Below are 115343 nucleotides of genomic sequence, written 5' to 3' on the forward strand. Positions count from 1 at the left end.
GCGGTGAACACCTCGGTGCGGATCAGCCCGATCGGCCGCGGGTCACCGGTGTCCACGGCCAGCCGGGCGAGCCGCTCCAGCACCTCCATGCACATCGCGGCGACCTCGGCGGGCAGCTCGGCGATCAGCACGGCCATGCCGTCCTGCGCCGAGGGGACGATCCGGACGTCGGCGGTGCGCGTCGCGTCGTCCTTCTTGCGCTCGGCCGCGTCGGGGTCGAGTTCCAGCAGCGCCTCGACCGCGCGCGTGCGCAGCGTGCGCAGCGTCCACTCCGCGGCACGGGGCAGCAGGCGGGCCTCGACCTGTCGGGCCAGCGCCGGGACGGTCCACTGCAGCACGTCGACCAGCACCATCGCCCGGCGCTCGTCGAGGTCGCCGGCGGCCAGCGCGGCCCAGGTGGCGGGCAGCGACTCCCGGTAGGTCCAGGCCCGCTTGGCCAGCGTCGTGGCGGTGGGCCGGCCGACGTTGAGCACGACCGCGAGCTCCGAGGTGAAGAACTCCGACACCCCGGGCAGCTCCGGGTCCGGCGCCCACGACCCCGACCGGGCACCCGGCGCGCCGGGCGGCGGGTCGTCGGGGGAGTCGTCGGCCAGGCCGAGGACGAGTTCCGCCTCGTAGGCGGCGGTCTGGGCCTTCAGCGCGGCCAGGCGCTGCAGCTCACGCGCCTTGTGCTCACGCGAGAGCAACGCCACCGGCAGCCGACGCAGGGTCGGCGGCCGCTCGGCGAGCAACGCGGCCAGGCCGCGCTCGAAGCGCGACCCGCCTGCTGACATGACCCCAACCTACGGCGGGGGTACGACAGAAACGGCAGGTCAGCGGCCGGATCACCCCTGCGCAGCCGGCCACACCGCCGCTCGTGGTCAGGAGTAGTAGAGGGCCACCGGGCGGCCGTCGATCTCGCGGACGTCGACCGTCGTGTCGTAGACGGCGGCCAGCACCTCCGGGCGCATGACCTCGCGGGCGGGGGCGTCGGCCACCACGCGGCCGTCGCGCATCGCCACGATCCGGTCGGCCCAGGTGGCCGCGAAGTTGACGTCGTGCAGCACGGTGACCACCCGCTTGCCGAGCCCGTCGGCCATCTCGCGCACCAGCCGCATGATCTCGGTCATGTGCCGCAGGTCGAGGTTGTTCAGCGGCTCGTCGAGCAGCACGTACCGGGTGTCCTGCGCCAGCACCATCGCGATGAACGCCCGCTGCCGCTGACCGCCCGACAGCTCGTCGAGGAACCGCCGCCGGTACACCTCCAGCCCGAGGTGGACCAGCGCGCGCTCGACGGCGTCGCGGTCGTCGACGGTGAGCCGGCCGCGCGAGTGCGGGAAGCGGCCGAACTCCACGAGGTCCTGCACGGTGAGCCGGGCGGCCACGTGGTTGTCCTGGCGCAGCACGGCCAGGCGCCGCGCGAGCTCCGCCGACGGCGTCGTCGCCACGTCCAGGCCGTCGACCGTCACGCGGCCGGTGTCGGGCCGCAGGAGGCGGCCGACGAGGGAGAACAGCGTCGACTTGCCGGCACCGTTCGGGCCGATCAGCGCCGTCACGCCCTCCCCGCCGAAGGCGATGGAGACGTCGTCGACCACCGTCTGGCCGCCGTAGCGCTTGGAGACTCCCTCGAGCGCGATCACCGCGCCCCCTTCCGCAGGACGAGGTACAGGAAGAACAGCCCGCCGGCGAAGTCGACGACGGTGGACAGGGTGCCGCCGTAGCCGAGTGCCCGTTCCAGCACGAGCTGGCCGCCGAGCAGGCACACCACGCCGAGCAGCACCGCCGTCGGCACCGTCCACACGTGCCGGAAGGACCCGGCCCACGCGTAGGCGAGGTTGGCGACGATCAGGCCGAGGAACAGGATCGGCCCGACCAGCGCCGTCGACGCCGCGACCATCACCGAGACGACGGCGAACAGCGTCAGCACCACCCGCCGGTGGTCGACGCCCAGCCCGACGGCGGCCGGCTCGCCGAGCGTGAGCACGTCGAGGGTGCGCAGCAGCGGCACGACGACGGCGCAGCCCAGCGCGACCAGCGCCGCGGTGAGCGCCAGCAGCGTCTCGTCGGGCCGGGTCAGCGAGGCGAAGAAGGCGTCGGAGAGCACCTGGAAGTCCAGCGGGTCGAGCATCCGCTGCATCCACTCGCTGAACGAGCGGAAGAACGTCCCGAGCACGATGCCGACGAGCAGCATGAGGTGGATCGAGCGTCGCTTCCCGCCGAACAGCCAGGTGAACAGCACGACGCTGAACCCGACCATCACGGTCACCTGCACCGCCCACAGGACCAGCGGGTCGGCGGCCAGGAACGCGGCGGAGCCGGCGGTGAAGACGACGACGGTCGAGACGAGCACGTAGAACGCGTCGAACCCCATGATCGACGGCGTCAGCACGCGGTTCTGCGTGATCGTGTGGAAGACGACCGTGGACACCCCGACCGCCGCCGCGACGACGACCATCGCGGCCACGGTGAGGCTGCGCTTCTCCAGCGCGTACGCCAGCGACCCGGGCACGTCGGTGAACAGGTAGGCGGCGACCAGCGCCAGCACGAGGCCGCCGAGCGCGGCCAGCCGGGCACCCGGCCCGGCGCGGCGGACGGAGCCGCGCAGGTGGGGCCGCGGGCGGACGGCGGCCGGGGCGGGTCCGGAGAGCGTGGGTTCAGTGCGCACGGCTCCGCCTCCGCAGCAGCAGCCAGAGGAACAGCGCGGCGCCGATGATCCCGACGACGACCGACAGCGGGATCTCGTAGGGGAAGCGCAGGACCCGCGCCAGCACGTCGCAGGCCACCACGAACACCGCCCCGAGCACCGCCACCCACGGGATCGACCGGCGCACGTTGTCGCCGACCACCAGGCTCACGACGTTGGGCACGACCAGCCCGAGGAACGGGATGAGCCCCGCCGTCACCAGCACCGAGGCCGTGATGACGGCGACGACGACCATCCCGACGGCCACCCACCGGCGGTGGTGCAGCCCGAGGTTGGTCGCGAACTCCTCGCCGAGGCCGATGACGCTGAACCGGTCGGCCGCCAGCCACGCGACGACGACCATGACGCCGGCCAGCCACACGAACTCGTAGCGCCCCTGCACGACGCCGGCGAAGCTGCCCTGCGACCACTGCGCGAGCGACTGGAGCAGGTCCAGCCGGTAGGCGACGAACGTCGTGATCGCGCCGACGACGCCGCCGAGCATGATCCCGACCAGCGGCACGAGGACGAGGGAGCGGACCGGCACCGCCCGCACCACCCGCAGGAACACCCAGGTGCCGAGCAGTCCGGACAGCGCGGCGACGGCGGTCTTGCCGACGACGGGCATCCCGGGTGCCAGCACGATCGTGCCCAGCATGCCGAGGGTGGCGAACTCGGTGACCCCGGTGGTGCTGGGCTCGACGAAGCGGTTGCGCACGAGCATCTGCATGATCAGGCCGGCGATGCCGAGCGAGGCGCCGGCCAGCACCAGCGCCACCGTCCGCGGGACGCGGCTGGCGACCAGCAGGAACGCGGCCGGGCCGTCGCTGAACACCGAGACGGGGGAGACGTCGGAGACGCCGACGAACAGGCTCGCCCCCGCGAGGAGCAGGAGCAGCACGCCGGCGAGCACCCCCAGCCCGGTGCGCCGGGGGCGCGCCGGGGCGGGGGTGCTCGCGGGGGGAGCGGAGAGCGCCGTCACGGGCAGCGGGGGACCGGGACGGTCACTCCGCGATCTGCAGGACGTCGTCGATCATAATCCGGGTGGTGTCGATGCCACCGAAGACGACGTACCAGGCGACCGGGTCGAGGTAGTGCACCTGGTCCTGCCGCGCCGCGGTCGTGCGGGCGACGACGTCGTTGTCGAGCACCGCCGCGGCGGCCTGCGCGCCCTCCTCGCCGGTGGCGGCGTCGCGGTCGACGACCCACAGGTGGTCGGGGTCGGTCTCGAGCAGGAACTCGAAGGAGACCGGCTCGCCGTGGGTGGCGGCCTGGAGGTCGTCGACGACCGGCTGCACGCCGAACGCGTCGTAGATCAGCCCGCCGCGCGCGCCGCGGGCGTCGGAGCCCTCGCCCGCCGGGGCCATGGCGGACAGCTCGCCGCCGGAGACCATGAGGCCCAGGCCGGTGCCCGCGTCGGCGGTGGCGGCGCGCGCCTCCTCGATGCCCGCCTCGAGCTCGGCGACGGCGGCGGCCGCCTCGTCCTCCGCGCCGAGTACCTCGCCGAGGAAGGTGGCGTTGCGGTCGAGCGTCTCGGTGTAGGTGCCGCGCATGCTTAGGTCGACGGTCGGCGCGATCTCGCTGAGGTCCTCGTACAGCGCCGAGGAGCGGCCGCCGATCACGATGAGGTCGGGCTGCTGCGACTCGATCTCGACCAGGTCGGCCTCGAACAGCGTCCCGGCGTCGAAGGCGTCGTCGGCCAGGTGGTCCCGCAGGTAGTCGGGCACCGACGCCAGCGGTGCGCCGGCGATCTCCCCGCCGAGGGCGCCGATGGTGTCGAGGGCGGCCATGTCGAAGACGACGATGCGCTGCGGGTCGACCGGCACCTCGACCGACGTCTCCTCGAACTCCGGCTCGGCGTCCTCGGCGGCGACGTTGCGGTCCCAGGTCCAGGTGACCGTGCCGGCGTCGGTGGCGGCCTCGGCGGCGGGCTCGTCGGCACCGCAGGCGGTGAGCGCCAGCGCCGCGGCGAGGGACAGGGAGGTGGCCGCCAGCGGCCGGGACGCGGTGCGCATGGTTCTCCAGGTGGTGAGGCAAGGCTGCCCTGACTTAGACGGCCCTAACCTGTCACACGGGTTCCGGAACAGCGGGGGGGTCGGCAGCCCTACCCTGAGGGGGTTCACGCCGCGCTCCGCAGGGGCAGGCTCGGTGCCATGCAGACACGCACCCTGGGGTCCCTGTCCGTCCCGGCCATGGGGCTGGGCTGCATGGGGATGAGCGAGTTCTACGGCACCGGTGACCAGGCCGAGGCCGAGGCGACCATCCGGCGCGCCCTCGACCTCGGCGTCACCTTCCTCGACACCGCCGACATGTACGGCCCCTTCACCAACGAGCGTCTGGTGGGCGCGGCGATCGCCGACCGCCGCGACGAGGTCGTGCTGGCCACCAAGTTCGGCAACGAGCGCGGCGAGGACGGCTCCTTCCGCGGCATCAACGGCCGGCCGGAGTACGTGCGGCAGGCCTGCGACGCCTCCCTGCAGCGGCTCGGCGTCGACGTCATCGACCTCTACTACCAGCACCGCGTCGACACCACGGTGCCCGTGGAGGACACGTGGGGCGCCATCCGCGAGCTGGTCGAGGCGGGCAAGGTGCGCGCCGCCGGCATCTCGGAGGCCGCGCCCGAGACCATCCGCCGCGCGCACGCCGTCCAGCCGGTGGCCGCCGTGCAGACCGAGTACTCGCTGTGGAGCCGCGACCCCGAGGAGGACGGCGTCCTCGCCACCTGCGCGGAGCTCGGCATCGGCTTCGTCGCCTACTCGCCGATCGGCCGCGGCTTCCTGTCCGGGCAGATCCGCAGCGTCGACGACCTCGCGCCCGACGACTTCCGCCGGTCCAACCCGCGGTTCCAGGGCGAGGCGTTCGAGCAGAACCTGCGGCTGGTCGACCGGGTGCGCGAGATCGCCGACGAGAAGGGCGTGACGGCCTCGCAGCTGGCGCTCGCCTGGGTGATCGCGCAGAGCGGCCGGTCGGGCAACCCCGCCGTCGTCCCGATCCCGGGGACCAAGCGGGTGCGCTACCTGGAGGAGAACGCGGCGGCCGCGGACGTCGCGCTCACCGACGACGACCTGCGCCGGCTCGACGAGGCCGCCCCGGTCGGCGCCGCCGCCGGCGACCGCTACCCGGACATGTCCACCGTCCACCGCTGACGGCGGACTGACAGAGGGACACAGGCCCTCGGGGGCGGCGGTGCGGGGGCACCCGCCGCCCTTGGGCGGCCAATAGCGCTACGAAGGCCCTTCTAGGCGACGGCGGCGCGGGGGGCCACGACGCCGAGGACGTCGGCGACGTGGGCGCGGGCGGCCACGGCCAGCCGGGCGCCGGTGTCGGCCCAGGCGTCGCGGACGTCGCGGCCCGGCCACCCCTCCGGCTGCAGCGCCGCGGGCAGCAGCGGGTCGCCGGCCAGCACCGCGCGCATCTCTGCCCGCAGCCGCAGGTGCGCCCCCAGGGCGGCGACCCCCTCCGGCGCCTCCGCGGCGGCCGCGCGCAGCCGCTCGAGCACCCGCGACCAGCCGGCGGCGAGCCGGGGGAGGTCCCAGCAGCGGGCCGCGAGCTCGCCGTCGGACAGCCGCGGGTCGGTGACGTGCGCGGTGAGCAGGTCCAGCCGCGACGTCGGCTCGCCGGCGAGCTCCGCGTGCACCTCGTCGAGCGCGTCGCGGTGCGGCGACACCCAGGTGGCCGGCGCGAGCGGGCCGAACCCGGCGCGGACCAGCCCGCGGCGCACCCGCTCGCGGGCGGCGCGGTCGGCCTCCGGGACGCCGTAGACGACCATCCGCCACTGGCCGTCCCACGGACCCAGCCGCCGCTCGATCCGCTCGTCACGGGCGACGACGGACGCCCGCAGCGGCGCGGCGGGGGCCAGCAGGGTCTCCCGCCCGCGCCGCGACCCGACCAGCCACCCGGCGCGGCGCAGCGCCGCCGCGGCCAGGCGCGCGCTCGGCTCGGCGACGCCGCACGCGGCGAGCAGGCCGACCAGCGCCTGCAGCGGCACCGGCTCCGCGGTCACGGCGTCCAGGTGCTCGGCGCAGAGGTCGACCACGAGGTCCCGGACGGTCATGCCTCCTCCTTACCCCCGGTCCGCAACCGGCTCGCCCGCCGGACGCGCGATCATGGGCGCGATGAACGACGTCCTCGTCTGGTCGGCCACCGCGGTCGCGGTGGCCGTGGCGCTCGCGGGCCTGGCCTCCACCCTCGCCCGGCGGCGGATCGGCCTGGTCCACCTCGCCGGCGCCGCGGTGCTCGAGGTGCTGCTCGTGGTGCAGGCCGTCGTCGCCGGGGTGGCCCTGGCCGGCGGGGAGCGGCCGCCGGAGACGGCGACGTTCCTCGGCTACCTCGGCGGCGTCGTGCTGCTGCCGGTGGCGGGCGTGCTGTGGTCGCGCACCGAGCCCAGCCGCTGGGCGGGCACGGTGCTCGCGGTGGCCAGCCTGGTCACCGCGGTGATGGTCTGGCGGCTGGTCCAGCTGTGGGAGGCGCCCGGTGTCTGAGCGCGAGCCGGCCGGCACCGCGCCGGGCGGGACGGCGGCGGGTCCGGGCCGGGTGCTGGTCGCCGTCTACGCGGTGTTCGCCCTGGCCGCGGGGGCCCGGGCCGCCGTCCAGCTGGCCACCCGCTTCTCCGAGGCGCCGGTCGCCTACCTGCTGTCGGCGCTGGCCGCGGCCGTCTACGTGGTGGCCACCGTCGGGCTGGCCCGGGGCGGGCGCACCGGACGCCGGACGGCGCTGGGAGCCATCGTCGTCGAGCTGGCCGGGGTGCTCGTGGTGGGCACGCTGTCCCTGGCCGACCCGGCCGCCTTCCCCGACGAGACGGTCTGGTCGGCGTTCGGCCGCGGCTACGGCTTCGTGCCGCTGGTGCTGCCGGTGCTGGGCCTGCTGTGGCTGCGCCGCCGGACCCGGGCGGCCGACGGGAGGCCCGGGTCCGGCGGCTGAGCGGTCAGAAGTCCCCGCCGCCGAAGTCCCCGCCGAAGTCGCCGCCCCCGAAGTCCCCGCCACCGAAGTCCCCGCCACCGAAGTCGCCGCCACCGCCGTCGAAGCCCCCGCCGTCGTCGAAGCCGCCGTCGTAGCCCCCGCCGTCGTAGCCCCCGCCGTCGTAGCCGTTGTCGGCGCCACCGGCGAAGTCCGCGCCCGGGTCGCCGCCGTAGCCGCCGTCCCCGGCCGCGGCGTAGTCGCCGCCACCGGAGTCCCCGCCGGCGTCCCCGCCGCCGTCCCCGCCCTCGGCGCCGTCCTGGTAGCCCTCCGCGTAGGCCTCCTCGTCGCCGCCGCCGAACAGGCCGCCGTCGCCGAGCCCGGTGTCGAACAGCGCGTCGGCCACCGCGGTGCCCACCACCAGGCCGCCGATCGTGCCGAGCAGGCTGCCGCCCAGCGAGCCGCCGAAGCCGCCGAAGCCGCCCATCCGCGAGCCGTAGCCGGGCCCGTAGCCGCCGCCGTACCCCCCGCCGTAGGCAGGGCCGTACCCGGGGCCGTAGCCCGGCCCGTAGCCCGCGCCGGGGCCCGCACCGAAGCCGCCGAAGGTCCGCTCGAGGGTGCCCGGCTGGCGCAGCTCGGCGCGGGTGGCCACCCGGGCGAGGGTCTGCGCGTCGTCGGACCGCGGCCGCTCCGACGCCGGCACGGCGGCCGCGAGCTGGGTGAGCACCTCCTGCCGCTGCTGCGGGGTCAGCTGGCCGAACGCCTCGGCGTGCGCCTGCTCGATCTGGTCCGGGGGCGCCGTCCGCAGCAGGTAGCGGTAGCGCTCGACGGCCTGCTGGTCGGTGAGCTGGCCGCGCTGCCCGGCCGCAGGTCGCGCGGGCGGCGCCTGCGGCGGCGGTGGGGGCGGCGACGCGTAGCCGTCGTACGGTGCGGGCTCCGGTGCGCGGCGTCGGCCGAGGAGCCGGTCGAGCAGTCCCATGACGTCTCCCTCCGGGGTGGCTGGCCAGGAGGGTGCCCGCACGGGCGCCGGGCACACCTCCCCTCCGTCCAGGGGACGCGCCCCGGGGACGGAGGGCGTCGGACCAGCACCAACGGTTAGATTCGTTGCGTGCGACCGGAAGGGACCCCGCCGCTGGAGCGGCCGACACCCGCTGCCGCCGGAGTCCCTCCCGAGGTCCGCGCGGCGGTGGCCAGGACCGCCGTCGACGGCGAGGCGGCCGGCGGGCGGCAGGCCGGGATCGTCACCGCCGCCGAGGCCGTCGTCACCGAGCACGCCGGGGGCGCGGGTGCCACGCAGGCCCTGCCGGCCGTCCTCGCCGACGTCCCGGTCGCCGTCCTGCTCATCGACCAGAAGTCCGGCGCGGTCACCTACGCCAACACCGCCGCGGTGGAGATGGCCGGCAACGTCGGGCTGCCGGTCGAGGTCGACGCCTGGGGCGCGGCCGCCGGGCTGACCGACCTCGGCGGCGCCCCGCTGGCGCGCACCAGCGGCCCCCTGTCGCTCGTCGCGCAGGGCCAGCCGGTCACCGGGGAGGCGGTGCGGCTCTCCCCGGGCCGCAGCACCGACGCCGAGCGCGCCGACGACGACGGCGACGGCGACCGGCTGCTCTGGGTCACCGGCTTCCCGCTGTCGCAGCCGGGCAGCAGCCAGGCGCTGTCGCTGGTCGTGCTGCTCGAGGTGGAGGGCGTGGGCGGCACCGCCGACGCCGACGCCGAGCTGCAGGCGCTGCGCGAGCGCGCCGTCGTCGCCACCGACATCGCCTTCACCATCACCGACCCCCGGCAGGAGGACGACCCGCTGGTCTGGGTCAACCCGTCCTTCACCCGGATCACCGGCTACTCGTACGAGGAGTCCGTCGGCCGCAACTGCCGCTTCCTGCAGGGCCCGAACACCGACCCCGCCGCGCTCGCCGAGCTGCGCGAGGCGTTGCGGGCGCAGCAGGCGATCACCGTGACGCTGCTCAACCACCGCCGCGACGGCACCGCCTTCTGGAACCAGCTCGCGATCAGCCCGGTCTTCGACGGCCAGGGCGAGCTGGTCAGCTTCGTCGGCGTGCAGACCGACGTCACCGAGCGCGTGCGGGTGGAGGCCGAGCGCGAGGCGGCCTTCGCCGCGGAGCGCACCGCGCGCGAGGAGGCCGAGCTCGCCCGGTCGATCGCCGAGCAGGCGAAGACCGACGCCGAGCGGGCCCAGCGGGAGGCCGAGGGGGCGCAGGCCCGCCTGGCGCTCATGGCCGAGGCCACCAGCTCGCTGGTCGCCACCCTCGACGTCGGCGACCTGCTCGACCGGCTCGCCGTGCTCTGCGTGCCGCAGCTGGCCGACTGGGTGGTCGTCACGCTCGTCGACGAGAGCGGCGAGGTGCGCGAGCTGGTGTCCCGCGACCGCGAGCGGGACCGCACCGAGCTGCGCCGCTACGACGCCGGGCACGCGCTGCGGCTGCCGCCGGACTCGCCGAGCCAGCGCAGCATCAGCGGTGGCCGGACGGTCCTCGTCGAGCAGCTGCCCGAGCGCCTCGACGGCACGGTGGCCGGGCCCGTCGCGCAGGAGGTCGCCGGCCGGCTGGGCGCGGCGTCGGCGCTGGCGGTGCCCCTGGTGGCCCGCCGCCGCACCCGCGGCTCGATCGCGCTGGTGCGCTCCTCGCCGGAGCAGCCGTTCACCCCCGACGACGTCAGCCTGGTCGAGGACCTCGCCCGGCGGGCGGCGATGGCCATGGACAACGTGCGGCTCTACCAGCAGGAGCACGCCGTGGCCGACACCCTGCAGCGCTCGCTGCTGCCCGAGCTGCCCGACATCCCGGGCCTCGAGGTCGCGGCGCACTACGTGAGCGCCTCGACCGCGGCCGACGTCGGCGGCGACTTCTACGACCTGCTGCAGCTGCCCGACGGGTCGGTGGCGCTGGTGGTGGGCGACGTCGTCGGCCACGACGTCGCCGCGGCGGCGGTCATGGGCCACCTGCGCGGGCTCATCCGGGCCTGCCTGTGGGAGGCGCCCGACCCGCACCCGGCGGCGGTGCTCACCCGCATCGACCGGCTCGTGCAGGGCCTGCGGGTCACCCCGATGGCCACCCTGGCCTACGTCCGCGCGCTGCCGCCGGCGGAGCCGGGTGGCACGTGGACGGCGCAGGTCGCGAGCGCCGGCCACCCGCCGCTGCTGCTGCGCTCGCCGGACGGCCACGTGCGCCCGGTCGACGGGGCGAGCGGGATGCTCGTCGGCGTCGACGTCGAGGCGCACCGGGTCGTGCACACCGTCGAGCTGCCCGCCGGCGCCACGCTCCTCGGGTACACCGACGGGCTGGTGGAGACCCCGGGCCGCGACCTCGACGAGGGCATCGGGGACCTGGCCGGGCGGCTGGCCGGCACCCCGGCCGACGCCGCGCCGCGGGACCTGTGCGACGCCGCGGTGAGCGGCACCCTCGACGGCCGCGACGACGTCGCGCTCATCGCCGTCCGCTTCGGCCGGTCCTAGCCGGCCGGGGTCTCCGCGCGGCCGTAGCTGCCGCGGTGGAACAGCAGCGGCCGGCGGCCGGGGTCGGCGCCGAGGTCGAGCACGCGCGCGGCGACGATCGTGTGGTCGCCGCCGTCGTACTCCGCCCACAGCGCGCAGTCGATCCAGGCGACGACGCCGTCGAGGACGGGCGAGCCCTGCCGGCTCGGCCGCCAGCCCACGCCGGCGAACTTGTCGGCGCCCGAGCGGGCGAACGCCGCGGACAGGCCCGACTGGTCCTCGGCGAGCACGTTGACGCAGAACCGGCCGAGGTCGCGCAGCCGCGGCCACGTCGTGGACGTGCGGGCCGGCGCCAGTGCCACGAGCGGCGGGTCGAGCGACAGCGAGCTGAACGACTGGCAGGTGAACCCGATCGGCTCCTCGCCGGTGTGGGCGGTCACCACGGTGACGCCGGAGGCGAAGTGGCCGAGGACGTCGCGCATCACCCGGGGGTCGATGACCTCCACCGGTCCGGTCACGCGCCCTCCTCGCTCACGCTCGTCAGGCGCGTGTCCCGGGGTGCCGCACCTCTGCGTGACCTCGCGCGCTCGGTCACGCGGGCGCGCCCAGGGCCGCGCGGGGCACCGACCGGCCGCCGGCGCGGTACAGGGAGCTCGGCAGCGGGTGACCCACCGCCTCCTCGGTCACCCGGGCCGCGGCCAGCAGCGCGTCGAGGTCGATGCCGGTGCGCACGTCGGACTCCTCGAGCCAGTAGACGAGCTCCTCCGTGGCGATGTTGCCGCTCGCGCCGGGCGCGAACGGGCAGCCGCCGAGCCCGCCGACGGAGGCGTCGAGCTGGGTGACGCCGGCCTGCACCGCGGCCAGCGCGTTGGCCTGGCCGGTGCCGCGGGTGTCGTGGAAGTGCACGGCCACCGGCGTCCCGGGGCAGGCGCGGCGGACGGCGTCGAGCAGCCGCACGACGCGCGCCGGCGTCGTCGTGCCGATCGTGTCGCCCAGGCACAGCGCGTCGGCGCCCGCGGTGACGGCGGCCCGGCAGACGTCGACGGTGCGCGCGATCGGTGTGCGGCCGTCGAACGGGCAGTCCCAGGCGGTGGCGACGACGACCTCCAGCGACCCGCCGGCGCCGTGCGCGAGGTCGGCGACCTCCCCGACGCCGGCGAGGGCCTCGGCGGTCGAGCGGCCGGCGTTGGCGCGGCTGTGCCCGTCGGAGGCCGACACCACCAGCTCCAGCTCGGCGATGCCGGCGTCGACCGCCCGTACCGCGCCGCGCGGGTTGGCGACCAGCGCCGACCAGTGCACGTCGGGCCAGCGCGACAGCTCGGCGGCGACGCGGTCGGCGTCGGCCAGCGCGGGCACGGCCTTCGGGGACACGAACGACGTCACCTCGATGCGGCGCACGCCGGTGGCCACGAGGGCGTCGAGCATCGCCAGCTTGCCCTCGAGGGGGACCGGCGCCTCCAGCTGGAGGCCGTCGCGCATGCCGACCTCGCGGACGTCGATCTCCGTCGGCAGCACCAGGTCGAAGTCCGACGGCATGACAGCCCTCCCTCTCGCGCACTCTCCCGGGTCATCCTGCCCCGATCAGGGGTTCCACGTGGAACCGGGAGGGAATGAGCAGGTCAGGTGGACCGGCGGGGGAGGATCGGAGGTGGTCGGTGGACGACGGCGGAGGCGTGGGCACGGTGCCCGTCCCCGACCTGGGCAGCGCGTTCACCAACTCGCCCATGGGCGTCGCGCTCAGCGCGCCCGACGGCCGGCTCCTGGCGGTGAACGGCTCGCTCGGTGACCTGCTCGGCCGGACGCCGGAGGAGCTGCGCGGGACGACGCTGTTCGACGTCACGCACCCCGAGGACGTCGCGGGCGCCGTCGCGACCTGCACCGCCCTGCACCAGAGCCACGGGCGGGCGCGGCACGAGTGCCGGTTCCTGCGCCCCGACGGGACCGTGGTCCCGGTGCAGGTGACGACGTCGTGGGCCGACGGGCCGCCCGAGCACCTGGTGATGGTGGTCGAGGACGTCACCGACCGGAAGGCGCTGGAGGCGCGGCTGCTGCACCTGTCGGCGCACGACCCGCTCACCGGGCTGCCCAACCGGCTGCTGTTCCGCGACCGGCTGCGCCACGCGCTCGAGCGGGGGCACCGCGAGCACACGCCCACCTGCGTGCTGGTGCTCGACCTCGACGGGTTCAAGGCGGTCAACGACCGCTTCGGCCACCCGACCGGCGACGCGGTCCTGGTCGCCGTCGCGGCGAGGCTGACGTCGGTGCTGCGGGCCAGCGACACCGCGGCCCGGCTGGGCGGCGACGAGTTCGCCGTCGTCTGCGAGAACACCGAGCGGGACGCCGCCGAGCACCTGGCCGACCGGCTGCGGGAGGCGCTGCCGGGCACGCTCACGCTGGGGACGACGACCGTGGAGGTGGGCCTGAGCATCGGCATCGGCTCGGTCGACGGCGGCACCGACCCCGAGGACGCACAGGAGGCGGTGGTCCGGGAGGCCGACACCGCGATGTACGCCGACAAGGCCAGGCTCCGCTGAGCCGGCCCGCCCGCCGGCGTCAACTGCGGGCGGCGGCCCAGCCGACGGTCGCGGGCAGGCGGGCGAAGACGGCCGTGAGCACCGGCAGCGGCAGCGCGAACACGAGGAACACCGACACCCCGACGACGCCGCTGCTGTCGAGGGTGGTCGCCGCGACCACCAGCGTCAGGAAGAGCACGACCACCGCCGCGAGCGCCCCGGCGAAGACGAACGTGGGGGAGCGGCGGTCGAGCAGCCGGATGCCGCCGGCGATCAGCGCGGCCCCGACGGGCAGGCCGAGCATGAGCACGACGCTCGGCCCGTCCTCCTCACCGCTGAGCACCGCGATCGTGAAGATCAAGGCGACCAGCGCGGACAGCGCGCCGGTGACGATGCCCAGCACGCCGGCCGTGGTGGCCACGCCGGGACGCCCGGGACCGGCCGGCCAGACGGGTGTCGGCGGGACGCCCCAGCCGTAGCCCGGCGGCGGGCCGTAGCCGGGCGGCGGGCCGTAGCCGGGCGGCGGGCCGTAGGCAGACGGGGAACCGTAGGGGGTCGCTCCGTACGGCTGGGCCACGTACTCCGGCGTCCCGTACGGGGGAGCGGCGCCGTACGGGGGAGCCGCGCCGTACGGGGACGCGGCGCCGTACGGCTGGGCGGCGCCGTACGGCTGGGCGGCGCCGTACGGCTGGCCGGGAGCGCCGGAGGGCGGCGCGGATCCCGGCGGGACGGCGTCCCACTCCTGCTCGTACGGCTGGTCGGTCATGCCCCCAGTCTGGGGCCGTCGCCGTCCGAGGCCGCCGTCCGGGGGCGTGTCGCCCCCCCGCAGGGGTCAGCCGCCCCAGCGGGCCAGCACGGCGGTGTAGGCCTGCGCCGCCTGCTCGAGCTCGGCCAGCTCCACGTACTCGTCGGCGGCGTGCATGACCGCCGGGGTGCCCGGTCCCCACACCACGACCGGGGCGCCGCCCACCACCTGGCCGAGCACCGAGGCGTCGGTGAAGTAGGTGGCCGGGGTCGGCAGCACCGGCGCGGGCAGCGAGGCCACCCACGGGTCGTCGGCCGGCGTGCCCACCGGCGGCAGGTCGACGCGCACCTCGACGTCGGCGGCCTCGGGCTGCTCCCGCCACCAGCGCAGCAGGTCCCCGCCGTCGGCGACGGTGCGCATGTCGACGACGACCTCGGCCCGGTCGGGGACGACGTTGGGCACGGTGCCGCCGCTGACGACGCCGGGGTTCCACGTCTCGGTGCCGAGGAACGGGTCGGTGCGGAAGGGCAAACCGGCGGCGGCGCGGCCGAGCAGCGTCGCGAGGTCGAGGACGGCGTTGTGCCCGCGCTCGGGCGTGCTGCCGTGCGCGGCCCGCCCGGCGGTGCGCACGGCGAGCCACAGCGCGCCCTTGTGGCCGAGCACCACCTGGTTGCCGGTGGCCTCGGGGACGACGACCGCGCCCACCGGCAGCTCGGCGACCGTGGCGGCCGCGGCCGCGGCGCCGCGCGAGCCGGTCTCCTCGTCGCTGGTGAGCAGCAGCGCGGCGGGCGTCTGCGGGTCGGCGGCGGCCAGCGCCAGGGCGGCCGCCACCACCCCGGCCTCCATGTCGCTGGCGCCACGCCCCCACACCCGGCCGCCGTCGAGGTCGGCGCCGAAGGGGTCGCGGGTCCACGCGCCGGGGTCGGGCACCGGCACGGTGTCGACGTGGCAGGCCAGCAGGAGCACCGGCCGGCCGGGATCGGCGGGGGTGCGCAGCAGCGTCCACGGCTGGTCGCGGTCGCGCCCCTCGGTCACCTGCAGGTGCGGCGCCCGCTCGCGCAGCACGTCGGTGAGCAGGCCGAGGAGGTCGCGCTGGGCGGCGGCGTCGCCGGAGACCGTGGGCCGGCGCACCAGCTCGCGCAGCAGGCCGGCCGCGTCGAGGGTCATGCGCCCAGCGCGGCGGAGACGACGGCGCGCGCCTCCTCCTGCACCCGGGCGAGGTGCTCGGGGCCGCGGAAGGACTCGGCGTAGACCTTGTAGACGTCCTCCGTCCCCGAGGGGCGGGCGGCGAACCAGGCGTTCTCGGTGACCACCTTCAGGCCGCCGACCGACGCGCCGTTGCCGGGCGCCTCGGTGAGCTTGGCGGTGATCGGCTCGCCCGCCAGCTCGGTGGCGGTGACGTCGGAGGGGGACAGCTTCCCGAGCGCCGCCTTCTGCTCGCGGCTGGCCGGGGCGTCCACCCGCGCGTAGGCCGACTCGCCGTACCGGGACACCAGCTCGGCGTGCAGCTGCGACGGCGAGCTGCCGGTGACCGCCTGGATCTCGCTCGCCAGCAGCGCCAGCAGCAGGCCGTCCTTGTCGGTGGTCCACACCCCGCCGTCGCGGCGCAGGAACGACGCCCCGGCCGACTCCTCGCCGCCGAAGCCCACGCTGCCGTCGAGCAGGCCGGGCACGAACCACTTGAACCCGACCGGCACCTCGACCAGCCGCCGCCCCAGGCCCTCGACCACCCGGTCGATCAGCGAGGAGGACACCAGCGTCTTGCCCACCGCGACGTCGTCGGCCCACTGCGGGCGGTGGCTGAACAGGTAGGAGATGGCGACGGCGAGGAAGTGGTTGGGGTTCATCAGCCCGGCGTCGGGGGTGACGATGCCGTGCCGGTCGGCGTCGGCGTCGTTGCCGGTGGCCACCTGGTACTCCGACCGCTTCCCGATGAGCGAGGCCATCGCCGACGGCGAGGAGCAGTCCATCCGGATCTTGCCGTCCCAGTCGAGCGTCATGAACCGCCACGTGGGGTCGACCAGCGGGTTGACGACGGTGAGGTCGAGCCGGTGCCGCTCGGCGATCGCCGCCCAGTAGTCCACCGACGCCCCGCCGAGCGGGTCGGCGCCGATCCGCACGCCGGCCGAGCGGATCGCGTCGAGGTCGAGCACCGAGGGCAGGTCGTCAACGTAGGCGCCGAGGAAGTCGTGCCGGCCCGCCGCGGCGTGCGCCCGCGCGAAGGGGATCCGCTGCACGCCGTCGAGCCCGGCGGCGAGCAGCTCGTTGGCGCGGTCGGCGATGACCTTCGTGGCGTCGGTGTCGGCCGGCCCGCCCGAGGGCGGGTTGTACTTGAAGCCGCCGTCGCGGGGCGGGTTGTGCGACGGGGTGACGACGATGCCGTCGGCGAGCCCGGTCGACCGCCCGCGGTTGGCGGTGAGGATGGCGTGGCTGACCGCCGGCGTCGGGGTGTAGCGGCCGGCGGCGTCGACCAGGACCGTCACGTCGTTGGCGGCCAGCACCTCCAGCGCGCTGGCCCAGGCCGGCTCGGACAGCGCGTGGGTGTCGCGGCCGAGGAACAGCGGGCCGTCGTACCCCCGCGCCGCCCGGTACTCGCAGATCGCCTGGGTGGTGGCGAGGATGTGCGCCTCGTTGAACGCCGAGTCGAACGAGGACCCGCGGTGTCCCGAGGTGCCGAACGACACCCGCTGCGCCGGCTCCGCCGGGTCGGGCACCAGCGTGTAGTAGGCGGTCACCAGCGAGGCGACGTCGACCAGGTCGGACGGGGCGGCGGGCTGGCCGGCGCGGGGATCGGTCACGGGCCGATCCTGGCCCGAGGGGGCACCGGCTGGCGACCCGGTGTCACCCCACGCGGGCGGTGGCGCGGCGGATCCGCAGCCCGTCGAGCAGCAGGCCCGCGGCCAGCGCGGCGCCGGCGCCCTCCCCGGCGCGCAGCCGCAGGTCCAGCAGCGGCTCGAGCCCGAGCGCCTGCAGCACCAGCTCGTGCCCGCGCTCGCGGCTGCGCTGCCCGGCCACCAGGCAGGCCTGCGCGGCGGGCTCGAGCAGGACGGCGGCCAGCGCGGCCACCGAGACGGCGAACCCGTCGAGGACCACCGGCGTGCCGGCCGCGGCGGCGCCGAGGACGACTCCGGCGAGCACGGTGAGCTCCGGGCCGCCGAGCTCGGCCAGCGCGCGCTCCGGCGCGAGCCCGCTGCCCGCCCGGCGGAGCGCCCCGGCCACCACGGCGCGCTTGCGCTCCAGCACCGCGCTGTCGGCGCCGGCGCCCAGGCCGGTGACCTCGGCCGGGTCGGCGCCGAGCAGGCCGGCGGCGAGCGCGGCGGCCACGGTCGTGTTGGCCACCCCGACCTCGCCGAGCGCGAGCAGGCCCTCGGGCGCGGGCAGGCCGTCGCGGGCGCCGAGGTCGCGCCCGGCGGCGAGCAGCCGCTCGACGTCGGCGGGCGTCAGGGCGGGCGCCGAGGCGAGGTCGCCGCGCGGGCCGGCGGGGCGGGCGGCCACCGCGCCGGGCAGCGGGCCGCCGTCCACCCCGGCGTCGACGACGACCGTCGTCAGCCCGGCCGCGGCCGCCGCGGTGGCGCCCACCGAGGTGCCGGCCACCGCGGCGCGAGCGACGTCGCGGGTGACGTGCCCGCCGTAGGCGGAGACGCCGAGCGCGGCGACCGGGTGGTCGGCGGCGGCGAGCACGAGCGTCCCCGCGGAGACGTCGCCGCGGCCGAGCGCCACGAGGCGGTCGACCGCGCGGTCGAGGACGCCGAGCGAGCCGGGCGGGGTGAGCAGCCGGTCGGCCTCGTCCCGGGCGCCGACGACGGCCTCGCGGCCGGGCGCGCGCAGGTGCGAGGGCGGCGCGGCGGGACCGCCGTCGTCGGCCGGCCAGCGGTCCTCGACGACGACGGACTCCAGCGGCAGCCGCCGCGACCAGCCGGCCCGCTCCAGCCCCGGCGCGGGCGGGCGCTCGTCGGGCCAGCCCAGGCACAGCCAGCCGAGGGTGGCCACGCCGTCGGGGAGGCCGACCAGCCCGGCCAGCTCCTCGGGGCGGAACAGCGTCACCCAGCCCATGCCCAGGCCCTCGGCACGGGCGGCCAGCCACAGGTTCTGGATGGCCGCCGCACAGCTCCACAGGTCGGCGTCGGGGAAGGTGGCGCGGCCGAGCACCCCGGCGGCGGGGGTGCGCCGGTCGCAGCACACGACGATCCCCAGCGGCGCCTCCCGCACGCCCTCCAGCTGCAGGTCGAGCAGCCGGCGGGCGGCGTCGGGCTCCAGCTGCGCGGCCTGGCGCAGCCGCTCGCGGTCGGTGAGGACGGCGGCCCGGTCGCGGGTGGCCGGGTCGCGGACGACGACGAACCGCCAGGGCTGGCTGTGCCCGACCGAGGGCGCCGCGTGCCCTGCGGCCAGCACCCGGCGCAGCACGTCGTCGGGCACCGGGTCGGGCCGGTAGCGGCGGACGTCGCGGCGCGCGGCGACGACGGCGTAGAGGCCGCCGGCGTGCTCGGGCAGAGCCCAGGCCGCCGGGTCGCCGGCCCGCTCGGCGGCGGAGGTGGCGTCGCCGATCACCGGCACGGGCCGCGGGTACGTCACGGCCGCTGCTTCCGCAGCCGGGCGGGGGCGCGGCGGGTCCAGGCCTCCTCCAGGAGGTCGGCCACGAGCGCCTCGTCGGCCGCGGTGAGGTCGACCTGCACGCCGGACAGGCGCTCCCCCCACCACAGCGGCGAGACCGCGCCGCCCTCGGCCGCGCGCGCCTCCGACTCCCCGACCATGACGTTGAGGATGCCCGGTGCCCACAGCGTGGCGAGCACGGCGGTCCCCAGCCGGAAGGACGGGCGGCCGTGGTGGTCGGCCTCGGTGACCTCCGGCAGGGCGAGGGCGAGCGCCCGGACCTGCTCCTCCGTCACGCCCGCGGCGCTCCCGGGTAGTCGCCGACGCTCCAGGCGTTGCCCTCGGGGTCGCGCACGCTGAACTCACGGCCGCCGTGGCCCGGCTCGTGCAGCGGCCGGAGCACCTCGGCGCCCGCGGCCGCGACCCGCTCCCACACGGCCTCGACGTCGTCGGTGACCAGGTAGGCGCCCGTGCTGCCGGGGCGGACGGGCCAGCCGCCGTCGTCGTCGCGGACGGAGCCGAGCATGACGCCGCCGCCGGGCGGCCAGGCGAGCTCGGCGTGGGCGATCCGGTCCCCGTCGGGGACGACGAGGGTCTCGGTGAAGCCGAGGACGTCGACCAGCCAGCGGACGAGGGCGGGGGCGTCGGCGGCGCGGAAGGCGGGCCAGACGGTGGGCGGTGGGGGAGTCATGCGGCCGACCCTGGCCCCCGGGCCGCGGCGGTGTCTTGGACGAATCCGAACTCCGCGGCCAGCCAGCGCAGCGGGGAGAGGCCCGTGAGGGCCCGCCACTCGCGGGTGAGGTGGGCCTGGTCGGCGTAGCCGGCCCACGCGGCGAGCCCGGCGAGACCGGGCCGCGGGGTGGCCGCCAGGGCCCGGCGGGCGCGGTCGAAGCGGACCACCCGCGCGGCCTCCTTGGGCGCGAGCCCGGTCTCGGCGCGGAACCGGGTGGTCAGGTGCCGCTCGGACCAGCCGACCCGGCGGGCGACGTCGGCCACGCGCAGCCGCCCACCGGACGCCAGCGTCAGCCGCCAGGCCTCGGCCACCTCGGGGGCGGGGTCGCCGTCGCCGGCCGCGCGGCGCAGCACGTCCTCGGCGGCGGCGAAGCGCTCCGGCCAGGTCCGCGCGGCGCGGACCCGCTCGACGAGCTCGGTGCTGCCCAGGACGTCGGCGGGGTCGACGTCGAGGGCGGCGAGCTCGCCGGCTGGCACGCCGAGCAGCCGGCGGGCGCCGAGCGGGGTCAGCGAGAGCTGGACGCCCGCCTGGCTCCCGGGGTGCCGGATCAGCGCCGGGGTGGTGTGCAGGCCGCCGAGCAGCGCGTCGTAGCGGCCGGGCGCCTGGGCGGGGTCGGGGTGGGCGGCGACGTCGAGCGGGTCGTCGAGGGTGACGACGAGCGTCAGCGTGGGGGAGGGGAGCCCGCGGTGGGTGCCCGGCGCCAGGCCGCGCTGCTCGTAGCCGACGGCGTCGGCGACCAGCCCGCGCAGCGCCGGGTGCGGCCGGTGCGGGACGAACGTGCTGGTCACCGGGCCAGGATGGCACCGGCCCCCGACACCGGCCAGGCCCCGACGGGGTGCACTCCGGCGGGCGTTCCCGCGGGAACGCCCCGGGACCGGGCGGCGCTCAGACGGTGGAGGCGACGCCCGCGAGGACCGCGAGGGCGAAGAAGCCCACGCCCACCCAGCCCAGGACGATGCCGGCGATCGCCATCCCGTCACCGCTCTCGCCGCGTTCGCGGATCTGGCTGCGCGCGATGTAGCCGAAGACGAGAGCCAGGATGCTCCCGATCCAGTACAGCCAGAGGATCCCCAGCACCATCGACGCGACGGCGAGGCCGTTGGTGCGCCGCGGCGGAACGGGGTAGCCGTATCCGTACCCGTAGGGCGGGTGGTGGCCGGGTCCGTACGGGCCCGGCGGCGGCCCGTAGGCCGGCGGCGGCGTGCCCTGCTGACCGGCGCCGGACCCCGGCGCCCCCCACTGCGTCACGTGCGTCCTCTCCGTTCCGGAACCGACGCGCCCCGGTCCCGCTCCCGGGGACGGTACGGATCCGCACGCCTCCGGGGCGGTTCCGCCACCCCGGAGGGGTCGGTCCTCGACTGCGTCCAGGCCCTGCTACTCGTCCTCGACTGCGTCGAGGCCCTGCTAGTCATCCTCGACTGCGTCGAGGCCCTGCAACTCATCCTCGACTGCGTCGAGGAAGCGCCGGACCGTCTCCAGGAACACCTCGGGCTGCTCGGAGTGCACCCAGTGCCCGGCGTTCTTCACCTTCACCAGCCGGGTGGAGGGGAACAGCGCGTCCATCCGGTCCCGGTCCCCGGGCAGCACGTAGTGGCTGTTCGCGCCGGCGACCCACAGCACCGGCCCGTCGAAGGTGGCGCCCGGCGGCGGCTCGGGGAAGCCGCGCAGCTCGCCGAGGTCGCGCTCGAGGGTCTCCAGGTTCAGCCGCCACCGCCAGCGGCCGGAGCCCACCCCCTCCCGGACCAGGCTCTGCAGCAGGAACGAGCGCACCATCGTGCTCGGCACCGCCTCGCGCAGCGCCCGGTCGGCGTCCTCCCGGGTGCGCAGCGCGCCGAGGTCGACCGCCCGCATCGCCGCGATGTAGGCCTCGAAGGGCGAGGCCTCCTCGTCGGGGTCGTCGGTGCGCCCGCCGGTCAGCGGGTACTCCACCGGGGCGATGTCGACGACGACCAGGCCGCGCAGCAGCTCCGGCCGGCGCAGCGCCAGCGTCATCGCCACCTTGCCGCCCATCGAGTGCCCGACCAGCGTCACCGGCTCCCCGTAGGAGGCCAGCTCGTCGGCCAGCAGCCCGGCCATGTCCACGTAGTCGACCCGGTCGGTCCACGGCGAGTGCCCGTGGTTGGGCAGGTCGAGCAGCGTCACCCGGTGCCCGCCGGCCAGGCCCTTCGCGATCGTCGTCCAGTTCTTGCCCTGGCCGAACAGGCCGTGCACGAACACCACGCGCGGGCCGGCCTCGCCGACGGTGCGCCCGGCGAGCCGCTCGTCGGAGGTCGCATCGGCGGTCACCCGGCGATTCCACCAGATCCGCGGGCGACGGCGACCTACCGTGCCGGGGACCAGAGGAGGTCCCCGTGCCCGGACGACGTCGCGCCGCCACCACGACCACGCGCCGGACGACAGGCCGATCGACGACGAAGCGGCGGACGACGGCCCGCCGGCCCGCGGCGCCCGACCTGCCCACCGCGGGCCCCGGCGAGCGGGTGTGGGTGCTCGCCGTGCCGTTCCGCGCGCCCGCCCCGGGCGCCGTCTGGCACCCCGGTCTGCAGGCGCACGTGTGGGTGGGCGCTCGGCTGCCCGCGGCGCTGGCGCCCTACGACCCGCCGCCGTACACCCTCGAGCGGTACCTGGAGGACGAGCTCAACGACGCGCCGCGCCCGCTGCCGGAGGGCCGGCCGATGGTGCCGCGCGAGGAGCAGTGCACCGGTGCGGAGGCCGTCGTCGCCTCCGCCGCGGCCGGGCACCGGGTGTTCCTGCTCGGCGACGACCCCGGCGTCGGCAAGACCGGCACCGCCGTCCTCGCCGCGCGGGAGATCTGCGAGATGCGCGGCGGCGAGCGAGTGCTCGTCGTCGCCGACCGCCCGGCGGCCATCACCATCCCGCACTGGACCCGCTCGATCGCCGGCTTCGGCGACGGCGGCCTGCGCTGGTGCGTCACCACGTGGGACCGGCTGGCGAAGGTGGCGGGGCTGGAGTTCGACGTCGTCGTCGCGGACGAGGCGCACATGGTCCGGCACACGACGACGCAGCGCTGGAAGCACTGGAAGGCGGTCTCCGGCGGCGGGCGCGTCAAGGACGTCCCGTTCGTCGTCGCCGCCACCGCCACCCCGGCGCACACCCCGCTGGAGCTGCCCTACCTGGCGCCGCAGTTCGCCCAGGTGCACGGCGAGCCGCTGCGCGCCTGGGCCGACCTGCCCGCCAAGCTCGCCGAGCACGGGTTCCACGTGGAACGCGGCCGCTACGGCTGGGCGTGGACCGAGGACGCCGACGCCCGCCGGGCCGACCTCGCCCGGCTGCAGGGCTGGCTCGCGGGCGGGAGAGGCCCGGCCGACCCGCCCGCCACGCTGCACCGGCCGGCGCCCTGGGGCCCCGTGTCGGTGACCGGCACGCCGGTCGCGCTCACCCCCGCCGAGCAGGCCGCCTACGAGTCGGAGTGGCAGGAGTTCCGCGCCGAGATGCAGCTGGCGCGGCGGGCCCGGCAGAGCGCCCGCGGCCGCGCCGCGCTGCTGCGGTTCCGGCAGAAGGCGGGGCTGATCCGCGCGCAGGCGACGGTCGACTGGGTGCGCGCCCAGGTGGAGGCCGAGCGGCAGGTGGCGGTGTCGGTGGAGTTCGTGGAGACGGCGGCCGACCCCATCCGCGAGGCGCTGCTGGACTCCGGCGTCGCGGTCGCGTCGATCTACGGGCGCGACCGGTTCGACGTCGAGGCCGAGCGGCTGCGCTTCCAGACCGGCGAGGCGCCGGTGTGCGTGTTCACCGTGACCGCCTCCATCAGCCTGCACGCCGGCGAGCTGCTGCCCAGCGGCACGACGGCGTCGTCCACCCCGCGGGTCGGGCTGTTCCACCAGCCGCGGTTCTCCGGGATCCAGGCCCGCCAGGTCACCGGCCGCACCCACCGCGACGGGCAGGTCAGCCCGTGGCGGGTGGCCTACGCGGAGGGGACGGTCGAGGAGCAGGTGGCCCGGGTGATGGTCGAGCGGCTGGCGGTCAGCGGGTCGACGGCGGGCGCGGACACCTCGGCGCTGCAGGAGATCGCCGAGCTCCTCGACGCCGACTGGCTGCCGCCCGCCGCGCTCACCGAGGGCTGAGCGCGGCGGGCGGGTCGGAGCTCAGCGGCGGGGGAGTGCCCGGCCGTCGGGGAGCGTGCGGCCGGCGAGCAGCGCCACGAGCGACCCGCCGTCCGCCCGGACGGCGTCCCCGCTGCCCCACGCCCAGCCGGTGTCGGATGACTCCAGCCGGACGCCGGCCAGGTCGACGCCGAACCAGGCGCCCTCCGCGGCGGTGACGGCGTCGAGGACGGCGGCCACGGCGTCGGCCGGCGCCACCGGCGGCCGGCCGAGCGCGACGGTGACGTCGAGGGAGTGGACGACGGCGTGGCTCAGCGCACCGGTCGCGCCACCGCCGGGCGGCTGCCACGCGTGCAGGACCGGCGAACGCAGCGCACCGAGGAGATCGGCGGCCGGCAGGGCGGCGTCACGGGCCGCGACGGTGTCGGACAGGACGCCGAAGTCGCCGCGCGCGGCCGCCATCTCTGCGCCGAACTGCTCCGGCGACAGCCGCGCCGGCATGGTCACGTGCGCCACCAGGTGCCGGACCTGCCAGCCCGCGCACAGCGTCGGGGCGTCCCAGGTCGCGGGCTCGGCGTCGAGCACGCCTGCCAGCCCCTCGTACGTCCGCCCCACCCACGCCGCCACGTCGCGTCCGTCCACGTCGGTCATCGTCCCTCCTCCGTCCGCCCGGGTCCGGGCGCCGGGAGGGAGACGTCCGCCGGGGCCGGGACTCATCGGTCCGGTCGCGGACGGGACGCCCGGCGCTTCCCCCGGCGACACCCCCGGCCACTAGCCTGCCGCCCGTGATCTTGGTTGCCGCCGTCGTCGGCGTCGTCCTGCTCGCCGCCCTCGCGGTCTTCCAGCTGGCGCTGGTCGGCGGGGCGCCGCTGGGGCGCTTCGCGTGGGGCGGGCAGCACGTCGTCCTGCCGCCGCGGCTCCGCGTGGGCAGCGCGGTGTCGATCGGGGTCTACGGCGTGGTCGCGCTGCTCCTGCTGCAGGCGGCCGGCGCCGTCGACCTGCTGCCCGGCGGCGTGGTCGACGTCGCCATGTGGGTGCTGACCGGGTACTTCGCGCTCGGCGTGGCGCTCAACGCGATCTCCCGCAGCCGCCCCGAGCGGCTGGTGATGACGCCGGTCGCGCTGGCCCTCGCCGTCGTCTGCCTGCTGCTCGCCCTCCGCTGAGCCCGCCGGGCGCTCAGCGGAGGCGCGGCGCCCCGTCGAGGCCGCCGTCGACGGCGCCGGTGCCGTCGCCGTCCGCGGAGACCACCGGGATGCGGGTGACCCCGTCGCCGCCCGCGCCCGACAGCCGACGCAGGAGCGCGGTGACGTCGAGGCCGGTCAGGTCGCCGGACAGCTGCAGCCCCTGGGCCACGTTGCTCGCGACCGAGCGGCTCAGCGCCGTGGCGCCGTCCGTGGAGATGACCGTCATCTTGTCCACCGCCGACAGCGGGGCCGACGCCGCGCCGATGACGTCGGGCAGCACCTTAACCAGCAGGTCCAGGATCGCCGCCTCGCCGTAGCGGTCGAAGGCCTCGGCGCGCGCGTCCATCGCGGTCGCCTCGGCCTGCCCGCGGGCCAGGATCGCCGCGGCCTCGGCGGTGCCCTCGCGCTCGACGGCGTCGGCGACGGCCTGCCGGCGCAGCTTCTCCGCCTCACCGCGCTTGGCGCCCTCGATCGCCTCGGCCTCGGCCAGCGCCGAGCGGCGCGCCCGCTCGCCCTCACCGGAGAGCTTGGCCTGCTCGGCGACGGCCTGGGCCTTGGCGATGGTGGCCTGACGGTCGGCGTCGGCGGCGAGGATGGCGGCGTTCTTGCGGGCCTCGGCCTCCTGCTCGACCTTGTAGCGCTGCGCGTCGGCGGGACGGCGGACCTGCGTGTCGAGCTGCCGCTCGGTCAGCGCCGCGGTGCGCACGGCGACCTTCTCCTGCTCGCTGAGGATCGCCTGGTCCTGCGCGGCCTGGGCCAGCGGCCCGGCGGCCGCCGCCTTCGCCTTGGCGGCGTCGGTCTCCGCGCTGATCTCGGCCTGCCGCAGCGCCAGCTGCCGCTGGGCCACGGCGATCGCCTCGTCCGCGAGCAGCTGCTCCTGCTGCGCGGCCTGCCGGGCGCGCGCCTCGGCGATGGAGGCCTCCTTGAGCACGCGCGCGGCCTCGGGGCGGCCGAGGTCGGCGAGGTAGGTGCCCTCGGCCTGGATGTCCTGCAGCTGGAAGGTGTCGAGCACCAGGCCCTGGCCGGTGAGCGAGGACTCGGCCTCCTCGGCGACGGCGGAGGCGAAGGCGGCGCGGTCGCGGATGATCTCCTCGATCGTCAGCCGGCCCACGATCGAGCGCAGTGCACCGGCGAGCACCTCCGAGGTGAAGGTGTCGATGCCCTGCTGCTGGTTGAGGAAGCGCTGCGCGGCCGCGCGGATGGCGCCCTCGCTGCCGCCGACCTTGACGATCGCGACGCCCTCGAGGTCGCACTTGACGCCCTGCTTGGACACCGCGCCCCGGATGCCGACCGGGATCCGGCGGCTGGACAGGTCCATCGTGTGCAGCTTCTGGACCACCGGCAGCACGAAGACGCTCGCGCCCATGACGACCTTCTGGCCGGAGCTGTCCCGGGAGACGATCCCGGTCGGGTCGGTGACCTGCCGGCCCTGCCGCCCGGTGACGATGAAGGCCTGGTTGGGCCCGGCCACCTTGATGCGGCTGAGCACGAACAGCACCAGGACGACGACGAGGACGGCGGCGCCGCCGAGGGCGATCAGCAGGGTCATGCGGGACCTCCGAGGTCGGGGAGGGGGTCGGGCGCGGTGGAGACGACGTGGACGGCGGTCTCGCTGAGCGCCTCGACGACGTAGACGGGGGTGCCGGCCGGCAGCGGGACGTCGCTGCGGGCGGTGTACTTGAGGCCCTGGCCGGCCAGCTGCAGCCGGACCTCGCCGTAGCCGCCCGCCGGCACCGCCGAGACGACGACGCCCTGCGCGCCGGCGAGGTGGTCGCGGGTGAGCGTCTCGGTGGTCGGCATGTCGCGCAGCGCGCGGGACAGTCGGTAGGCGCCCCAGGCCAGCGGGAGCGCGGCGACGGCGCCGACGAGCAGCGCGAGGGCGACGGTCGGCGCGGTGGACAGGTCCTCCGGCAGCAGCGCGACGGCGGCCGCCCCGCCGAACCCGACGCCGCCGAGCAGCGCGGCGACGACCTCCAGCGAGACCGGGCCGTCGGCGTCCGCGGCGCCCAGGTGGGCGATCTCGCCGGCCACCAGCGACAGCACCAGCAGCGCCACACCGATCCCGCCCACGACGAGGAAGGCGGTGGCGACGGCGTCCACGGGCCTCCTCCGGTCGTCGTCGGTGGACCTGCAGCCTCACAGCCCGCGCGACGATGATCAACAGGTTCTGGCACGGGGCGGTGCCGGTTCACCCGGACGGACCGCCCGCGCTCAGCGGAGGAACTCGGTGAGCACCCGTTCGGCGCCGGCGGGGAGGGTGTGGTGGGTGGCGCCGGGCAGCGTGACGACGCCCGCGCGCGGCATGAGCCGGCCGGCGTTGCGGGCGACCTGGCGGGGGTCCTGCGCCCGCCCGTCCCCGGCGACGACGACGAGCGTGGGCACGGTCAGCCCCGCCAGCCGGGCCGGGTCGGGACGGCGGGTGCGCACGGGCGCCGCCGTCGGCACCTCGGCGCCGAGCGCCGCGACGTCGAGCCACGCGTCGTCCACCGGCCGGCCGCCGGTCTCCCAGCGCACCAGCGCCCGCATGCGGGCGGCGCTGGGCCGGGTCAGCACCGGGACGGCGTGCAGCAGGTAGCCGGGGGAGAAGCCGGCGAAGGTGGTGGTCGGGTCGACCAGCCCGAGGCGGCGCACCCGGGCGGGCCGGTCGAGCGCGAGGGCGAGCGCCTGCCAGCCGCCGTAGCTGTGCCCGGCCAGGTCGACGGCGCCCAGACCCAGCCCGTCGAGCACCTCGGCCAGCCAGTCGGCGACGTCGTCGGCGCTGGTGAGCGGGGTCGTGGCGGGGCTGCGTCCGGCGTCACCCACCGGGTCGACGACGTGCACGCGGCGCACCGCGGCCAGCAGCCGCATCGCGCCCGACCAGGCCAGCGCGGTGGCGCCACCGCCGGGCAGCAGCACCAGCGGGGGAGCCGAGGCCGCGCCGCTGACGAGCACGTGGGTGCGGCCGAACCGCGTGCCGACGTCGACCGGGCGGACCGGCACCGGCCAGCGGGCGAGCGCCGCGTCGTAGGCGGTCTCGAACGCGGCCCGCCGGTCCCCCATGCGCGGAGCCTGCCGGGTGCGCGACACCCCGGCAACGGACGGGGGAGGATCGACGGCGTGCGGCGGGAGGCGAGCGTCCTGCACCTGGACCTGGACGCGTTCTTCGCCGCCGTCGAGCAGCGCGACAAGCCCTCGCTGCAGGGGCGGCCGGTGGTCGTCGGCGGCACCGGCGGGCGCGGCGTCGTCGCGACGGCGTCCTACGAGGCGCGGGCCTACGGGGCCCGCTCGGCGATGTCGACGGCGGAGGCCCGCCGCCGCTGCCCGCCCGGGACGGCGTTCCTCGGCGGCCGGTTCGGCGCCTACCGGCGGACCTCGGACGTCGTCATGGCGCTGCTGCGCGAGCTGTCGCCCCTGGTGGAGCCGGTGTCGATCGACGAGGCTTACGTCGACCTCGCGGCCGGCGACCACGACCTGTCCGTCGACGGCGTCACCGCGCTGGCCCGCGCGCTCAAGGAGCGGATCGCCGAGGCCACCGGCGGGGTGACCGGCTCGGTCGGCATCGGCAGCTCCAAGCTCATGGCGAAGATCGCGTCCGACCTCGACAAGCCCGACGGCCTCGTCGTCGTCCCGCCGGGCTCCGAGCTCGACGTGCTGCACCCGCTGCCGGTGACCCGGCTCGGCGGCGTCGGCCCGGCCACCGCCGAGCGGCTGCGGCAGGTGGGCGTGCGCACGGTGGCCGACCTGGCGGCGAAGACGCTCCCCGACCTGGTCACCCTCGCCGGGCGGGCGCACGGCAGCGGGCTGTACCAGCTGGCGCGGGCGGAGGACGACCGGCCGGTGGTGGCCGAGCGGGGGGCCAAGTCGGTGTCCCAGGAGTCGACCTTCGAGCGCGACCTGACCGACCTCGCGGAGCTCGGCCGGCTCATCGACTCGATGGCCGCCCGCGTGGGCGACCGGCTGCGCGGCTCGGCGCTGTCGGGGCGCACGGTCACCCTCAAGCTGCGCCGCTACGACTTCACGACGATGACCCGCTCGCAGACGCTGCCCCAGCCCACCGACGACGCCCGGCAGGTCGCCTCGATCGCGCGGCGGCTGCTCGCCGAGGCCGGCACCGGCGGCGGGCTGCGGCTGATCGGCGTCGGCGTCTCGGGGCTGTCGCAGTACGCGCAGGGCGACCTCTTCGCGGAGGAGCCGGCGACCGCCGAGGAGGCCCTGGACGACGACGTCGTCGAGGCCCCCGAGGCCCCGCCGCCGCCCGCGGACCGGCGCTGGTGGCCGGGGCAGGACGTCGTCCACGACGAGCTCGGCGCCGGCTGGGTGTGGGGGCGCGGGCTGGGCCGGGTGACGGTGCGCTTCGAGGGGCCGCGGACGCCGCCCGGGCCCGTCCGCACGCTCGCCGCGGACGACCCGGCCCTGCACCCCGGTGACCCGCCGGAGTGGCGGGCGGCGGTGCGCGCCGCCGACTGACGCGGGAACCGGGTCAGCCTCGCGACCTGCGGTTTAACCTTGCGCGACGGGCTTCCGGATCGCCTGCGGCGCCGGCCTCACCCGCGTCGTGCTCGACCCCCAAGGGCTGCCCCTCGACGTCGGCCGCACCCAGCGGATCGTCCCGCCGCACATTCACCGCGCTGCCGAGTTGCGCGACGCCGACTACGTGTTCGCCGGCTGCGAGGCCCCGACTTGGTTCTGCGACGTCCACTACCTAATCCACTGGGCGCAGGGCGCCCCGGCCAGCCTCGGCAATGTCAGACATACCTAGGCCATCTCGTCCTATGCTGCGAAGCATGGCGACCTTTGGTGGTCTCTCGCTGGAAGCCTCCGCGAGTCTGGCGGGAGCGGTGTTACTCCTGCGGAACGCGGCCGAGGAGTCCGTGACTGCAACAGTTGCGCCGGGCATTGAGGTCCAAATTGCTGAGGGCGCTCGAATCGTCGTAGTTCGGGGACTAACCGCTCAAGACGCGGCCGCCGTAATTTCAATTGCCCCCGAGATGGCGAACCGAGCACTGGACCTTGTTTCGATGCGCGGGACTGTTACTAGCACACTAGAGGACCCTAGCTCCTTTCACGTCGCATGGTGGGAGGACGCGGGCTCCCGGATTGTCCGGCTCTGGTCAAGGTTGACGATGACCATGACGTTGCGCGCCGCCGGCATAGGTGGAGGTGTCACGGCGCCTGTTCCGCAGCCAATCTGGCATGAGAGCATGCGCTACTTCAGGATGTCGCAGGCTACAGACGACCAGTTCGACGCGTTCAGGAACGTGTTTCTCGGCCTTGAGTCGATCCTTGACCTTATTGATCCTTGGATTAAGGGGGACCGTGAGACCGACTGGATACTGACGGCGCTGCGCAATGCTTCGTCACGGGTCAATCTGCAGGACTACCTGCATACTCCCGCGAGCGATCCCCCTGACGCCATATTCCAAGAGCTTTACCGAACGATCCGTACCGCGATCTTTCACGCCAAAGCAGGCCGCCGTGTCCTGCTACCACAGGTCGAAAGTGACCGAAGCATCGTCGCTGACGCTACGCCGCGCTATGCCCGGCTCTATCTTGACCTGGCCGAAAAGGTGCTCGGCTCGAAGTTTGCTGGTGGTGCCGGCGGCGGAATGACGGCGGCGACCTCGCAGCTGATGGTCGATGCAGCGACACAGAACCTTAATTTAGCCATGACAGACGATCCCACGGTCGCCGAGAGCAGCGACACGACACTGTCGCCACTAGGTAACCCGACGCTATCGCTGCCCACAAGTCGAACGATTCACAGCGTTGGACCGTATTTCGCCACGCTCACCGCCGAAACAGATGTGCCAACAGTCCTCGACACTATGTCACACATCCACCGATACGGTGCATTGATGTCCGATGGTCAGCTGGCGATTGTTGAGAAACTAGAAGGGGGACTCGACCCGTCAGGGTTTGACAGACTCGAAGTGGCCATTGCGGTTCGCGCACGCAACGGCGGCGCGGGGCTTAAGCGGGAGTACGTAACGTAACTCTCCATGACCGCTTGGGGCTGCGGGTCGGGACGACTCCGCCCTACTCTGCGAGCGCCACCACACAACGGTTAATTACGGGTACCGCGTGCAACGCATCGACGACCGGTGGCGCACCTGGCGGGCCGACGGCACCGAAGTCCTCATGGCCACCACCCGCCTGCGCGCCTAACCGCACGGCCCGACCGGCCGCCGTCCCCCGGGTCGGCGGCCCGGGTACGGCCGGCGGGCGTGCGAGGGTGGACGGCGTGACCGAGAACGTCTGGGTGCGGATGACGCAGGCCGATCCCGGCCACTCGGCCGCCTACGTGCAGCGCTTCCGCGACCTCGCCGCCGGCGGGATGGACATCGTTGGGGAGGCCCGGCTGGTCGACGCGATGCTGCCCCGCGGCGCGCGGGTGCTCGACGCCGGCTGCGGGCCCGGCCGGGTGGGCGGGCACCTCGCCGCGGTGGGTCACGACGTCGTCGGCGTCGACGTCGACCCGGTGCTGATCGCGGCCGCCGAGCAGGACCACCCGGGCGCGCGGTGGCTGGTCGGCGACCTCGCGGAGCTCGACCTGCCCGACCGCTTCGACGTCGTCGTGTGCGCCGGCAACGTGGTGACCTTCCTGGCGCCCTCGACGCGGGTGGAGGTGCTGCGGCGCTTCCGTGCCCACCTCGCCGACGGCGGCCGGGCGGTGGTCGGCTTCGGTGCCGGGCGCGACTACGCCTTCGACGCCTTCCTCGACGACGCCCGCGCCGCCGGCCTGGAGCCCGACGTGCTGCTGTCGAGCTGGCACCTGCACGCGTTCACCGCGGACTCGGACTTCCTGGTCGCGGTGCTGCGCCCCTCGTGAGCCCGGTCAGCTGACCTCGGCGAGCCACCCGACGACCCGCAGGTCGCCGTCGAGGTGGACGACGAGCGTCTGCCCGTCGGCGCCGCGCAGGTGCGCCTCGAACAGGCCGTCGCCGTCGACCTCCAGCCACTCGATGGTCGCGCCGGGGTGGTCGGCGAGGGCGGCGGCGGCCACCTCCACGGCGACGTCGGCGGTGAGCTCCGGCGGGAGGGACGGGCGCGGACGGCGGACCCAGGCGTGCCGGCCGACGGTCTCGTGGGTGCGGTTCATGGCGGACCTCCTCGCTGCCCGCGGCGCCGGGGCGGTGCCGCGATGGGTCCGACACTCGCGGCCCGGCCTGGCAGGACCCTGTGCGCGGCGTGCCAGTTCGCCGCGACCCGTCGGCCGGCACCTGCCGCGCTCAGGGCCGCGGGCGGGCACCCCAGATGGCCAGCCCGCCACCGGGCATGCAGACGACCTTCGCCCCGCCCGGACCGTCGTAGGTCCAGGCCTCGTACGAGGGGTCCGGCGCGCACCGCAGCCTCGTCGGCCCCACGGTGAACGACAGGGCGCCCGTCACGTCGACGCCCGCATCGCGGGCCGTGGTCCGCAGCCAGGGATGCAGGAGCGCGACGCCGTCGAGGGTCGTCGGCTCGACCCGGGGGCCTGACCGGCCGGCGACCGCCACCGGGCACGCGAGCGTCAGCAGCGAGCCGTCGTCGAGGACCACCTGGACGTCACCGACGCCGACGCGCACCTGGTCGGCCGACCGCCCCTCCAGCGACCGCAGCAGCCGGTCGGCCTCCTCGACGTCGCCCACGCGGTCAGGGTGCCAGTCCGTCCTCGTCGCGTTCAGGGCGCTCGACTCCGGACGGCGGCCCGGAGCCGGGCGTCAGCGGGCGCCGAGGGCGAGGGTCAGCTCGAGCACCGTCTTGGGGTCGTCGAGGCGGGCGCCGTAGAGCTCACGGAGCTGGCCCATCCGGTAGCGGACCGTCTGCGGGTGCACGAACAGCTCGGCGGCCACCTGCTCGCGGCGGCCGTGGTGCAGCAGCCACGAGCGCAGCGTCTCCAGGAGCTTCTCCCGCGGCCCGGGACCGAGCTCGTCGAGCGGCGCCAGCACCTGCGCGCGCAGGTCGGCCAGCGCCTCGCCGTCGGCCCGCAGCACCAGGTCGGCCAGCCGGACCTCGGTGTCCACCGGCGCCTCGCCGTCGGGGAGCAGGCCCAGCTGCAGCGCCCGGAGCGCCCGCGAGTAGGAGGAGCGGGTGTCCTGCCACGGCCGCGCCGGGCCGACGACGGCGCCCCGGCCGGTCAGCGAGGACAGCAGCGCCGCCCGCGCGAAGCCCTCGGCGTCGGGGACGAGCAGCACCGCCCGCTCGGAGGAGGCCTCGGCGCCGGGCACGTCCTCGCCGGCCTGCAGCGTGCGTGCGTCGAGCACCCCGAGGGCACCGCGGGCGTCAGCCTCGGGCACCAGCACCGCGGTGAGGGTGCGCGGCGGCGTCCAGTCCGCGCGCTCGGCGGCGACGGTCAGCTCGTACGCGGGCGCGCCGGTGAGGAGCAGCTCCGCGAGGCGCTCGAGGTGGCGCCGCCGCACCCGGCCGCTGGCGGCGAGGTGGTCGGCGTGGCCGGACGCGCTCGCCGCCGACAGCCGGTCGATGTAGGCGAACACCAGCTCGGCGAAGCGGGCGAGCGACCCCGCGGGCATGCCCGCCGCCACCGCCGTCGCGCTCAGGTGCCGCCACGCCACGCGGGCGCCCACCCGGTAGGCGGCCAGCAGGGCGTCCATCGACCGGCCGGTGCGCGCCTCCCCGCGGCCCAGCGAGTAGGCGCCCTCGATGGCGGGGTCGATCGGCCGGCTGGCGTCGACACCCCCGGCCGACGTCGCCAGCTCGAGGAACCCGGCGAGCGCGAGCTGCACGGCGTTCTCGATCTTGCGACCCATGGGCCCGCGGAACGCCTCGGCGTAGCTCGGCACCTCGACGACGATCGCCGCCACCGTCCGCTCGGCGACCGCCGGCAGCTCGGCCATCACGGCCGCCGCGACGTCCGCCGCGAACGTCTCCTGCTGGACCGTCACGTGACCTCCTCGTGACCTCACTTGTTCGCCGGGAACAGTATCCGCGTCCACGTTCACGTCGAGAGCACAGGTGATTGCGCGACCCGCAGGGAACAGTGGATGTATGACCGCGACCGTTCCGCGCCCTTCCCCGGCCCGGCCGGCCCTCAGGGCGCTGCGCGACCGCGCGCTGCGCCTCGCCGAGCTCGTCACCACGCCCCTGCTGCCCGCCGACTACCTCGACCTGATCGACCCGCTGCGGTCCGGCGCCGCCCTGCGCGGGCGCATCGAGGCGGTCCTGCCCGAGACGCGCGACGCCGCCACCGTCGTCATCCGGCCCGGCGCCGACTGGCAGCCGCACCGGCCCGGCCAGTACGTGCGGATCGGCATCGACGTCGACGGCGTCCGCATGTGGCGCGCGTACTCGATCACCTCCGACCTCGGCCGCACCGACGGCTGCTTCACGGTCACGGTCAAGGCCATCCCCGGCGGCAAGGTCAGCAACCACCTCGTCCGCCGCGCGGAGCCGGGCACCGTCGTCCAGCTCGACCAGGCCACCGGCGAGTTCTGCCTGCCCGCCCAGCTGCCGGCCAAGGCGCTGTTCGTCACCGCCGGCTCCGGGATCACCCCGGTCATGGGCATCCTGCGCAACCACCCCGAGCTCTCCGACGTCGTCCTCGTGCACTCCGCCCCCACCGCCGACGACGTCGTCTTCGGCGCCGAGCTGCGGCAGCTGGCCGCCGACGGCCGGATCCGGCTGGTCGAGCAGCACACCGACACCGCCGGGATGCTCGACGCCGCCGCGATCGCCGCGCTCGTCCCCGACCACGCCGAGCGCGCCACCTGGGCGTGCGGGCCGGTCGGCATGCTCGAGGCGCTGGAGGAGCACTGGGCCGCCGCCGGCCTCTCCGACCGGCTCTACACCGAGCGTTTCCGCCCGAAGGTGCTGGTCGCCGGCGAGGGCGGCACGGTCACCTTCACGGGGAACGGGACGTCGCTCGAGGCCGACGGGGCCACCCCGATCCTCGACGCCGCCGAGGAGGCCGGCGTCCTCATGCCCAGCGGCTGCCGCATGGGCATCTGCTACGGCTGCGTCCTCCCGCTGCGCGAGGGCGCCGTCCGCGACCTGCGCACCGGCGAGGTGACCACCGCCGCCCCGGGCGACGGCGTCCTCGTCCAGACCTGCATCAGCGCCGCCGCCGGCGCCTGCGACATCGACCACTGAGCAGGACCCGGCTCACAGACCACCGACCCCCCTACGCGACACCGAGAGCCAGAGGAGCCGCATAGACATGACCGTGCTGCAGAAGAAGGCCGACAACCCGATCGAGCACCTCACCCCCGAGGACATCGAGCTCATCGGCAAGGAGCTCGACGAGATCCGCCAGGGCGTGATGGACAGCCGCGGCGAGGCCGACGCGCGCTACATCCGCAAGGTCATCGACGTGCACCGCAAGATCGAGCTGGGCAGCCGCGCCGTCCTGCTGGCCTCCGGTTTCCCGCCGGCCTGGATCGCCGGGACGATCGGCCTGTCGATCGCCAAGATCCTCGAGAACATGGAGATCGGGCACAACATCCTCCACGGCCAGTGGGACTGGATGCGCGACCCGAAGATCCACTCCACGACGTGGGAGTGGGACATGGCGAGCCCGGCCGAGCAGTGGAAGCACTCGCACAACGAGCTGCACCACACGTACACGAACGTGATCGGCAAGGACAACGACCTCGGCTACGGCATCATGCGCGTCGACGAGGACCAGCCGTGGACGCCGATGTACCTCGGCCAGCCGCTGTGGAGCTTCGTCAACGCCTGCTTCTTCGAGTACGGGATCGCCGCCTACGACCTCGAGCTCGGCGCGGTGATCGCCAAGAAGCAGACCGGCGACCCGGAGTTCCGCCGCCGGGCCAAGCAGGTGCTGGTCAAAATCGGCCGGCAGGTGCGCAAGGACTACGTCATCCACCCGCTGCTGTCGGGCCCGAACTTCGTCGCCACCCTGGCCGCCAACTTCACCGCGAACATCGTGCGGAACCTGTGGTCGAACTCGGTCATCCTCTGCGGGCACTTCCCCGAGGGCGTCGAGACCTTCGAGAAGAAGTCGATCGACGGCGAGACCCGCGGCGAGTGGTACCTGCGCCAGATGCTCGGCTCGGCCAACATCTCCGGCTCCAAGGCGATGCACATCCTGACCGGCAACCTGTCGCACCAGATCGAGCACCACCTGTTCCCGGATCTGCCGAGCAACCGGTACGCCGAGATCGCGCCCAAGATCCGTGACCTGTTCGACCGCTACGGCCTCAACTACCACACGGCGCCGCTGCCGCAGCAGGTCGCGTCGGCCTGGCACAAGATCATCCGGCTGTCGCTGCCGAACGGCTGGCTGCAGAACACCACCGCCCGCAACCTGCCCACCCAGCTCGGCAAGCTGTGGAAGATGACGACGGGCAAGCCGCGCGTCCGGCGCGTGCTGCTCCGCGAGCAGGCCGCCATGGCCGCCGCTGCCTGATCCACCGCGCACGACAGAGGGGCCCGGGACGACACCGTCGTCCCGGGCCCCCCTGCGGTCAGCGGCCGGTCAGGGCCGCAGCGCCGGTGCCGCGTAGTTCAGCGGCAGCAGGAGGGCCGGGTCGCTGATCGGCACCTCCCACACCGCCTCGCCGCCGTCGGGGTCGATGACCTGCCCGGTGCGCAGGAACGTCGCCACCTGCCGCTGGCCCTGCAGCGCCGCCGGCAGGGTCAGCTGCAGCAGGAAGGAGTGCGGGTTGTTGGCCGCGTTCGCCGTCCTGTCGTTGCGGTAGAGGCTGGTCCGCGACCACAGGTCCCCGGCGTCGACCAGCGTGTACGACGTCGGGTTGGGCACCGTCTGGTCACCGAAGGCCACCTGGACGACGACCCGCTCGGGCGCGATGAGCGGCGCGAAGGTCTCCGGGCTGCCCGGCCGGGACAGCCAGGTGGCCCGCGCCAGGTACTCCTGGATCGCCGCCGCCCCCGGCACGGTCAGCGTCACCGGGCCCTCGCCGCGCAGCGGCATCTGCTCCTGGAAGAAGCCGCGGGTCGGGTCGCTGCTGTTGAGCAGGCCGGCCGCCTGCAGCGCCTGGGTGGTCAGCGGCCGGAACGACGGCGACAGCCGCGCGATCTCGGTGATCGGGCCGCCGGGCACGTTGAGCACCGAGCGGGCGATCGCCGGGTCGGCGCCGGTGACCATCGTCCCGTAGATGCCCCCGAAGCTCTGGCCGAAGTAGGTCACCCCGCTGCCGGAGAGGTCGGCGGTGCCGTTGCGGTCGACGTCGGTGCCCAGCGAGCGCACCAGCGTCATGACGTCCGCGGCGGTCTGCCGCAGCGCGTCCCGCGACGACGCCGCGGCGATCGCCCCGGTGGCCGAGGAGCCCTCGGTGTTGCCGATGACGCCGTCGCCGTTCTGGTCGACGCCCCGGCCGTAGGACGGCAGCCGCGTCGTCTGGCCGCCGCTGGTCACGACCCACTCGCTGCCGGGCCCGTAGCCGTGGCCGACGACGTTGGTGCCGATCGTGGCGAGGCCGGCGTTGGCGTTGCCGACGGCGGCGAGGAAGACGCTCGTCGTCGAGGCGGTGAAGCCGTGGCCGAAGACCGCCGTCGGCCAGCCTCCCGACGGGGACGTGCCCGGCGGGAGGACGGCGACGATCGGCAGCCGGGCCTTGCCCACCGGCGCCGGGCCGCCGTCGCGGGTGGGCGTCTGCCGGATGGAGACGTCGGGCTGCAGCCACGACGGCGCCTCGTAGGAGCCGAAGACCAGCGTGCTGCCGGCCGGGTAGGGCGGGAGCACCACCGGGACGGTCTGGTCGGCGGCGCCGCGGTCCTGCAGCTGCGCGACCGTGGTGCCGGCCGCCGGGAAGACGCCCTCGATCCGCAGGCCCGGCACGATCCCCTGGGCGCGGAGGGCCACGCCGCTCTCGATCTGCCGGCGGATGTCGAGCAGACCGTCGGTCGCGCTCAGCGTGGTGAAGGTGTCCTGGGTGGCCGTGTTGTCCGGGCCGCCCTGCACCTTCAGGCGGTACGTCGTGCCGGGCGCGAGCTGCTCGGCCGGGTGGGCGTACAGCGTGTTGGTGGCCGGGTCCCACACGACGCGGTCGACGCCGGTACGCCACCCGCCGTGCTCCTCCTGGACGGTGATGCGCGCGGCGGTCGCCGCCGGGTCGACGGGCGAGCTGAACCGCACGGCGATCCGCGGGTCCAGGTCGAAGCCGTCGAGCTGGTTGAGCGACTGCACCAGGCCGCAGGTGACCGGGGCCCCGCAGTCGGCCGTCGGGAGGGCGACCCGCCGTCCGGTCAGCTGGGCCGGGTCGCGGACGGTCAGGGAGTTCGACGGGAAGACCGAGAGGGGCTCGGCCTTCTGCGGGGCGGCCAGCGCGGGGGTCGCGGTGACCGAGAGGGTGGTCGTGAGGGCCAGCGCACCGAGGAGCGACGAGGTCGCCCGGTGCCAGCGTCGTTGCTGCACAGGCTTCTCCAGATGGAAGGGACGAACCGGTCCTTCCTAGCCTCCGGTGAGCCGTATCACAACTGGCGGGTGTTGCAGCCGGTCCGGCTCCACGTGGAACACCGGTGCCGACCGGGCCGTCGCCGTCCGCCCCGAGGACGCCGCAGCGGCCCGGAGCGGGGTGCTCCGGGCCGCTGCGCGCGCCTGGCCGGGCGGCCGTGTGGCTGCCTAGTTGGCCATGTCCACGAAGCGGCTGTAGTGGCCCTGGAAGGCGACGGTGACGTTCGCGGTCGGGCCGTTGCGGTGCTTGACCAGCATGATGTCGGCCTCGCCGGCCCGCGGGGACTCCTTCTCGTACATGTCCTCGCGGTGGATCATCATCACCATGTCGGCGTCCTGCTCGATCGAGCCGGACTCGCGGAGGTCGGACAGCATCGGCTTCTTGTCCTGGCGCTGCTCCGAGCCACGGTTGAGCTGAGACATCGCGATCACCGGGACCTCGATCTCCTTGGCCAGCAGCTTGAGGGCACGGGAGAACTCCGAGACCTCCTGCTGACGGCTCTCGACGCGCTTGCCCGACGTCATGAGCTGGAGGTAGTCGATGACCACGAGCTTGAGGTCCTGGCGCTGCTTGAGCCGCCGCGCCTTGGCCCGGATCTCCATCATCGTCATGTTCGGCGAGTCGTCGATGTAGAGCGGGGCGTCGGCCACCTCACCCATCCGGCGGGCGAGCTTCGACCAGTCCTCGTCCGACAGCGTGCCCGCGCGCATGTGGTGCAGCGGCACCTTCGCCTCGGCCGACAGCAGCCGCATCGTGATCTCGTGCTTGCTCATCTCGAGCGAGAAGATGACGGCGGGCATGTGGTGCTTCACCGTGGCCGACCGGGCGATGTCGAGCCCGAGGGTCGACTTGCCCACACCGGGACGGGCGGCGATGACGACCATCTGCCCGGCCTGCAGGCCGTTGGTCAGCTCGTCGAGGTCGCGGATGCCGGTGGGCACGCCGCGGGCGGTGCCGCCGCGGGAGGCGATGGCGTCGAGCTCGTCCATCGTCGGCTGCAGGACGTCCTCGAGGCGCGAGTAGTCCTCGCTCATCCGCTTCTCGGTGACCTCGTAGATCTCCTGCTGCGCGCGGTCGACGATGTCGTCGACGTCGCCCCGCCCGCCGGCCGCGCCGTAGCCGAGCTGCACCACGCGGGTGCCGGCCTCGACCAGCCGCCGCAGCGTGGCCTGCTCGGCCACGATCTGCGCGTAGTAGCCGGCGTTGGCCGCCGTGGGCGTGGAGGCGATGAGCGTGTGCAGGTAGACCGCGCCGCCCATCTTCGACAGCTGGTCGGTGCGGTTGAGCTCGGCGGCGACGGTGATCGCGTCGGCCGGCTCACCCCGGCCGTAGAGGTCCAGGATGCAGTCGTAGATCACCTGGTGGGCCGGCCGGTAGAAGTCGTTGCCGGTCAGCTGCTCGACGACGTCGGCGATGGCGTCCTTGCTCATCAGCATGCCGCCGAGCACCGACTGCTCGGCGGCGACGTCCTGCGGGGGCTGCCGGTCGTACTCCGGCGCCGTGGCCTGCGGCCGGCTGAAGTCGTCGGCGACCGCCACCTGGTACCTCCCTGTGCTCGTGGGCGCGCGCGGACACAGCCCGGGCGGGAGCCCGGGCCCGGTGGGGGAGCACCAGGACGCGCGACGCTCGTGCCCGAACGTCCGTCCGAGCACGTTGCTACCGGGAGCCACCGACAGTTCTCCGCCGGGACCCGGTGCCGCAGAGGACGGTAGGAAACCGACGGCCGGTCCGTCCAACACCCGTGTGCACCGCGTTCTGCACAACTTGTGGACAAGTCGGTGGACAGCCCGAGTCGACATGTGGAGACGGGCGGGACACCGACCGGCCATCCGCGGGTCCTGCGGGTGTCACCTGCGGGCGCTCCGCCCACGGGCTGTGGACACGAAGAAGTCGGGCGATCCGACGTCCGGGCGTGTCGTGTCGTCCCGTCCGGAACACCGGTCCCAGCAGCCCACCCGCCGGGTCGTACGAGCCCCCGGGCGGCCCCGCGCGCGGCACGGGAGACTGGCCCGGTGGACCCCGCGGACCTCGGCAGCTACCTGTCCACCCGGCGCGCCCGCGTCCGCCCGGCCGACGTCGGCCTGCCCGAGGGCCCCCGCCGCCGGGTGCCGGGCCTGCGCCGCGACGAGGTCGCGCGGCTGGCCGGCACCTCGGTCGAGTACTACACCGAGCTCGAGCAGGGGAAGGCCACGCACCCGTCCCCGCAGGTGCTCGCGGCGCTGGCCCGGGCGCTGCGGCTCGACGGCGACGAGCGCGACCACCTGTTCCACCTGGCCGGCCTCGCGCCGCCGTCGTCGGGCCGCAGCGGGCACGTGCAGCCGGCGATGCTCACCCTGCTCGACCGCCTGGGGACGACGCCGGCGCGGGTCATCACCGACCTCGACGTGACCCTCGCGCAGAACCCCATGGCCGAGGCCCTGCTCGGCGACGCCGGGCCGCGGACCTGGCCCGCCGCGAGCTTCGTCTACCGCTGGTTCACCGACCCCGCGGCGCGGGGCCTCTACCCCGCCGAGGACCACCCGCGGCACTCGCGGGAGAGCGTGGCCGACCTGCGCGCCGCCGTCGCCCGCCGGGGGCGCGACGACGAGGCCGAGGACCTGGTGGAGCGCCTGCACGCCGCCAGCGACGAGTTCGCGGCGCTGTGGGCCAGCGGCGACGTCGCCGTGCGGCGCAGCGTCCGCAAGCGGATCGTGCACCCGACCCTGGGCGTGATGGAGCTCGACTGCCAGCGCCTGGTCAGCGACGACGGCCGGCAACGACTGCTGTTCTTCACCGCGCCGCCCGGCAGCGCCGCCGTGGGCCAGCTGGAGCTGCTCTCGGTGGTGGGCCGCCAGGACCTGGGGACCCCCTCCGGGGCCTGAGCGCCCTCTCAGGGGCCGGGGACGCCGCGGGGGGCGCCGGACGGAGTGTCCGACGCCCCCCGGGCGGTGCTGCGGTGCGTCAGCCGGCGACGACCTCGATCGCCAGCTGGGTGGTGACCTCCGGGTGCACCCGCACGGTGACGGTGTGCTGGCCGGTGGTCTTGATGCTGCTCGGCAGCTCGATGCGGCGGCGGTCCAGCTCCGGGCCACCGGCGGCCGTGACGGCCGCGGCGACGTCGGCGGTGGTGACGCGGCCGAACAGGCGGCCACCGTCGCCGGCGCGGGCCGGCACCCGGACGGTCAGGCCGGAGAGGCGGCCGGCCACGGCCTGCGCCTCCTCGAGCGACCGCACCTCGCGGGCGGCACGCGCCCGGCGCAGCGACTCGACCTGCTTCTCGGCACCGCGGGAGGCGACGATGGCCAGCCCGCGGGGGAGGAGGTAGTTGCGGGCGTAGCCGCCCTTGACCTCCACCGTGTCACCGGAGGACCCGAGACCGGTGACCTCCTGCGTCAGGATCAGCTTCTGGGTGCTCATGGTCAGCGCGCCGTCGAGGTGTAGGGCAGCAGGGCCATCTCACGGCTGTTCTTGACGGCCGTGGCGACGTCCCGCTGGTGCTGGCTGCAGTTGCCGCTCACGCGGCGGGCACGGATCTTGCCGCGGTCGGAGATGAACTTCCGCAGCAGGGTCGTGTCCTTGTAGTCGATGTAGGTCGCCTTGTCCTTGCAGAACTGGCAGACCTTCTTCTTGGGCTTGCGCACGGGGGGCTTGGGCACTGGGTTCTCCAGGTACGGCTAGATCTGGGTAGAGAGGGATCAGAAGGGCGGCTCGTCGGACGGGCCGGCCGGCGTGGACCAGGGGTCGCTCGCCCCGCCGCCACCGCCGCCGAAACCGCCACCACCACCGCCGCCGAAACCGCCGCCACCGCCGCCGCCACCCTCACCGCGGGCGGCACGGGTGACCTTCGCGGTGGCGTAGCGGAGGGAGGGGCCGATCTCGTCGACCTCGAGCTCGATCACGGTGCGCTTCTCGCCCTCCTTCGTCTCGAACGAGCGCTGCTTGAGGCGCCCCGAGACGATGACCCGCGAGCCGCGGGTGAGGGACTCGGCCACGTTCTCGGCCGCCTGCCGCCAGACGTTGCAGCGGAGGAACAGCGCCTCGCCGTCCTTCCACTCCTGCGACTGCCGGTCGAAGGTGCGGGGCGTCGAGGCGACCGTGAAGTTGGCGACCGCGGCACCCGACGGCGTGAACCGCAGCTCCGGGTCGGAGGTCAGGTTGCCGATGACGGTGATGACGGTCTCGCCGGCCATGCTCAGTGGACCTCGGGCCGCATCAGCTTGGTGCGCAGGACCGACTCGTTGAGGTTGAGCTGGCGGTCGAGCTCGGCGACCGCCGCGGGCTCGGCCTGGATGTCGACGACGGCGTAGATGCCCTCGACGTGCTTCTTGATCTCGTAGGCCAGGCGGCGCCGGCCCCAGATGTCGGTCTTGACGGTGCCACCGGAGTTGGTGACGACGGTCAGGAACCGGTCGAGGGAGGGAGCGATGGTGCGCTCCTCCAGGTCGGGGTCGAGGATGACCATCAGTTCGTAGTGACGCACGGAGAACCCCACCTCCTCTGGTCTGGGCGGCTGCAGGACGTCTGCAGCAGGAGGGTCGTACACGCGTCGCGCGCCCTGCCTGCCGGGACGGCACACGGGACGCGCAGGTCGAGGGTACCAGCGCGGCCGCCGGCCCCGGCCGGGGACGGCGGCCGCAGGCACGCAGGTCAGGTGCGCCGGGCGCCGGGCGCGCGCAGGGCGAGGTGCGTGCGGACGAGCGCGGCGGTGGCGCCGGCCAGCGCGACGACGGCAAGCAGCGCCGGCAGCGGCAGCCCGACGGCGGGAGGCGGCCCGCCGGCGGTGACGGTGCTGCTCTCCTCGTCGATCGCCGTGCCGTCGAGACCGCGGAGGTCGCCGGGCACGGGCACCGGGACGCCGTCGTGGCTCCCCGGCAGGCCGCCGGCACCCGCGCCGGGTGCACCGGCCGCGCCCCCTCCGGAGGACGCCGCGGGGAGGCCGGGAGCCGCCGCGACCGCGTCGCCCACCGGTGCCATCGCCGCGGCGGCGCCGCCGAGGTCGTAGCCGTACGGCTCGCCGTCGACGCCTCCCGCGGCCGGGGCGGCGGGTGCCGGGGCCGGGGCCTCCGGCGCCGGCTCGGGCTGCGGCGTCCCGGGGACGGGCGGCTGCGGCAGCGGCACGTCGACCGCCGGCAGCTGCGGCAGGCCCACCGACGGCAGGTCGGGCAGCGGCAGCAGCGTGTTGACGACGAACGGCGTCGGGACGCCGATCTGCACCTGCGTCTGCCGCCCGTCGACCGCGACCAGCTGGTCCTGCGGCAGCCGGCCGAGCGCCTGCGTCGTCACCCGGGTCAGCAGCGAGCCGGCGACGGAGGTGTCGGGCACGACGACGCGGTAGGTGTAGGTGATCGCGCACTGCGGGAACACGCACGTCCGGTCGAACCGCTCGCGGTGCTCGGCGTCCCTCGGCAGCGGGTGGGTGCCCGACGGCGTCTGCAGCGTGACGTCGGTGAACACCTGCGCGGTGACCAGCGACGGCAGCAGCCCGCCCCCGCCGACCTGCACCGTCCTCGGCTCGATCCGGTTGACGAAGGCGACCTCGCCGCCCGGGTCGACCGAGACCAGCGGCGGGGTGAGGTCGCGGATCTCGACGGTGGCCGACGGCGCCGCGCTCGCGGTGGGGGCGAGCAGGACCGCGCCGCCCAGCACCGCGACCCCGGCGAGCACCAGGGCGGCGAGCCCGCGCCGGGCCCCCCGCCGGACCCTGCCGCCCCGCGCCGTACCGGTCCCCATCCGCGCACCGCCCCGTCGTCGTCGACGTCGTCCCGGCGGGTGCCCGCCGTTCCCGGTGTCCCAACGACGGCGCCCGCACGGCGATACGGGTGGGTGCCCGATCGGCGCCGAACTACTGTCGCCGGGGTGGCTGCACACCCGATCGGCGTACACGTCGGCCCCGGACTGACCGAGGACAACCAGCTCGACGACGGCGGCCCGCTCGCCCGCGCCGCGGAGATGGACGCCGACGGCGTGCAGGTCTTCCTGGGCGACCCGCAGGGCTGGAAGGCGCCGCTGCCGCGCCCGGACGCCGAGGACCTGCTGGCCTCCGACGTCGCCGTCTTCGTGCACGCGCCCTACGTGCTCAACGTCGCCTCGACCAACAACCGCATCCGCATCCCGAGCCGGAAGAACCTCGCCGTGAACGCGCGGGCGGCCGCGGCGATCGGCGCCCGCGGGATGGTGGTGCACGGCGGGCACGTGCTGGCCAAGGACGACCCGGCCGCCGGGTTCGACAACTGGCGCAAGACCTTCGCCCGGCAGGCCGAGGACGGGGGCTTCCCGCTGCCGCTGCTCATCGAGAACACCGCGGGCGGCGACAACGCGATGGCCCGCGAGCTCGGCGCCGTGTCCCGGCTGTGGGACGCCGTCGGGGAGTTCGGGGCGGGCTTCGTCCTCGACACCTGCCACGCCTGGGCGGCCGGCTGGGACCTCGCCACCGCCGTCGACGACGTCCGGGCGGTCACCGGCCGCATCGACCTGGTGCACCTCAACAACAGCCGCGACCCCCCAGGGCTCCGGCCGCGACCGGCACGCGCCGCTCGCCGCGGGCGAGATCCCGCTGCAGCTGCTGCTGGAGGTCGCCCGCGCCGCCGACTGCCCGGTCGTGCTGGAGACCCCGGGCGACGCCGCCTCGCACGCCGAGGAGGTCGCGCTGGTCCGCGAGGCGCTGGGCAAGGCATAGGAAGCTATCCGCACGTCTGCGGGCGCAGGACGTGCGGATAGCTTCCTATGCCTCGACCGGCGTGCCCCTCCGGCGGCGCAGGACCACCCGGTCCTCCGCGCCGTCCAGCGGGCCGCCGGCGGGGTCGTCGACGGCCGGCCAGGAGGTGCGGACGACGTCGGCGTCGGGGCGCCAGACGTCCCGCACCACGAGCGCCATCAGCACGACGACGGCGACGTCGCGCACCACCACGCCGAGGAAGAACCACTCGACGCCGACGCCGCGGTCGTCGGTGCCGAGGTACCAGAGCATCCGGACCACCCACAGCACCGCCTCGGTGGCCTGCCACAGCAGCAGCGAGCGCCAGCGCGGGCGGGCCAGCACCGCGAGCGGCAGCAGCCACAGCGAGTACTGCGGGCTCCACACCTTGGTGACCAGCAGGAAGCCCGCGACGAGCAGGAAGGCCACCTGCGCCACCCGCGGGCGCACCGGCGCGGCCAGGGTCAGCCAGCCGACCGCGGCCACCACCAGCAGCACGCAGACCGCCACCAGCGCGTTGAGCACGACCGGCGTCTCGCCCTGGGCCAGCGGCCCGTCGAACAGGTCGCCGCCGGCCGCGGTGATGGCGATGTTCCACAGCGTGTCCGGATCGGCCGGCCGGCTGCTGTTGAGCCGGAAGAACAGCGACCAGTTCTCCGGCGCGAGCAGCGCCACCGGCAGGTCGGCGACGAGCCAGGCGGCGCCCGCGGCGACGGCGGCCCGCAGCCACACGCGCAGCGTCCCGGCGCGCACGCACAGCAGGAACAGCGCGCCGAGCACCAGGACGGGGAAGAGCTTCGCGGCGGTGCCCAGGCCGAGCAGGACGCCGGCGAGCACCGGCCGCTCGCGCGCCCAGGCCCACAGCCCGCACGCGGCGAGGGCGACGGCGAGCAGGTCCCAGTTGGTGAACGCGTGCACGAGCAGCAGCGGCGAGAGGCCGATCAGCGCCGCGTCCCAGGGCCGGCGGCCGGCGGCGCCCAGCACCGCGCGCACGGTGACCAGCGCGCACAGGCTCAGCAGCAGGCAGGTGGCCACGTAGTAGGCCTGCACCGGGGGCACCTGGGGCAGCAGGCCCGCCGCCGACGCCAGGCTCTCGTAGCCGCGGCCGAGCAGGGCCGCCAGCGCCATGAACGCCCCGGTGAGCACCGGGTACTCGACGGCGGAGTCCAGGTAGGGGAGCGCGCCGGTGTCGAGGCCGTGCAGGCCGAACAGCGGGACGGCGTCGGAGTAGCAGAGGTGGGTGTACTGCACCGACCCCGCCCAGTTGCCGTCCGAGCAGGGCGCCTGCTTGAGCCAGGCGCCCGCGAGCACGACGGTCGCGTAGAGCAGGCAGACCCGCAGCGGCGTCCAGAACAGGGCGCGCCCGGTGACGGCGTGTCGCCCCCACGGGCCGCCGACGGCCTCGCTGGCCTGCGCGGCGACCGGGTCCGACCAGGTCGGCACCACGCGGTCGGGCCGGCCGGACGGCGCCGGGAACGCCGCGGGCCCGTCCGCCGGCGGAGGTGCCGGGGCGGACGGGCCCGAGGGGGTGGAGCTCACGTGCCCAGTGTGCCGGGCGGGTCAGCCGGTGGGCTGGGCCACCTGGCCGGGCGCGGGGGCCGGCGAGCCGTTCTGCTCGCCGTCGCCGTCGCCCTGGTCACCGTTGCCGGGACCCTGGCCCCCGAGGTCGGGGACCCCGTCCCCGTCGGTGTCCCCGGGGACCGGCTGCGGCTGCGGCTGCGGCACCGGCTGGGTCGTCGTCGGCGGGGTGGTCGTCGTCGGCGCCGACGGCGTCGTGGTCTCGGGCGCCGGCTGCGTCGTCGGGGCCGACTGGGTGGTCGGCGCCGACTGGGTCGGCGGCGCCGTGGTCACCGGCGCCGGGACGCCCTCGCCCGTGTCGCCGCGGATCTTCGGCGAGTTGGGCAGGTCCTCCTCCGGCGTGCCGGCGAGGACGGTGTCCATGAACTGCTGCCAGATGGCACCCGGCAGGCCCGAGCCGTAGATGATCGCGCCGTCGCTGTTGCGGATCGGCTCGTAGCGGTCGCTGCCCATCCAGACCGCCGTCGACAGCGAGGGCGTGTAGCCCACCATCCAGGCGTCGGAGTTGTCGTCGGCGTCGATGCCCTGCGTACCGGTCTTCGCCGCCACCTCGCGGCCGCCGTCGAGCGAGCGGCGCGAGTACTGCGCCACGCCCTCGAGGGCGAAGGTGGTGTCGTTCGCGACGTCGGCCGACAGGACCTGCTCGCCGGCGTCGGCGCCGCTCTCCAGCAGCACCGCGCCGGTGGTGTCGGTGACCCGGGCGACGAAGTGCGCGTTGTGGCGCACGCCGCCGTTGGCGAAGGTCGCGAAGCCGACGGCCTGGTCGATCGGGCGCATCTCGTACTCGCCGATGCCGATCGAGGAGCCGGTGACGCCGCCCGAGTTCGGGGCGGTGAGGGTCGGCTGGTCGTCGAGCAGGCCGCCGGTGGTGGCCGGCCACGTCTCCGGCATGCCGGTGGCGGCCAGCGCCGTCGCCCGCACGTTCTCCGGGCCCACCTCGTAGGCCAGGCCGTAGAACGTGGTGTTGAGCGAGCGGGTCATCGCCTCGACGAGCGTGCAGGCCGCGCAGGAGGCGCCGCCGGAGTTGCGCACCGGCGCCTCGCGGTCGGGGAACTCCTGGGGGGAGCTGCCGTCGCGGCGGGAGTTGACGCCGATGCCCTGGTCGAGCGCGGTGGCCAGCACGTAGGGCTTCATCGACGAGCCGGGCTGGCGGCGGGTCTGGGCGTAGTCGACCGCGCCCTCGCCCGCGCCGATCTCCCCGCCGTAGTAGGCGCGAACCGCGCCGGTCCGCGGGTCGACGGCGACCAGCGCCTGCCGCAGGTTGGCCGGCTCGCCCTCCATGACCTCGAGCACGCTGGCGCGCGCGGCGTCCTGCGTGGCCTTGTCCACGGTGGTGGTGATGCGCAGGCCGCCGGCGCGGATCTGCTCGTCGGAGTAGCCGCGGGCCTCGAGCTCGTCGATCGCCTGCGAGACGACCAGGCCCTCGGGGCCGGTGGGGATGCCGAGCGCGGAGGACTCCGGCCGGGGCGCGATCGGCGGGTAGACCGAGGCGTCGCGCTCGGCCTGGGTCATCCAGCCCTCCTCGACCATCGCGTCGAGGACCAGGCCCCAGCGGTCCTGCGCGCCCTCGGGGTTGTTCTCCGGGTCGTAGGAGCTCGGGCTGCGGACGAGGACGGCGAGCACGGCGCCCTGCTGCGGGGTGAGCTGCGCGGCCGGGACGCCGAAGAAGGTGTTCGCCGCTGCCTCGATGCCGTAGGCGCCGCGGCCGAAGTAGATGGTGTTCAGGTAGTTCTCGAGGATGTCGTCCTTCGAGTACTCGTTGTCGAGCTTGACGGCGAGGAACAGCTCCTGGAACTTCCGGCTGAACGTCTGCTCCGAGGACAGGAAGGCGTTCTTCACGTACTGCTGGGTGATCGTCGACCCACCCTGCGTCGAGCCGCCGGTGAGGTTGTTCCAGGCCGCGCGGACGATGCCGGTGAAGGAGATGCCGGGGTCGGAGTAGAAGTTCCGGTTCTCCGCGGCGAGGATCGCGTTGCGGGCGGGCTCCGACACCTGGGCCAGCTCGACGTTGGTGCGGTTGGTGTCGCCCAGGCGGGCCATCTCGGTGGTGCCGTCGGCGTAGTAGACGACGGTCGTCTGCGCGTTCTGCACCGAGCTCGGGTCGGGGACCTCGGTGGTGGCGTAGACGACGCCGACGAAGACGCCGAGCAGCACGAACATCCCGACCACCAGGCCGAGCAGCACCTTCAGCCGGCGACGGCGGCGCTGCTTCTTCGTGCGCGCCTTCTTGCCGCCGGGCGCTCCGCCCGCGGGACGGGCGCCGGTGGGGCGGGAGCCGCCGGGGCGCGAGCCGCCGTCGCGGGCCGACGTCGTGCGGCCGCGGGTGCCCCCGGACGGGCGGCGGGCGCCGCCCGAGCCGGGTGCGCGGGCGGCGGGCGGCCGCCGCGGCGGGCCGCCGGACGGCCCGACCGGCGAGGTCTCGTCGTGGGGAGGCACCAGGGAGCCCCTCCTCGGTAGTCGGTGGGCAGGTCTCGAACCGGCCCAGCGTGGCGTTGTCTGCTGTGTGCACCGGGGAGGACGCGCGGGTGCGCACCGTCCCCGGGACGGGTGTGACGGACGGGTCCGGCGGTGCGCCCGGCGGTCCCGCTAGCGCTGCTCGGTGGCCGCGCGGCCCCGCGCGCGCTGGCGGCCGCGCTGCGGCGGGCTCCCCGGCGCCGGCTCGGTACCGAGGACGTAGGAGCAGTCCAGGTGGTTCCAGCCGCAGCCCCGGCACACCTCGACGGCGTACACGGAGAACTCCTCCTGCATCGCGTCCATCCGGGTGAGCTCCGCGTCGGTCTTGGCCTGCCCGGCCACGTGGCCGAGCGCCTCGCCGTACACGTAGTTCACCATCGTCAGGCGCTCGCGCCGGCACACCGGGCACGTCTCGTCGGTGGGCTGCCCGTGGTACCTCGCCGCACGGGTGAGGTAGGGGCTCGCGTCACAGACCTCGAAGAGCCCGGTGCGGCCGGCCTGGACGTCCGCGAGGACGGCTCGCCGGTGCAGCGAGTAGTCCACGACGGAGCGACGTCCGGGCACGGCCGCCAATGTACGCAGGACCGCCAGTCCCGGACCCCGGACGCGGGCACCCCGCGCGGCCCGGCGCGCCCGCGGACGGTGTCCTCGCTCACCTCCGACGCCCGATCGGGCGACCGTCCCGACGGCGGCGGCATCTCGAGTTGCCGTCCCGTTCCCACCCCGATGTATCGTCCCGATACATCGACCGGCAGGAGCCGATGGGGGGCGACGTGCTCGAGTTCGCCATCCTCGGACTGCTGCAGCAGGCCCCGATGCACGGCTACGAGCTGCGGAAGCGGCTCGCGGAGGTGCTGGGCGGCCTGCGCAGCATCTCCTACGGGTCGCTGTATCCCGCGCTCAAGCGGTTGCACGCCGCCGGGCTCGTCACCACCGACGAGCCCGACCGGGGGGCACCGCTGCCGGCCGACGCACCGCCGCTCACCGGCCGGCGCGGGAAGGTGGTCTACACGATCACCGCGGAGGGCAAGGAGCGCTTCGCGGAGCTGGTCAGCCAGGCCGGCCCCGAGGCGTACGACGACGGCAGGCTCTTCGGCGTCCACCTCGCCTTCTTCCGGCACACCGCCGCCGACGTGCGGCTGCGCATCCTCGAGGGGCGCCGCCGCACGGTCGAACGGCAGCGGGACGGCCTGCGGTCCTCACTGGCGCGGACCCGGGAACGACTCGACCGCTACACGCTGGAACTGCAGCGCCACGGCCTCGACTCGGTCGACCGGGAGGTCCGCTGGCTGTCCGAGCTCATCGACAGCGAGCGCCGCTCCCCCGGCCCGGGGCAGGACGCCGCGGACCGCGGCGGCAGCGGGCCGCCGGAGCACGCACCAGAGCAGGACTGAGCCCACCAGAGCAGGACTGAGCCCAGGCCTGCAGGCACCACCCGGCTGCGACCGCCGCTGCAGCCACCGCCAGGACCGGAACGGTCCCGCGACACGGACCACCCGGTCCAGGGAGAAGGGAAGACCATGGGAGCTGTCAAGGTCGCCATCGTCGGCGTCGGCAACTGCGCCGCCTCGCTGGTGCAGGGCGTGCACTACTACCGCGACGCCGACGAGACCACCAAGGTGCCGGGCCTGATGCACGTCCGCTTCGGCGAGTACCACGTCTCGGACGTGGAGTTCGTCGCGGCGTTCGACGTGGACGCCAAGAAGGTCGGCCGTGACCTCTCCGAGGCCATCGTCGCCAGCGAGAACAACACCATCACGATCGCCGACGTGCCGCCGCTGGGCGTCACCGTGCAGCGCGGCACCACCCTCGACGGCCTCGGCAAGTACTACCGGGCCACCGTCGAGGAGTCCGACGAGGAGCCCGTGGACGTCGTCGCGGCCCTGCGCGAGTCCGGCGCCGACGTGCTCGTCTGCTACCTGCCGGTCGGCTCGCAGCAGGCCGCCGAGTTCTACGCGCAGGCCGCCCTCGACGCCGGCGTCGCCTTCGTCAACGCCCTGCCGGTGTTCATCGCCGGGACCAAGGAGTGGGCGGACAAGTTCACCGCCGCCGGCGTCCCGATCGTCGGCGACGACATCAAGAGCCAGGTCGGCGCGACCATCACCCACCGGGTGCTGGCCAAGCTGTTCGAGGACCGCGGCGTGCAGCTCGACCGCACGATGCAGCTCAACGTCGGCGGCAACATGGACTTCAAGAACATGCTCGAGCGCGAGCGTCTGGAGTCCAAGAAGATCTCCAAGACCCAGGCCGTCACCAGCCAGGTCGACCGCGACATGGGCAGCGACAACGTCCACATCGGCCCGTCGGACCACGTGCCGTGGCTGACCGACCGCAAGTGGGCCTACGTCCGGCTCGAGGGCCGCGCGTTCGGCGACGTCCCGCTGAACCTGGAGTACAAGCTCGAGGTCTGGGACTCCCCGAACTCGGCCGGCATCATCATCGACGCCGTCCGCGCCGCGAAGATCGCCAAGGACCGCGGCATCGGCGGCCCGATCCTCTCGGCGTCGTCGTACTTCATGAAGTCGCCGCCGGTGCAGTACACCGACAGCGAGGCCCGCGACGCCGTCGAGGCGTTCATCCGCGGCGACGTGGAGCGCTGAGGGAGGACCTACCTGCCCCCCACCCCTCGCTAACGCTCGGGGCGGGCCCCTGCAGGTAGGCCGTTCCAGCACGTCGCCAGGCCCGTCCCCCGACCCGGGGGGCGGGCCTGCGGCCTGTCGGGGGTCCAGGGACGACGCCGGGCTGCCTACGCTGGCCGGCATGCCGCGCCGCCTGCTCGCGACCGCGCTGGTCCTGCTCGGCGTCGGGCTGACCGGCTGCACGGACGAGGGCGCCGACCGGCAGCCCGGCGACCCCGTGACCGCCGAGGAGGCCGAGGTGCTCGCCGGCCTGCTGGCGCGGGAGACCGAGGAGGGCGGCGCGGACGTCGTCGTCACCGCGCCCTTCGGCGAGGAGGGCCTGCTCACCCTCACCGGGGAGGTCGACCTCGCCGGGTCGGCCGGCCGGGCGCGCGCCGTGACCTCCTACGGCGACGGGCGGCCCGACGACGTCCGGACACTGTTCTTCACCCGCGAGCAGGTCTGGTTCGGCGACGTCCCCGGCCTGGGCGAGGCGCTGTCGGCCGCCGGCCTGCCCGACGTCCCGTTCGTGCGCCGCCCGCTGGCCACCGGCCCCGACGCGGTGCCGCTGGGCGACGTCCTCGTGCAGGTGGTGCTCAACCTGGGCGCGGAGGACGCCGACGACGCCGGCGCGTTCCTCGGGGCGGTCACCTGGGAGGGCCAGCGGTCGATCGACAGCCGGCTCGCGACGGTCTACGCGTCGGACGCGGGCTGGTCGGTGGCCGTCGACGACACCAGCGAGCTGCTGCTGCAGTACGAGACGGAGCTGCCCGGCCAGGGGACCGACGTGACGGTGACGCTGGCCGACCACGGTGCGCGGACGATCGCGCTGCCCGGTGAGGACCAGTCCCTCGACGCGACCGCGCACCCGGAGGTCGCCGCGGCCCTGGGCATCTAGCGGCGCCCCGCGCCGTCGCCCGGACATGGGAGGAGGGGGCGGCCTCTTCCCCAGACCGCCCCCTCCGGGGCCATTCCTACCACGGTCCGCCGGGCGGCGCCTCCCGCGACGGCGTGTCGCTGAGAGACCCAGCCGGTCGGGGGACCGGGCCGGGTGCCTAGTTGGCCGAGGGGTCGGCCGGCGCGGTGGACAGCACCGCCAGGCGGCCCCGCTGGCGGCCGAGCACGGCGCGCCACAGCTCCGGGCCGGACAGGTCGCTGAGCACGTCGTCGGGAGAACCGGGCACGCAGGCCCAGGCGCCCTCGGCGAGCTCGCCGGCCAGCTGCCCGGGCGACCACCCGGCGTACCCGGCGAACACCCGCAGCCCGGTGAGGCCGCCGTCGAGGGCGTCGGGGTCGGCGTCGAGGTCGACGAGGTAGACGTCGCCGGCCACCCGCCGCAGGCCCGCCGGCTCGGCGCCCTCGCCGGGGCAGGCGGCCAGGCACAGCGCCGTGTCGGTCTCGCACGGGCCGCCCACGTGGAACACCCCCGGCTCGACGGCGAGGTCGCACCAGCCGGGCAGCACGTCGCGGATCTCGACCTGGCTCGGGCGGCCCAGGACGACGCCGAGGGTGCCGCTGTCGTTGTGGTCGAGCACGTAGACGACGGTGCCCGCGAAGTTCGGGTCGCTCAGCGCCGGCATCGCCACCAGCAGCGACCCGGGGCCGACGTCGTCGAGGGTGCCCGTGGACAGCTGGGGCACCGCCGCGCGGCGTCGGCCCGGGACGGCCGGAGCGGGGCGGCCGGACTCGGGATCGGGTGACGAGGGCACCGAGGACATCGATCCCAGTGTGCAACAGTCCGGCCTCCGGGGGAGGGCGAGGCCGCACCGTACGGTGAGCGGGTGCCGCGCGCCGACACCTCCGTGCGGCACCTGCTCGCCCGCGGCGACTTCCGCCGGCTGCTGGTCACGCGCCTGCTCGCCCAGTCCGGCGACGGCGTCCTGCAGGCCGCGCTGGCCGGCACGGTGCTGTTCAACCCGCAGCGGGCGGCCGACCCGGTCGCCGTCGCCGCCGCCTTCGCCGTCCTGCTGCTGCCCTACTCGGTGGTGGGGCCGTTCGCCGGCGTGTGGCTGGACCGGTGGAGCCGCCGGCAGGTGCTGGTGCGGGCGAACCTGCTGCGCGCCGGCCTGGTCGCCGTCGTGGCCGCGCTCGTGCTGGCCGGCGACGCCGGGGTCCCCTTCTACGCCGCGGGGCTGGCGGTCTTCGCCGTCACCCGCTTCCTGCTGTCGGCGCTGTCGGCGGGGCTGCCGCACACCACCGACCCGGAGTCGCTGGTGCCGGCGAACGCGCTGGCGACGACGTCCGGCGCGGTGGCCACGGTGGCCGGGGGTCTCGTGGCGCTCGGCCTGCTGCAGCTCGCCCCGCCCGGCGACGCCGCCTACGCGGCCGTGGCGCTGTCGGCGGCGCTGCCGTGGCTGGCCTCGGCCGCCGTCGCCGCCGGGTTCCCGACATCGTCCCTGGGGCCGGACTCCGGCGCCGGCCCGGCGCCGGTGACCGCGCGGGAGGTGCTGCGCGGCCTGGTCGCCGGTGCCCGGCACGTGGCCGCGCACCCGCCGGCCGCCGCGGCGCTGGCCGCCATAGGCGCGCACCGGCTCTGCTACGGCCTGCTGACGCTGCTCACCCTGCTGCTCTACCGGAACACGCTGACCGAGGGCGCGGGGCCGCTGTTCCCCGGTGGGCTGGTGGGCCTGGGCCAGGTGCTCGCCGCCGGGTCGGCCGGCACGCTGCTGGCGGCCGCGGTCACGCCCGCGGCGGTGCGGCGGCTGGGCACCCGCGGCTGGGTCCTCCTGCTGCTCGTGGCCGGCGGGGTGCTGCAGCTCGCGCTCGTGCTGACGTTCGCGCCGCCCGGCATGGTCGCCTCCGGGCTGGTGCTCGGCGTCGTCGCGCAGGGCGTGAAGATCTGCGTCGACGCCACCCTGCAGCGCTGCGTCGACGACGACTTCCGCGGTCGCGTGTTCTCGGTCTACGACACGCTGGTCAACGTCACCTTCGTCGCGGCGCTGGTGGCCGGGGCGTTCCTGCTGCCCGCGTCGGGCCGGTCGGTGCCGGCGCTGGTCGTCGTGGCCGGCGTCTACCTGCTGACCGCGGCGGGCTACGCCCGGGTCACCCGGACCCACCGGGAACGGGACGGCGGAGCCGGCCCGGCGGCGGCCCGGTAGCGGCGGATCGGTGGTGGCGGGTCGGTGGTGGCGGGTCGGTGGCGGCGGCCGGGTGGAGCGGCTCAGAGGCCGGGTTCGCACTCCCCCTGGCCCAGGCGCGCCAGCCCGGCGAGGTGGCCGGGGCCGAAGCCCGTCTGGCCGGTGTTGGTGGCGTGCATGAGCGCCCCGGGGTCGTCGACGTGGTCCAGGCCCACCACGTGGCCGAGCTCGTGCATGAGCACGGCGTGCACGTCCTCGCGCCCGCCGGGGGACAGCGCCGCGCCGGCCGACCAGCCGGCGTCGAGGGTGACGGCGCCGGAGACGTACACCCACGGCCCGCCGGCCGAGTAGGCGACGCTGCCGCCGAGCCCGGCGACGGTGTCGGCGAGCTCGGGCACCTCCTCCGGCGTCGACCAGCTGACCAGCACCGGCGCCCAGCGGTCGCCGTAGCGCTCGGGCTGGTAGGCCGGGCGCTGCTCTGACCACGCCTCGTCGGTGGTCCCGTCGGCCACGAACCGCAGCCCGGTCGCCGCCGACACCCGCGCGACGGCGTCGGCCACCAGCGCCTCGGCGTCGGCCGGGGCGCCATCCAGGGCGACGACGTAGTGCACCGGGCGGCAGGGGTCGTAGGCGACGGGCGCGACGCCGTCGGCCTGGCGCTGGACGAAGGCGTACCCGCCGACGTCCGGGGCGGCACCGGGCCGGCCGAGGGGCGCGGCCTCCGACTCGAGGCCGGGGGGAGGGCGGTCGCCGTCCACCCCGAGCAGGCCGCCGCCGGCGGAGGAGCCGAGGTCGCCGGCGGCCGGCGAGGGCAGCCCGCCGGCGAGGTGCGCGGCACCGAGGCTCAGCGCGACGACGGCGGCGACCGTCATCAGGGCGCGGGCGGGGGAGGAGCGGCGGCGCGGCGCGGGCGGCGCCCAGGTGCGCCGGTCCGGCGGCGCGACGGGCCGGCCGGTGGCCTGGTCGAGCACCCACTGCGGCACCCGCCCGGTGGGGGAGGTGGGCACCGGCGGCGGGCCCCACGCGGGAGGTGCCGGCGGCGGCGCCCACGCGGGCGGCAGCGGGCCGCCGGAGCCGGGCAGCTCCGAGGGCCACGGCGGCCGCCCGCCCCGGCCGTCCTGGTGTCCCCCGTGCACGCGCGCCCTCCCCGTCGGTCCCCCCGCGGATCCTCCCGGCCCGGGCGCCTCCGCGGTACCGGCCGCGGCCGCCCCGCCACCCCCAGGGGGGAGCGCGGTCAGAGGTCGGGCTCGCAGGCCCCGCGGCCGAGGCGCGCCAGGCCGGCGCGGTCGCCGGGCCCGAGGGCGCGCTGGCCGTCGTTGTGCGCGTACATGAGCTCACCGGCGTCCTCGACGTGCCCGAGGCCCACCACGTGCGCGAGCTCGTGCACCAGCACCGCCGACACCGCGCCGCGCCCCTCCGGGGTGGCGGCCCGGTCGGCGGCCCAGTCGGCGTCGACGAGCACGCTGCCGGTGACGTAGACGGCGGGGCCGCCCGCGCGCACCGCGTCGCTGCCGCCGCGCGCGGCGATGCCCCCGCCGACGTCGGGGCTGGTGGCCGGCGGCTCGAAGGAGACCAGCACCGGTGCCCAGCGGTCGCCGTAGCGCGCCGGCTGGAAGGCGGGCCGGTCGCGGGTGACCCGCTCGTCGGTGCTGCCGTCGTGGACGAACGTCAGGCCGGTGGCCGCGGCGACCTCCGCGACGGCGCCGGCGACGAGCTCCTCGGCACCCGCGGGGGCGTCGTCGGGCCGGAGGACCCAGTGGACGGTGCGGCACGGGTCGTAGGCGACCGGGCTCGCGCCGTCGTCCTGGAGGCCCAGGTACTCCCAGGTGCCCGCGGCGGGGGCCGGGGGCGGGGTGCCGAGCGGGCCGGCCGACGCGCCGGCGCCGGGTGTCGGCCGGGTGCCGGCCGGGGCCGCCGCGACCGCGCCCTCGGGCAGTCGGAAGTCGTACCGGTCCGCACCCCGGGCGTCGCCGGCCTCCCGGCCGGCGAGCCAGAGCAGCAGCCCCAGGGCGAGGACCGCGGCGGTGACCTCGCGCACGCGGGAGCGGGGGAGGACGGGCCGGCGCAGACCCGGCGCCGGCGGCCACAGCGCGGCGGCGCCGCCCTCGGAGGGCCACGGCGGCCGGCGGGCGCGACCGTCCGGTCCCCCTGCGTGCACGCCTGCCCCCGTCCCGCGGTCCGGCGCTCCGTCCTACCGGCGCGCGACGGGCCGCGGGAGGGGTCGGGCAGGGGCCGTCACCCGGGCGGGGGAGGCACCCGGTCCGGGGCGGGGGGCTCAGCCGCGGCGTTGGAGGCGCTCAGGCCCGGGCGGGGAGGCGCTCAGGCCCGGGCGGCCCACCAGGCGCGCAGCTCCGCCTCGGCCTCGTCGGGGTCGAGCGGGCCGCGCTCGAGGCGCAGGTCCTTGAGGAACCGCCACGCCTCGCCGACCTCGCGGCCGGGGCCGATGCCCAGGATCTCCATGATCGCGTTGCCGTCGAGGTCCGGCCGCACCCGCGCGAGGTCCTCCGCCGCGGACAGCTCGGCGATCCGGTGCTCCAGCGAGTCGTAGGTGGCCGACAGCGCCGCCGCCCGGCGCCGGTTGCGCGTCGTGCAGTCCGAGCGCACCAGCTTGTGCAGCCGGGGCAGCAGGTCGCCGGCGTCGGTGACGTAGCGGCGCACCGCCGAGTCGGTCCACTCCCCACGGCCGTAGCCGTGGAACCGCAGGTGCAGGAACGTCAGCCGCGCGACCTGCTCCACGACCTCCTTGGGGTAGCGCAGCGCCGTCAGCCGCTTGCGGACCAGCTTGGCGCCGACCACCTCGTGGTGGTGGAAGGAGACCCGCCCGCGCGGCTCGTGCCGGCGGGTGGCCGGCTTGCCGATGTCGTGCAGCAGGGCCGCCAGGCGCAGCACCAGGTCCGGCGACGCCGCGTCCGGGTCCGCCCGCTCCAGCGCGATCGCCCGGTCGAGCACGGTCAGCGAGTGGGAGTAGACGTCCTTGTGCTGGTGGTGCTCGTCGATCTCCATCCGCAGCGCCGGGAGCTCCGGCAGGACGACGTCGGCCAGGCCGGAGGAGACGAACAGCTCCAGCGCCGCGCGGGGGGCGTCCTGCAGCAGCGTCTTGGACAGCTCGGCCTGCACCCGCTCGGGCGTGATGCGGGACAGCTGGCCCGACATGTCGGTGAGCGCCCCGACCACCTCGTCGACCGGGGTGAGCCCGAGCTGGGCGACGAAGCGCACCGCGCGCAGCATGCGCAGCGGGTCGTCGGCGAAGGAGTCCGACGCGCGGCCGGGCGTGCGCAGCCGCCGCGCGAGCAGGTCGCCGAGGCCGCCGAAGGGGTCGGTCACCGTGCGGTCGGGGCCCAGCGACACCGCCATCGCGTTGACGGTGAAGTCGCGGCGGGCCAGGTCGTCGGTCAGCGACGTCCCCCAGGCGACCTCGGGGTTGCGCGACTCGCGGTCGTAGCGGTCGGCGCGGAAGGTGGTGATCTCCAGCCGCGTGCCGCGGACCTCGGCGCCCACCGTGCCGAAGGCGATGCCCTGGTTCCACGTGGAACCCGCCCAGCCGCGCAGCAGGTGGAGCACCTGCTCGGGACGGGCGTCGGTGGTGACGTCGAGGTCGCCGTCGGGGAGGCTCGCGCCGGCGCCGGCGGCCAGCAGCGCGTCGCGCACCGACCCGCCGACGAGGTGCGCCTCGAAGCCCGCCGCGGCGAACCGCTCGCCGAGCTCGACCAGCACGGGGGACACGTCGACCAGCGCGCGCACGGTCTCCTGGACCGCCGGCGGAACGGGCTCGGCGGCCGGACGACTCTGGGGCTCTCCGGACACGACGAGCCAGGGTAGGCGACGTCTCGCGCTACCCTCCTGGCATGGCAGGGACCGGCGGACGAGGGCGCCCCGGGCGCCGTCTGCGCCGGGTCGACGAGACCTCCGCGGGGGGCCTCGTGGTCGCCGACGACGGCGTCTCCGGCCCCCGCGCCGCGCTGATCGGCCGCACCGACCGCCGCGGCCGCCTGCTGTGGTCGCTGCCCAAGGGCCACATCGAGGAGGGCGAGACCCCGGAGGACACCGCCGTCCGGGAGGTCGCCGAGGAGACCGGGATCATCGGCGAGGTCCTCGCCCCGCTCGGGATCATCGACTTCTGGTTCGTGGCCGAGGGCCGGCGCGTGCACAAGACGGTCCACCACTTCCTGCTGCGCGCCATCGGTGGCGCCCTGTCCGACGCCGACGTCGAGGTGACCGAGGTCGCCTGGGTGCCCCTCGACGAGCTGAGCGGCCGGCTGGCCTACGCCGACGAGCGGGCGCTGGTCGAACGCGCGCCGGCACTGCTCGCCGACAGTGCGTGACCCCTCGCGCGAGGTCCGTCCCAGGCACGAGACGCCCGCGGCCGGGACCGGCCGGCGCCGGGGGACCGCGACGCGCTGCCCCCGCACGGGTCTCGGTGCCGGCCTGACCGCGGCGCTGCTCGCCCTCCCGCTGCTCGCCCTCCCCCCGGCGGCCCTGCCGCAGGCCGCCGCCACCCCGGCCCCGCCCGCGGCACCGGCGGCCCCGGCGCCCGCGACCGACCCCGAGCGCCCGGTGACCGTGTCGCTCACCCGCTTCGACCCGCGCACGGTCGCGCCCGGCGGCACGGTCACGCTGGCCGGCACGCTGACCAACACCGGCACCGAGGCGCTCAGCGACCTCGGCGTGCGGCTGCAGCGCGGCGCGGTGGTCACCAGCCGGGCCGACCTGCTGGCCAACGACGCCGACCCCGACCCGGCCACCGCCGTCACGGCCCCGTTCCAGCCCCTCGACGGCGTCCTCGAGCCCGGCGGCACCCTGTCGTTCACCTACACGGCCACCACCGCCGACCTGCAGCTCGACCGCGACGGCGTCTACCCGGTGCTGCTGAACGTCAACGGCACCGACCCCGAGGGCGAGCCGTCGCGGGTCGGCGAGATCGCCACCTCCGTGGTGCAGCAGACCGTCGCCCCCGCGGCCGCGACGTCGGTGGCCTGGCTGTGGCCGCTGGTCGAGCGCACCCACCGCGACGCCTCCGGCGGGTTCGTCGACGACGGCCTCACCGCGCTGGTGTCCGAGAACGGCCGGCTCGACCGGGCGCTCGCCGTCCTCGAGCGGCTGCCCACAGTGCTCGCCCCGGGCGCGCCGGACGCCGCCCCGGTCGCCCCCGTGACCGTCGCCGTCGACCCCGCGTTGGTCGAGGAGCTCTCGCTCATGGCCGAGGGCCCCTACGACGTCGCCGGCGAGGAGGGCGCGGGCACCGGCACCGAGGCCGCCGCCGCGTGGCTGGAGCGGCTGCGCACCGTGGCCGCCGACCATCCCGTGCTCGCCCTGTCCTACGGCGACGTCGACGCCGACGCGCTGGTGGCCGCGGGGCTGCCCGGCGCGGTCGCGCGCAGCCTGCCCGCGGGGCCCGACACCACCGGGGACTCGACCGCCGACGACGAGACCGCCCCCGGCCCGGCCGGCGCGGCGCTGCTCGCCGAGGTGCTGGGCGTGACCCCGCGCACCGACCTCGCCTGGGCCGCCGGGGGCTCGCTGCGCGCCGACACCCTCGGCACGCTGCGCGACGGCGGCGTCGAACGGGTCGTCGTCGCCTCCAGCGCGCTGTCCGGCGGGGAGGCGGTGCTCGGGACCACCGGCGACGGCGCGGCCGCCCGCACCACCGTGCCCGGCGCGGACGGCCCCGTGGAGGCGCTCGCGGCCGACAGCGGCCTGTCCGCCGTCGTCGGCGCGGCCGGCAGCACCGCCGGCGGCCCGCGGGTGGCCGAGCAGCGCTACCTGGCCGAGCTGGTGCTGCTCTCCCAGCAGCCGGTCGCCGACCCCGCCGGGCAGTCGGTGCTGGTGGCCCCGCCGCGCGACGTCGACCCCGAGCCCGAGGCGGTCGCCGCGATGATCGCCGACACCGCGCTGCCGGGGCTGCGGCCGGCCTCGCTCGCCGACCTGGCCGCCGGCCCGGTCGCCGAGGCCGGGGAGCCGGTGCAGCCCGCCGAGGCCGCGGCGCTCGACCCCGAGGGCCTGGCCGACCTCGCCGGCGCCGAGGGCGTGCGCGACGACCTCGCCGGCGCCGTCGTCGGCGACCCCGCCGAGGCGCTGGCCCCCTACGACCGCGCGCTGTCCCGGACCGCCTCGGCGTCCTGGCGCGACGAGCCGGCCGCCTTCCGCACCGCCGCCGCCGACCTGCGCGACACCCTGGGCGACCTGCGCGGGCGCGTCACGCTGCTCGCCCCGGCCGACGGCACCTACAGCCTCGCCTCCAGCGACGCGCCGCTCGTGCTCACCGTGCAGAACGACCTGCCCTTCGCCGTCCGCGTCGAGGTCGAGGCCCGCACCCGCGACAACGTCGGCCTGACCATCGGCGACCTCGGGCCCCAGGAGATCGCCCCCGGGGAGCGGACGACGCTGGAGGTGCCCACCGAGGTCCGCCAGTCCGGTCGCTTCGCCGTCACCGCCGGTCTCACCACGCCCGACGGCGGCCCGCTCGGCGAGGACGTCGCCATCCAGGTGCGCAGCACCGCCTACGGGACCATCTCGCTGTCGATCACGATCGGCGCGGCGGCGCTGCTCGGGCTGCTCTTCCTGCGCCGCGGTGTGCTGTTCCTGCGCCGCCGCGGCCGTCCCGACGACGACGCGGGCCTGCCCGAGGGCGCGGCCTTCCCGCCGAGCCGGAGCCCCGTGTGACCGGCCACCCCCGCAGCGACGAGGACGCCCCGGCCCAGCGGCCGCTGCCGCCGGTGCCGCCGTCGGTGGGCTCCCGCGGGCGCGGGCGCCCGCTGCCCCCGCCGCCCTATCCCGTCGCCCCGCCGCCGGAGTCGCGGCTGCCCGCGCCGCCGCGGCCGGTCCCGCCCGTCCCGCCGCCGGCCCGCCCGCGGCCCGAGGCGTCCCCCCGACCGGAGGCGTCCCCGCGACCGGAGGCGTCCCCCCGCCCGCCGGTCCCCCCGCCGTCGACGTCGCGGCCGCCGCGGCCGCCCGCGGCGACACCCCCCTCGACGCCCCCCGACGCCGGCCCCGCGCGGCGGCCCGACCGGCCGCTGCCCCCGGTGCCCCCGCCGGTGCGCCGCCGCTTCATCCCGGCCGACGAGACGCAGGTCATCCCGATCCTGCAGCTCCCGCCGGTGCCGTCGGCGCCCGGCGAGACCGAGGAGGAGGCCCAGCAGCGCGAGGGCGCCCCCGGCGGCAGCCGCGGCATCCTCCGCGCGGCCGGGACGATGGCGGTGGCCACGCTGGTCTCCCGCATCACCGGCCTGCTGCGCACGATGGTGCTCACCGCCGTCCTCGGCGTCGGGCTGGTCGGCGACGCCTACACGACGGCGAACACGCTGCCCAACATCGTCTACGAGCTGCTGCTCGGCGGGGTGCTCACCTCGGTGATCGTGCCGCTGCTGGTGCACGCGCAGGAACGCGACCGCGACGGCGGCGTCGCCTACGCGCAGCGGCTGTCGACCCTCGCGATCGCCGGGCTGGTCGTGGTCACCGCGGTCGCGGTCGCCGTCGCGCCGCTGCTCACCGCCCTGTACGGCATCCAGGAGGACCCCGAGCAGGTCCGGCTGGCCAACTGGCTGGCGCGGATCCTGCTGGTGGAGATCGTCTTCTACGGCGTCGGAGCGCTGGCGCAGGCGATCCTCAACTCCCGCGGCGTCTACGGCCCGCCCGCCTGGGCACCGGTGCTCAACAACGTCGTCGTCATCGCCACCGGCGTGCTGTTCGTGCTGTCCGCCGGCCCCGGCGACCTGGAGCCCGCGACGATCACCGCCGGGCAGGTGTGGCTGCTCGGCGGCGGCACGCTGCTCGGCATCGCCGTCCAGGCGCTGGTCCTCGTGCCGCTGCTGGGGCGCGCCGGGGTCCCGCTGCGCCCGCGCTGGGGGCTGCGCCAGACGGGCCTGCGCGAGGCCGGGAGCCTCGGCGTGTGGGTCGTCGTCTACGTGGCGGTCAGCCAGATCGGCGTCATCGTGGCCACCCGGGTGGCCAACGCCGCCGGCCGCGACGGCGGGCTGGGCAACTTCGCCTTCCAGAACGCGAGCCTGCTGTTCCAGATGCCCTACGGGATCATCGGCGTCGCGCTGCTGACGGCGCTGGTGCCGCGGATGAGCCGCGCCGCCGCCCGCTCCGACGTGCCCGGCGTCGTCCGCGACCTCGCGCTGGGCACCCGCCTGTCGGCGCTCGGCCTGCTGCCGGTCAGCGCGGCGCTCACCGTGCTCGGCCCGCCGCTCGCGGTGGTCGCCTTCGGCCGCGGCAACACCGGCCTCGAGGACGCCCGTGCCATCGGGCTGGCCCTCGCGATCGGCGCGTTCGGGCTGCTGCCGATGGCCGTGACGCTGCTGCAGCTGCGCGTCTTCTACGCCATGAAGGACGCCCGCACGCCCACGCTGATCCAGGTGGGCATGGTCGCCGTCCGGGTGCCGCTGCTGCTGCTCGTGCCGGCCGTCGTCGGGCCCGAGCACGTCGTGGCCGGGCTGATGCTCGCCACCAGCGCCACCTACCTCGCCGGCTGGGCGTTCGGGCACGTCGCGCTGCGCCGCCACCTGGGCGGCACGGGCACCGGCGGAACCCTCGGCCCGGTGCTGCGGATGGTGCTCGCGGCCGTGGTCGCGGGCCTGCTCGGCCGGCTCGTCGTCGGGGTGACCGACGACGCGTTCGGGACCTCGGTGGGGGGCTCGCTCGGCACCCTCGTGATCGGTACGGTTGTCGTCGGAGTCACGGCCCTCGCCGGCTTCGCGCTCGCCCGTGTCCCGGAGCTCCGGGAGCCCCTCGCCGCCGTCCGCGCGCGGCTGGGGCGTGGGTGAGCGCCGGGGTGGCGGGGTACGGGACACCGGTGCCGGGGCGGCGTGCCTCCGGCGGGGAGCAGACAGGGGGTCGGCAGCGTCCGTGACGTCGACGATCACCGGGCTCCCCGACCGCTACCGCCCGCTCGACGAGATCGGTCCCGAGGAGCGCACCGACAGCGGGGTCATCCACAGCTGGCGGGCCAAGGACCGGATCCTCAACCGCGACGTCGCCATCCGCGTGCACGTCCCCGGCGGCCCGTCCGCCCGGGCGTGGATCGCGCGGGCGCTCACCGCCGGCGGCCTGGCCACCCCCGCCCTGGCGATGGTCTACGACGCCTCGGAGGGCACCGGCGGGGAGGCGGGCGTCGCCTACGTCGTCAACGAGTGGATCGACGGCCAGACCCTCGCCGAGCGGCTCGAGTCCGGGCCGATGGACGAGCGCCAGGCCCGCACCGTGCTGCGCCGGCTGGCCGAGGGCGTCGCCGAGGCGCACCGCGTCGGCCTGGCCGTGGGCGGCCTGGGCCCCGAGACCGTCGTGCTGCGCCCCAACGGGCTGGTCGGCCTGCGCGCCGTGCCGGCCGCCGCCGGCAGCGTGCAGGAGGACATCGCCGCGCTCGGCGCCCTGCTCGAGTACTGCCTCACCGGCCGCACCTCCGAGGGGCCCGGCCCCGCGCCGGTCATCGCCGCGCCCGACCTCGCCGCCCTGGTCCGCCGCGCCCGCTCCACCGAGCCGGGCGCGCGGCTGGCCAGCGCCGCCGCCATGGCCGCGCTGCTCGCCGAGCGTCCCCGCTCGCACTCCTCGGTCCCCGTCCGCGACCGCGACGAGAGCGACAGCGGCTGGCTGCGCCGGCTGCGCGAGCACCGGGAGGCCGAGCAGTCCGGCGCCCGGCCCGACGCCACCCAGGCGGTCGCCCCGGTCGGCGGCGCGCCGCACCGGTTCGTCCCCGGCACGCTGCCCCCGGTGCCGCCCGCCCCCGCGCCGCAGCAGGCCGAGCCCCAGCACGCCGAGTCCGAGGACGCCTGGCTCGAGGACGACCGTCGCGACGACGTCTGGGACGACGACGTCCTGGCCGGCGACGACCACGACGACGAGGACGACGAGCCGCGCTCGAGCACCTCCCGCCGGCTGCTGGTCATCGGCCTGCCGCTGGCCGCGCTGGTCGTCGTCGTGCTGCTGGCGCTGTGGGTGGGCAACAACCTGCTGTCGGTGTCCGGTGAGGTCGACTCGCCCGGGACCACGCCCCCGGCCCCGACCAGCAGCGCGCCCGCCGAGGACAGCGCCGCCCCCACCTCCGCCGCGGCGGGCCCGGTCACCCTCGCCGGCGGCGCGGTGTTCGACCCCTTCGGCGACGGCGAGCCCGAGAACGACGACGAGGTCCCCGCCTCCTTCGACGGCGACCCGGCCACCACCTGGTCCACCCTGAACTACCGGGGCTCGGCCGACTTCGGCAACCTCAAGCCCGGCGTCGGCGTCGTCTACGACCTCGGCTCGGCCCAGGCCGTCGGCGGTGTGACCCTCACGACCAGCACCCCCGGCATCGTCGTCGAGGTGCGCACCGGCGACGCCCCGGACGGCGAGCTCGACTCGTTCGCGGTCGCCGCCGCCGGCACCGTCGACGGCACCGCCGAGCTGGCCTTCGAGGAGCCGGTGACCACGCAGTACGTGCTGGTCTGGGTGACCGGCCTGGTGCCCGCCGAGGACGGCTTCGCGGGCACGCTCGCCGAGGTCGCCGTCACCCCCGCCGGCTGACCACGGCCTGACCACGGCCTGACCACGGCCTGACCACGGCTTGACCGCCGGGCGCCGCCACGCGGCCGCCGGCGGCCCTCCGGCGGGAATCCCGCCCTACGATGCCGCGTTGTGCCGCACGTGACCGATCCCCAGCCCACCCCCGGCCCCGCCACGACGACCGAGATCACCTCTCCGGTCATCCCGCCGGCGGAGCACGACGGCGTCCGTGACCTGATCATCATCGGGTCGGGCCCTGCCGGGTACACCGCGGCCATCTATGCCGCGCGGGCCAACCTGCACCCGCTGGTCTTCGAGGGCTCTCAGTTCGGCGGCGCCCTCATGACGACCACCGAGGTCGAGAACTTCCCCGGCTTCGCCGAGGGCATCCAGGGCCCGCAGCTGATGGACGACATGCGCACCCAGGCCGAGCGCTTCGGCGCCGAGCTGGTCGCCCGCGACGTCACCGAGGTCGACCTGAACGCCACGCCGAAGGTCGTGAAGGTCGGCGACGAGGTGCACCGGGCGCACGCGGTCATCGTCGCCACCGGCTCCAAGTACCGGTACCTGGGCCTGGACAACGAGCAGCGGCTGCTCGGCCGCGGCGTGTCGGCCTGTGCCACCTGCGACGGGTTCTTCTTCCGCGACCAGGACATCGTGGTCGTCGGCGGCGGCGACTCGGCGATGGAGGAGGCCACCTTCCTCACCCGCTTCGCCAAGAGCGTGACCGTCGTGCACCGCCGCGAGGAGCTGCGCGCCTCGAAGATCATGCAGAAGCGCGCCCAGGACAACGAGAAGATCCGCTGGGCCCTCGGCAAGCAGGTCACCGACGTCCTCGGCGAGCAGACCGTCTCCGCCGTGCAGCTCACCGACGTCGCCAGCGGCAGCACCGAGGAGCTCCCGGTGTCGGGCCTGTTCGTCGCCATCGGCCACGACCCGCGCAGCGAGCTGTTCGCGGGCCAGCTCAAGCTCGACGACGAGGGCTACGTGCAGGTGGAGCACCCCAGCACCCGCACCAACATCGACGGCGTGTTCGCGTGCGGCGACGTCGTCGACCACGTCTACCGGCAGGCGATCACCTCGGCCGGCACCGGCGCGGCGGCGGCCATCGACGCCGAGCGCTGGCTGGCCGAGACCTTCGACGAGCGCTGATCCCCCCGGCGCCCGCCCGCAGCGGGCGCCGGTCCTCCGCGGGCATACCGCACCCCCTCCGCGGGTTATCCACCGCGGAGGCCCACCGGACCTCGACCGACCAGAGGGAGAACGACCATGGCAGGCAACACCGTGACGGTGACCGACGCGAGCTTCGCGAGCGACGTGCTGGGCAGCGACAAGCCCGTGCTCGTCGACTTCTGGGCGGAGTGGTGCGGGCCGTGCAAGATGGTCGCCCCGGTGCTGGAGGAGATCGCCCGCGAGCACGGCGAGAAGCTGACCATCGCCAAGCTCAACATCGACGAGAACCCCCAGATCGCCCGCGACTACCAGGTGATGTCGATCCCGACGATGACCGTCTTCCAGGGCGGCAAGCCGGTGAAGAGCATCATCGGCGCCAAGCCGAAGGGCGCCATTCTCTCGGACCTCGCCGACTACATCTGAGCCGGCGCGCGGTCTGACGAAGGACCTCCCTGCCCCCCACCGCTCGCACGCTCGCGGCGGGCCCCTGCAGGGAAGCCGTTCCAGACGGTCCCCAGGGCCCCGCTCGTCCAACCGGACGGGCGGGGCCCTCGGCGTCCGCGGCGCGCGCGGGGCCACCCCCGGCGGGCCGGATGGTGTCGCGCACGGGACAATCGAGGGCACGATGGGTAGCGAGAGCAGCATGGAGCCGCTGGGTCCGGGCAGCACCGGACCGGTGGTGGCCGACGTCCGGGCGGCGCTGCGCAGCCTCGGGCTGCTGGCGGTCGACGCCGCGGCCGGCGAGAGCGTCGGCGAGGAGTACGACCCCGCCACCGAGCTCGCCGTCCGGCACTTCCAGCAGGTGCGCGGGCTCTCGGTCGACGGCCGCGTGGGCGAGGAGACCTACCGGGCGCTGTCGGAGGCGCGCTGGTCGCTGGGCGACCGGCTGCTGCACCACGACCCCGAGCGCCCGATGCGCGGCGACGACGTCACCAACCTGCAGGAGCGGCTGCTCGAGCTCGGCTACGACGCCGGCCGCGCCGACGGCATCTTCGGCCGCGAGACCGAGACCGGGCTGCGCGCGTTCCAGCGCGACTACGGCCTGACCGCCGACGGCACCTGCGGCCCCGGGACGCTGCGCGCGCTCCGCCAGCTCGGCCGCAAGGTCACCGGCGGCCGTCCCCAGCTGCTGCGGCAGAGCGCGAACTTCGTCGACAGCGGGCCGCACCTCATCGGCCGGCGGATCGTCGTCGACCCGGGGCACGGTGGCGCCGACACCGGCTTCACCGCCGGGGAGACCACCGAGGCGGACCTGGTGCTCGACCTCGCCAGCCGGATCGAGGGGCGCCTGGCCGCCGCCGGCGCGACCGTCTACCTCACCCGCGGCCGCGACCAGAACCCGACGGCGGAGCAGCGGACGGCGTTCGCCAACGACGCCCGCGCCGACCTGTTCATCTCCCTGCACATGGACGCCCACGGCTCCGAGCACGCCCGCGGGGTGGCCAGCTACTACTACGGCACCGGCTCCGGCACGTCGTCGACGGTGGGGGAGCGGTTCGCCGACCTGGCCCGCCGCGAGATGGTCGCCCGCACCGGCATGCTGGACCTCGGCGGGCACCCCAAGACGTGGGACCTGCTGCGCTGGACCCGCATGCCCGCCGTCCGCCTCGACTGCGGCTACCTGTCCCACCCGGTCGACCGGCTGCTGCTGCTCGACGCGCGGCTGCGCGGCACGGTCGCCTCGGCGGTGCTCGCCGCCGTCCAGCGGCTCTTCCTCCCGGCGGAGGCCGACCCGCCCACCGGCACGTTCGTGCTGCCCCAGAAGGTGTGAAGGGTGGGGCGCATGTCGCCCCAGGTGTGAGGGGTCCGTCTCACCCGCCGTGTCGGGGAGGCGGACCGGTGCCCGTCCCTACACTCGGTCCGTGGCCTCCACCCCGCCGTCGCACGGCCAGCCGCACCGCACCCCGCCGCAGCAGCACGGGCACGTCATCCCGCGTCACCCGCGGCTGGACCCCCTCGCCGACCGGTACGCAGCCCGCACCCACGGCATGAAGACCTCGGAGATCCGCGCGCTGTTCTCCGTCGTCAGCCGGCCCGAGGTGGTCTCGCTGGCCGGCGGGATGCCCGCGGTCACCGCACTCCCGCTCGACGCCGTCGGCTCGATGATCGGCGAGCTGGTCAGCGGCATGGGCGCGCAGACGCTGCAGTACGGCTCCGGCCAGGGCGACCCGCGGCTGCGCGAGCGCATCTGCGACGTCATGGCGCTCGAGGGCATCACCGACGCCTCGCCCAGCGAGGTCGTGGTGACCGTCGGCTCGCAGCAGGGCCTCGACCTCGTCACCCGCGTCTTCTGCGACCCGGGCGACGTCATCCTCGCCGAGGGCCCCTCCTACGTCGGCGCGCTCGGCGTCTTCCAGGCCGCCGAGGCCCGCGTGCGGCACGTGCCCATGGACGACGACGGGCTGATCCCGGAGGCGCTGGAGCAGGCGCTCATCGAGTGCCGCGCCAATGGCGACCGGGTCAAGTTCCTCTACACGGTGCCCAACTACCACAACCCCGGCGGCGTCACGCTGTCCGAGCCGCGGCGCCAGGCGATCGTCGACATCGCCGACCGCTACGACCTGCTGGTGATCGAGGACAACCCCTACGGCCTGCTCGGCTTCGACCGCGAGCCGATGCGCGCGCTGCGGGCCCGCGACGCCCAGCGGGTCATCTACCTCGGCTCGTTCTCCAAGACCTTCTCGCCGGGCCTGCGCGTGGGCTGGGTGCTCGCGCCGCTCGCCGTCCGCGAGAAGCTCGTGCTGGCCACCGAGGCGCAGGTGCTCTGCCCGCCGTCGCTGACCCAGTACGCCGTCGCCCGGTACCTCGACACCCAGCCGTGGCGCGAGCAGATCAAGCTGTTCACCGAGCTCTACCGGGAGCGGCGCGACGCCACCCTGGAGTCCCTCGACGCGCTCATGCCGCCCGGCACCACCTGGACCCGCCCCGACGGCGGCTTCTACGTGTGGCTGAAGCTCCCGAACGGCCTGGACAGCAAGCTCATGCAGCCGCGCGCGGTGAACGCCCACGTCGCCTACGTGCCGGGCATCGGCTTCTACGCCGACGGCTCGGGCCGCGAGTACATGCGGTTGTCCTACTGCTACCCCGAGCCCGACCAGATCCGCGAGGGCGTGCGCCGCCTGGCCCGGGTCATCGAGGCCGAGCTGGACCTGCACTCCACCTTCGACGCCGTCGACACCGGCACCTTCCGCGCGGTCGGTCGGCCCACGCACACCGCGGAGACCATCGTCGGACCCGCCACCAGCGACCGGATCGAGGACTGAGCACGTGACCGAGCCCGCCCCGTCCCCCGTGGCCGAGCGCCCGGCCGAGGAGACGCCGCTGCGCGCCGTCGTCCTCGCCGGCGGCCTGACCTTCGAGCGCGAGGTCAGCCTGTCCTCGGGCACCCAGGTGGTCGAGGAGCTCGCGCGCGTCGGCGTCGACGCCGAGCTGCGCGACGCCGACGCCGAGCTGCTTCCCGGCCTCGCCGCGGCACCGGCCGACGCGGTCTTCGTCGCCCTGCACGGCGCCACCGGCGAGGACGGCGCCCTGCGCGCGGTCCTCGACCTGGCCGGCGTCCCCTACGTCGGCTCCCCGGCCGCGGCCTGCCGCCTGGCCTGGGACAAGCCCGCCGCCAAGTCGGTGGTCCGCACCGCCGGCGTGACGACGCCGGACTGGGTGGCCCTGCCGCACTCGACGTTCCGCGAGCTCGGCGCCGGCGCCGTCCTCGACCTGATCGTCGCCCGCCTCGGGCTGCCGCTGATGGTCAAGCCCGCCTCCGGCGGCTCCGCGCTCGGCGCCCAGAAGGTCTCGCGGGTGGAGGACCTGCCCGCGGCCATGGTCAGCTGCTTCGCCTACGGCGACACGGTGCTCGTCGAGCGGTTCGTCGACGGCGTCGAGGTGGCGCTGTCGGTCGTCGACCTGGGGGAGGGGCCCGAGGCGCTGCCGGCGGTGGAGATCGCCCCGGAGTCCGGCGTCTTCGACTACACCGCGCGGTACACGCCCGGCCTCACGGAGTACCACGCGCCCGCCCGGCTCGCGGACGACGTCGCGGCCCGCGCGGCGCAGCTCGCCGTCCGGGTGCACGAGGCGCTGGGCCTGGCCGACCTGTCCCGCACCGACGCGATCGTCTCGCCCGACGGCGAGGTCCACTTCCTCGAGGTGAACGTCTCCCCGGGCCTGACCGAGACGTCGATGTTCCCGATGGCCGTCGAGGCCGCCGGGCACGACCTCGGCGAGGTCCTGGCCCGGCTGCTCACCCGCCGGGCCCGCGCCCAGCGCCCCTGAGACCGGGAACGACAGCGCCCGGGTTCCGTCCGTGACGGAACCCGGGCGCTGTCGTCTCAGGCGTCCTCGTCGTCCTCGCGGCGGCCGGTGATGTCCGGCGCCATCTGGCCGATGATGCGCTGCAGGTCGTCGACCGAGCCGAACTCGACGACGATGCGCCCCTTCGCCCGGCCGATCTGGATCTTGACCTTGGTCTCGAAGACGTCGGACAGCCGGCCTGCGAGGTCCTCGACGCCGGGCGCGCTGATCCGGCGGGCGCGCCGGCGCGAGGTCGGCTGCTCGGCGGCGGCGAGGGCGACCGCCTCCTCCGTCGCCCGCACCGACAGCCCCTCGGCGACGATCCGGCCGGCGAGCGCCTCCTGCGCCTCGGCGTCGCCCAGCCCGAGCAGCGCCCGCGCGTGGCCGGCCGAGATGACGCCGGCGGCCACCCGGGTCTGCACCTTCACCGGCAGCTTGAGCAGCCGGATGGTGTTCGTGACCTGCGAGCGGCTGCGGCCGATGCGCTGGGCCAGCTCCTCGTGGGTGGCGCCGAACTCCTCCAGCAGCTGCTGGTAGGCCGCGGCCTCCTCGAGCGGGTTGAGCTGGACCCGGTGGATGTTCTCCAGCAGGGCGTCGCGCAGCAGCGCGTCGTCCTCGGTGTCACGGACGATCGCCGGCACCGTCTCGAGCTCCGCGGCGCGGGCGGCCCGCAGCCGCCGCTCGCCCATGATGAGCTCGTAGCCGCCGCCGGAGTCGCTGCCGCGCTCGCGGACGACGATCGGCTGCAGCAGGCCGAACTCGCGCACCGAGTAGGTGAGCTCCTCCAGCGCCTCGTCGTCGAAGACCTGGCGGGGCTGGCGGGGGTTGGGGACGACGTCGGTGACGGCCACCTCGCGCAGTTGCGCGCCGGGCACCCCGACGGCCGCCTCGGCCTGGGCGGCGACGGTCGCCGCGGCCTGCGCGGCGGGGGGCAGGAGGGTGACCGGGGAGCCCGCCGTCGTCCCACCCGTCTCCGGGGCCCCACCCGCCTCGGGGGCGGGCGCGGTCTCGGTCTGGGGCAGCGTCGGCTGCTCGACCGGGGGAGCGGTGGGGATGAGCGCCGCCAGGCCCCGGCCCAGGCCGCCACGCTTGCTCATCGGGTCTCCTCGGAGGTGGGGACGGGCAGGACGCCGGCGTCGGACTCGGGGAAGGCGCGCGTGAGCGCGCCCGACGGCGGGCCCGAGGACGGCCGGATGGCCGGCATCGGCGCGGTGGCCGGGGCCGGCGGGGGAGGCGGCGGGCCCATCGGCCGGGGGTCGCGCTCCGGCTGCAGGTGCACGCCGCGCTCGGCGAGCTCGCGGGCGGCCTCGACGTAGCTGGTCGACCCGCGCGAGCCCGGGTCGTAGGTGAGCACCGACTGCCCGTAGCCCGGCGCCTCGGACACCCGGACGTTGCGCGGGATGACCGTCGTCAGCACCAGGTCGCCGAAGTGGCTGCGGACCTCCTCCGCGACCTGGTCGGCGAGCTTGGTCCGGGCGTCGTACATCGTCAGCAGGATGGTGCGGACGGCGATCCCCGGGTTGAGGTGCGCCCGCACCAGCTCGATGTTGTTGAGCAGCTGGCCGAGGCCCTCCAGCGCGTAGTACTCGCACTGGATGGGGATGAGCACCTCGTCGCCGGCCACGAGCGCGTTCAGCGTCAGCAGGCCGAGCGACGGCGGGCAGTCGATGAGGACGTAGTGCGGCCGCTGGTCCTCCGGCAGGCCCTGGATGTAGCCCTCGATGGCCCGGCGCAGGCGGTACTCGCGGGCGACGACGGACACGAGCTCGATCTCCGCGCCCGCCAGGTCGATCGTCGCGGGGACGCAGCGCAGCAGCGGGCTCGCCGTCGTGGGGTGCACGACGTCGGCCAGCGAGCTGTCGCCGACGAGCGCGTCGTAGATCGACGGCGTCCCGACGGTGTGCTCGACGCCGAGCGCCGTGCTGGTGTTGCCCTGCGGGTCGAGGTCGATGACCAGCGCCCGCAGGCCGAACAGCGCCAGCGCGACGCCGAGGTTGACCGTCGAGGTGGTCTTGCCGACGCCACCCTTCTGGTTGGCGACCGTGATGACCCGGATGCGGCCCGGCGGCGGGAACGGCTCCTGGTCGGCGGCGTGCAGCACGCGGGTGGCCCGCATCGCCTCCATCGCGATGGGGCTGTCGAACTCCGCGCCGCCGGAACTGGCCGACGAGTCGGCCGCGAGGCTGCTCCGCAGCCGCTGGCCCGGGTCGGTCATCGGGGGTCCTCCCTGCCGTCCCGTTTCACGTGGAACGGGTACGGGTTGCTCTGTGCGTTCCACGTGGAACGCGGCGTAGCCGAGCGGTCACCGCATGCCGCGCGTCATGACCACCACGGTAGTGGCAGCGTCCCCGAGCCCGGCACCGACAGCCCGCGCGTGGATGTCGCGCATCCCGGCGGCGGTCAGCTGCGGGAGCATCGCCGGCAGCTCCTCGACCGCGCGGGCGCCGACCAGGGCCACCAGCCGGGCGCCGGGGCGCAGCAGGCCCCGGCACCAGCCGACCAGCCGGGGGAGCGCCGCGACCGCGCGGGCGGTGACGACGTCGACCGGCCCCACCGCGGTGACCACCGAGCGCTCCTCGGCGCGGCCGCGGACCACCCGCCAGCCGGTGCCGAGCTCGGCGACGACCTCCTCGAGGAACTCCACCCGCCGCGCCATCGGCTCGACGAGGGCGAGCGAGAGGTCGGGCCGGGCCAGCGCCAGCGGGATGCCGGGCAGGCCTGCCCCGCTGCCGACGTCGACCACCCGGGCGCCGTCGGGGACGGCCTCGGCCACCGCGGCGCTGTTGAGGACGTGCCGCTCCCACAGCCGCGGCACCTCCCGCGGCCCGATCAGGCCGCGGGTGACGCCGTCGGAGGCCAGCCGGGCGACGTAGCGCTCGGCGTCGGGCAGCGCCGCCCCGAAGACGTCGCGCGCGACGGGCGGGGCCGGTGGGGCGGACGGGGCGCCGGCCGCCTGCTCGGAGGGGCCGCTCACCGCTCCGGCAGGACCACGACGCGGCGGGCGGGCTCCTCGCCCTCGGACTCGCTGCGGACGCCGGCCACGCCGGCGATGACGTCGTGGACGACCTTGCGCTCGAAGGGGTTCATCGGCGACAGCCGCTCGGGCTGCCCGCTGCCGGCCACCCGCGCGGCCGTGTCGGCGGCCATGGAGGTGAGGTCGGCGCGCCGCTTCGCGCGGTAGCCGCCGACGTCGAGCATGAGCCGGCTGCGGACGCCGGTGGCCTGGGCGACGGCGAGGCGGGTGAGCTCCTGCAGCGCCTCGAGCACCGCGCCGTCGGAGCCGACGAGGTCGTCGAGCTCGCCGCCGACGATGGCCACCGAGGCGCGGTCGCCCTCCACGTCGAGGTCGATGTCGCCGTCGACGTCGAGGATGTCGAGCAGCCGCTCGAGGTAGTCGCCGGCCACGTCGCCCTCGCGGACGAGCAGGTCGGTGCCGCGGGGGGCCACGCCCTCGACGGCCGGCTCGAGCGCGGCGTCGGCGCCGGTCTCGTCGGTGTCGGGGAGCTCGACGTCGGTGACCGGGCCGGTGGCCGGGCTCAGGACGGCGCCGGCGGTGACCTCGGCGGTCGTGGCGGTGTCGCCGGCGGGCTGGTGCGGAACGCTCACGGAGGGACCTCCAGTCGGTGCGGGCAGCCGGGCGTACCCGGGGGTCAGGAGCCGGCCGGCGCCGTCGCGGGGACGGCGGCTCGGGGCCGGCGGGTGCGTCCGCGGGACGCAGGGGTCAGCGGCGCTTCTTCTTCCCGCCGGTGCCGGCCGCGCGGCCGTGCGGCGGGCGGCCGGGGCGGTTGCCCCTGCCGACGCCGTTGGCCGACGCGCCGCCGGAGCCGCCGGAGCCGTTGCCCGACCTGCCCGACGCGGTCGCGCCCCCGGCGCCGGTGCCGTTCGCGGGCGTGCCGTTCGCGGTCGTGCCGTCCGCCGGGCTCACGGCGGGCGTGCCACCGGCCGTCGCGCCGCCGGTGGCCGCGCCCGTGGCGCCGTCGGTGCCGTCGCCGTCCTTGGTCAGGGCGACGCCGGGGGTGGCGGGGCGGCCGCTCCTGCCGGGACGGACCGGCTTGGCGCCGGGCTTGGGGGCGAGCGTCTTCGGGTCGATCGCCGGCTTGTCGGCGGCGGCCTTGGCGAGCGCGGCGGGGGAACCGGGCGGGGGCAGCTTGCGCAGGATGAAGAACTGCTGGCCCAGCGTCCACAGGTTGTTGGTCATCCAGTAGAGCAGGACGCCGATCGGGAAGAAGAAGCCCGTGACGAAGAGGCTGATCGGCATGCCGTAGAGCAGCAGCTTCTGCACCATCGCGGCCTGGCCCTCGACCGGGCCGGAGCGCGCCATGATCTGCTTCTGCGTGATGTACGTGGTGACGCACATGATCACCATGAGGATCAGTGCGACGGTGCGGATGCCGCCCTGGGAGACACCGGGCAGGGCGAGGATGTCGGTGGCCTTCTGCCCCGTCATGTTGAACGACGAGGAGATCGGCGCGCCGAACAGCTCGGCCCGCGCCGCCTGGTCGGTGAGTTCGTCGGACCAGCTGTAGAGGCCGTCGGCGCCCGGACGCAGCCGGCGCAGGACGTGGAACAGCGACAGGAAGACCGGGATCTGCGGCAGGATCGGCAGGCAGCCGGCCAGCGGGTTGACCCCGCGCTCCTTCTGCAGCGCCATCATCGCCTGGCTGAAGCCCTGGCGGTCGGCGCCGTACTGCTTGCGCAGCTTCTGGATCTCCGGCTGGATCTCCTGCATCGCCCGCTGGCTCTTGACCTGCTTGACGAACAGCGGGAACAGGATCAGGCGCACGGTGACGACGAGGAACACGATCGACAGCGCCCAGGTGATGCCGGCGGCCGGGTCGAGGAACGTCGAGAACACCGAGTGCCACGTCTTCATGACGAAGGCGATCGCGGTGTACAGCCAGTCAAGCAACGCCAGCCTCCTGCTGCGGGGTCCGGCGGTCAGCCGGCGGGGTCTCGGGGGCGGGGCGACGGGCGCCGTCGGCGGCGGGCGCGGCGGGAACCGGTCCCGCGGGCGTCGCTGTCATCGACGTGCGGCCGTCGCCGCCGGTTCCGGCGGTCGCCCGCCCGGCGCGGGGCGCCGGGACCGGGTCGAAGCCACCGGGGTGCCAGGGTGCGCACTTCAGCAGCCGCCGCAGCGCCAGCCACGACCCGCGGGCGGCGCCGTGGACGGCGACCGCCTCGGCGGCGTAGGCGCTGCAGGTGGGTGCGAAGCGGCAGCGGGGCGGCAGGGCCGGGCTGATCGCCCGGGAGTAGAAGCCGATCGCCGCGAGCAGTGCGCGGGCGACCGGGCCGCGACCACGGGGTCCGGGCCCCGCTCCGCCGATCACGACCGCGTCCGCTCGCGCAGCAGCCGGTCGAGGCCCGCGGCGAGGTCGCGGCGCAGCGCCGCCGAGTCGGCGGTGCCGGCCTCGGGCCGCGCGCGGACGACGAGGTCGGCGGTGTCGGGCAGGCGGGACAGCTCCTCGCGGACCGCCGCGCGCAGGCGCCGGGTCACGCGGTGACGGACCACGGAGTTGCCCACCGCCCTGCCCACGACGAAGCCGGCCCGGGGGCCGGCCGGTGCGGCCGGACCGTCCCCGGACACGTCAGGACCCCCGGCCGCACTGGCCGGGGGTCGGACGGGGAGGTAGTGGAGCACCATGGTCGGCCGACCGGCCCGCCGGCCGGACCGGACGACCGCGGTGAACTCCGGACGCCGGCGCAGGCGGGCCTGCGCGGGCAGCACCTCAGGCGGAGAGCTTCTCGCGACCCTTGCGGCGGCGGCCGGCGAGGATCGCGCGGCCCGCGCGGGTGCGCATCCGCAGCCGGAAGCCGTGGGTCTTGGACCGCCGGCGGTTGTTCGGCTGGAAGGTGCGCTTGCTCACGGGGAACTCCTACGGCAGGACGTCGGTGGTGCGGACCCGCCGGTGGGCAGGCACGCTGCGGGGTACGGGGCGGGACGGCACTGGCCGCTCCGCGCGACCCCGGAGGCTGGTCTCCGGGCACCCCGACGGGTACACGGACTCCGCCCATCATAACCAGGGCGGCGGGGAGGACGGCCAGGACCGGTGACGGCCCCTCCGGCCGGGCGCCCGGCACGGGACCCGGCCGGGGACCGGGCCCGGTGTGACCGCTCAGGCTGCACCCCCGGGGCGGACGGTTGGTGGCGACGCGCCGACCGGGAGGGGACGACACGCCGAACGACACGCACGTCGGCGGCCACCGGGGCACCCGGACGTCGTTGCCCGGCTGTGGACGGGGCTGTTAGCGTCGCCGTCGCTCCGGTCCGGGTGACCTGCCCGGCACGGGGGCCGACCACCCGGTCGCCCTGACCGCCGTCCGCCTCGAGCCGTATCACGACCTCCCTCCCGATCAGCGACGACGCCGGGACCGACCCGCCAGCGGCGAGTCGACAAGGCGCCGTGTCGCCGGTCGTGCACAGCCTGTGGACACTCGTGTGGATCCCGTGTGTCCGGACGTCCACACCCGGGCGCCGCGGCACCGGGGACCCGGGACGCGCGGGACGGTCGGACCACGGGGACAGCACCAGCTTGGGGAGGACACGGTCATGGCCGATGCCACGGAGGACCTGGCGGAGGTCTGGGACTCGGTCCGCGAGCGGCTGGCCACGAGCCTGACCCGTCAGCAGAACGCGATGCTCAACCTGACCCGGCCGGTGGGCCTCGTCGGGGGCACCGCCGTGCTGGCCGCCCCCAACGAGTTCACCCAGACCGTCCTCGAGTCCCGCATGCGCCGCGTGCTGGCCGAGGCGCTGTCCGAGCAGCTCGGCCGCGACATCGGCGTCGCCATCCAGCTGGAGGACGCCCCCGCCGGCGCTGCCGAGCCCGAGGCCCCGACCCGCCGGCCGTGGACGCCGCCGGTCCCCGAGCCGACCGACGAGGACCGGGAGCGGGCCGACGACGGCCGCAGCGCCTTCGGTGTCCGCAGCGACGCCCGCCCGCTGGAGCGCGCGCCCCTCGACGGCGCCCCCGGCTACGACGACCGTCCCGGCTACGACGACCGCCCCGCCTTCGACGACCGCCCCTTCGACGACCGCCCCTTCGACGGCGCCCGGGCCGAGCTGCCGCGCGGGCGGGAGGACGTCCGGTACCCCGACGAGCGCTTCGGCGACGGCCGGTACCCCGACGACCGCCGCGCCGAGGATCGTCGCGCCGACGAGCGCCGTGCGGACGACCGCCGTGGCGACGACCGCTACGCCGACGCCGCCCGCTACGAGACGGCACGGCCGGCCGACCCCCGTGCGGCCGAGCCGTCCGCCGACGGCGCGGGGGAGTGGGGCGGCACCGACTGGAGCCCCGCGGTGCGCGGCCGCGGTCGCCGGCGCGGCGTCCGGCCGGGGGAGGGCGCCGAGGTGCTGCCCTTCGACCTCGGCGACGACGCCCCGCCCGCCGACGAGCCCGAGGGCCGGCGCGACCGGGGCCCGGCGCGGTCCGGGGGCGGCGCGGTGCCGCTGTTCGGCGACCGCCGTCCCCCGGCGGGCCTGGACCCGGGCCTGAACCCCAAGTACGTCTTCGACAGTTTCGTCATCGGCAACAGCAACCGGTTCGCGCACGCCGCGGCGGTCGCCGTCGCCGAGGCCCCGGCGCGGGCCTACAACCCGCTGTTCGTCTACGGCGACTCCGGGCTGGGGAAGACGCACCTGCTGCACGCGATCGGCCACTACGCGGCGCGGATGTTCCCCAACGTGCGGGTGCGCTACGTCAGCACCGAGGAGTTCACGAACGAGTTCATCAACCTGGTGCACTCCGGCCGGGCCGAGGACTTCCGCCGTCGCTACCGCGACATCGACTTCCTGCTCATCGACGACATCCAGTTCCTGGAGCGCGCCGAGCGGACGCAGGAGGAGTTCTTCCACACCTTCAACACGCTCCACAACGCGAGCAAGCAGATCGTCATCACCTCCGACCGGGCGCCGAAGAAGCTGACGACGCTGGAGGACCGGCTGCGGACCCGCTTCGAGTGGGGCCTGATCACCGACGTCCAGGCGCCCGACCTCGAGACCCGCATCGCGATCCTGCGCAAGAAGGCCTACGGCGAGCGCCTGCAGGTGCCCGATCCGGTGCTGGAGTTCATCGCCAGCAAGGTGCAGACCAACATCCGCGAGCTCGAGGGCGCGCTGATCCGGGTCACCGCCTTCGCCAGCCTCAACAAGCAGCAGGTCGACCTGCCGCTGGCCGAGCTGGTGCTCAAGGACCTGATCAGCGACGAGCAGGGCCCGCAGATCACCGCGGCGATCATCATGGCGGCGACCGCGGAGTACTTCTCCGTGACGATGGAGGAGCTGCAGGGCGCCAACCGCAGCCGCACGCTGGTCAACGCCCGCCAGATCGCCATGTACCTGTGCCGGGAGCTCACCGAGCTGTCCCTGCCGCGGATCGGCGCGTCCTTCGGCGGCAAGGACCACACCACGGTCATGCACGCGGTCAAGAAGATCACCAACCTGATGAGCGAGCGCCGGGCCACCTACACCCAGGTGACCGAGCTGACCGCCCGCATCAAGAGCCGCGCCCGCCAGTAGCCGGCGCCCGGCCCGCGCCGTCCCGCCGGCACGGAGGGATCCCGCGCCGGGATGTCCACAGCCGGAGGACGGGGACCGGGGGTCCGGGCGGCCCCCTCCGGCTCCCGTCGTCCCGCGGCTGACGGGCGGTGACCGGCCTCCCGGCTGTCGACATCGCGCCGAGTTGTCCCCAGGGATGTGCACACCCTGGGGAGATCGTGATCGGCGTGTGACCCCGCCGTCGCGAGCGGCCCGGCACGGGGTGCCGTCCCCAGGGAACTCCCCAGTGTGTGTACGGAGCCCCTCGCTCCCGTCTTGACCTGCGCCTTCGTCCCGTCCGGGGGCCTCCGTCCCCACCCCGCGGCGGTCGCGGCGCGGCCGCCGCCGGCGGGCCGGGACACGGCCTGGGCACGGACTGGGGACGGGCAGGGGGTGGACCGGGGACAGATCGTGGATCCGCGGGGGTCGTTGTGCACGGCCGTCGAGATGTCCACGTGTCGACAACAGGAGCACGCCGGTTCCCCACAGCGGGCCAACATGTCGACTCGGGCGCTGACCTGCGCGAAGGGCCTCGATCCCCAGCTTCCACACCGGTGATGACGGAGATGAGGGATAGAGATCGAGATTTCCTTGAACCCCAGTAGGGGTGGGGAAGCCCCGGCCCGGGGGCCTCCAGGAGCAATGACGAGCAGCGACGAGGAGCAGGGAGGAGCGACGACGGGACGAGGACGAGGGCGACGACAGGAGCAGGAACAGGACAGCGACCCGGGCGGCATCACGGCGGCGACGGCACACCTGATCGGGTCCCGGGTTCCCCCGGCCGTGCACCGACGGGCACGATGAACCGCGCAGGACGGACAGCACCACCCCGGTGAGCACGGACGCCGGGGAGCAGTGCGCAGAGACAGCAGTGGACCGTGCAGAGCTGGGGTGGGTCGGTCATGGAGTTCCGGGTGACACGCGAGGTGCTCGCCGATGCCGTCGCGTGGACGGCGCGCAGCCTCCCGCCGCGGCCCTCGGTGCCGGTGCTCGCCGGCATCCTGCTCGAGGTCGACGGCAGCCAGCTGTCGGTGTCCGGCTTCGACTACGAGGTCTCCGCCCGCGCGGAGGTCGACGTGCAGGCCGCCGAGGCCGGCCGCGTGCTGGTGCCGGGCCGACTGCTCGCCGAGATCACCCGCGCGCTGCCCCCGCAGCCGGTCGACATCCGCGCCGAGGGCCCGCGGCTGGCCATCACCTGCGGCAACGCGCGGTTCAGCCTGCCGACGCTGCCGGTCGAGGACTACCCGTCCCTGCCGTCGATGCCCTCGTCGGCCGGCGTGGTCGACAGCGACGTCTTCGCCGAGGCGGTCGGCCAGGTCGCCGTCGCCGCCGGCCGTGACGACACCCTCCCCATGCTCACCGGCGTCCGCCTGGAGATCGACGACGACCGGGTGACCCTGGCGGCCACCGACCGCTACCGGCTCGCGGTGCGCGAGTTCGCCTGGCGGCCGGACACCCCGGGCACCTCGGCCGCGGTGCTGGTCCCGGCGCGCACGCTCGCCGACGCCGCCCGCACGCTCACCAGCGGCCCGGAGATCACCGTCTCGCTGTCCTCCGGCGGCTCGGGCGAGGGCATCCTGGGCCTGTCGGGCAAGGACCGGCAGACCACCACCCGGCTGCTCGACGCCGAGTTCGTCAAGTACCGCGCGATCATGCCGAGCGAGTCCGCGGCCAACGCCACGCTCCCGGTCGCGCAGTTCACCGACGCCGCCAAGCGCGTGGCCCTGGTGGCCGAGCGGGGCACGCCCCTGCGCTGCGAGTTCACCCCCGGCCAGGTCACCCTGCGCGCCGGCGGCAGCGACGACGAGGGGCAGGCCGAGGAGCGCTGCGACGTCGACTTCGACGGCGACCCGCTGACGATCGGCTTCAACCCGACGTTCCTGCTCGACGGGCTCGCCGCGGTGCACACGGGCCGCGCGCGGATGGACTTCACCAGCCCGCTCAAGCCCGCGGTGCTCTCCGGCGTCGAGGACCCGGCCACCGACGACGACGGCGCCTCGCGCCCGGCCGAGCGGCCCGGCAGCTACCGGTACCTGATCATGCCGGTGCGTCTCCCCGGCTGATCCCAGACCGCAGGACGGGGCCCGATCGGGCCCTCCACGGAGGTGTCCCGGGCCGTGCGCCCGGGCACCGCACCCCGCGGGCACCCGCACCGGCGCGTGCGCCCGCATGACGACGACGGTGTGCGACGAGAGGAAGAACCGTGCAGCTGGGGCTGATCGGGCTGGGCAAGATGGGCGGCAACATGGCCGAGCGGGTGCGCCGCGCCGGCCACGAGGTCGTGGGGTACGACCGGGCGCCCGGCAAGCGGGACGTCGACAGCCTCGAGGGGCTCGTCGGCGCGCTCTCGGCACCGCGCGTGGTGTGGGTGATGGTCCCCGCCGGGGAGCCGACCCGGCAGACGGTGCGCGAGCTCGGTGAGCTGCTCGAGCCCGGCGACGTCGTCGTCGACGGCGGCAACTCCAAGTTCACCGACGACAAGGTGCACGCCGAGATGCTCGGCGAGAAGGGCATCGGCTACGTCGACGCCGGCGTCTCCGGCGGCGTGTGGGGCCTGGAGAACGGCTACGCGCTCATGGTCGGCGGCTCGGCCGACGACGTCGCGAAGGTGCAGCCGGTCTTCGACGCGCTCAAGCCGCCCGCGCCCACCGACGAGTCGGGCGAGGCCATCCCGGGCGCCGGCTTCGTGCACGCCGGCCCGGTCGGGGCCGGCCACTACGCGAAGATGGTCCACAACGGCATCGAGTACGCGCTGATGCAGGCCTACGGCGAGGGCTACGAGCTGCTGGCCGCCGTCGACCTGATCGAGGACGTCCCGGGCGTCGTCGCCTCCTGGACCCAGGGCACCGTCATCCGCTCGTGGCTGCTGGACCTGCTGGTCCGCGCGCTGCAGGAGGACCCGGGCCTCGACCGCATCCGGGGCTACGCCGAGGACTCCGGCGAGGGCCGCTGGACGGTCATGGAGGCGATCGACAACGCCGTCCCCATGCCGACCATCGCGGCGTCGCTGTTCGCCCGCTTCTCCTCGCGCCAGGAGGACTCGCCGACCATGAAGGCGGTCGCCGCGCTGCGCAACCAGTTCGGCGGGCACGCCGTCCAGGCGATCCAGGCGCAGGAGGTCGAGCGCCCCGCGTGATGGAGGACCCCCCTGCCCCCCACCCCTCGCAGGCTCGCGGCGGGGCCCTGCAGGGGGGCCGTTCCAGCACCTCACCACCGGCCGGGTGCTGACGTGTACGTCCGGCACCTCCAGCTCGTCGGGTTCCGCAGCTGGGACAGGGTCGACCTGGCGCTGCGGCCGGGGCCGACGGTGTTCGTCGGCCGCAACGGCGAGGGCAAGACCAACCTCGTCGAGGCGGTCGGCTACCTCGCGACCATGGGCAGCCACCGGGTCTCCGGTGACGCGCCCCTGGTGCGGCACGGCGCCCCGCAGGCGGTGGTCCGGGCGGCGCTGCGCCGGGAGGACCGCGAGCTTCTCGTCGAGGTGGAGATCAACCCCGGCCGGGCCAACCGGGTGCGGGTCAACCGCTCCCCGCTGGCCCGGCCGCGGGAGCTGCTCGGCCTGGTGAAGAGCGTGCTGTTCGCCCCGGAGGACCTCGCGCTGGTCCGCGGCGACCCGGCCGAGCGGCGCCGGTTCCTCGACGACCTGCTGGTCAGCCGCACCCCGCGGCTGGCCGGCGTGCGCAGCGACTACGAGCGGGTGCTCAAGCAGCGCAACGCCCTGCTCAAGACCGCGAGGATGGCCCGCGGGGACGCGCTGGCCACCCTCGACGTCTGGGACGCCCACCTCGTCGACCTCGGCGGGCAGCTGCTGGCCGCCCGGCTGGCGCTGGTGGCCGACCTCGCGCCGCACGTGGCGCGGGCCTACGCGACGGTCGCCGGCGCGGGCGCCGCCGTCGCCGGGCTGGGCTACGCGAGCACCGTGCCGCTCGCCGGCGAGGGCGCGCCGCTGGCCGAGGGCGCTGCGACGCCGACGGCGGGCGAGCTGTCGGCGGCGCTGCGCGAGCGGATCGCCGAGCGGCGGCGCGACGAGGTCGACCGCGGGATGACGCTGGTCGGCCCGCACCGCGACGACCTGGTGCTGCACCTGGGCCCCGCGCCGGCCAAGGGCTTCGCCAGCCACGGGGAGTCCTGGTCGCTGGCCCTGGCGCTCAAGCTCGGCTGCTTCGCGCTGCTGCGGGCCGACGGCGAGGAGCCCGTGCTCGTCCTCGACGACGTCTTCGCCACCCTCGACGCCGGGCGGCGGGCCGCGCTGGCCGACGTCGCCCGCTCGGCCGAGCAGACGCTGATCACCGCCGCCGTCCTCGACGACGTCCCGCCCGAGCTCCGGGGCGCCCGCGTGGAGGTCGGCGGCGGACACGCGATCCTGACGGTCGAGAACACGGCCGACGACGAGGGAGGGCCCCCGTGAGCGAGGACCGGCCGGCCCGGCCCAGCGACATCGCCCGCGCCGCGCTGGAGGCGGCCCGCGCGGCCTCCGCCGCCCGGCCCGCGCCCACCCGCCGCCGGGTGGCCGGCCCGCGCCGTCGCTGGACCGGCCCCCGCCCCGGCGACGACGACCCGCAGCCTCTGGGCCGGCTGGTCGACTCCCTGGTGAGCACCCAGGACTGGTCGGAGCAGACCCGCGTCGGGGCCGTGTTCGGCCGCTGGTCGGCGATCGTCGGCGCCGACATCGCCTCGCACTGCCGGCCGGAGACGCTCACCGAGGGCGAGCTCCTCGTCGTCGCGGAGTCCACCGCCTGGGCCACCCAGCTGCGCCTGCTGGCGCCGACGATCCTCGCCAAGCTGCGCGCGTCGGTGGGCGGGGACGTCGTGACGCGGCTGCGCGTTGTCGGACCGACGGCCCCCAGCTGGAAGAAGGGCCCGCGGTCGGTCCGCGGGCGGGGGCCCCGCGACACGTACGGATGAGGACGGAACAGCGATGAGCAGCCCCCGGGACGACGACCCCCGCGACGACCCCCGCGACGACCCCCGCCGGCAGGAGCCGGGTCCCCTCGGCGACGACGGCCCCGGCGGCCCCGGCGGCCCCGACGCCCCCGGCGGTGTCCGGCGGGACCCGTCCGCCGGCGGACCGGTGGTGTCCTGGTCCCCGACGGCCCCGGGCGGCTCGCGGCCGCGCACACCCGGCGTCGTCGAGCAGGTCTTCGCCTACCGCGGCGACACCGTCGGGGCGCAGGGCTGGGCGCTGCAGCACGGCTGGACGATCACCGACGGCACCGCACCCGAGGACGCCGTGCTCGCCGAGCTGGTCGCCTCCGCGCCGGTGCGCGCCAGCCGCGACCACCGCGCGGCCGGCGTGATGCGCGGTCGCGCCGGCAACCTCGAGCTCGTCGCCTTCGACGTCGTCTACACCGACAAGCGCTACACCGTGCCGGAGTGGGCGGTCACCGCCGCGCCCGTGCTCGTGCCGCTGGCGCCCGGGCTGCGGCTGTCCCCGGCGCGGTTCTGGCGGCACCGCACCGGCGGGCTGCTGCACGTCCCCAGCGGCGACCAGGCGTTCGACGACCGGTGGGTGCTGCTCACCGCCGAGGACGGCCCGGCGGTGCGCCGGCTGGTCGCCGACCCGGCCGTGCGCGACCTGCTCCTCCGCAGCGACGACGGCGACGAGTTCTGGGCGGCCGCGGGCCACCTGGCCGCCGTCCGGCCCGACGGGCACCGGCCCGCCCTCATCGAGCACCACGCCCGGCTGCTGACGGCGATGGTCGCCGCCCTGGCCGGCGCCGCCTGAGCCGCGGCCGGCCGGCGACCCCACCGTGACCGCCCCCGCCGAGCCCGCCGAGCCCGCGGCGTCCGCGGGCCTCCGCGAGCTGCTGCCGCTCGTCCGTCCGCACCGGCGGGCGCTGGTGGCCGCCGCCGGCCTGTCGCTGGTCGGCGCGGCCGCGGCCCTGGCGCAGCCCGCGCTCACCGGCCGGGTCATCTCCGCCGTCGGCGCGGGCCGGCCGCTGCTGCCTGCCGTGGCGGCGCTGCTGCTGGTCCTGGTCGCCGGCGCCGTTCTCAACGCGTTCCAGTCCTACCTGCTGCAGCGCACGGGGGAGGGCGTCGTCCTCACCACCCGCCGGACCGTCGCCGACCGGCTGCTGCGGCTGCCCGTCGCCGAGTACGACCGGCGGCGCACCGGCGACCTCATGTCCCGCGTCGGCGCCGACACCACCCTGCTGCGCGCGACGGTCACCTCCGGCCTGGTCGAGGTGGTCGGGTCGGCGGTCGTCGCGGTCGGCGCGCTGGTGGCCATGGCGCTGGTCGACGTCTGGCTGCTCCTGGTCACGGTCACCGCCGTCGCGGTCGGCCTGACCGTGGTGGTGGCGAGCAGCCGGCGGATCCGGAAGCTGTCGCGCCGGGCGCAGGAGGAGGTCGGCGCGATGACGGCGGCCGTCGAGCGCGCGCTGTCGGCGGTGCGCACCATCCGGGCCAGCGGCGCCACCGCGCGGGAGGTCGGCACCGTCGGCGCCAGCGCCGAGCGCGCCTACCGCGCCGGCGTCTCGGTGGCCCGGGTGGAGGCGTTGGTGGCGCCGGCCGGCGCGATCGCCGTCCAGGGCGCGTTCCTCGCCGTCCTCGGCCTGGGCGGCTACCGGGTGGCCACCGGCTCGATCGCCGTCGCCGACCTCGTCGCGTTCATCCTCTACCTGTTCCTGCTGGTCATGCCGCTGGGCCAGGCCGTCGGCGCCTGGACGCAGCTGCAGACCGGCCTCGGCGCGCTGGCCCGCATCCAGGAGGTGCTGGTCCTCCAGCCCGAGCGCGACGACGTCGCCGAGGTGGGCGGCGCGACCGCCGCCCCGCGCACCCCGGCCGCCGGGGTCCCGCTGCTCGAGCTCGACGACGTCTCGTTCGCCTACCCCGACGGCACCCGTGTCCTCGACGGGGTGTCGCTGTCGGTGCCGGCCGGCAGCCGCGTGGCGCTGGTCGGCCCGTCCGGTGCCGGCAAGTCGACGGTGCTGGCGCTGGTCGAGGGCTTCTACCCGCTGTCGGGCGGCACGATCCGGTGGGCGGGCACCGACGTCCGGGAGCTGCCGCGGGCGGCGCTGCGCGCGCGGCTCGGCTACGTCGAGCAGGAGGCGCCGGTGCTGGCCGGCACCGTACGGGAGAACCTGCTGCTGGCCGCGCCGGACGCCGCCGACGACGAGCTGTGGGCGGTGCTGGCCGACGTCGGCCTCACCGGCGTGGTGCAGCGCTCGCCGCGCGGGCTCGACGTGCCGGTCGGCGACGAGGGCGTGCTGCTGTCCGGCGGCGAGCGGCAGCGGCTGGCGATCGCGCGCTCCCTGCTGGCCCGCCCGGCGCTGCTGCTGCTCGACGAGCCGACCGCGAGCCTCGACGCCCGCAACGAGAACCTGCTCCGGGAGACGCTGGCCGCCGCGGCCGCCGACCGGGCGCTGCTCGTCGTCGCCCACCGGCTGTCCACCGTGCTCGACAGCGACCAGATCGTCGTCCTCGACGCCGGCCGCGTCGTCGCGCGCGGGACGCACGCCGAGCTGGTCGACACCAGCCCGCTGTACCGAGAACTCGCCGCCGCGCAGCTGCTGGTCTGACCCCCGCCGGTCCGGCGCCGCGTTCCACGTGGAACCGCGCGACCGGCCCAGCGCCCCTGGGCGGGCGTGTCGGGCCCGGGGGCAACACCGGTGGTGCAGCCGGTGCCGCGAGTGGCGCAGAACGGACGTCAGGGGCTGCGTGACGCCGTTCCTGTCGGTGGACCCGGTAACATGGAGGCCAGGAATCCCCAGCATCCGGCTGAGCGGCGCTGTGCGCCCTCGGAGCCCCTCCCCAGGTGGGAGGGCCGGCGCGCCGGCTGCTCGACAGAAGGGCCCCACGTGGTCGCTCGGACCCAGACCGACACCAGCTACTCCGGCAGCTCCATCACCGTCCTCGAGGGGCTCGAGGCGGTCCGCAAGCGGCCCGGCATGTACATCGGCTCCACCGGTGAGCGCGGCCTGCACCACATGGTGTGGGAGGTCGTCGACAACTCCGTCGACGAGGCGCTGGCCGGCTTCTGCGACACCGTCCGCGTCACGCTGCTGGCCGACGGCGGCGTCCGCGTCGAGGACAACGGCCGCGGCATCCCGGTCGACATGCACCCGCGCGAGAAGCGCCCCACGGTCGAGGTCGTCATGACCGTGCTGCACGCCGGCGGCAAGTTCGACGGCAAGAGCTACGCGGTCTCCGGCGGTCTGCACGGCGTCGGTGTCACCGTCGTCAACGCGCTGTCCACCTCGCTCGACGTCCGCATCTGGCGCGACGGCCGGGAGTGGCACCAGTCCTACGCGATGGCCAAGCCCGGTCCGCTCGAGGAGATCGGCGCCACCACCAAGCGCGGCACCCAGATCACCTTCTGGGCCGACGGCGACATCTTCGAGACGACGACCTACTCGTTCGACACGATCAGCCGCCGGCTGCAGGAGATGGCCTTCCTCAACAAGGGCCTGACCATCGTCCTGCGCGACGAGCGCCCCGGCCGCGGCAAGGCCGAGACCGGCCTGGCCGAGGAGACCTCCGTCGCCGACGCGGCGCCGGCGCCGGGCCACGAGGACGCCGCCTTCGAGCCCACCGAGATCACCTACCGGTACGACGGCGGCCTCGAGGACTACGTCCGCCACATCAACGCCAAGAAGACGCCGATCCACCGCTCGATCGTCGGCTTCGGTGCCGAGGGCACCGGCAAGAACGACATGCGGATGAGCGTCGAGGTCGCGATGCAGTGGTCCGACGCCTACTCGGAGTCGGTCTACTCGTTCGCCAACACGATCAACACGCACGAGGGCGGCACCCACGAGGAGGGCTTCCGCACGGCGCTGACGTCGATCGTCAACCGGTACGCCGTCGAGAAGAGGCTGCTCAAGGAGAAGGACGAGAAGCTCACCGGCGAGGACATCCGCGAGGGCCTGGCCGCGATCGTCTCGGTCAAGATCGGCGACCCGCAGTTCGAGGGCCAGACGAAGACCAAGCTCGGCAACACCGAGGTCAAGGGCTTCGTGCAGCGCATCTGCAACGAGCAGATCTCGCACTGGTTCGAGGCGAACCCGACCGAGGCCAAGACCATCATCACCAAGGCCGCCTCGGCCGCCCGCGCCCGCCGCGCGGCGCAGGACGCCCGCAAGCTCGCCCGCAAGAACCTGCTGAGCAACAACTCGCTGCCGGGCAAGCTGGCCGACTGCCGCTCCACCGACCCGCGCGCCTCGGAGATCTACATCGTCGAGGGCGACTCCGCCGGCGGGTCGGCCAAGTCCGGTCGCGACTCGATGTTCCAGGCGATCCTGCCCATCCGCGGCAAGATCATCAACGTCGAGAAGGCGCGCATCGACCGGGTCCTCAAGAACAACGAGGTCCAGTCGATGATCACCGCCTTCGGCACTGGCATCCACGACGAGTTCGACCTGACGAAGCTGCGCTATCACAAGATCGTCCTGATGGCCGACGCCGACGTCGACGGCCAGCACATCCGCACGCTGCTGCTCACCCTGCTGTTCCGCTTCATGCGGCCGCTGGTGGAGGCCGGGCACGTCTACCTGGCGCAGCCGCCGCTGTACAAGATCAAGTGGGGCGGCAAGGTCGGCGACGAGTACGTCTACACCGACAAGGAGCGCGACGCCGTCCTCAAGGCGGGTGCCGAGGCCGGCCGCAAGCTGCCCAAGGACGACGCGATCCAGCGGTTCAAGGGCCTCGGCGAGATGAACGCGACCGAGCTGTGGGAGACCACGATGAACCCCGAGACCCGCGTGCTGCTGCAGGTCACGCTCGAGGACGCCGCCACCGCCGACGAGCTGTTCAGCGTGCTGATGGGCGAGGACGTCGACGCCCGCCGCAGCTTCATCACCCGCAACGCCAAGGACGTCCGCTTCCTCGATGTCTGAGACCGGCGGCGTGTGACGCGCAGGCCACCGGGAGGAGTCCTCCCGGTGGCCGCCACACGTCGCTGACCTGCGACTTCGTCCACCGACTGTGCACCGACCTGTGGAGACCCGAACGTGACCGAGACCCCGTACCGCGACCGCGTCGAGCCGGTCGACCTCCAGCAGGAGATGCAGCGGTCCTACATCGACTACGCGATGAGCGTGATCGTGGGCCGCGCGCTGCCCGAGGTGCGCGACGGCCTCAAGCCGGTGCACCGCCGCGTGCTGTTCGCCATGTACGACCAGGGCTTCCGCCCCGACCGCGGCTACGTCAAGTGCGCCCGCGTCGTCGGCGAGGTCATGGGTAACTACCACCCGCACGGCGACAGCTCGATCTACGACGCCCTCGTGCGGCTGGCCCAGCCCTGGTCCATGCGCTACCCGCTGGTCGACGGCCAGGGCAACTTCGGCTCGCCGGGCAACGACCCGGCGGCGGCCATGCGCTACACCGAGGCCCGGCTGACGCCGCTGGCCATGGAGATGCTGGCCAACATCGACGAGGAGACCGTCGACTTCCAGCCCAACTACGACGGCAAGAACCAGGAGCCGCTGGTCCTGCCGGGGCGCATCCCCAACCTGCTCATCAACGGCTCGGCCGGCATCGCCGTCGGCATGGCCACGAACATGCCGCCGCACAACCTGCGCGAGGTCGCCGACGCGGTGTTCTGGGTGCTCGAGCACCCCGACGCCGAGCCCGAGGAGGCCCTCACCGCGTGCATGGAGCGGATCAAGGGTCCCGACTTCCCGACCCACGGCCTGATCGTCGGCCGCGACGGCATCGAGGACGCCTACCGCACCGGCCGCGGCTCGGTCCGGATGCGCGCGGTGGTCACCGTCGAGGAGGACGCCCGCGGCCGCGTGCAGCTCGTCGTCACCGAGCTGCCCTACCAGGTGAACCCGGACAACCTGGCCGAGGCGATCGCCGACGCCGTCAAGGACGGCCGGCTGCAGGGCATCAGCGAGATCGCCGACGAGTCCAGCGACCGCGTGGGCCGCCGGCTGGTCATCACCCTGCGCCGCGACGCCGTCGCCAAGGTCGTGCTGAACAACCTCTACAAGCACACCCAGCTGCAGACGTCGTTCGGCTGCAACATGCTCTCGATCGTCGACGGCGTCCCGCGGACGCTGCGCCTCGACGAGCTCGTCCGCCTCTACGTCGACCACCAGATCGAGGTCATCCAGCGGCGGACGCGCTACCGGCTGCGCAAGGCCGAGGAGCGCGCGCACATCCTGCGCGGCTGGGCCAAGGCGCTCGACCAGCTCGACGCCGTCATCGCGCTGATCCGCAGCAGCCCGTCGGCCGACGAGGCCCGCACCGGCCTGATGGAGCTCCTCGACGTCGACGAGATCCAGGCCGTCTCCATCCTCGACCTGCAGCTGCGCCGGCTGGCCGCCCTCGAGCGCCAGCGGATCATGGACGAGCTCGCCGAGATCGAGGCCCGCATCGCCGACCTGCAGGCGATCCTCGACTCGCCCGAGCGGCAGCGGCAGATCATCCGCGACGAGCTGGCCGAGATCGTCGAGAAGTACGGCGACGACCGCCGCACGAAGTTCATCGCCAACGACGGCGACGTGACGATGGAGGACCTCATCGCGGAGGAGGAGGTCGTCGTCACCATCACCCGCACCGGCTACGCGAAGCGGACCAAGAGCGACCTCTACCGGTCCCAGCGCCGCGGCGGGAAGGGCGTCATGGGCGCCCAGCTCAAGCAGGACGACCTCGTCGACCACTTCTTCGTGGGCTCCACCCACGACTGGATCCTGTTCTTCACGACCAAGGGCCGGGTGTACCGGGCCAAGGCCTACGAGCTGCCCGAGGCCAACCGCACGGCCCGCGGCCAGCACGTGGCCAACCTCCTGGCGTTCCAGCCGGACGAGAAGATCGCCCAGGTCATGCAGATCAAGGACTACGGCGTGGCGCCGTACCTGGTCCTGGCCACCGCCAACGGGCAGGTGAAGAAGACCCGGCTGTCGGACTTCGACTCCCCGCGCAGCGGCGGCGTCATCGCGATCAACCTGCGTGAGGGCGACGAGCTCGTCGGCGCCGCGCTCATCGACCCGGAGCAGGACCTGCTGCTGGTCACCCGCTCGGCGATGTCGATCCGGTTCAAGGCCGACGACGCGACGCTGCGGCCGATGGGCCGGGCCACCGAGGGCGTCCGCGGCATCTCGCTGGCCCCCGGCGACCGGCTGCTGGCGATGATGGTCGTGGAGGAGGGCGTCGACGTCCTCGTCGCCACCGAGCGCGGCTTTGCCAAGCGCACCGGCATCGAGAACTACCCGCCGCAGGGCCGCGGCGGGAAGGGCGTGCTCACCGCCGACCCCAAGGCGCGCAAGGGCGCCCTGGTCGGGGCCCTGGCGGTGCGGCTGGGCGACGAGCTGTACGCCATCACCTCCGGCGGCGGCGTCATCCGGACCCCGGTCAACGGGGTGCGCCACAACAAGGACCGGGCCACCATGGGTGTCAAGCTCATGAACTTGCCCGAGGACGTGTCGATCGTGGCGATCGCGCGGACGACGGACAACGACGAGCCTGCCGCCTAGGGTGAGACCGGGAGCACGGCGCGTGGTGGCCACCGGCCGCCACGCGCCCCCGGCTCCCGCTGACGGACACGACCGGCGCCCGGGCGCCACCGGCACCCCGCCGGTCATCCCGGGCGCGAGAGCGCGGCGAGGGCCGCAGGCGAACGGGAGAACGGCATGAGCGACCGGCCGCAGGCGGTGCGCACCGGGGTCCGCCCGGAGGGCGCAGCCGGAGCGGACGGAGCCCCGGCGACGGGCTCGGCGCCCGCCACCGGGCAGACGCCGGCCGCCCCGGCCGGCGCGTCCGCGGTGGGGGCCGCCCCCGCCGGCGCGGGCTCCCCGGGTGCCGCCCCCTCCGCCCCGGCGGCGTCGCTGACCAAGCCGATCAGCGGCGCGGTGCCGGCGCAGCAGGCGGTCCCGGCCGACGCGACCGTCCCGCCGCCGTCGGCCGGCCAGGGCGTGCCGCCGGCGGGCGGCCGCGTGCCGCAGCAGGCCCCGCAGCAGGTGGCCTCCCACGCCCCCGCCCAGCAGGCGCCGCAGCAACTGCCGCCGCAGCAGGCCCAGCAGCAGGCCCCGCAGCAGCAGGGTCAGGCGGCCGGCCGGCCGGCCAAGAACCGCGGCAACCGCGGTCCGCGCCGGGCCCGCCTGCAGCTGCGGCACATCGACACCTGGTCGGCGCTGAAGATCTCGCTGGTCGTGTCGATCGCGATGTTCTTCATCTGGATGGTCGCGGTCGGGATCCTCTTCGGCGTCCTGTCCGGCCTGGGCGTCTTCGACACCCTCAACGACCTGTTCGGCCAGCTGGGCACCGCGTCCGGCGGCGAGGGCGGCGGCGACGTCATCACCCCGGGCATCGTCTTCGGCGGCGCGGCCGTCATCGGCGCGATCAACATCGTCCTGATGACCGCGCTGTGCACCGTGGCGGCGTTCATCTACAACCTCTGCGCCGACCTCGTCGGCGGCCTCGAGGTCACCCTCGCCGAGCGCGACTAGGACGGTCCGGGGCCCCGCCCGCCGGGGCCCCGGGACGCCCTTGTACGCTTGTCGAGGTTCACGGGCCTGTAGCTCAGGCGGTTAGAGCGCATCCCTGATAAGGATGAGGCCGGAGGTTCAAGTCCTCCCAGGCCCACCCGTGTACCGGTGCCCCGAGCACCGCGGCAGCGCGGCCCCGTCCGGCGCCGCGGTCGTCCCCAGGAGGTACCGAGTGCTCAAGCAGCTGGCCCTGGTCGCCGCGGCGGCCGGTGCCGCCGTCGTCGCCGTCCGCCGTCGCTCCGCCGGCGCGGGCAGGGGCGAGGCCGACCTGTGGCACGAGGCCACCAACGGCCCGCAGGCCGTCAGCCGCCCCACCACCCGCTGACCCGCGGCCCCCGCGAGGGGGCCGTCCCGGGGACGTAGCTCAATTGGCAGAGCACCGCCTTTGCAAGGCGGGGGTTAGGGGTTCGATTCCCCTCGTCTCCACTTCTCTGACCTGCGGGTTCACCTCCGTCGGGGGGTCCGACAAGCCCTCCGTCGGGGTCTCAGTCCGCAAAAAGTCCGCAACTCGTCCACGGGAAGACGCCCGCAGGGCGTCCAGCCGGTCGGCCACGTCGTCCAGGTCGTCGTCGAACAGGTCGGCGTAGCGGTCCAGGGTCATGGCCGCCGAGGCGTGCCCGAGCATCCGCTGCACCGCCTTGACGTTCGCCCCGGCCTTGATCGCCAACGAGGCCGCGGTGTGCCGGAGCTCGTGCGGCGTGAGCCCCGGCTCCCCGATGGCCCGGGCCGCGGTGTCGAACCAGGCGGACCGGGCGTTCCGGTTGCGCAGCACCGCGCCCTGCGGCGAGGGGAAGGCCAGCTCGTCGGCGGGGCGGGTCACCACCGTCCGGGCGAGTTCGTCGACGAGGAACCGAGGCAGTGGCACCGACCGGCGGCCGTGGGTCTTGGGAGTGCCCCACACCAGGCGGGAGCCGTCGACCTCGGTGACCGCCTCCTCGACGAGCACCCGCCGGCGCAGCAGGTCGAAGTGCCGCACCCGCAGCGCCGCCAGTTCTGACCAGCGCAGCCCGCAGTAGCCGAGCACCAGGACGGCGACCCGGCCGGGCCCGGCGGCGTCGGCGAGCGCTTCCAGCTGCTCGGCGGTCAGGTACCGGCGGCGCTTCTCCTGCATCGGGGGCAGGGCCACGCCGAGCGCGGGGTTGACGGCCAGGCGCCGGTCGCGCACCGCGAGGCCGAGGATGCCGGACAGGACGCCCTGCGCCTTGCGGACCGAGGCTCCGGCCAAGCCCCGGTCGGAGAGCTCGGACAGCCAGGCCTGCACGTCGCCGTGGGTCACCCGGATCAGCGCGACGTTCCCCCAGCGGGGCAAGACGTGGGTCTTGAGGACGTCGGCGTAGCGGGCACGACTGGTGGGCTTGAGGTTGATCTTCCCGGCGAGCCACACGTCGGCCAGCTCGCCCACGGTCGTCCTGGCCCGCTTGGGGTCGACGTAGGTGCCGGTCTGCACGGCTGCGGTGACCTCGTCGAGCCACCGCTGGGCGTCGACCTTGCGCTTGAAGTGGCGGGCGTGCTCCTTGCCGTGCTCGTCGCGGTACCGCGGCCGGTACGTACCGTCAGGTCTTCTCGCGATCGACACCATCGCCGACCACCTGCCTCTCCTCGATCCCCGGCCACGGCGTGCGCACTCCGGGTTCTACCGCTAACGCGAGCATCTGCCGAGCCAAGCTTGCCGTCGGTCGCCTGTCCTTCGGTGGGTGCATCGCCATCCTGTGGATTCCTGCGGGCGCCGGGTGGTGGAAGCTCACTGCCTGCTTCGTGGGCCAGGGGCGACCTGGCCGTGCTGTGCATCGATCCAGCTGCGGAGGTCGTCGTGGCGATAGAGGACGCGGCGGCCGAGGCGGAAGCTGCGGGGACCGGTGCCCAGGTGGCGCCAGTACCGCAGGGTGGCGACCGGGGCACGGAGGAGCTCGGCGGCTTCGGTGATGGTGAGCAGTACGGGCTCGCGGCTGGCGGGATGGTCGGGCATGGCTGGCTCCGGTCTGGTCGGGTGGACTGGCTCCGTCACCAGAGAAGGCGCCGATTCGGAGCTCGTACTGACAGCCGACCGCCAGATGCTTCCGAAAACGTCCAGTTGTCCTCCTGCCTCCGCTCTCCGAGTCTGCGGCGGCGTCGGCGGAGGCCGCCCCCTCATCGTCCGACGCCTGGTGCGATGCCACGGCGGGCGAGGGATGGCCCGAGCCGCTCCGCCTCGGGCCGGGGGACGCCTGGGTCCGGAGCGGTCGGCGACAGGCTCGCCGATCCGGACTGGTTGGGGCCGGCCGAGCGCCGGGTGCGCCAGGCCTGGCGCTCGCGGGTGAGCCGCTCCGGCGGTAGGGCGAGGAGAGCTGGCTCGGCGGTGAGGGTGACGATGCGCGTCCGGGCATCGGTGAGCTCATGGCGAGTGGTGGCGATGTCGCGCTGGAGGTCGGCGAGCCGGCCGGCCGGGTCGGGGGTCCAGGCGACGGACCCGAACGGGCCGAGCCGCTCGTCGCGCCGGCGGCTGGCCTCAGCCAGGGCGCGCTGGACCTGCTCTGCCGCGTGCCGGGCGGTGTCGGCGGCGGCGCGGACCTGGGCGTGTTCTGGGTGGGCATTCTCGGCCGCCTGGCGGGCGGCGGCGTCGAGCGCCCTCCACAGCGCGGGCCTGTCGTCGGATCGGTCGGTGAGCCGCGCGAGGTCTCTCGGGTCGGTGGGAAGGGAGGGAACGTGGGTGCGCCAGCGGTCCGCCCAGTCGGTGAGTTGCTCGCCGGCCCGGGCCACCGCGCCTCGCCGGAGCCCGAGCCGGCCTGGGCCGTCGAGCACGGTCCGTGCCGCCGCGCGTGTAGCGGGGCGTTCGCCGTCCCAGCGAGCGAGGAGGGTGTCGCGGACCCTGTCGGCGTGGGCGGCGAAGGCCGCTCCGCTGGCTGCGGCCTGCTGCTTTGCCTGTTCGGCGGTGAGCGCCGTCTGTTCACGGGCGGCCTGGAGGTTGGCCAGTTCGGCGGCGTGGGGAGCTTCGAGCGCGATGACATCGCGCAACGTGTCGCGCTCCGGCTCCCAGTAGGCGAGTCGCTGAAGGCAGCGCTGCTCGGCGGTCCACGCCGCGCGAAGCTCGGCCAAGACCTCCTCCAGGGGGCGGGATGGGGCGTGGCGGGCGGCCTCGGCGGTGGCGAGCTGGGCGGCGTGGGCGGGGCCGAGGTCGGCGCGGTCGCGGGCGAAGACCGCGAGCCACTGCTGCCGGGCCTCGTCGGCGTCGGCGGCGAGGAGGTGGGCAATGTTGGCTTCCCGGCCGCGGGTCATGCCGACGTAGGCCGAGGAGGCTCCGGTGTGCTCGCCGACCACCACGTGCGCGGCCGTGACGGTGTCGCCCTGCACGCCGTGGGCGGTGGTGGCGTAGGCGAGTTCGACGTGCTCCGTGACGTAGTCCGCGGGCAGTACCCGGATTCCTGGGCCGGCAGGGGTGACACCGCCGGACCCGTTCCCGGGGACGGTGCCGGTGGGGGTGACAGCGGGGGCGACGAGCAGCCCGCCGCGGCGGCCGACGGCGGTGACGACCCAGACGTCGCGGTTGGCGACGTCGAGGTGGCGGTCGTTGCGGCGGGTGGCGATCCGGTCCCCGGCGCCGATCCGCTCGCCGGCCCCAGTGATGGCGACTCGCTGGTCGTCGACCCGGCCGGCGGCGGCCAGCCGCTCACGAATGGCGTTATTGAGTTCTGCGGCCTGGTCGCGGGAGTCCACCACCACCGCCACGTGGTCGCCGCGGCGGTGGTGCTCGGCGGCGGCCATCGCGATCGCGTCGCGCAGTGCGGCGGCGTCGGGGTGCAGCTGGATCTGGCCGCGGGTGAGGAGGGCGTCGAAGACGGCGCCGGGGTCCTCGCCGGTGCGCATGGCCAGGGTCAGCTCGGCGTAGGTGGTGTCGGGTGTTGCGCGGCCGTCCTGGTCGGTTCGGGTGAAGCGGTGCACCGCGTCGAGTGTCAGGTGCGCCGACGGGTCGACTGCGTCGGCGGCGAGGTCGAGGACGCCGCCGCGGCCGACCGCGGACAGCTGGTGCCGGTCGCCGAGCAACGCCACCCGAACCTGGCACTCGTCGGCGACCGTGAGCAGGGCGCGGGCGGTGTCCTGGTCGAGCATCCCGGCCTCGTCTATGAGCAGCAGATCGCCGGGCCGTAGCCGCGCTGCCTCGCTCGGCCCGGCGTAGACACCGCCGGTCGCCGGGTCGACCTCGCCGACGGAGAGCCGGGTCCAACGCCCCTCGTCGTTCCAGCGCCAGCCGTGCCCGAAGGCGAGGGACGCCGCGGACCCGGCGGCCGCACCCACCTCGCCGGCGGCCACCTTGGCCGCCTTGCGCGTGGGGGTGACCACCACCAGCCGGCGGCCCTGCGCCTCGAGCAGGCCGCGGGTGGCGGCCAGGGTGGTGGTCTTGCCCGCCCCCGCGGCGCCCTCGACCACCGCCAGGGGCCGGTCACCGGCGAGCGCACCGACCGCCGCGGCCTGGCCGACATCCAACCCGCCGGCGGCAGCCGCCCGCTCCACAGGAAGGGTCCGGTCGGTGTCCGGCACGCCGTGCGCGGCGCGCGCGGCGAGCCGGGTGGTCAGGTCGGCTTCGACGTCGAGGACCGGCTGGGAGGTCCAGGCGCGGATGTGCTCGGGTACCCCGTCGCGGTCCAGCAGCGGCAGGCAGCGCTGCAGGGCGCGGGCGGTGAGGTCTTCGGCCAGCTCGACGCGCACCGGCGCGTCGGCGACGACGCCTTCGGCGGCGATCAGTCGTTCGGCCTCGCCGCGGATGTCGGCGGCGTTCCACGCCGACCGCCCGGCCGCGAGCCGGGTCAGTGCGCGCTGCACCAGCTCGTCGCGATCCAGCGCCCCGATCGGGGTGTGGGCCAGGTCGACCGGGCCGGCCGGGTCGCGGTAGCCGAGTGCGGACAGGTCGGCCCGCCAGCGTTCCTCCAGCCCGACCCCGGGCTGGAGGGCGACCTTGTCCGGGCGGCCCTCAGCCCAGGCCCGGGCATCCCAGGCTCGGCGCAACGCAGGGCCGGGGGATTCGCCGGGGTGCGCTGCGGTCCATTCGCGTTCGTAGCGGTCCACATTCCGGGCGATCTGTGCGTGCCGCGCGCTGAACGGGCCCACGTACTCGGCGAGCTCCCGTATTTCTCCAGTAGCGTCCTTCCGGTACCCGTGCGCGGTGAAGGCGGCGTTCAATTCCGGGTCACACGCCATTGCGGCGTGCCCGATCCCGTTGATCGCGCCCAGGAAGTCGCGGACCCCGATGGTGTGCAGCCCGCGCCATTTCCCCGCGGCGAACACCCGGGACAGGAGCTGGAGGTGCAGGTGCCAGTGGGGGTCTTCGGCGCGGGAGGTGTAGTGCCGCACCGTCGCCGCTTCGAGCGCCTCGACAGGGACCTGTACCTGCCCGCCGCGCGGGCCGATCCGCGTGGTGGCGTGCTCAGACAGCCAGCCGATGATCTGCTCCGCGGCGCGGTCCTGCGCCGCCTCGTACGCCCTCGCGATGTCCGAGTGCAGCGCGGCGGCCAGCGACCAGGTCTTCCGGCCATTGACCACCACCTCGGCGAACCGAACGGCGTGCTCGTCGCCACGCAGCTGCCCCCTCGGCTCACCCGTCTCCGGGTCGCAGCCGGCCACCCAGGTCTCATAGGTGTTGCCGGTCAGCGACGCCAGCTCGGTCACGCGCCCGTCGGCGGCGGTGAATCGGCGAGCGACCCCGGTGCCTTGGGTGAGGTAGTAGTCGTCTGCCCGGCCGCGGTCGGCCTCCACGTAGTGCCGGGCAGCCGCCGGCGCGCCAGCGTAGATCTTCACTCCACCGCGCATATTCAACGCCACCCGATAATGACCAACGAGTCACCCCTAGAAACGCCAATGGGCCCCGCGAAGCGGGGCCCGAGCTACCTCCAAAGGTAGCATTCGTGCCGTTCTGTTGGGACGGCATCCAATGCGACTGAGTAGCGCTGTGTAGGTCAATGTGCGAAGTGTCGGAGCTTGGATAGTCGAGGCCGTTGATAAGCGTTGAATGGTTGGACTTCGCGAGGATGGTTGAGCGACGGGGTCAGTTGCTGGCGGCTGCAGCGTTGGCTGACCAGCCGCCGCCGTCGTCTTGCTGGCCCCTCCGCGTACCTCGGTTAACGCCGGTGGTGGGCTGGGCGCCGGCACACCGAGGAAGGAACTACGCCTCCCCCAGAGGCCGCTGTGGCGGGGACTCCGGTCGCGGTCCCCTCTCGGGAATGGTCACCGGGCGGCCCTTACCGGCACACCGTCAAGGCTGGCCCGGCCGGAGCTGCGACGTTCCCGTTCGCTGGTCCGCTTGCGGCGACGGTTCTACGGGGGGACGCCCGGTGCGACTCCACGCCCGCTGTGGCGTGTTGACGGGCGTCCACTGCGGCGAACGGCCGGGCGCTGGTCCACCCTCGGGGCCATGACCCACTACGAACACGGAACCCTGCTGGTCACGATCACCGAAGGTCGTCCGGGAAAGATCAACTTTCTGACGACCGGAGATGACGAGACCGTGAATCCTGAGAGCGCCAGCCTCCGACGCCAGATGGACGCCCTCGACGTCCTGTCGGCGGACGGCTGGGACTGCTCGGGCCGCCGGCCGTCACGCCGTCGCAGGGCGGTCTGATGAAGGAGTACCTGTTCCGACGCCCGAAGGCCTAAGCACCCACCTGGAGCGCTGGAGCAACCAGCGGCTGGCAGAGGGATGGCAGGACGGCTCGGGCTGCGGAGGTAAGAAACGGCCAGGTGCTGGACATTGCAAGGTGTGAGAGTGACGAGAAGCGGTCCGGCGGCGGAACCCGAGGCCAGCCGGTTCACCGCGCTCTGGAAGGAGCACGCCCCTCGGGTGCTGGCCTACGCGCAGCGGCATACCGACCCGGAGACTGCGCATGAGGTCGTGTCGGAGACCTTCCTCGTGGCCTGGCGGCGATTGGCCGACGTCCCAGGCGAGCCGCTGCCCTGGCTGCTCGTCGTCGCCCGCAACACGCTGGCCAACCACCGTCGCTCGGGGTACCGGCGGGCCCTGCTCCAGGGTGAGTTGCAGCGGCTGACCGAACTGGCCGGGCACGGCCCTGCGGCAGAGAACTCCGCCGTCGAGCGCCAAGCGATGCTGGCGGCGCTGGCCGCGCTGACCGCTACCGAGCGCGAGGCGCTTCTGCTTGTCGCCTGGGACGGGTTAGGCACTGCGCAAGCCGCGCGGGTGGCTGGCTGCTCGGCCCCGACCTTCGCCGTTCGGTTGCACCGCGCGCGCCGTCGATTGCGGGAGGCGACCGCCGATCCTGCGCCAGCCTCCCTCCGCATCCAGACGCCATGTCCCAGGAGTGCCTCGTGAACAAGACGACCGATCCGCTCACCCGCCTCAAGGCGCTTCGCCCGACTCCCGCGCTGGACGAGGACTGGTCGGCGGCTGAACTCACCCGCATCACCGCTTCCACGACAGCCTCCGCGACGGAGCAGCGGTTCCCGAGGCGCCACCGCCGGAGAATCGTGTCCGGTGCCTTGTCCGGGGCGATGCTTGCCGGTGGCATCGGGACTGCGGCCGCGATGGACCTACCAGAACGACTCCTTGACCTGCTGGGTTCGATGTCCGCCGACCCGGATTCCGCTGCTGCGACCGTCCAGCGGGCCGGGACCGCTCCTGGGCCCGACGGTCAGGTCTTCACGGTGGTGACATGGGAGGAAGAACCCGGACACGAGTACGCCTGGTGCACGTCAGCCGTGTTCGAAACGGCGGCTAGCGCTGCCGGACCGGTACCGGCCGACTTTGACCAGAGCGGCGGACTGTGCGGGCCGAGCGGATTCCCGAACGACTTCGCGGTGGAGACGGGCGTCCTGGGGACCGACCCGTACGTCGTATATGGGGTGAGTGCCGGAACCGCCGTGCGCGGCGAACTACGGCTACCCGACGGGTCGATATACCCGACCGTGCTCGCGCGCGGCTGGTTGCACGGGTGGTATCCGGCTGGGTCCGACGGCGTACTGACTGGATACGCTGCCGACGGCTCTGTCGTGGGCACGCTGGACTTCTCCGGACGAGTACCACGTTGAGCAGCGGCATTGTCATTGTCTGCTTGGGCTGCGGCACTCGCGAGGGCTGTCGGTACCGTGACCGTGCCACCGCCCGCGACGTCCGCAAGCAAGGAGCCGCTGTGTTCGCTCACGCCGCCGGCTGCGTGACCGAGGGCGAAACTGCTACGACCTCCGACACCGAGTGACCCACTTCATCGTCGTGGCGGCTGCGGCGTTGCTGAGCTTGGCCGGTTGTGGCTCCGAGGGTGACCGCGGAGCGTTGGCCGGCACCGCAGTCGAAACCAATCTGTCGCCGTGCCCCGACCAGTCCGGCGCTGAGCCGGCCGTCGAGGGAGCCCCCAAGCTCTCCTTCGACTGCCTCGGGGGCGGCCGCCTGGACCTGGCGCAGGCGCCGGGTGTGCCGACCGTCCTCAACCTGTGGGCCAGCTGGTGCCCGCCCTGTCGTGCGGAGCTGCCGCTCTTCCAGCAGTTGTCAGACACGGCCGCGGAGCAGGTGCGCGTGCTCGGGGTCGTCAGCCATGAAGGCGTTGAGCAGGGCACCTCGTTCGCGGCGGACGCGGGGCTCACGTTTCCAAGCGCGTTCGACGGTGACGGTGAACTGGCCGCCGAGCTCGGGCTGCGCGGGCTGCCGCACTCGGTGTTCCTGTCCGCCGACGGGACGGTCGTCCACGTTGAGCAGGGGGAGATTAGCTCCTACGACGAGCTGCGTGGCCTGGTGGCCGAGCACCTGGATGTGCGGCTGTAACCGGCCAGAGAAGGGCCTCGTGCCGATACGCAGGGCCCCGTCGAGGCGAAGAAGGCCGGCCGCGCTGAGCGTCCGCCGAAGCTTCATCGTCCGGACCTGCTTGCTGCCTGTCGACACAACGGCCGGCCCCGAACGTGTGACGCGCATACGCCTCGGCTCGCCGCGACGTTTCCGTCGGTGGCACCCTGTAGACACGTGGGCGTGGACGTACTTGTGGATAGACCTGTGGACGGAGAAGGGAGGGCGACCGTGTCGATCGCAGAGAGCAGCGCGTCTGTCGAAGTCAGCGAGCTCACCCCGGAGGAGGCCGCCGCAGCTTTCGACCGAATCGCCCGCACCGCCCTGGACGTGAGCGGTGAAGAGTTCCTCGCGGCCCTCGACGGTGGCAAGTTCGAGGACGTCGACCCCGATGCCCACCCGGGGCTGCTCGACGTGCTCATGGCACTGCCTCTCGTACGCTGACGCCTCGTGCCGGGAGCGTCGCCGTACCGAGCGGTTGAAGCGTTCCTCGCTCCCATTGAACGTGCCGTGGCCTGCCTGGGCACGGGCAAGGTCGTCGTCTCACCTGGCGGCCGCGCGGGCACGGGCAAGACGCACGTATGGAGCCTGAACGGCGGAGACGGCCTTGTGCTCCGCGGTGGCGCGGCCGGCTGCCGGTTCCTGGCGTCCATGCACTACAGGATCATCCCTACCGACCCCGAGAAGTACGACGTCCAGCAGGGGCGCTGGCGGGTCACCACCTTGGCCTACCTGTACGAGTTCCGGTCGCCGGACAACGAGAAGCTCTGGGCGATGCACTGGCATCCGGCCGGCAAGAGCCACGCCACCTTTCCCCATCTTCACCTCTACACCGTCCGTCCGGATGGTCACTTCGTCACGCCGCGCCAGACCTTGGAGTCGGCGGTGCAGTGGTGCATCGAAATGGGCGCGGAGCCGCAGAACGCCCAGTGGCGAACTGTGCTGGCGGAGTCGGAGGGCATCCACCAGCTGTACCGATCCTGGTCAAAGGACCCGCCGCCGGCACCCGGCCGTTGACACCAGTCCCTGGTGGATCGAAGCACGAGGCAGTGCGTGCGCCCGGGAGCGGAGCTGACGGGTGCAGACGTCGGCGATCAGCCCACTGCGCACCCCGCTTCCCCATAACCAGCTCTCCTCCGACTGTGCCGCGCCGGGGGAAGGGTGGGCCGTAGGCCCATCCCGCAGGGACGCGCAGCGCCCTTCCGGCGGCCGGTGCAGTCGGAGAGGCTCCCGCGGGGGATGGGGGCGGGTGCCCTCACTGCGCTGCGGACCGCGATCGGGCTTGGGGGCCGGGGCGGGGCATCGGAGAGCGGCCGTGGGTGAGGCGGCGAGTCCGCACACAGTCCGCAGATAGTCCGCAAAACGGTCAGAATTGGCCAACGACGCCCGACAATGGCCAACGATGAAAGCGCTGGTCAGGACGGATTTTCAGTCACAGCCCACTGCGCCAAACCACCTCTCGTTCGGTTTTGCAAGGCGGGGGTTAGGGGTTCGATTCCCCTCGTCTCCACTCCCCGGACCGCCGGCCCGTGACCACGGGCGCGGGGGCCGGGGCGTAGGTCCCTGGCCCGCCGGGGTGCCGCGGAGCACGGTCTCCGGCATGAGCGAGCTGCAGCACGCCGTCCGACCGGCCCGGACGGCGGACCTCGACGGGCTGACCCGCGCGCTCGCGGCGGCCTTCACCGACGACCCGCTCTTCGTCCACCTCCTGCCGCCGGGGGTCCGGGCGCGGGAGGAGCGCATCCGGCGCGTCTTCGCCGTCGACGGCGCCCGCAGCCTCTCCTGCGGCGGCCTGTGGACGGCGGCCGCTGCCGAGGCCGCGGCGGTCTGGTTCCCGCCCGGCCACTGGCGGGGGTCCGCGCGGCAGGACCTCCGTGAACTGCCGGCCTGGCTGCGGATCGGCGGGCGGCGGATGCGGTTCTTCCAACGGGTGCGGTCGGCGCTGTACGCCCACCACCGCGACCTGCCGCCGCACTGGTACCTGCTCTACGTCGGCACGAGGCCCGAGCGGCGGGGACGGGGGCTCGGGGCCGCGCTCCTGCAGGCGATGGTGGACCGCTGCGACGCCGACGGGGTGCCCGCCTACCTCGAGGCCACCTGCGAGCGCAGCGCGTCCCGCTCTACCGGCGGCACGGCTTCACCGAGCACGACACGCTCGACGTACCGCCCGGCTGCCCCCGGATGGTCCCCATGTGGCGGGACCCGCGCTGACCGGCCGGGCCGGACCCCGGGTGGGACGCCGGCCGGCCGACCGCGACGGGGCCGGGCGAGCCGGGAGCGTCTCCGTTGACGCCGGCCCGGCGACGGGGCCAGGGTCCCGGCTGCCTGCCCAGCGGCAGGCCGGCGCCGGACGGCCGGAACGAGGCCGCCCTCCCCGCGCCCCCGGCCCCCGACCGCCGGCGCACCCGGGCCCGCCCCGCGGGCTCCCCGCACCCACCCGCACCCCCCAGGGATGGCCATGACCATCGACCAGGACCGCCTCGATGCCCTGCTCGGCCGCTTCGTCACCGACGTCGGGGCCGGCTTCCACGCCGTCAACGCCGTCATCGGCGACCGGCTCGGGCTGTACCAGGCGCTCGCCGCCGTCATGCCCGCGACGCCGGAGGACGTCGCCCGGCACGCCGGCGTCGACGAGCGGCACGTCCGCGAGTGGCTGTCCGGCCAGGCCGCCGGCGGCTACGTCACCTACGACCCCGACACCGAGCGGTTCTCGCTCACCGAGGAGCAGGCCTTCCTGCTCGCCGCGCCCGACGGCATGCAGGCCGCCGCGGCCTTCCACCTCCCGGTCGCGCTCGCCCGCAACGTCGAGCCGGTGACCGAGGCGGTGCGCACCGGCAGCGGCTTCGCCTGGCACCGGCACGACCCCGAGCTGTTCGAGGGCACCGAGCGTTTCTTCCGGCCGGGCTACGCCGCCGCGCTGGTCCCGGCGTGGATCCCCGCGCTCGACGGCGTGGAGGAGCGGCTGCGCACCGGCGCCCGGGTGGCCGACGTCGGCTGCGGTCACGGCGCCTCCAGCCTGCTGATGGCGCAGGCCTACCCGGCCACGACGGTCACCGGCTTCGACTACCACCGGGGCTCGGTCGAGGTGGCCGGCAAGCGGGCGGGCGACGCCGGCCTCGGCCACCGGGTGTCGTTCGAGGTGGCCTCGGCCGCGGACTTCCCGGGCAGCGGCTACGACCTGGTCACCGTCTTCGACGCGCTGCACGACATGCCCGACCCGCTCGCCGCCGCGCGGCACGTGCGGGAGGCGCTCGCCGACGACGGCGTGTTCATGCTGGTCGAGCCCTTCGCCGGTGACCGGCTGGAGGACAACCTCAATCCGGTGGGCCGGCTCTACTACACGGCGTCCACGGCGATCTGCGTCGCGCACTCCAAGACCGCGCCGCCCGCGACGGCGCTCGGCGCCCAGGCCGGCGAGGCCCGGCTGACGGCGCTGCTGCGCGAGGCCGGCTTCACGCGGGTCCGCCGGGCGGCCAGCACGCCGTTCAACCTGGTGCTGGAGGCCCGGCCCTGACCTCCGCCCCGGCGGGGCGGGCCCGGACCCGCCCCGCCGGGGGATGGGAGAGTGGGGGCGTGACCGAATCGACCTCGCCCGCCCGCCGCGCGGTGCTGCACACCAACCACGGCGACATCACCGTCGACCTGTTCCCGGACCACGCGCCCAAGACGGTCGCGAACTTCGCGGACCTGGCCGAGGGCCGCCGTGAGTGGACGCACCCGGCCACCCGGCAGAAGACCACCGACAAGCTCTACGACGGCACGATCTTCCACCGGATCATCTCCGGCTTCATGATCCAGGGCGGCGACCCGCTGGGTCAGGGCTTCGGCGGCCCCGGCTACCAGTTCGGTGACGAGTTCCACCCCGAGCTGCAGTTCGACCGGCCCTACCTCCTCGCGATGGCCAACGCCGGCCCCGGCACCAACGGCTCGCAGTTCTTCATCACCGTGGGCCCGACCCCGCACCTCAACCGCAAGCACTCGATCTTCGGCGAGGTGACCGACCCGGCCAGCCGCGAGGTCGTCGACCGCATCGCCACCGTCCGCACCGGCCGCAACGACAAGCCCGTCGAGGACGTCGTCATCCAGTCGGTCGAGGTGCAGCGCAGCTGACCGGTTCCCCACCCGACGAGGGCGCCGGCGGCGCGGTGCCGCCGCCGGCGTCCCCGCCGACCACCTGCTACCGGCACCCGGACCGGCCCACGGGCGTGCGCTGCGCGCGCTGCGACCGGCCGATCTGCCCGGAGTGCATGACGCCGGCCGCCGTCGGCTTCCAGTGCCCGGACGACGTCCGCGCCGGCAACGCCGGGGTCCGCCGCCCGCGCCAGGCCTCCGGCTGGAGCGCCGCGCGCCGCCGGTTCGGCCCGGTCACCGCCACCCTCGTGGCGGTCAACGTCGTCGTCTTCGTCATCACCGCGGTCTCCGCGGTGGCCGAGGGCGCCAGCCCGCTCGACAACTACGAGTCCGAGGTCTTCCGGGACTTCTCGCTCGTGCCCGTCCTGGTCGACGTCTACGGCCAGGACTGGCGGCTGATCACCGGTGCGTTCCTGCACATCGGCATCACCCACCTGCTGCTCAACATGCTCAGCCTGCTGCTGTTCGGCCCGGAGATCGAGGCGCGGCTGGGCTGGTGGCGCTACCTCGCCGTCTACCTGGTCTCGGCGCTCGGCGGGGCCGTGGCCATCGAGCTGTTCGGCGACCCCGGCCGTCCCGTGGCCGGCGCGTCCGCGGCCATCTACGGCCTGCTCGGGGCGATGGGCGTGCTGCTCGTCGCCGCCCGGCAGGACCTGCGCGGCCTGCTCGCCCTCCTGGCGATCAACGTCGTCATCAGCTTCCTGCCCGGCGTCTCGCTGCTCGGGCACCTCGGCGGCCTGGTCGCCGGCCTGCTGGCCACCACGCTGCTGGTGCTCGCCCGCCGCCGCGTCGCCGTGCAGGCGGCGGGGCTGGCGCTGCTCGCCGTCGCGATGGTCGTCCTGGTGCTGGTCGTGCCGGTGCCCGTGGTGGTCCTCGGGCTCTGACGCCCCGGGGTCAGGCCGGCCGCAGCGCCTCGAGCGCCGCGGCCACGGCCGCCGGGTCGGCGCCCAGGTCGCGCCGGCCGAGGAGCACCAGGACGCCGTCGTCGTCCGGGCCCGCCGCGGTGTCGAGCTCCAGCAGCCGCGAGCGCACGCCCAGCCGCCGGGTCGTGCGCAGCCGGACGCTCAGCAGCGGCCAGGGCAGCGAGGTGCGCCCGGTGAGGCCGCGGACGACGACGCCGCCCGCGTCGGCCGCCAGCCGGGGCCGCAGCACGACGTCGCGCACCGCCAGCGCGAGCAGCAGCCCGCCCGCGGCGCCGACCAGCACCCGGCCGCCGGCGTCGAGCGTCAGGGCCGCCAGGACGAGCAGGAGCCCGCCCAGCGCCAGTACGACCGTCTCCGCCGTCCGGGCCGCCCACTGCACGTCCCCACCCTCCCAGGTGCACGGGGAACGGGGCGGACCGCTCCGTCCACAGGCAACGGGCCCTGGGGACGGCGCCCGCGGACGGTAAGTGTCCTGTTCAGCGCGCGTGTCGACTCCTCGACCGCATGCCCGCGATAGCAGCCGGTGACCGTCCACAGGCTGCGGTCATGTCGACTCGTCCACAGCTGGGTACACAGCTGGGGACAAAGCACAGAGCTGTAGTTACGCCGCCGTCCTCGTCGTCACACGCGCCCCACGCGACACGAAACCGCAGGTCAGACGGGTGTAGTCGAACACGCGTTCTCCACACGTCGTGGACAACCCTGGGGGCGGGACGTCATGTCGACCTGTGGATCCACCGAGCGGGTGTGCACAGCGGTGCACACCCCGCCTCGGGCGGGGGAGACGGAGGGGTGTAAGGCCCCGGGACGCGACGAGGCCCCCGTCCCGAGGAGGGGACGGGGGCCTCTGGCGACGTGGTGGAACGGCCCTGCTGCAGGGTCCCGGGCCGAGCCTGCGAGGTCCGGGGGCAGCAGGGCCCTTCGTCTACCGCCAGCGCATCGACATCACCAGGCCGACGACCATGGCGCCGAAGCCGATGGCGAAGTTCCACGCCGACAGCGACACCATGAAGGGCACCCGGTCGCCGGCCACGTAGTAGACGACGATCCACAGCAGGCCCAGCACCATGAGCGTGACCATGAGCGGCGCGTACCAGCGCGGGCTCGGCTGGACCGCACGGGCGGCCGACCGGGACTGCAGCACGCCCTCCGGCGGCGTGTAGACCGACTTCTTGCGCACCTTGGACTTGGGCACCGCGACCGACTCCTGCTGATCCTCCCGGGGTGCCGGTCCGTCGCGACCGGCACGCTGGCCCCCCAGCCTAAGCTGCGCGGGGAGGACGACGGCCCCGCCGAGCCGTGCGCCTCCCCCCTCCCGTCCCCCAGGAGCCCCCGTGACGCCGTCCGAGCCCGCCGCCGCGGCCCCCGGGCGCCCGCGGCGGTCCCGGACGGCCTGGGGCGCCCTGGTGCCCGTCGTGGCGCTCGCCGCGGGGCTGCTGTTCGCCACGTCGAGCCAGACCGCGCAGGGGTCGGACCTGCGCGCCGGCGACGTCACCGAGCTGCGGGCGCTGCTCGCCGAGCGCAACGGGTCGATCGCCGAGCAGGAGACGCAGCTGGCCGCCCTCGAGGCGCAGATCCAGGCGCTCACCGACCAGGCCGCCACCCGCGACGGCGCCGTCGCCGCGGCCGCGGCCACCGCCGAGGAGGGCGAGCTGTCGGCCGGCCTGGTGGCGCTGACCGGCCGCGGCGTGGAGATCACCCTCGACGACGCCCCCCGCCGTCCCGACGGCGGGCTGCCGGTGGGCGCCCGGCCCGACGACGTCGTCATCCACCAGTCCGACGTGCAGGCCGTGGTCAACGCCGTGTGGGCCGCCGGGGCCGACGGCGTCGCGATCATGGACCAGCGGCTGATCGCCACCAGCGCCGTCCGCTGCGTCGGGAACGTGCTCCTGCTGCAGGGCCGCACCTACTCCCCGCCGTTCGTCGTCACCGCGATCGGCGACGCGGCGGCGATCCGCGCCCAGCTCGCCGCCTCGCCGCAGGTGGCGGTGTTCGAGCAGGCGGTCGAGGCCTACGGGCTCGGGTTCGCCGTGCGCGAGCGGGCCGACGTCGTCCTGCCGGCCTACGCCGGCTCGCTCGACATGGACTTCGCGACCCCCTCCGGGGGCTGATCTCCCTCCCGGCCGCCCGACCGCCCGGTGTACACAGGGAGCGTGAGCAGGCCGGTCCTCGTCGTCGACAACTTCGACAGCTTCGTCTACAACCTGGTCCAGTACCTGGGGCAGCTGGGCGTGCGGTGCGTGGTGCGCCGCAACGACGCCGTCGACGTCGACGAGCTCGCCGACCTCGACGTCGCGGGCGTGCTGCTCTCGCCCGGCCCGGGCACCCCCGCCGACGCCGGCGTGACCGTGCCGATGGTCCGGGCGGCCGCCGAGGCGGGCACGCCCGTGCTGGGCGTGTGCCTGGGCCACCAGGCGATCGCCGAGGCCTTCGGCGCCGAGGTGGTGCGCGCGCCGGAGCTGCTGCACGGCAAGACCAGCGAGGTCGTGCACGACGGGATCGGCGTGCTGGCCGGGCTGCCCTCGCCGTTCACCGCGACCCGCTACCACTCGCTGGCCGTCGACCGGGACACCGTCCCCGCCGAGCTGGAGGTCACCGGCACGACGCCGTCCGGCATCGTCATGGCGCTGCGGCACCGCGAGCTGCCCGTCGAGGGCGTGCAGTTCCACCCGGAGTCGGTGCTCACCGAGGGCGGCCACCAGATGCTGGCCACGTGGCTCGCCGCCTGCGGCCTGGCACCCGACCCGGCCGTGGTCGAGGCCGCCGCCGCGGGCGCCCGTCGGCTGTCGGCCGCTCCCGCCTGAGGGCCTCCCCGGAGACGCGGAAGGGCCCCTCCCGGATCGGGAGGGGCCCTTCCGCACGTCCTGGGCGGGTCAGCCGCCGCCCGTGCCGCCGCCGGCGCCGCCGCCGGGCGACGGGCTGGTCGGCGAGGCGGTCGTCTGCTGCGCGACCAGCAGCGTGATGGCACCGTCGGCCTCCACCGTCTGACCCGGCTGCGGGTCGCTGCCGACCACCGTGCCGGCCGCCTGGCCGGGCTCGCCCTCGGTGGGGACGACGGCGATGCTGCCCGTGAAGCCGGCCGCGGCCAGCGCCTGGCGCGCGGCCTGCTCGGTCTGCCCGACGATCGACTGCGGGACGGTGATCTCCGCGGCGCCGCCGCTGGAGACCTGCAGCGTGATCTGCGTGTCCGCCCGGGCCTGCTGACCGGCGGCCGGGCTGGTGCCGACGACGGTGCCCGCCGGCTGGTCGGACTCGACCTCCTCGGTGGCGAGGTTCGTGAAGCCCGCGCCGGCCAGCGTCTGCTGCGCCGCGTCCTGCGCCTGGCCCTCGACCGCGGGGATCTCCGCGTCGCCATCGGACAGCGACAGCGTCACCGTGGTGGCCGGGGGCACCGAGGAGCCCTCCTCCGGGTCGACGGCCACGACCGTGCCCTCCTCCGCGAGGGAGTCGACCTGCTCGGTGTCCACGTTGCCGGTGAACCCGGCGCCCTCGAGCGCCGTGCGGGCGCGGTCCTCGTCGAGGTCGACGACCTGCGGCACGGTGACGGCGTCGGGGGCGACGCCGACGGTCAGGGCGACCTCGCTGCCCTCCTCGACCTGCGCCCCGGAGGCGGGGTCGGTCTCGAGCACCCGGCCGACCTGGGCGTCGTCCTGCACCACCTGCGGCGTCACCTGGGCGGCGACGGCCAGGCCGGCCGCCTCGATCGCGGCGCGGGCGTCGGCCTCCGGCTGCCCCACCAGCCCGGCGGGCACGGTGACCTGGGCGGCCTCCGGCGGCGCCTCCTCGTCCCCCGAGTTGACCAGCAGGGCGATGCCGACGACGGCGCCGACGAGCACCAGCGCGCCGACGACGGCGGCGATGACGCGGTTGCGCTTGCGCCGGCGGGCGGCCTCGTCGTCGTCCCAGCCGTCCTCGCCGCCGTAGGCACCCGGCGCCGCGCCGAGGATGGTGGTGCGCTCGTCGTCGCCCATCACCGGCGTCGCCTCGACCCGCTGCCCGGCCAGGGCCCGGAGCAGGTCGTTGCGCATCTCGGCGGCCGACTGGTACCGGTTGGCCGGGTTCTTGCTCAGCGACTTGAGCACGATCGCGTCGAGCTCCGGCGGCACGGCCGGGTTCACCGACGACGGCAGCTTCGGGTCCTCGCGGACGTGCTGGTAGGCCACCGACACCGGCGAGTCACCGGTGAACGGCGGCGCCCCGGTGACGAGCTCGTAGGTCAGGCAGCCGACGGAGTAGACGTCGGAGCGGGCGTCGACGGCCTCGCCGCGCGCCTGCTCGGGCGAGAGGTACTGCGCCGTGCCGATGACCGCGGCGGTGGAGGTCATCGTGGCCGCGGAGTCGGACACCGCGCGCGCGATGCCGAAGTCCATGACCTTGACCGAGCCGTCGGGCGTGAGCATCACGTTCCCGGGCTTCACGTCGCGGTGCACGATGCCGTTGCGGTGGCTGAAGTCCAGGGCGGCGCAGATGTCGGCGGACAGGCTCATCGCGCGGTCCGGGGACAGGACGCCCTCGCGGCGGAGCAGGTCGCGCAGGGTCTCGCCCTCGACGTACTCCATGACGATGTAGGGCGTCGCGCCGGTGCTGGTGCGGTCCTCGCCGGTGTCGTAGACGGCCACGATCGCCGGGTGGTTCAGCGACGCGGCGGCCTGGGCCTCGCGGCGGAACCGGACCTGGAAGGACGGGTCGCGCGCGAGGTCGCTGCGCAGCACCTTCACGGCGACCTCGCGGCCGAGCCGCAGGTCACGGCCGCGGTGGACCTCCGCCATGCCGCCGCGCCCCAGGACCCCGCCGATCTCGTAGCGCTCACCGAGAACCTGGGGCGTGGTCATCGGAGGTCCTCTCGGGCGGTGCGGGGGGGCGTCGCGGGCGGACCCGGGCGCGGCGGGACCCGGACGGCGGTCCCGGCCCCGGCGGGGAGCCTAACGGGCAGCGAGCGGCGGACCGGGACGGTGAGTGAGCGCGCCGTCACGCCGGCGCACCGTCGGCCACGGCAGCCCCCGCAGCCGCAGAGGCGGGTGCGCCCGCACCCTCCGCCGTGCCGGCGTCCCCGCCGGACCCCGCGCCCGTGTCCGGCTCGTCCGCCGGCGGCTCGGTGACCGGCGGTGGAGCGGAGGAACCCGGTGCCTGCGTGGTCGTCGGGGGGCTGGTCGTGGTGCCGGTGTTCGACGGCGCCGTGCTGGTGGTCGTCGGAGCCGAGGTCGTCGTCGGGGGGTTGGTCGTCGTGGTGCCGCCCTGCCCGCCGCCACCGCTCCCGGTGTCGCCGCCGCCGGTCGGCTCGGCCTCGCCGCCGCCGGAGTCCTCGGTGTCCTCCTCCGGCGGGCTGTAGTCGGACTCGGCGACCGACAGGGTCACGGTGGTGCCGCGCGGCACGGGGATGCCCGCCGGGTCGACGCCGGCCACCTCGCCGGCGTTCAGGTCGATGCCGGCCGCGGTGAGGACCTCGTCGGTCGCGTCGATGCGGGTGACCTCGAGCCCGGCCTCGAGCAGCTCGGCCTCGACGTCGTCGGCGTCCTCGCCGAGGTACTGCTCGGCACCGGGGATGGTGACGAGGTCCTGGGTCGGGCTGGCCGACCCGCTGCTCGGCGCGCTGCTGCTCGTGGACCCGGCGCTGCTGCCGCCCGGGTCCTCGCCGTTGCCGGAGAACAGGAAGAACGCGCCGGCGATCAGGGCGGCCACCAGCACGAGCGCCCCGAGGGCGACCGCCCACCGCCGACTGCCGCCGCCGCGCCGCGGCTGGGGGTCCCGCCAGTCGCCGGTGTCGTCGCCGTCGACCGGGGGGCCCTGCAGCGGCGGCATCGTGCGCGGGTTGCCGGCGGCGTGCCGGCCGCCGGTGCGCGGGCCGGCCGAGCGGGGGACCGAGGTGCGCGGGCCCGCGGCCGCGGCGCCGGCCGCCGCCCCGGCCGCCGCCCCGGCGGCCGCGCCGGTCACGGGGCCGCCGAGCACGCGGGTGCCGTCGCCGTCGACCTCGGGGATGACCTCGGTGGCCGCGGCGGCCAGGCCGGTGGGCACCGCGCCGGTGACCGGTGCGGTCCCGCCGTGGCGGCCCGCGGCGGCGACGGCGCGGACGGCCGCGGCGAACGCGGCGCCGTCGGTGAACCGGTCGTCGGGGTGCTTGGCCAGCGCGCGCTCGATGAGCTGCCGCACGGCCAGCGGGATGTCGGCCGGCAGCGGCGGGGGCTGCCGGTTGATGTGCGCGAGGGCGATGGCGACCTGGGAGGTGCCGTCGAAGGGCCGCCCGCCGGTGAGGCACTCGTAGCCGACGACGCCGAGGGAGTAGACGTCGGAGGCCGCGGTGACCTCCAGGCCCTGCGCCTGCTCCGGCGACAGGTACTGCGCGGTGCCCACGACCATCCCGGTGCGGGTGAGCGGCGTGGCGTCGCGGGTGCGGGCGATGCCGAAGTCGGTCAGCTTCACGACGCCGTCGGGCCGGACGATGAGGTTGCCCGGCTTGATGTCGCGGTGCACGACCCCGGCGGCGTGCGCGGCCGAGAGCCCGTCGGCAGCCTGGCCGAGCACGTGCAGCGTCCAGTCGACGGGGAGCCGGCCCTCCTCGTGGAGGATCGTCACCAGCGGCTTGCCCTCGACCAGCTCCATGATCAGGAAGGCCAGCTGCGAGCCGCGCTCGTCGGTGCTCTCGCCGTAGTCGTAGACCGAGGCGATGTTCGGGTGGGCCAGCGCCGCGGTGTGCCGCGCCTCGTTGCGGAAGCGGGCGACGAAGCTCGGGTCGCCGGTGAACTCGCTGCGGAGCACCTTGGCCGCCACCACACGGTCGAGCACGCGGTCGCGCGCCCGCCACACCTCGCCCATGCCGCCGGTGGCGATGGGCTCGGTGATCTCGTAGCGGCCGGCCAGGATGGTGCCGGTGGACAGGGCCATCAGCCCCCCTGACCCTCGAGGTAGGCCTGCATCACGTCGCCGGCGATCGGCGCCGAGACGTCGCCGCCGGTACCCCCGCCGTTGGCCACGAACACCGCCACGGCGATCCGCGGGTCGTCGGCCGGGGCGAAGCCGATGAACCAGTTGTGGTCGGGCACGTCCTCGGCGACCTGCGCCGTCCCGGTCTTGCCGGCGACGGCGGTCCCGGGGATGCGCGCGGCGCGCCCGCTGCCGTTGGCCACGACGCTCTCCATCATCTCGGTCAACTGGCCGGCCACCTCCGGGGTCACCGGCTCGGAGAGCTCCTCCGGGTCGGCCTGGTCGATGACGGTGAGGTCGGGGGCGCGCACCTGGTCGACCAGGTACGGCGTCATGAGCGTGCCGTCGTTGGCGACCGCCGCGGCCACCATCGCCGCCTGCAGCGGGGTCATCCGGACGTCGCGCTGGCCGATCGAGCTCTGGCCGAGCGCCGCCTCGCTCTCGATGTCGCCGACGCTGCTGCCGGCGGTCGTCATCGGGATCTCCAGGCCCTCGCCGTCCATGCCGAACGCCTCGGCCATCTCCCGGACGCGGTCCTCGCCGAGGTCGATGCCGAGCTGGGCGAACGCGGTGTTGCAGGAGATGGTCAGCGCGTCGATGAGCGACTGCTCCTGGCTGCTGCTGCACGAGGAGCCGCCGAAGTTCTCCAGCGTCGTCGACGTGCCGGGCAGGGTCAGCAGGTCCGGCGCCGGGATGACGGTGTCGGGCGTGTACTCGCCGGTCGACAGGGCCGCGGCCGACACGATGACCTTGAAGACCGAGCCGGGCGGGTAGTTGTCCTGCGTCGCGCGGTTCAGCCGCGGGTCCTGCTCCTGCGCGTCGAGCTCCGCGGCGTAGGCGCGGATGGCATCGGGGTCGTGGCTGGACAGCTGCGCCGGGTCGTAGGTGGGCATGCTGGCCATGCCGAGCACCGCGCCGGTGGACGGGTCGAGCGCGACGACGGCGCCGGTGACGCCCTCCAGGCCCGCCATGGCCGCCTCCTGCACGCCGGCGTCGAGGGTCAGCACGACGTCGCCACCGGCCGGGTCGCGGCCGGTGAACAGGTCGGCGATGCGCCGGGTGAACAGCCGGGCGTCGGAGCCGGCCAGCACGTCGTTGACCGCGCGCTCCATCTGGGCGCTGTTGTAGAGCAGCGAGTAGTAACCGGTGACCGCCGCGTACACGGGGCCCTGCGGGTACTGGCGCAGGTACTTCAGCGTGTCCTGGGTGGGCACCGACAGCGCCACCTCGGTGCCGTCGACGACGATCGAGCCGCGCTCCCGCGAGTACTCCTCGGTGAGCACCCGGGTGTTGCCCGAGTCCTCGCGCAGCTCGTCGGAGCGCACGACCTGGATGTAGTTGACGTTGACGATGAGCAGCGTGAAGAGCACCAGCACGCTGATCGCCACGCGGCGCAGGGGTGCGTTCACCGGGACACCACCTCGGTGGGCGCCTCGCCGATCGCCGTCTTCGGCGGGGCCGGCGGCGCGGCCGGGCGGCGGGCGGCGTCGCTGATGCGGACCAGGATCGCGACCAGGCCGAAGTTGGCCACCAGCGAGGAGCCGCCGTAGGCGACGAACGGCGTCGTGAGGCCGGTCAGCGGCAGCAGCCCGGTGACGCCGCCGAGGACGACGAACAGCTGCCAGGCGACGGCGAAGGCCAGGCCGCCGGCGAGCAGCTTGCCGAAGGCGTCGCGCACGACCAGCGAGGTGCGCAGGCCGCGCTCGACGAGCACCAGATAGATGACGATGACGGCGACCAGGCCGAACAGGCCGAGCTCCTCGCCGAGCGCCGAGGCGATGAAGTCGCTCTTGGCCACCGGCACCTGGTCGGGACGGCCGCCGCCGAGCCCGGCGCCGAACAGCCCGCCGGTGCCGAGGCCGAACAGCGACTGGACGAGCTGGTAGCCGCCCTCGTCGCGGTAGGCGAACGGGTCGAGCCAGGTGTCGACGCGGACCTGCACGTGCCCGAACACCTGGTAGGCGATGAACGCGCCGCCGGCGAACAGGCCGAGGCCGATGAGCAGCCAGCTCGCCCGCTCGGTGGCGACGTAGAGCATCACCACGAAGATGCCGAACAGCAGCAGCGAGCTGCCGAGGTCGCGCTCGAACACCAGCACGAGGATCGACACGACCCACACGGCGAGCACCGGGCCGAGGTCGC

At 75.2% G+C, this 115343-nt stretch carries 105 protein-coding genes, 2 tRNA genes and 1 pseudogene (1 of these 108 running past the window's edge); 52 read left to right on the forward strand and 56 right to left on the reverse strand.

Annotated features, from left to right (window positions below):
* The 5 genes from WA616_RS18975 to WA616_RS18995 all read right to left on the reverse strand — a co-directional run.
* Nucleotides 1-773, reverse strand: a 773-nt coding sequence (locus WA616_RS18975; RefSeq protein ID WP_336032336.1) for a DUF222 domain-containing protein, incomplete at its 3' end; no start/stop codon positions are given.
* Between the two features lie 87 nt (nt 774-860).
* Nucleotides 861-1619 (reverse strand): iron ABC transporter ATP-binding protein, encoded by a 759-nt coding sequence (locus WA616_RS18980; protein WP_336032337.1) that lies wholly within the window; start codon nt 1617-1619, stop codon nt 861-863.
* On the reverse strand, nt 1616-2644 hold the full coding sequence (locus tag WA616_RS18985) for an iron chelate uptake ABC transporter family permease subunit (RefSeq protein ID WP_336032338.1): 1029 nt from the start codon (nt 2642-2644) through the stop codon (nt 1616-1618). Before WA616_RS18985 ends, WA616_RS18980 begins: the two co-directional genes overlap by 4 nt.
* Nucleotides 2634-3644 carry an ABC transporter permease gene (locus WA616_RS18990; protein WP_336032340.1) on the reverse strand — a complete coding sequence of 337 codons (1011 nt, stop codon included), beginning with the start codon at nt 3642-3644 and terminating at the stop codon, nt 2634-2636. Before WA616_RS18990 ends, WA616_RS18985 begins: the two co-directional genes overlap by 11 nt.
* A 22-nt stretch (nt 3645-3666) precedes the next feature.
* Nucleotides 3667-4677, reverse strand: a complete 1011-nt coding sequence (locus WA616_RS18995) for a siderophore ABC transporter substrate-binding protein (RefSeq protein WP_336032342.1) — start codon at nt 4675-4677, stop codon at nt 3667-3669.
* Nucleotides 4678-4815: 138 nt separating this feature from the next.
* On the opposite strand from WA616_RS18995, the gene WA616_RS19000 reads away from it, so the two are divergent.
* Nucleotides 4816-5808, forward strand: a complete 993-nt coding sequence (locus WA616_RS19000; RefSeq protein ID WP_336032345.1) for an aldo/keto reductase — start codon at nt 4816-4818, stop codon at nt 5806-5808.
* 92 nt (nt 5809-5900) lie between these two features.
* Here the strand turns inward: WA616_RS19000 and WA616_RS19005 are convergent, their stop codons facing one another.
* On the reverse strand, nt 5901-6716 hold the full coding sequence (locus WA616_RS19005; protein WP_336032347.1) for a PaaX family transcriptional regulator C-terminal domain-containing protein: 816 nt from the start codon (nt 6714-6716) through the stop codon (nt 5901-5903).
* Nucleotides 6717-6777: 61 nt separating this feature from the next.
* Between WA616_RS19005 and WA616_RS19010 the strand changes: the two genes are divergently transcribed.
* Both WA616_RS19010 and WA616_RS19015 read left to right on the forward strand, forming a co-directional pair.
* Entirely contained in the window at nt 6778-7143 is a 366-nt protein-coding gene (locus WA616_RS19010) for a hypothetical protein (RefSeq protein ID WP_073422764.1), read from the forward strand.
* Nucleotides 7136-7582: a hypothetical protein gene (locus WA616_RS19015; protein ID WP_336032351.1), complete on the forward strand. Its 447-nt coding sequence runs from the start codon at nt 7136-7138 to the stop codon at nt 7580-7582. The genes WA616_RS19010 and WA616_RS19015 overlap by 8 nt, the downstream gene beginning before the upstream one ends.
* A 4-nt stretch (nt 7583-7586) precedes the next feature.
* On the opposite strand, the gene WA616_RS19020 is transcribed toward WA616_RS19015, so the two are convergent.
* Nucleotides 7587-8537, reverse strand: coding sequence for a hypothetical protein (locus WA616_RS19020; RefSeq protein ID WP_336032354.1), 951 nt, complete (start codon nt 8535-8537; stop codon nt 7587-7589).
* A gap of 207 nt (nt 8538-8744) precedes the next feature.
* Between WA616_RS19020 and WA616_RS19025 the strand changes: the two genes are divergently transcribed.
* The gene (locus tag WA616_RS19025) at nt 8745-11024 is read left to right on the forward strand and encodes a SpoIIE family protein phosphatase (protein WP_336032356.1); all 2280 of its coding nucleotides are present in this window, start codon (nt 8745-8747) and stop codon (nt 11022-11024) included.
* On the opposite strand, the gene WA616_RS19030 is transcribed toward WA616_RS19025, so the two are convergent.
* Both WA616_RS19030 and WA616_RS19035 read right to left on the reverse strand, forming a co-directional pair.
* On the reverse strand, nt 11021-11521 hold the full coding sequence (locus WA616_RS19030; RefSeq protein WP_245794899.1) for a flavin reductase family protein: 501 nt from the start codon (nt 11519-11521) through the stop codon (nt 11021-11023). The two genes, WA616_RS19025 and WA616_RS19030, sit on opposite strands and share 4 nt — an antisense overlap.
* Before the next feature lie 73 nt (nt 11522-11594).
* Nucleotides 11595-12539, reverse strand: coding sequence for a hydroxymethylglutaryl-CoA lyase (locus WA616_RS19035; RefSeq protein ID WP_336032357.1), 945 nt, complete (start codon nt 12537-12539; stop codon nt 11595-11597).
* 119 nt (nt 12540-12658) lie between these two features.
* Between WA616_RS19035 and WA616_RS19040 the strand changes: the two genes are divergently transcribed.
* Entirely contained in the window at nt 12659-13537 is an 879-nt protein-coding gene (locus WA616_RS19040; RefSeq protein ID WP_336032358.1) for a GGDEF domain-containing protein, read from the forward strand.
* A 19-nt stretch (nt 13538-13556) separates the two neighbouring features.
* On the opposite strand, the gene WA616_RS19045 is transcribed toward WA616_RS19040, so the two are convergent.
* The 9 genes from WA616_RS19045 to WA616_RS19085 all read right to left on the reverse strand — a co-directional run bounded on the left by WA616_RS19045 (nt 13557) and on the right by WA616_RS19085 (nt 21870).
* Nucleotides 13557-14282: a hypothetical protein gene (locus tag WA616_RS19045; RefSeq protein WP_336032359.1), complete on the reverse strand. Its 726-nt coding sequence runs from the start codon at nt 14280-14282 to the stop codon at nt 13557-13559.
* A gap of 66 nt (nt 14283-14348) precedes the next feature.
* Nucleotides 14349-15428: a M20 family metallopeptidase gene (locus WA616_RS19050; protein ID WP_336032360.1), complete on the reverse strand. Its 1080-nt coding sequence runs from the start codon at nt 15426-15428 to the stop codon at nt 14349-14351.
* Nucleotides 15425-17059 carry a phosphoglucomutase (alpha-D-glucose-1,6-bisphosphate-dependent) gene (gene pgm / locus WA616_RS19055; protein ID WP_336032361.1) on the reverse strand — a complete coding sequence of 545 codons (1635 nt, stop codon included), beginning with the start codon at nt 17057-17059 and terminating at the stop codon, nt 15425-15427. Before pgm ends, WA616_RS19050 begins: the two co-directional genes overlap by 4 nt.
* A 43-nt stretch (nt 17060-17102) precedes the next feature.
* Entirely contained in the window at nt 17103-18833 is a 1731-nt protein-coding gene (gene bluB / locus WA616_RS19060; protein WP_336032363.1) for a 5,6-dimethylbenzimidazole synthase, read from the reverse strand.
* Nucleotides 18830-19147, reverse strand: coding sequence for an MmcQ/YjbR family DNA-binding protein (locus WA616_RS19065; RefSeq protein WP_336032365.1), 318 nt, complete (start codon nt 19145-19147; stop codon nt 18830-18832). The genes bluB and WA616_RS19065 overlap by 4 nt, the downstream gene beginning before the upstream one ends.
* Nucleotides 19144-19542, reverse strand: a complete 399-nt coding sequence (locus WA616_RS19070) for a VOC family protein (RefSeq protein WP_336032368.1) — start codon at nt 19540-19542, stop codon at nt 19144-19146. The genes WA616_RS19065 and WA616_RS19070 overlap by 4 nt, the downstream gene beginning before the upstream one ends.
* Entirely contained in the window at nt 19539-20372 is an 834-nt protein-coding gene (locus tag WA616_RS19075) for a helix-turn-helix domain-containing protein (RefSeq protein ID WP_336032370.1), read from the reverse strand. Before WA616_RS19075 ends, WA616_RS19070 begins: the two co-directional genes overlap by 4 nt.
* 97 nt (nt 20373-20469) lie before the next feature.
* Nucleotides 20470-20832, reverse strand: coding sequence for a DUF4190 domain-containing protein (locus WA616_RS19080; RefSeq protein WP_336032373.1), 363 nt, complete (start codon nt 20830-20832; stop codon nt 20470-20472).
* Between the two features lie 156 nt (nt 20833-20988).
* Complete coding sequence (locus WA616_RS19085) at nt 20989-21870, reverse strand: alpha/beta fold hydrolase (protein WP_336032375.1); 882 nt, start codon at nt 21868-21870, stop codon at nt 20989-20991.
* A 65-nt stretch (nt 21871-21935) separates the two neighbouring features.
* Here WA616_RS19085 and WA616_RS19090 point away from each other — a divergent pair, with 65 nt between their 5' ends.
* Nucleotides 21936-23666, forward strand: coding sequence for a helicase (locus WA616_RS19090; protein ID WP_336032377.1), 1731 nt, complete (start codon nt 21936-21938; stop codon nt 23664-23666).
* 21 nt (nt 23667-23687) lie between these two features.
* Here the strand turns inward: WA616_RS19090 and WA616_RS19095 are convergent, their stop codons facing one another.
* A complete protein-coding gene (locus WA616_RS19095) occupies nt 23688-24296 on the reverse strand; it encodes a maleylpyruvate isomerase family mycothiol-dependent enzyme (RefSeq protein WP_073422759.1) in 609 nt (202 codons plus the stop codon).
* Between the two features lie 134 nt (nt 24297-24430).
* On the opposite strand from WA616_RS19095, the gene WA616_RS19100 reads away from it, so the two are divergent.
* A complete protein-coding gene (locus WA616_RS19100) occupies nt 24431-24808 on the forward strand; it encodes a hypothetical protein (RefSeq protein ID WP_083629050.1) in 378 nt (125 codons plus the stop codon).
* 13 nt (nt 24809-24821) lie between these two features.
* Here WA616_RS19100 and WA616_RS19105 read toward each other — a convergent pair whose 3' ends face one another.
* From WA616_RS19105 to WA616_RS19115, 3 genes are all read right to left on the reverse strand, one after another.
* Entirely contained in the window at nt 24822-26378 is a 1557-nt protein-coding gene (locus WA616_RS19105) for a flotillin family protein (protein ID WP_336032381.1), read from the reverse strand.
* Nucleotides 26375-26929: an NfeD family protein gene (locus WA616_RS19110; RefSeq protein ID WP_336032383.1), complete on the reverse strand. Its 555-nt coding sequence runs from the start codon at nt 26927-26929 to the stop codon at nt 26375-26377. The genes WA616_RS19105 and WA616_RS19110 overlap by 4 nt, the downstream gene beginning before the upstream one ends.
* A gap of 111 nt (nt 26930-27040) precedes the next feature.
* Nucleotides 27041-27868 (reverse strand): alpha/beta fold hydrolase, encoded by an 828-nt coding sequence (locus tag WA616_RS19115; RefSeq protein ID WP_336032386.1) that lies wholly within the window; start codon nt 27866-27868, stop codon nt 27041-27043.
* A 57-nt stretch (nt 27869-27925) separates the two neighbouring features.
* Here WA616_RS19115 and WA616_RS19120 point away from each other — a divergent pair, with 57 nt between their 5' ends.
* From WA616_RS19120 to WA616_RS19130, 3 genes are all read left to right on the forward strand, one after another.
* Nucleotides 27926-29275, forward strand: a complete 1350-nt coding sequence (locus tag WA616_RS19120; protein WP_336032387.1) for a DNA polymerase IV — start codon at nt 27926-27928, stop codon at nt 29273-29275.
* Between the two features lie 317 nt (nt 29276-29592).
* Nucleotides 29593-30801: a hypothetical protein gene (locus tag WA616_RS19125; protein ID WP_336032388.1), complete on the forward strand. Its 1209-nt coding sequence runs from the start codon at nt 29593-29595 to the stop codon at nt 30799-30801.
* A 248-nt stretch (nt 30802-31049) separates the two neighbouring features.
* On the forward strand, nt 31050-31637 hold the full coding sequence (locus WA616_RS19130) for a class I SAM-dependent methyltransferase (protein WP_336032390.1): 588 nt from the start codon (nt 31050-31052) through the stop codon (nt 31635-31637).
* A 6-nt stretch (nt 31638-31643) separates the two neighbouring features.
* Here WA616_RS19130 and WA616_RS19135 read toward each other — a convergent pair whose 3' ends face one another.
* The 3 genes from WA616_RS19135 to WA616_RS19145 form a co-directional block, all read right to left on the reverse strand.
* Complete coding sequence (locus WA616_RS19135; RefSeq protein WP_073422038.1) at nt 31644-31907, reverse strand: hypothetical protein; 264 nt, start codon at nt 31905-31907, stop codon at nt 31644-31646.
* A gap of 130 nt (nt 31908-32037) precedes the next feature.
* Nucleotides 32038-32436: a DUF6188 family protein gene (locus WA616_RS19140; RefSeq protein ID WP_336032392.1), complete on the reverse strand. Its 399-nt coding sequence runs from the start codon at nt 32434-32436 to the stop codon at nt 32038-32040.
* A 72-nt stretch (nt 32437-32508) separates the two neighbouring features.
* The gene (locus tag WA616_RS19145; protein ID WP_336032394.1) at nt 32509-33690 is read right to left on the reverse strand and encodes a PucR family transcriptional regulator; all 1182 of its coding nucleotides are present in this window, start codon (nt 33688-33690) and stop codon (nt 32509-32511) included.
* Nucleotides 33691-33793: 103 nt separating this feature from the next.
* Between WA616_RS19145 and WA616_RS19150 the strand changes: the two genes are divergently transcribed.
* Together WA616_RS19150 and WA616_RS19155 are read left to right on the forward strand one after the other, a co-directional pair.
* Nucleotides 33794-34894, forward strand: coding sequence for a ferredoxin reductase (locus tag WA616_RS19150; protein WP_336032396.1), 1101 nt, complete (start codon nt 33794-33796; stop codon nt 34892-34894).
* 67 nt (nt 34895-34961) lie between these two features.
* Nucleotides 34962-36173 carry a fatty acid desaturase family protein gene (locus tag WA616_RS19155; RefSeq protein WP_336032398.1) on the forward strand — a complete coding sequence of 404 codons (1212 nt, stop codon included), beginning with the start codon at nt 34962-34964 and terminating at the stop codon, nt 36171-36173.
* A gap of 69 nt (nt 36174-36242) precedes the next feature.
* Here the strand turns inward: WA616_RS19155 and WA616_RS19160 are convergent, their stop codons facing one another.
* The gene (locus WA616_RS19160) at nt 36243-38141 is read right to left on the reverse strand and encodes an Ig-like domain-containing protein (protein WP_336032401.1); all 1899 of its coding nucleotides are present in this window, start codon (nt 38139-38141) and stop codon (nt 36243-36245) included.
* Nucleotides 38142-38348: 207 nt separating this feature from the next.
* A complete protein-coding gene (dnaB, locus tag WA616_RS19165) occupies nt 38349-39719 on the reverse strand; it encodes a replicative DNA helicase (RefSeq protein ID WP_073422045.1) in 1371 nt (456 codons plus the stop codon).
* A 474-nt stretch (nt 39720-40193) separates the two neighbouring features.
* Here dnaB and WA616_RS19170 point away from each other — a divergent pair, with 474 nt between their 5' ends.
* Nucleotides 40194-41042 carry a helix-turn-helix transcriptional regulator gene (locus WA616_RS19170; RefSeq protein ID WP_336032403.1) on the forward strand — a complete coding sequence of 283 codons (849 nt, stop codon included), beginning with the start codon at nt 40194-40196 and terminating at the stop codon, nt 41040-41042.
* A gap of 79 nt (nt 41043-41121) precedes the next feature.
* Here the strand turns inward: WA616_RS19170 and rplI are convergent, their stop codons facing one another.
* The 5 genes from rplI to WA616_RS19195 form a co-directional block, all read right to left on the reverse strand.
* A complete protein-coding gene (gene rplI / locus WA616_RS19175) occupies nt 41122-41577 on the reverse strand; it encodes a 50S ribosomal protein L9 (RefSeq protein ID WP_336032405.1) in 456 nt (151 codons plus the stop codon).
* Nucleotides 41578-41579: 2 nt separating this feature from the next.
* Entirely contained in the window at nt 41580-41816 is a 237-nt protein-coding gene (gene rpsR / locus WA616_RS19180) for a 30S ribosomal protein S18 (protein WP_073422051.1), read from the reverse strand.
* Between the two features lie 39 nt (nt 41817-41855).
* A complete protein-coding gene (locus WA616_RS19185; protein WP_073422052.1) occupies nt 41856-42350 on the reverse strand; it encodes a single-stranded DNA-binding protein in 495 nt (164 codons plus the stop codon).
* Between the two features lie 2 nt (nt 42351-42352).
* Nucleotides 42353-42640, reverse strand: coding sequence for a 30S ribosomal protein S6 (gene rpsF / locus WA616_RS19190; RefSeq protein WP_075014203.1), 288 nt, complete (start codon nt 42638-42640; stop codon nt 42353-42355).
* A 167-nt stretch (nt 42641-42807) separates the two neighbouring features.
* Nucleotides 42808-43824: a hypothetical protein gene (locus WA616_RS19195; protein ID WP_336032414.1), complete on the reverse strand. Its 1017-nt coding sequence runs from the start codon at nt 43822-43824 to the stop codon at nt 42808-42810.
* Between the two features lie 192 nt (nt 43825-44016).
* Between WA616_RS19195 and WA616_RS19200 the strand changes: the two genes are divergently transcribed.
* Nucleotides 44017-44877, forward strand: coding sequence for a deoxyribonuclease IV (locus WA616_RS19200; protein WP_336032417.1), 861 nt, complete (start codon nt 44017-44019; stop codon nt 44875-44877).
* Nucleotides 44878-44881: 4 nt separating this feature from the next.
* Here the strand turns inward: WA616_RS19200 and WA616_RS19205 are convergent, their stop codons facing one another.
* From WA616_RS19205 to WA616_RS19215, 3 genes are all read right to left on the reverse strand, one after another.
* Nucleotides 44882-46393, reverse strand: a complete 1512-nt coding sequence (locus tag WA616_RS19205) for a glycosyltransferase family 87 protein (RefSeq protein WP_336032419.1) — start codon at nt 46391-46393, stop codon at nt 44882-44884.
* Nucleotides 46394-46414: 21 nt separating this feature from the next.
* Nucleotides 46415-48868, reverse strand: coding sequence for a transglycosylase domain-containing protein (locus WA616_RS19210; RefSeq protein ID WP_336032423.1), 2454 nt, complete (start codon nt 48866-48868; stop codon nt 46415-46417).
* Between the two features lie 150 nt (nt 48869-49018).
* Nucleotides 49019-49450 carry a DUF5318 family protein gene (locus WA616_RS19215; RefSeq protein ID WP_336032425.1) on the reverse strand — a complete coding sequence of 144 codons (432 nt, stop codon included), beginning with the start codon at nt 49448-49450 and terminating at the stop codon, nt 49019-49021.
* A gap of 209 nt (nt 49451-49659) precedes the next feature.
* Here WA616_RS19215 and WA616_RS19220 point away from each other — a divergent pair, with 209 nt between their 5' ends.
* The 3 genes from WA616_RS19220 to WA616_RS19230 all read left to right on the forward strand — a co-directional run bounded on the left by WA616_RS19220 (nt 49660) and on the right by WA616_RS19230 (nt 52402).
* The gene (locus tag WA616_RS19220) at nt 49660-50280 is read left to right on the forward strand and encodes a PadR family transcriptional regulator (RefSeq protein WP_336032427.1); all 621 of its coding nucleotides are present in this window, start codon (nt 49660-49662) and stop codon (nt 50278-50280) included.
* A gap of 126 nt (nt 50281-50406) precedes the next feature.
* Nucleotides 50407-51486, forward strand: coding sequence for an inositol-3-phosphate synthase (locus WA616_RS19225; RefSeq protein WP_336032428.1), 1080 nt, complete (start codon nt 50407-50409; stop codon nt 51484-51486).
* 160 nt (nt 51487-51646) lie between these two features.
* The gene (locus tag WA616_RS19230; protein ID WP_336032429.1) at nt 51647-52402 is read left to right on the forward strand and encodes a hypothetical protein; all 756 of its coding nucleotides are present in this window, start codon (nt 51647-51649) and stop codon (nt 52400-52402) included.
* Between the two features lie 157 nt (nt 52403-52559).
* Here WA616_RS19230 and WA616_RS19235 read toward each other — a convergent pair whose 3' ends face one another.
* Entirely contained in the window at nt 52560-53222 is a 663-nt protein-coding gene (locus WA616_RS19235) for a YqgE/AlgH family protein (protein WP_336032430.1), read from the reverse strand.
* A gap of 63 nt (nt 53223-53285) precedes the next feature.
* On the opposite strand from WA616_RS19235, the gene WA616_RS19240 reads away from it, so the two are divergent.
* On the forward strand, nt 53286-54602 hold the full coding sequence (locus tag WA616_RS19240; RefSeq protein WP_336032432.1) for an MFS transporter: 1317 nt from the start codon (nt 53286-53288) through the stop codon (nt 54600-54602).
* Between the two features lie 62 nt (nt 54603-54664).
* On the opposite strand, the gene WA616_RS19245 is transcribed toward WA616_RS19240, so the two are convergent.
* From WA616_RS19245 to WA616_RS19255, 3 genes are all read right to left on the reverse strand, one after another.
* Complete coding sequence (locus WA616_RS19245) at nt 54665-55717, reverse strand: matrixin family metalloprotease (RefSeq protein ID WP_336032435.1); 1053 nt, start codon at nt 55715-55717, stop codon at nt 54665-54667.
* A gap of 98 nt (nt 55718-55815) precedes the next feature.
* Nucleotides 55816-56739: a matrixin family metalloprotease gene (locus tag WA616_RS19250; protein WP_336032437.1), complete on the reverse strand. Its 924-nt coding sequence runs from the start codon at nt 56737-56739 to the stop codon at nt 55816-55818.
* Nucleotides 56740-56900: 161 nt separating this feature from the next.
* A complete protein-coding gene (locus WA616_RS19255; RefSeq protein ID WP_336032439.1) occupies nt 56901-58385 on the reverse strand; it encodes a CCA tRNA nucleotidyltransferase in 1485 nt (494 codons plus the stop codon).
* A gap of 41 nt (nt 58386-58426) precedes the next feature.
* Between WA616_RS19255 and WA616_RS19260 the strand changes: the two genes are divergently transcribed.
* From WA616_RS19260 to WA616_RS19300, 9 genes are all read left to right on the forward strand, one after another.
* A complete protein-coding gene (locus tag WA616_RS19260; protein ID WP_073422062.1) occupies nt 58427-58903 on the forward strand; it encodes an NUDIX hydrolase in 477 nt (158 codons plus the stop codon).
* Nucleotides 58896-61241 carry a DUF6049 family protein gene (locus WA616_RS19265; RefSeq protein ID WP_336032442.1) on the forward strand — a complete coding sequence of 782 codons (2346 nt, stop codon included), beginning with the start codon at nt 58896-58898 and terminating at the stop codon, nt 61239-61241. The genes WA616_RS19260 and WA616_RS19265 overlap by 8 nt, the downstream gene beginning before the upstream one ends.
* The gene (gene murJ, locus WA616_RS19270) at nt 61238-63343 is read left to right on the forward strand and encodes a murein biosynthesis integral membrane protein MurJ (RefSeq protein ID WP_336032443.1); all 2106 of its coding nucleotides are present in this window, start codon (nt 61238-61240) and stop codon (nt 63341-63343) included. The genes WA616_RS19265 and murJ overlap by 4 nt, the downstream gene beginning before the upstream one ends.
* 82 nt (nt 63344-63425) lie before the next feature.
* The gene (locus WA616_RS19275) at nt 63426-65075 is read left to right on the forward strand and encodes a protein kinase family protein (RefSeq protein WP_336032445.1); all 1650 of its coding nucleotides are present in this window, start codon (nt 63426-63428) and stop codon (nt 65073-65075) included.
* 120 nt (nt 65076-65195) lie between these two features.
* The gene (gene trxB, locus WA616_RS19280) at nt 65196-66206 is read left to right on the forward strand and encodes a thioredoxin-disulfide reductase (protein ID WP_073422234.1); all 1011 of its coding nucleotides are present in this window, start codon (nt 65196-65198) and stop codon (nt 66204-66206) included.
* A 117-nt stretch (nt 66207-66323) separates the two neighbouring features.
* On the forward strand, nt 66324-66650 hold the full coding sequence (trxA, locus tag WA616_RS19285) for a thioredoxin (RefSeq protein ID WP_073422065.1): 327 nt from the start codon (nt 66324-66326) through the stop codon (nt 66648-66650).
* A gap of 220 nt (nt 66651-66870) precedes the next feature.
* Nucleotides 66871-67998, forward strand: a complete 1128-nt coding sequence (locus WA616_RS19290) for an N-acetylmuramoyl-L-alanine amidase (protein WP_336032447.1) — start codon at nt 66871-66873, stop codon at nt 67996-67998.
* A gap of 91 nt (nt 67999-68089) precedes the next feature.
* A complete protein-coding gene (locus WA616_RS19295; protein WP_336032450.1) occupies nt 68090-69490 on the forward strand; it encodes an aminotransferase-like domain-containing protein in 1401 nt (466 codons plus the stop codon).
* 4 nt (nt 69491-69494) lie between these two features.
* Nucleotides 69495-70493 carry a D-alanine--D-alanine ligase family protein gene (locus tag WA616_RS19300; protein WP_336032452.1) on the forward strand — a complete coding sequence of 333 codons (999 nt, stop codon included), beginning with the start codon at nt 69495-69497 and terminating at the stop codon, nt 70491-70493.
* 56 nt (nt 70494-70549) lie between these two features.
* On the opposite strand, the gene WA616_RS19305 is transcribed toward WA616_RS19300, so the two are convergent.
* The 8 genes from WA616_RS19305 to rpmH form a co-directional block, all read right to left on the reverse strand.
* Entirely contained in the window at nt 70550-71608 is a 1059-nt protein-coding gene (locus WA616_RS19305) for a ParB/RepB/Spo0J family partition protein (RefSeq protein ID WP_336032455.1), read from the reverse strand.
* Nucleotides 71605-72726, reverse strand: a complete 1122-nt coding sequence (locus WA616_RS19310) for a ParA family protein (protein ID WP_336032458.1) — start codon at nt 72724-72726, stop codon at nt 71605-71607. Before WA616_RS19310 ends, WA616_RS19305 begins: the two co-directional genes overlap by 4 nt.
* Before the next feature lie 87 nt (nt 72727-72813).
* Nucleotides 72814-73485, reverse strand: a complete 672-nt coding sequence (gene rsmG, locus WA616_RS19315) for a 16S rRNA (guanine(527)-N(7))-methyltransferase RsmG (RefSeq protein ID WP_336032461.1) — start codon at nt 73483-73485, stop codon at nt 72814-72816.
* On the reverse strand, nt 73482-74117 hold the full coding sequence (locus WA616_RS19320) for a Jag family protein (protein WP_336032462.1): 636 nt from the start codon (nt 74115-74117) through the stop codon (nt 73482-73484). Before WA616_RS19320 ends, rsmG begins: the two co-directional genes overlap by 4 nt.
* Before the next feature lie 115 nt (nt 74118-74232).
* Nucleotides 74233-75420: a membrane protein insertase YidC gene (yidC, locus tag WA616_RS19325; protein WP_336032463.1), complete on the reverse strand. Its 1188-nt coding sequence runs from the start codon at nt 75418-75420 to the stop codon at nt 74233-74235.
* Nucleotides 75413-75838, reverse strand: coding sequence for a membrane protein insertion efficiency factor YidD (gene yidD / locus WA616_RS24555; RefSeq protein WP_442902013.1), 426 nt, complete (start codon nt 75836-75838; stop codon nt 75413-75415). Before yidD ends, yidC begins: the two co-directional genes overlap by 8 nt.
* A complete protein-coding gene (gene rnpA, locus WA616_RS19335) occupies nt 75835-76236 on the reverse strand; it encodes a ribonuclease P protein component (RefSeq protein ID WP_336032464.1) in 402 nt (133 codons plus the stop codon). The genes yidD and rnpA overlap by 4 nt, the downstream gene beginning before the upstream one ends.
* Nucleotide 76237: 1 nt before the next feature.
* On the reverse strand, nt 76238-76375 hold the full coding sequence (gene rpmH / locus WA616_RS19340; RefSeq protein WP_040338882.1) for a 50S ribosomal protein L34: 138 nt from the start codon (nt 76373-76375) through the stop codon (nt 76238-76240).
* A 683-nt stretch (nt 76376-77058) separates the two neighbouring features.
* On the opposite strand from rpmH, the gene dnaA reads away from it, so the two are divergent.
* The 13 genes from dnaA to WA616_RS19405 all read left to right on the forward strand — a co-directional run bounded on the left by dnaA (nt 77059) and on the right by WA616_RS19405 (nt 92903).
* A complete protein-coding gene (gene dnaA, locus WA616_RS19345; protein WP_336032467.1) occupies nt 77059-79029 on the forward strand; it encodes a chromosomal replication initiator protein DnaA in 1971 nt (656 codons plus the stop codon).
* Between the two features lie 896 nt (nt 79030-79925).
* The gene (gene dnaN, locus WA616_RS19350) at nt 79926-81110 is read left to right on the forward strand and encodes a DNA polymerase III subunit beta (protein WP_245794771.1); all 1185 of its coding nucleotides are present in this window, start codon (nt 79926-79928) and stop codon (nt 81108-81110) included.
* Between the two features lie 140 nt (nt 81111-81250).
* Nucleotides 81251-82183 carry a phosphogluconate dehydrogenase (NAD(+)-dependent, decarboxylating) gene (gnd, locus tag WA616_RS19355; protein ID WP_336032470.1) on the forward strand — a complete coding sequence of 311 codons (933 nt, stop codon included), beginning with the start codon at nt 81251-81253 and terminating at the stop codon, nt 82181-82183.
* Nucleotides 82184-82276: 93 nt separating this feature from the next.
* Complete coding sequence (gene recF, locus WA616_RS19360; protein WP_336032472.1) at nt 82277-83455, forward strand: DNA replication/repair protein RecF; 1179 nt, start codon at nt 82277-82279, stop codon at nt 83453-83455.
* On the forward strand, nt 83452-83952 hold the full coding sequence (locus WA616_RS19365; protein ID WP_073422079.1) for a DUF721 domain-containing protein: 501 nt from the start codon (nt 83452-83454) through the stop codon (nt 83950-83952). Before recF ends, WA616_RS19365 begins: the two co-directional genes overlap by 4 nt.
* A 13-nt stretch (nt 83953-83965) precedes the next feature.
* Nucleotides 83966-84772, forward strand: coding sequence for a hypothetical protein (locus WA616_RS19370; RefSeq protein WP_336032474.1), 807 nt, complete (start codon nt 83966-83968; stop codon nt 84770-84772).
* A gap of 25 nt (nt 84773-84797) precedes the next feature.
* Nucleotides 84798-86567: an ABC transporter ATP-binding protein gene (locus tag WA616_RS19375; protein WP_336032475.1), complete on the forward strand. Its 1770-nt coding sequence runs from the start codon at nt 84798-84800 to the stop codon at nt 86565-86567.
* A 279-nt stretch (nt 86568-86846) separates the two neighbouring features.
* On the forward strand, nt 86847-88883 hold the full coding sequence (gyrB, locus tag WA616_RS19380) for a DNA topoisomerase (ATP-hydrolyzing) subunit B (protein WP_336032477.1): 2037 nt from the start codon (nt 86847-86849) through the stop codon (nt 88881-88883).
* A gap of 114 nt (nt 88884-88997) precedes the next feature.
* A complete protein-coding gene (gene gyrA / locus WA616_RS19385) occupies nt 88998-91466 on the forward strand; it encodes a DNA gyrase subunit A (protein WP_336032478.1) in 2469 nt (822 codons plus the stop codon).
* A gap of 156 nt (nt 91467-91622) precedes the next feature.
* Nucleotides 91623-92438 (forward strand): DUF3566 domain-containing protein, encoded by an 816-nt coding sequence (locus WA616_RS19390; protein ID WP_336032480.1) that lies wholly within the window; start codon nt 91623-91625, stop codon nt 92436-92438.
* 62 nt (nt 92439-92500) lie between these two features.
* A tRNA-Ile gene (locus tag WA616_RS19395) sits at nt 92501-92574 on the forward strand.
* 75 nt (nt 92575-92649) lie between these two features.
* Nucleotides 92650-92802, forward strand: a complete 153-nt coding sequence (locus WA616_RS19400; protein WP_175562937.1) for a DLW-39 family protein — start codon at nt 92650-92652, stop codon at nt 92800-92802.
* A 28-nt stretch (nt 92803-92830) separates the two neighbouring features.
* Nucleotides 92831-92903, forward strand: a tRNA-Ala gene (locus tag WA616_RS19405).
* Between the two features lie 205 nt (nt 92904-93108).
* On the opposite strand, the pseudogene WA616_RS19410 reads toward WA616_RS19405, so the two are convergent.
* The 3 genes and pseudogenes from WA616_RS19410 to mobF all read right to left on the reverse strand — a co-directional run.
* Nucleotides 93109-94056: pseudogene (locus tag WA616_RS19410) on the reverse strand (tyrosine-type recombinase/integrase); the annotation flags it as partial.
* A 162-nt stretch (nt 94057-94218) separates the two neighbouring features.
* A complete protein-coding gene (locus WA616_RS19415; RefSeq protein ID WP_336032481.1) occupies nt 94219-94443 on the reverse strand; it encodes a helix-turn-helix domain-containing protein in 225 nt (74 codons plus the stop codon).
* A gap of 161 nt (nt 94444-94604) precedes the next feature.
* Nucleotides 94605-98243, reverse strand: a complete 3639-nt coding sequence (mobF, locus tag WA616_RS19420; RefSeq protein ID WP_336032482.1) for a MobF family relaxase — start codon at nt 98241-98243, stop codon at nt 94605-94607.
* Between the two features lie 613 nt (nt 98244-98856).
* On the opposite strand from mobF, the gene WA616_RS19425 reads away from it, so the two are divergent.
* The 10 genes from WA616_RS19425 to WA616_RS19470 all read left to right on the forward strand — a co-directional run bounded on the left by WA616_RS19425 (nt 98857) and on the right by WA616_RS19470 (nt 106244).
* Nucleotides 98857-99063, forward strand: coding sequence for a hypothetical protein (locus tag WA616_RS19425; protein WP_336032484.1), 207 nt, complete (start codon nt 98857-98859; stop codon nt 99061-99063).
* Nucleotides 99064-99207: 144 nt separating this feature from the next.
* Nucleotides 99208-99768 (forward strand): RNA polymerase sigma factor, encoded by a 561-nt coding sequence (locus WA616_RS19430; RefSeq protein WP_336032486.1) that lies wholly within the window; start codon nt 99208-99210, stop codon nt 99766-99768.
* Nucleotides 99765-100484: a hypothetical protein gene (locus WA616_RS19435; RefSeq protein WP_336032488.1), complete on the forward strand. Its 720-nt coding sequence runs from the start codon at nt 99765-99767 to the stop codon at nt 100482-100484. Before WA616_RS19430 ends, WA616_RS19435 begins: the two co-directional genes overlap by 4 nt.
* 163 nt (nt 100485-100647) lie before the next feature.
* Nucleotides 100648-101211: a TlpA family protein disulfide reductase gene (locus WA616_RS19440; protein WP_336032490.1), complete on the forward strand. Its 564-nt coding sequence runs from the start codon at nt 100648-100650 to the stop codon at nt 101209-101211.
* 249 nt (nt 101212-101460) lie between these two features.
* On the forward strand, nt 101461-101673 hold the full coding sequence (locus WA616_RS19445) for a hypothetical protein (RefSeq protein ID WP_336032492.1): 213 nt from the start codon (nt 101461-101463) through the stop codon (nt 101671-101673).
* A gap of 6 nt (nt 101674-101679) precedes the next feature.
* Nucleotides 101680-102246 carry a hypothetical protein gene (locus WA616_RS19450; RefSeq protein ID WP_336032494.1) on the forward strand — a complete coding sequence of 189 codons (567 nt, stop codon included), beginning with the start codon at nt 101680-101682 and terminating at the stop codon, nt 102244-102246.
* Nucleotides 102247-102829: 583 nt separating this feature from the next.
* Nucleotides 102830-103519, forward strand: a complete 690-nt coding sequence (locus WA616_RS19455; protein ID WP_336032496.1) for a GNAT family N-acetyltransferase — start codon at nt 102830-102832, stop codon at nt 103517-103519.
* A gap of 168 nt (nt 103520-103687) precedes the next feature.
* A complete protein-coding gene (locus WA616_RS19460) occupies nt 103688-104743 on the forward strand; it encodes a class I SAM-dependent methyltransferase (protein WP_336032498.1) in 1056 nt (351 codons plus the stop codon).
* A gap of 59 nt (nt 104744-104802) precedes the next feature.
* Nucleotides 104803-105339, forward strand: a complete 537-nt coding sequence (locus tag WA616_RS19465; RefSeq protein WP_336032500.1) for a peptidylprolyl isomerase — start codon at nt 104803-104805, stop codon at nt 105337-105339.
* Between the two features lie 137 nt (nt 105340-105476).
* Nucleotides 105477-106244, forward strand: coding sequence for a rhomboid family intramembrane serine protease (locus WA616_RS19470; protein WP_336032501.1), 768 nt, complete (start codon nt 105477-105479; stop codon nt 106242-106244).
* A 10-nt stretch (nt 106245-106254) separates the two neighbouring features.
* On the opposite strand, the gene WA616_RS19475 is transcribed toward WA616_RS19470, so the two are convergent.
* A complete protein-coding gene (locus WA616_RS19475; protein ID WP_073422087.1) occupies nt 106255-106662 on the reverse strand; it encodes a PH domain-containing protein in 408 nt (135 codons plus the stop codon).
* A 546-nt stretch (nt 106663-107208) separates the two neighbouring features.
* The gene (crgA, locus tag WA616_RS19480) at nt 107209-107478 is read right to left on the reverse strand and encodes a cell division protein CrgA (protein WP_073422088.1); all 270 of its coding nucleotides are present in this window, start codon (nt 107476-107478) and stop codon (nt 107209-107211) included.
* A gap of 139 nt (nt 107479-107617) precedes the next feature.
* On the opposite strand from crgA, the gene WA616_RS19485 reads away from it, so the two are divergent.
* Both WA616_RS19485 and WA616_RS19490 read left to right on the forward strand, forming a co-directional pair.
* The gene (locus WA616_RS19485; protein ID WP_336032505.1) at nt 107618-108394 is read left to right on the forward strand and encodes a DUF881 domain-containing protein; all 777 of its coding nucleotides are present in this window, start codon (nt 107618-107620) and stop codon (nt 108392-108394) included.
* Nucleotides 108395-108436: 42 nt separating this feature from the next.
* A complete protein-coding gene (locus WA616_RS19490; protein WP_073422090.1) occupies nt 108437-109087 on the forward strand; it encodes an aminodeoxychorismate/anthranilate synthase component II in 651 nt (216 codons plus the stop codon).
* A gap of 69 nt (nt 109088-109156) precedes the next feature.
* Here WA616_RS19490 and pknB read toward each other — a convergent pair whose 3' ends face one another.
* The 4 genes from pknB to WA616_RS19510 all read right to left on the reverse strand — a co-directional run.
* Complete coding sequence (gene pknB / locus WA616_RS19495; RefSeq protein ID WP_336032506.1) at nt 109157-111115, reverse strand: Stk1 family PASTA domain-containing Ser/Thr kinase; 1959 nt, start codon at nt 111113-111115, stop codon at nt 109157-109159.
* A gap of 136 nt (nt 111116-111251) precedes the next feature.
* Nucleotides 111252-113162 (reverse strand): protein kinase domain-containing protein, encoded by a 1911-nt coding sequence (locus WA616_RS19500; protein WP_336032508.1) that lies wholly within the window; start codon nt 113160-113162, stop codon nt 111252-111254.
* Entirely contained in the window at nt 113162-114610 is a 1449-nt protein-coding gene (locus WA616_RS19505; RefSeq protein ID WP_336032509.1) for a peptidoglycan D,D-transpeptidase FtsI family protein, read from the reverse strand. The genes WA616_RS19500 and WA616_RS19505 overlap by 1 nt, the downstream gene beginning before the upstream one ends.
* Nucleotides 114607-115343, reverse strand: partial view of an FtsW/RodA/SpoVE family cell cycle protein gene (locus WA616_RS19510; RefSeq protein WP_336032511.1) — the 3' portion only. 676 nt of this gene lie beyond the right edge of the window; the window shows 737 of its 1413 coding nt (coding positions 677-1413); the start codon falls outside the window, past its right edge; the stop codon is at nt 114607-114609. Before WA616_RS19510 ends, WA616_RS19505 begins: the two co-directional genes overlap by 4 nt.

Source organism: Geodermatophilus sp. FMUSA9-8 (assembly GCF_037034165.1).
Taxonomy (GTDB): Bacteria; Actinomycetota; Actinomycetes; order Mycobacteriales; family Geodermatophilaceae; genus Geodermatophilus; species Geodermatophilus nigrescens.

What these genes read in the sequence shown, in the direction of transcription:
- WA616_RS18995 (WP_336032342.1), bottom strand. Translation starts at nt 4,677, where the DNA reads ATGCGCACCGCGTCCCGGCCGCTGGCGGCCACCTCCCTGTCCCTCGCC.
- WA616_RS19000 (WP_336032345.1), top strand. Translation starts at nt 4,816, where the DNA reads ATGCAGACACGCACCCTGGGGTCCCTGTCCGTCCCGGCCATGGGGCTG.
- WA616_RS19005 (WP_336032347.1), bottom strand. Translation starts at nt 6,716, where the DNA reads ATGACCGTCCGGGACCTCGTGGTCGACCTCTGCGCCGAGCACCTGGAC.
- WA616_RS19010 (WP_073422764.1), top strand. Translation starts at nt 6,778, where the DNA reads ATGAACGACGTCCTCGTCTGGTCGGCCACCGCGGTCGCGGTGGCCGTG.
- WA616_RS19020 (WP_336032354.1), bottom strand. Translation starts at nt 8,537, where the DNA reads ATGGGACTGCTCGACCGGCTCCTCGGCCGACGCCGCGCACCGGAGCCC.
- WA616_RS19035 (WP_336032357.1), bottom strand. Translation starts at nt 12,539, where the DNA reads ATGCCGTCGGACTTCGACCTGGTGCTGCCGACGGAGATCGACGTCCGC.
- WA616_RS19045 (WP_336032359.1), bottom strand. Translation starts at nt 14,282, where the DNA reads ATGACCGACCAGCCGTACGAGCAGGAGTGGGACGCCGTCCCGCCGGGA.
- WA616_RS19050 (WP_336032360.1), bottom strand. Translation starts at nt 15,428, where the DNA reads ATGACCCTCGACGCGGCCGGCCTGCTGCGCGAGCTGGTGCGCCGGCCC.
- WA616_RS19070 (WP_336032368.1), bottom strand. Translation starts at nt 19,542, where the DNA reads ATGACTCCCCCACCGCCCACCGTCTGGCCCGCCTTCCGCGCCGCCGAC.
- WA616_RS19095 (WP_073422759.1), bottom strand. Translation starts at nt 24,296, where the DNA reads ATGACCGACGTGGACGGACGCGACGTGGCGGCGTGGGTGGGGCGGACG.
- WA616_RS19105 (WP_336032381.1), bottom strand. Translation starts at nt 26,378, where the DNA reads ATGACCCTGCTGATCGCCCTCGGCGGCGCCGCCGTCCTCGTCGTCGTC.
- WA616_RS19115 (WP_336032386.1), bottom strand. Translation starts at nt 27,868, where the DNA reads ATGGGGGACCGGCGGGCCGCGTTCGAGACCGCCTACGACGCGGCGCTC.
- WA616_RS19125 (WP_336032388.1), top strand. Translation starts at nt 29,593, where the DNA reads ATGGCGACCTTTGGTGGTCTCTCGCTGGAAGCCTCCGCGAGTCTGGCG.
- WA616_RS19135 (WP_073422038.1), bottom strand. Translation starts at nt 31,907, where the DNA reads ATGAACCGCACCCACGAGACCGTCGGCCGGCACGCCTGGGTCCGCCGT.
- WA616_RS19150 (WP_336032396.1), top strand. Translation starts at nt 33,794, where the DNA reads ATGACCGCGACCGTTCCGCGCCCTTCCCCGGCCCGGCCGGCCCTCAGG.
- WA616_RS19155 (WP_336032398.1), top strand. Translation starts at nt 34,962, where the DNA reads ATGACCGTGCTGCAGAAGAAGGCCGACAACCCGATCGAGCACCTCACC.
- rplI (WP_336032405.1), bottom strand. Translation starts at nt 41,577, where the DNA reads ATGAGCACCCAGAAGCTGATCCTGACGCAGGAGGTCACCGGTCTCGGG.
- WA616_RS19185 (WP_073422052.1), bottom strand. Translation starts at nt 42,350, where the DNA reads ATGGCCGGCGAGACCGTCATCACCGTCATCGGCAACCTGACCTCCGAC.
- WA616_RS19225 (WP_336032428.1), top strand. Translation starts at nt 50,407, where the DNA reads ATGGGAGCTGTCAAGGTCGCCATCGTCGGCGTCGGCAACTGCGCCGCC.
- WA616_RS19230 (WP_336032429.1), top strand. Translation starts at nt 51,647, where the DNA reads ATGCCGCGCCGCCTGCTCGCGACCGCGCTGGTCCTGCTCGGCGTCGGG.
- WA616_RS19235 (WP_336032430.1), bottom strand. Translation starts at nt 53,222, where the DNA reads ATGTCCTCGGTGCCCTCGTCACCCGATCCCGAGTCCGGCCGCCCCGCT.
- WA616_RS19260 (WP_073422062.1), top strand. Translation starts at nt 58,427, where the DNA reads ATGGCAGGGACCGGCGGACGAGGGCGCCCCGGGCGCCGTCTGCGCCGG.
- trxA (WP_073422065.1), top strand. Translation starts at nt 66,324, where the DNA reads ATGGCAGGCAACACCGTGACGGTGACCGACGCGAGCTTCGCGAGCGAC.
- WA616_RS19290 (WP_336032447.1), top strand. Translation starts at nt 66,871, where the DNA reads ATGGAGCCGCTGGGTCCGGGCAGCACCGGACCGGTGGTGGCCGACGTC.
- WA616_RS19305 (WP_336032455.1), bottom strand. Translation starts at nt 71,608, where the DNA reads ATGAGCAAGCGTGGCGGCCTGGGCCGGGGCCTGGCGGCGCTCATCCCC.
- WA616_RS19310 (WP_336032458.1), bottom strand. Translation starts at nt 72,726, where the DNA reads ATGACCGACCCGGGCCAGCGGCTGCGGAGCAGCCTCGCGGCCGACTCG.
- dnaA (WP_336032467.1), top strand. Translation starts at nt 77,059, where the DNA reads ATGGCCGATGCCACGGAGGACCTGGCGGAGGTCTGGGACTCGGTCCGC.
- WA616_RS19370 (WP_336032474.1), top strand. Translation starts at nt 83,966, where the DNA reads ATGAGCAGCCCCCGGGACGACGACCCCCGCGACGACCCCCGCGACGAC.
- WA616_RS19390 (WP_336032480.1), top strand. Translation starts at nt 91,623, where the DNA reads ATGAGCGACCGGCCGCAGGCGGTGCGCACCGGGGTCCGCCCGGAGGGC.
- WA616_RS19415 (WP_336032481.1), bottom strand. Translation starts at nt 94,443, where the DNA reads ATGCCCGACCATCCCGCCAGCCGCGAGCCCGTACTGCTCACCATCACC.
- WA616_RS19425 (WP_336032484.1), top strand. Translation starts at nt 98,857, where the DNA reads ATGACCCACTACGAACACGGAACCCTGCTGGTCACGATCACCGAAGGT.
- WA616_RS19455 (WP_336032496.1), top strand. Translation starts at nt 102,830, where the DNA reads ATGAGCGAGCTGCAGCACGCCGTCCGACCGGCCCGGACGGCGGACCTC.
- WA616_RS19460 (WP_336032498.1), top strand. Translation starts at nt 103,688, where the DNA reads ATGACCATCGACCAGGACCGCCTCGATGCCCTGCTCGGCCGCTTCGTC.
- WA616_RS19470 (WP_336032501.1), top strand. Translation starts at nt 105,477, where the DNA reads ATGACGCCGGCCGCCGTCGGCTTCCAGTGCCCGGACGACGTCCGCGCC.
- pknB (WP_336032506.1), bottom strand. Translation starts at nt 111,115, where the DNA reads ATGACCACGCCCCAGGTTCTCGGTGAGCGCTACGAGATCGGCGGGGTC.
- WA616_RS19500 (WP_336032508.1), bottom strand. Translation starts at nt 113,162, where the DNA reads ATGGCCCTGTCCACCGGCACCATCCTGGCCGGCCGCTACGAGATCACC.